Origin of the sequence: Winogradskyella sp. 4-2091 (genome assembly GCF_045765065.1) — a bacterium.
Classification (GTDB): Bacteria; Bacteroidota; Bacteroidia; order Flavobacteriales; family Flavobacteriaceae; genus Winogradskyella.
In genome coordinates this window covers 1-115,343 of the sequence record NZ_JBJKOD010000004.1, presented here as the reverse complement: position 1 = coordinate 115,343, position 115,343 = coordinate 1, and the positions used below count along the sequence as shown (strand labels likewise).

At 32.1% G+C, this 115,343-nt stretch carries 94 protein-coding genes and 4 tRNA genes (1 of these 98 running past the window's edge); 46 read left to right on the top strand and 52 right to left on the bottom strand.

The genetic code is table 11. The features are described from left to right. On the bottom strand, positions 1-1,524 hold the 5' portion of the coding sequence (locus ACJBCC_RS06635) for an SLC13 family permease (protein WP_407556725.1). It extends 315 nt beyond the left edge of the window; only the first 1,524 of its 1,839 coding nucleotides appear in the window; it begins with the start codon at positions 1,522-1,524; the stop codon falls past the left edge of the window. Between the two features lie 286 nt (positions 1,525-1,810). On the opposite strand from ACJBCC_RS06635, the gene bshB1 reads away from it, so the two are divergent. Both bshB1 and ACJBCC_RS06625 read left to right on the top strand, forming a co-directional pair. Further along, positions 1,811-2,533, top strand: a complete 723-nt coding sequence (gene bshB1, locus ACJBCC_RS06630) for a bacillithiol biosynthesis deacetylase BshB1 (protein WP_299101049.1) — start codon at positions 1,811-1,813, stop codon at positions 2,531-2,533. 59 nt (positions 2,534-2,592) lie between these two features. Continuing rightward, positions 2,593-2,668, top strand: a tRNA-His gene (locus tag ACJBCC_RS06625). Positions 2,669-2,780: 112 nt separating this feature from the next. Here ACJBCC_RS06625 and ACJBCC_RS06620 read toward each other — a convergent pair. From ACJBCC_RS06620 to ACJBCC_RS06610, 3 genes are all read right to left on the bottom strand, one after another. After that, positions 2,781-4,358 carry a M28 family peptidase gene (locus ACJBCC_RS06620; RefSeq protein WP_407556724.1) on the bottom strand — a complete coding sequence of 526 codons (1,578 nt, stop codon included), beginning with the start codon at positions 4,356-4,358 and terminating at the stop codon, positions 2,781-2,783. 67 nt (positions 4,359-4,425) lie between these two features. After that, positions 4,426-5,457, bottom strand: a complete 1,032-nt coding sequence (locus ACJBCC_RS06615) for a M28 family metallopeptidase (protein WP_299101053.1) — start codon at positions 5,455-5,457, stop codon at positions 4,426-4,428. Positions 5,458-5,620: 163 nt separating this feature from the next. After that, the gene (locus tag ACJBCC_RS06610; RefSeq protein WP_299101055.1) at positions 5,621-5,959 is read right to left on the bottom strand and encodes a hypothetical protein; all 339 of its coding nucleotides are present in this window, start codon (positions 5,957-5,959) and stop codon (positions 5,621-5,623) included. A gap of 234 nt (positions 5,960-6,193) precedes the next feature. On the opposite strand from ACJBCC_RS06610, the gene ACJBCC_RS06605 reads away from it, so the two are divergent. After that, positions 6,194-6,278: transfer RNA gene (locus ACJBCC_RS06605), tRNA-Ser, on the top strand. Positions 6,279-6,347: 69 nt separating this feature from the next. On the opposite strand, the gene ACJBCC_RS06600 is transcribed toward ACJBCC_RS06605, so the two are convergent. Beyond that, entirely contained in the window at positions 6,348-7,031 is a 684-nt protein-coding gene (locus ACJBCC_RS06600) for a hypothetical protein (RefSeq protein WP_407556723.1), read from the bottom strand. A gap of 43 nt (positions 7,032-7,074) precedes the next feature. Then, positions 7,075-7,605 carry a hypothetical protein gene (locus ACJBCC_RS06595; RefSeq protein ID WP_299101059.1) on the bottom strand — a complete coding sequence of 177 codons (531 nt, stop codon included), beginning with the start codon at positions 7,603-7,605 and terminating at the stop codon, positions 7,075-7,077. Positions 7,606-7,917: 312 nt separating this feature from the next. Between ACJBCC_RS06595 and ACJBCC_RS06590 the strand changes: the two genes are divergently transcribed. After that, positions 7,918-9,789, top strand: coding sequence for an OmpA family protein (locus ACJBCC_RS06590; protein ID WP_299101061.1), 1,872 nt, complete (start codon positions 7,918-7,920; stop codon positions 9,787-9,789). Positions 9,790-9,810: 21 nt separating this feature from the next. On the opposite strand, the gene ACJBCC_RS06585 is transcribed toward ACJBCC_RS06590, so the two are convergent. Next, positions 9,811-10,743 (bottom strand): PorP/SprF family type IX secretion system membrane protein, encoded by a 933-nt coding sequence (locus ACJBCC_RS06585; protein ID WP_299101063.1) that lies wholly within the window; start codon positions 10,741-10,743, stop codon positions 9,811-9,813. A gap of 4 nt (positions 10,744-10,747) precedes the next feature. After that, positions 10,748-19,006 carry a BspA family leucine-rich repeat surface protein gene (locus ACJBCC_RS06580; RefSeq protein ID WP_407556722.1) on the bottom strand — a complete coding sequence of 2,753 codons (8,259 nt, stop codon included), beginning with the start codon at positions 19,004-19,006 and terminating at the stop codon, positions 10,748-10,750. A 383-nt stretch (positions 19,007-19,389) separates the two neighbouring features. On the opposite strand from ACJBCC_RS06580, the gene ACJBCC_RS06575 reads away from it, so the two are divergent. The 4 genes from ACJBCC_RS06575 (at position 19,390) to ACJBCC_RS06560 (ending at position 26,976) form a co-directional block, all read left to right on the top strand. Next, the gene (locus tag ACJBCC_RS06575) at positions 19,390-20,019 is read left to right on the top strand and encodes an NAD(P)H-dependent oxidoreductase (protein WP_407556721.1); all 630 of its coding nucleotides are present in this window, start codon (positions 19,390-19,392) and stop codon (positions 20,017-20,019) included. A gap of 76 nt (positions 20,020-20,095) precedes the next feature. Next, positions 20,096-21,289 carry a DegT/DnrJ/EryC1/StrS family aminotransferase gene (locus ACJBCC_RS06570; RefSeq protein ID WP_407556720.1) on the top strand — a complete coding sequence of 398 codons (1,194 nt, stop codon included), beginning with the start codon at positions 20,096-20,098 and terminating at the stop codon, positions 21,287-21,289. 19 nt (positions 21,290-21,308) lie between these two features. After that, positions 21,309-25,070 carry a transglutaminase domain-containing protein gene (locus tag ACJBCC_RS06565; RefSeq protein WP_407556719.1) on the top strand — a complete coding sequence of 1,254 codons (3,762 nt, stop codon included), beginning with the start codon at positions 21,309-21,311 and terminating at the stop codon, positions 25,068-25,070. A gap of 526 nt (positions 25,071-25,596) precedes the next feature. Further along, a complete protein-coding gene (locus tag ACJBCC_RS06560) occupies positions 25,597-26,976 on the top strand; it encodes a tail fiber domain-containing protein (RefSeq protein ID WP_407556718.1) in 1,380 nt (459 codons plus the stop codon). A gap of 192 nt (positions 26,977-27,168) precedes the next feature. Here the strand turns inward: ACJBCC_RS06560 and ribB are convergent, their stop codons facing one another. From ribB to tpx, 8 genes are all read right to left on the bottom strand, one after another. Beyond that, a complete protein-coding gene (ribB, locus tag ACJBCC_RS06555) occupies positions 27,169-28,317 on the bottom strand; it encodes a 3,4-dihydroxy-2-butanone-4-phosphate synthase (RefSeq protein ID WP_299101074.1) in 1,149 nt (382 codons plus the stop codon). A 32-nt stretch (positions 28,318-28,349) separates the two neighbouring features. After that, positions 28,350-30,338, bottom strand: a complete 1,989-nt coding sequence (locus ACJBCC_RS06550) for an LptF/LptG family permease (RefSeq protein ID WP_407556717.1) — start codon at positions 30,336-30,338, stop codon at positions 28,350-28,352. A gap of 17 nt (positions 30,339-30,355) precedes the next feature. After that, positions 30,356-31,000, bottom strand: coding sequence for an outer membrane lipoprotein carrier protein LolA (locus ACJBCC_RS06545; RefSeq protein WP_299101078.1), 645 nt, complete (start codon positions 30,998-31,000; stop codon positions 30,356-30,358). A 65-nt stretch (positions 31,001-31,065) separates the two neighbouring features. Further along, on the bottom strand, positions 31,066-33,522 hold the full coding sequence (locus ACJBCC_RS06540; protein ID WP_407556716.1) for a DNA translocase FtsK 4TM domain-containing protein: 2,457 nt from the start codon (positions 33,520-33,522) through the stop codon (positions 31,066-31,068). Positions 33,523-33,570: 48 nt separating this feature from the next. Next, entirely contained in the window at positions 33,571-34,344 is a 774-nt protein-coding gene (locus tag ACJBCC_RS06535) for a M15 family metallopeptidase (RefSeq protein ID WP_407556715.1), read from the bottom strand. Positions 34,345-34,447: 103 nt separating this feature from the next. Then, positions 34,448-34,957 (bottom strand): hypothetical protein, encoded by a 510-nt coding sequence (locus tag ACJBCC_RS06530; protein ID WP_407556714.1) that lies wholly within the window; start codon positions 34,955-34,957, stop codon positions 34,448-34,450. 9 nt (positions 34,958-34,966) lie between these two features. Next, positions 34,967-35,335, bottom strand: a complete 369-nt coding sequence (locus tag ACJBCC_RS06525; protein ID WP_407556713.1) for a diacylglycerol kinase family protein — start codon at positions 35,333-35,335, stop codon at positions 34,967-34,969. A gap of 7 nt (positions 35,336-35,342) precedes the next feature. Beyond that, positions 35,343-35,843 (bottom strand): thiol peroxidase, encoded by a 501-nt coding sequence (tpx, locus tag ACJBCC_RS06520; protein ID WP_407556712.1) that lies wholly within the window; start codon positions 35,841-35,843, stop codon positions 35,343-35,345. A 297-nt stretch (positions 35,844-36,140) separates the two neighbouring features. Here tpx and ACJBCC_RS06515 point away from each other — a divergent pair, with 297 nt between their 5' ends. Further along, positions 36,141-36,848, top strand: a complete 708-nt coding sequence (locus tag ACJBCC_RS06515) for a hypothetical protein (protein WP_407556711.1) — start codon at positions 36,141-36,143, stop codon at positions 36,846-36,848. A gap of 309 nt (positions 36,849-37,157) precedes the next feature. Here ACJBCC_RS06515 and ACJBCC_RS06510 read toward each other — a convergent pair whose 3' ends face one another. Both ACJBCC_RS06510 and pheT read right to left on the bottom strand, forming a co-directional pair. Next, positions 37,158-38,690: a S1C family serine protease gene (locus ACJBCC_RS06510; RefSeq protein ID WP_299101092.1), complete on the bottom strand. Its 1,533-nt coding sequence runs from the start codon at positions 38,688-38,690 to the stop codon at positions 37,158-37,160. Positions 38,691-38,877: 187 nt separating this feature from the next. Continuing rightward, positions 38,878-41,304 carry a phenylalanine--tRNA ligase subunit beta gene (pheT, locus tag ACJBCC_RS06505; protein WP_299101094.1) on the bottom strand — a complete coding sequence of 809 codons (2,427 nt, stop codon included), beginning with the start codon at positions 41,302-41,304 and terminating at the stop codon, positions 38,878-38,880. 166 nt (positions 41,305-41,470) lie between these two features. Between pheT and ACJBCC_RS06500 the strand changes: the two genes are divergently transcribed. The 5 genes from ACJBCC_RS06500 (at position 41,471) to ACJBCC_RS06480 (ending at position 45,345) form a co-directional block, all read left to right on the top strand. Continuing rightward, complete coding sequence (locus ACJBCC_RS06500) at positions 41,471-42,280, top strand: hypothetical protein (RefSeq protein WP_299101096.1); 810 nt, start codon at positions 41,471-41,473, stop codon at positions 42,278-42,280. A gap of 139 nt (positions 42,281-42,419) precedes the next feature. Continuing rightward, a complete protein-coding gene (locus tag ACJBCC_RS06495) occupies positions 42,420-43,649 on the top strand; it encodes a peroxiredoxin (RefSeq protein WP_299101097.1) in 1,230 nt (409 codons plus the stop codon). A gap of 242 nt (positions 43,650-43,891) precedes the next feature. Continuing rightward, a complete protein-coding gene (locus ACJBCC_RS06490; protein WP_299101099.1) occupies positions 43,892-44,047 on the top strand; it encodes a YqaE/Pmp3 family membrane protein in 156 nt (51 codons plus the stop codon). A 7-nt stretch (positions 44,048-44,054) separates the two neighbouring features. Continuing rightward, positions 44,055-44,711, top strand: coding sequence for an SDR family oxidoreductase (locus ACJBCC_RS06485; RefSeq protein WP_299101101.1), 657 nt, complete (start codon positions 44,055-44,057; stop codon positions 44,709-44,711). A 73-nt stretch (positions 44,712-44,784) separates the two neighbouring features. Beyond that, positions 44,785-45,345: a type 1 glutamine amidotransferase domain-containing protein gene (locus ACJBCC_RS06480; protein ID WP_299101103.1), complete on the top strand. Its 561-nt coding sequence runs from the start codon at positions 44,785-44,787 to the stop codon at positions 45,343-45,345. A gap of 161 nt (positions 45,346-45,506) precedes the next feature. On the opposite strand, the gene ACJBCC_RS06475 is transcribed toward ACJBCC_RS06480, so the two are convergent. Next, positions 45,507-46,088, bottom strand: coding sequence for a tRNA-(ms[2]io[6]A)-hydroxylase (locus ACJBCC_RS06475; protein ID WP_407556858.1), 582 nt, complete (start codon positions 46,086-46,088; stop codon positions 45,507-45,509). A gap of 44 nt (positions 46,089-46,132) precedes the next feature. Next, positions 46,133-48,670, bottom strand: coding sequence for a DUF559 domain-containing protein (locus ACJBCC_RS06470; protein WP_407556710.1), 2,538 nt, complete (start codon positions 48,668-48,670; stop codon positions 46,133-46,135). 178 nt (positions 48,671-48,848) lie between these two features. On the opposite strand from ACJBCC_RS06470, the gene ACJBCC_RS06465 reads away from it, so the two are divergent. The 3 genes from ACJBCC_RS06465 (at position 48,849) to ACJBCC_RS06455 (ending at position 54,703) form a co-directional block, all read left to right on the top strand. Beyond that, positions 48,849-51,734: an endonuclease gene (locus ACJBCC_RS06465; protein ID WP_407556709.1), complete on the top strand. Its 2,886-nt coding sequence runs from the start codon at positions 48,849-48,851 to the stop codon at positions 51,732-51,734. Between the two features lie 123 nt (positions 51,735-51,857). Further along, on the top strand, positions 51,858-53,819 hold the full coding sequence (locus tag ACJBCC_RS06460) for a M1 family metallopeptidase (RefSeq protein ID WP_407556708.1): 1,962 nt from the start codon (positions 51,858-51,860) through the stop codon (positions 53,817-53,819). Continuing rightward, positions 53,819-54,703: a patatin family protein gene (locus ACJBCC_RS06455; RefSeq protein WP_173282192.1), complete on the top strand. Its 885-nt coding sequence runs from the start codon at positions 53,819-53,821 to the stop codon at positions 54,701-54,703. Before ACJBCC_RS06460 ends, ACJBCC_RS06455 begins: the two co-directional genes overlap by 1 nt. Positions 54,704-54,773: 70 nt before the next feature. On the opposite strand, the gene ACJBCC_RS06450 is transcribed toward ACJBCC_RS06455, so the two are convergent. Further along, the gene (locus ACJBCC_RS06450; RefSeq protein ID WP_299101107.1) at positions 54,774-55,295 is read right to left on the bottom strand and encodes a hypothetical protein; all 522 of its coding nucleotides are present in this window, start codon (positions 55,293-55,295) and stop codon (positions 54,774-54,776) included. Between the two features lie 130 nt (positions 55,296-55,425). Between ACJBCC_RS06450 and ACJBCC_RS06445 the strand changes: the two genes are divergently transcribed. Continuing rightward, the gene (locus ACJBCC_RS06445; protein ID WP_407556707.1) at positions 55,426-56,994 is read left to right on the top strand and encodes a hypothetical protein; all 1,569 of its coding nucleotides are present in this window, start codon (positions 55,426-55,428) and stop codon (positions 56,992-56,994) included. Between the two features lie 98 nt (positions 56,995-57,092). Continuing rightward, positions 57,093-59,423 carry an ATP-dependent helicase gene (locus ACJBCC_RS06440; protein WP_407556705.1) on the top strand — a complete coding sequence of 777 codons (2,331 nt, stop codon included), beginning with the start codon at positions 57,093-57,095 and terminating at the stop codon, positions 59,421-59,423. A 2-nt stretch (positions 59,424-59,425) separates the two neighbouring features. Here ACJBCC_RS06440 and ACJBCC_RS06435 read toward each other — a convergent pair whose 3' ends face one another. From ACJBCC_RS06435 to ACJBCC_RS06425, 3 genes are all read right to left on the bottom strand, one after another. Continuing rightward, positions 59,426-60,370, bottom strand: coding sequence for a hypothetical protein (locus tag ACJBCC_RS06435; protein WP_407556704.1), 945 nt, complete (start codon positions 60,368-60,370; stop codon positions 59,426-59,428). Next, positions 60,367-61,326 (bottom strand): aspartyl protease family protein, encoded by a 960-nt coding sequence (locus ACJBCC_RS06430; RefSeq protein WP_407556703.1) that lies wholly within the window; start codon positions 61,324-61,326, stop codon positions 60,367-60,369. Before ACJBCC_RS06430 ends, ACJBCC_RS06435 begins: the two co-directional genes overlap by 4 nt. A gap of 83 nt (positions 61,327-61,409) precedes the next feature. Beyond that, positions 61,410-62,273: an alpha/beta hydrolase gene (locus ACJBCC_RS06425; protein WP_299101117.1), complete on the bottom strand. Its 864-nt coding sequence runs from the start codon at positions 62,271-62,273 to the stop codon at positions 61,410-61,412. 58 nt (positions 62,274-62,331) lie between these two features. On the opposite strand from ACJBCC_RS06425, the gene ACJBCC_RS06420 reads away from it, so the two are divergent. Then, entirely contained in the window at positions 62,332-62,952 is a 621-nt protein-coding gene (locus ACJBCC_RS06420; protein ID WP_299101119.1) for an L-threonylcarbamoyladenylate synthase, read from the top strand. Between the two features lie 2 nt (positions 62,953-62,954). On the opposite strand, the gene ACJBCC_RS06415 is transcribed toward ACJBCC_RS06420, so the two are convergent. Next, positions 62,955-64,151: a multidrug effflux MFS transporter gene (locus tag ACJBCC_RS06415; protein ID WP_407556702.1), complete on the bottom strand. Its 1,197-nt coding sequence runs from the start codon at positions 64,149-64,151 to the stop codon at positions 62,955-62,957. A 165-nt stretch (positions 64,152-64,316) separates the two neighbouring features. Between ACJBCC_RS06415 and ACJBCC_RS06410 the strand changes: the two genes are divergently transcribed. Both ACJBCC_RS06410 and ACJBCC_RS06405 read left to right on the top strand, forming a co-directional pair. Beyond that, the gene (locus ACJBCC_RS06410; RefSeq protein WP_407556701.1) at positions 64,317-66,089 is read left to right on the top strand and encodes an ABC transporter ATP-binding protein; all 1,773 of its coding nucleotides are present in this window, start codon (positions 64,317-64,319) and stop codon (positions 66,087-66,089) included. A gap of 27 nt (positions 66,090-66,116) precedes the next feature. Beyond that, positions 66,117-66,563 (top strand): DUF1572 family protein, encoded by a 447-nt coding sequence (locus ACJBCC_RS06405; protein WP_299101125.1) that lies wholly within the window; start codon positions 66,117-66,119, stop codon positions 66,561-66,563. Between the two features lie 55 nt (positions 66,564-66,618). Here the strand turns inward: ACJBCC_RS06405 and ACJBCC_RS06400 are convergent, their stop codons facing one another. The 6 genes from ACJBCC_RS06400 to ACJBCC_RS06375 form a co-directional block, all read right to left on the bottom strand. Then, positions 66,619-68,160: an acyl-CoA carboxylase subunit beta gene (locus ACJBCC_RS06400; protein WP_299101127.1), complete on the bottom strand. Its 1,542-nt coding sequence runs from the start codon at positions 68,158-68,160 to the stop codon at positions 66,619-66,621. Positions 68,161-68,326: 166 nt separating this feature from the next. Further along, entirely contained in the window at positions 68,327-69,766 is a 1,440-nt protein-coding gene (gene accC, locus ACJBCC_RS06395; protein WP_407556700.1) for an acetyl-CoA carboxylase biotin carboxylase subunit, read from the bottom strand. Position 69,767: 1 nt separating this feature from the next. Further along, the gene (locus ACJBCC_RS06390; RefSeq protein WP_407556699.1) at positions 69,768-70,244 is read right to left on the bottom strand and encodes an acetyl-CoA carboxylase biotin carboxyl carrier protein subunit; all 477 of its coding nucleotides are present in this window, start codon (positions 70,242-70,244) and stop codon (positions 69,768-69,770) included. Between the two features lie 83 nt (positions 70,245-70,327). After that, positions 70,328-71,005 (bottom strand): PrsW family intramembrane metalloprotease, encoded by a 678-nt coding sequence (locus tag ACJBCC_RS06385; protein WP_407556698.1) that lies wholly within the window; start codon positions 71,003-71,005, stop codon positions 70,328-70,330. 2 nt (positions 71,006-71,007) lie between these two features. Continuing rightward, the gene (locus ACJBCC_RS06380) at positions 71,008-71,559 is read right to left on the bottom strand and encodes an NUDIX hydrolase (protein WP_407556697.1); all 552 of its coding nucleotides are present in this window, start codon (positions 71,557-71,559) and stop codon (positions 71,008-71,010) included. A gap of 79 nt (positions 71,560-71,638) precedes the next feature. Beyond that, the gene (locus tag ACJBCC_RS06375) at positions 71,639-72,727 is read right to left on the bottom strand and encodes a M42 family metallopeptidase (protein ID WP_299101137.1); all 1,089 of its coding nucleotides are present in this window, start codon (positions 72,725-72,727) and stop codon (positions 71,639-71,641) included. 125 nt (positions 72,728-72,852) lie between these two features. Here ACJBCC_RS06375 and ACJBCC_RS06370 point away from each other — a divergent pair, with 125 nt between their 5' ends. Both ACJBCC_RS06370 and ACJBCC_RS06365 read left to right on the top strand, forming a co-directional pair. Continuing rightward, positions 72,853-73,572: a DUF4294 domain-containing protein gene (locus ACJBCC_RS06370; protein WP_299101139.1), complete on the top strand. Its 720-nt coding sequence runs from the start codon at positions 72,853-72,855 to the stop codon at positions 73,570-73,572. Then, positions 73,556-74,182 carry a hemolysin III family protein gene (locus tag ACJBCC_RS06365; RefSeq protein ID WP_407556696.1) on the top strand — a complete coding sequence of 209 codons (627 nt, stop codon included), beginning with the start codon at positions 73,556-73,558 and terminating at the stop codon, positions 74,180-74,182. The genes ACJBCC_RS06370 and ACJBCC_RS06365 overlap by 17 nt, the downstream gene beginning before the upstream one ends. 6 nt (positions 74,183-74,188) lie before the next feature. Here ACJBCC_RS06365 and ACJBCC_RS06360 read toward each other — a convergent pair whose 3' ends face one another. Next, positions 74,189-74,974: a hypothetical protein gene (locus tag ACJBCC_RS06360; RefSeq protein WP_407556695.1), complete on the bottom strand. Its 786-nt coding sequence runs from the start codon at positions 74,972-74,974 to the stop codon at positions 74,189-74,191. A 185-nt stretch (positions 74,975-75,159) separates the two neighbouring features. Beyond that, positions 75,160-75,978, bottom strand: coding sequence for an SOS response-associated peptidase (locus ACJBCC_RS06355; RefSeq protein ID WP_407556694.1), 819 nt, complete (start codon positions 75,976-75,978; stop codon positions 75,160-75,162). 159 nt (positions 75,979-76,137) lie between these two features. Between ACJBCC_RS06355 and ACJBCC_RS06350 the strand changes: the two genes are divergently transcribed. Continuing rightward, complete coding sequence (locus ACJBCC_RS06350) at positions 76,138-77,277, top strand: lycopene cyclase family protein (RefSeq protein ID WP_299101147.1); 1,140 nt, start codon at positions 76,138-76,140, stop codon at positions 77,275-77,277. Between the two features lie 3 nt (positions 77,278-77,280). On the opposite strand, the gene ACJBCC_RS06345 is transcribed toward ACJBCC_RS06350, so the two are convergent. Both ACJBCC_RS06345 and ACJBCC_RS06340 read right to left on the bottom strand, forming a co-directional pair. Next, complete coding sequence (locus tag ACJBCC_RS06345; protein WP_299101149.1) at positions 77,281-77,520, bottom strand: hypothetical protein; 240 nt, start codon at positions 77,518-77,520, stop codon at positions 77,281-77,283. A 14-nt stretch (positions 77,521-77,534) separates the two neighbouring features. Continuing rightward, positions 77,535-77,993: an SRPBCC family protein gene (locus tag ACJBCC_RS06340; protein WP_299101151.1), complete on the bottom strand. Its 459-nt coding sequence runs from the start codon at positions 77,991-77,993 to the stop codon at positions 77,535-77,537. Positions 77,994-78,250: 257 nt separating this feature from the next. On the opposite strand from ACJBCC_RS06340, the gene ACJBCC_RS06335 reads away from it, so the two are divergent. The 10 genes from ACJBCC_RS06335 (at position 78,251) to ACJBCC_RS06290 (ending at position 91,579) form a co-directional block, all read left to right on the top strand. Further along, positions 78,251-80,200, top strand: coding sequence for a peptidylprolyl isomerase (locus tag ACJBCC_RS06335; protein ID WP_407556693.1), 1,950 nt, complete (start codon positions 78,251-78,253; stop codon positions 80,198-80,200). Positions 80,201-80,210: 10 nt separating this feature from the next. After that, on the top strand, positions 80,211-81,062 hold the full coding sequence (locus tag ACJBCC_RS06330; protein WP_407556692.1) for a peptidyl-prolyl cis-trans isomerase: 852 nt from the start codon (positions 80,211-80,213) through the stop codon (positions 81,060-81,062). Between the two features lie 22 nt (positions 81,063-81,084). Beyond that, positions 81,085-82,464, top strand: coding sequence for a peptidylprolyl isomerase (locus tag ACJBCC_RS06325; RefSeq protein WP_367179566.1), 1,380 nt, complete (start codon positions 81,085-81,087; stop codon positions 82,462-82,464). Between the two features lie 5 nt (positions 82,465-82,469). Next, positions 82,470-83,423: an AAA family ATPase gene (locus ACJBCC_RS06320; protein WP_407556691.1), complete on the top strand. Its 954-nt coding sequence runs from the start codon at positions 82,470-82,472 to the stop codon at positions 83,421-83,423. 43 nt (positions 83,424-83,466) lie between these two features. Next, entirely contained in the window at positions 83,467-83,622 is a 156-nt protein-coding gene (locus tag ACJBCC_RS06315; RefSeq protein WP_299101159.1) for a hypothetical protein, read from the top strand. Positions 83,623-83,942: 320 nt separating this feature from the next. Further along, complete coding sequence (locus ACJBCC_RS06310) at positions 83,943-86,720, top strand: bifunctional aconitate hydratase 2/2-methylisocitrate dehydratase (protein WP_407556690.1); 2,778 nt, start codon at positions 83,943-83,945, stop codon at positions 86,718-86,720. Between the two features lie 212 nt (positions 86,721-86,932). After that, positions 86,933-89,200 (top strand): aconitate hydratase, encoded by a 2,268-nt coding sequence (locus tag ACJBCC_RS06305; RefSeq protein ID WP_407556689.1) that lies wholly within the window; start codon positions 86,933-86,935, stop codon positions 89,198-89,200. Positions 89,201-89,311: 111 nt separating this feature from the next. Next, positions 89,312-89,983: a Crp/Fnr family transcriptional regulator gene (locus tag ACJBCC_RS06300; protein WP_299101164.1), complete on the top strand. Its 672-nt coding sequence runs from the start codon at positions 89,312-89,314 to the stop codon at positions 89,981-89,983. A 70-nt stretch (positions 89,984-90,053) separates the two neighbouring features. After that, complete coding sequence (locus tag ACJBCC_RS06295) at positions 90,054-90,932, top strand: anti-sigma factor (RefSeq protein ID WP_407556688.1); 879 nt, start codon at positions 90,054-90,056, stop codon at positions 90,930-90,932. A gap of 77 nt (positions 90,933-91,009) precedes the next feature. Further along, positions 91,010-91,579 (top strand): TlpA family protein disulfide reductase, encoded by a 570-nt coding sequence (locus ACJBCC_RS06290; RefSeq protein ID WP_407556687.1) that lies wholly within the window; start codon positions 91,010-91,012, stop codon positions 91,577-91,579. A gap of 1 nt (position 91,580) precedes the next feature. Here ACJBCC_RS06290 and ACJBCC_RS06285 read toward each other — a convergent pair whose 3' ends face one another. From ACJBCC_RS06285 to ACJBCC_RS06260, 6 genes are all read right to left on the bottom strand, one after another. Then, entirely contained in the window at positions 91,581-92,027 is a 447-nt protein-coding gene (locus tag ACJBCC_RS06285; protein WP_299101170.1) for a sterol desaturase family protein, read from the bottom strand. A 15-nt stretch (positions 92,028-92,042) separates the two neighbouring features. Continuing rightward, on the bottom strand, positions 92,043-92,882 hold the full coding sequence (locus tag ACJBCC_RS06280) for a phytoene/squalene synthase family protein (RefSeq protein WP_299101172.1): 840 nt from the start codon (positions 92,880-92,882) through the stop codon (positions 92,043-92,045). A 15-nt stretch (positions 92,883-92,897) separates the two neighbouring features. Next, positions 92,898-94,358, bottom strand: a complete 1,461-nt coding sequence (locus tag ACJBCC_RS06275; protein WP_407556686.1) for a phytoene desaturase family protein — start codon at positions 94,356-94,358, stop codon at positions 92,898-92,900. Further along, positions 94,351-95,259: a MerR family transcriptional regulator gene (locus ACJBCC_RS06270; RefSeq protein ID WP_407556685.1), complete on the bottom strand. Its 909-nt coding sequence runs from the start codon at positions 95,257-95,259 to the stop codon at positions 94,351-94,353. Before ACJBCC_RS06270 ends, ACJBCC_RS06275 begins: the two co-directional genes overlap by 8 nt. Positions 95,260-95,487: 228 nt before the next feature. Further along, positions 95,488-95,571, bottom strand: a tRNA-Leu gene (locus ACJBCC_RS06265). Between the two features lie 55 nt (positions 95,572-95,626). After that, positions 95,627-95,699: transfer RNA gene (locus ACJBCC_RS06260), tRNA-Lys, on the bottom strand. Positions 95,700-95,830: 131 nt separating this feature from the next. Between ACJBCC_RS06260 and ACJBCC_RS06255 the strand changes: the two genes are divergently transcribed. Further along, a complete protein-coding gene (locus ACJBCC_RS06255) occupies positions 95,831-96,352 on the top strand; it encodes a shikimate kinase (protein ID WP_299101179.1) in 522 nt (173 codons plus the stop codon). Here the strand turns inward: ACJBCC_RS06255 and ACJBCC_RS06250 are convergent. The 3 genes from ACJBCC_RS06250 to ACJBCC_RS06240 are packed head-to-tail and all read right to left on the bottom strand — an operon-like array spanning position 96,344 to position 97,823. Beyond that, complete coding sequence (locus tag ACJBCC_RS06250) at positions 96,344-96,847, bottom strand: phosphoribosyltransferase family protein (protein WP_299101181.1); 504 nt, start codon at positions 96,845-96,847, stop codon at positions 96,344-96,346. The genes ACJBCC_RS06255 and ACJBCC_RS06250 overlap by 9 nt on opposite strands. Next, positions 96,847-97,428 (bottom strand): methyltransferase domain-containing protein, encoded by a 582-nt coding sequence (locus ACJBCC_RS06245; protein WP_407556684.1) that lies wholly within the window; start codon positions 97,426-97,428, stop codon positions 96,847-96,849. The genes ACJBCC_RS06250 and ACJBCC_RS06245 overlap by 1 nt, the downstream gene beginning before the upstream one ends. A 23-nt stretch (positions 97,429-97,451) precedes the next feature. After that, the gene (locus ACJBCC_RS06240; RefSeq protein WP_299101184.1) at positions 97,452-97,823 is read right to left on the bottom strand and encodes an RNA-binding S4 domain-containing protein; all 372 of its coding nucleotides are present in this window, start codon (positions 97,821-97,823) and stop codon (positions 97,452-97,454) included. A 133-nt stretch (positions 97,824-97,956) separates the two neighbouring features. Between ACJBCC_RS06240 and ACJBCC_RS06235 the strand changes: the two genes are divergently transcribed. After that, positions 97,957-99,021, top strand: coding sequence for an FKBP-type peptidyl-prolyl cis-trans isomerase (locus ACJBCC_RS06235; protein WP_407556683.1), 1,065 nt, complete (start codon positions 97,957-97,959; stop codon positions 99,019-99,021). Positions 99,022-99,093: 72 nt separating this feature from the next. On the opposite strand, the gene ACJBCC_RS06230 is transcribed toward ACJBCC_RS06235, so the two are convergent. Genes ACJBCC_RS06230 through ACJBCC_RS06220 form a run of 3 tightly spaced genes read right to left on the bottom strand, consistent with a single transcriptional unit; the run spans position 99,094 to position 101,564 of the window. Further along, positions 99,094-99,687, bottom strand: a complete 594-nt coding sequence (locus ACJBCC_RS06230) for an outer membrane beta-barrel protein (RefSeq protein ID WP_299101188.1) — start codon at positions 99,685-99,687, stop codon at positions 99,094-99,096. 56 nt (positions 99,688-99,743) lie between these two features. Then, positions 99,744-100,697: a transketolase family protein gene (locus tag ACJBCC_RS06225; RefSeq protein WP_407556682.1), complete on the bottom strand. Its 954-nt coding sequence runs from the start codon at positions 100,695-100,697 to the stop codon at positions 99,744-99,746. Between the two features lie 21 nt (positions 100,698-100,718). Continuing rightward, positions 100,719-101,564 carry a transketolase gene (locus tag ACJBCC_RS06220; protein ID WP_407556681.1) on the bottom strand — a complete coding sequence of 282 codons (846 nt, stop codon included), beginning with the start codon at positions 101,562-101,564 and terminating at the stop codon, positions 100,719-100,721. A 312-nt stretch (positions 101,565-101,876) separates the two neighbouring features. Here ACJBCC_RS06220 and tgt point away from each other — a divergent pair, with 312 nt between their 5' ends. From tgt to ACJBCC_RS06175, 9 genes are all read left to right on the top strand, one after another. Then, entirely contained in the window at positions 101,877-103,007 is a 1,131-nt protein-coding gene (gene tgt / locus ACJBCC_RS06215; protein WP_299101194.1) for a tRNA guanosine(34) transglycosylase Tgt, read from the top strand. Positions 103,008-103,100: 93 nt separating this feature from the next. After that, positions 103,101-104,123, top strand: a complete 1,023-nt coding sequence (locus tag ACJBCC_RS06210) for an LptF/LptG family permease (RefSeq protein WP_407556857.1) — start codon at positions 103,101-103,103, stop codon at positions 104,121-104,123. Next, positions 104,110-105,018, top strand: coding sequence for a DMT family transporter (locus ACJBCC_RS06205; protein WP_407556680.1), 909 nt, complete (start codon positions 104,110-104,112; stop codon positions 105,016-105,018). The genes ACJBCC_RS06210 and ACJBCC_RS06205 overlap by 14 nt, the downstream gene beginning before the upstream one ends. Positions 105,019-105,154: 136 nt before the next feature. Further along, positions 105,155-106,108: an acetyl-CoA carboxylase carboxyltransferase subunit alpha gene (locus tag ACJBCC_RS06200; protein ID WP_299101200.1), complete on the top strand. Its 954-nt coding sequence runs from the start codon at positions 105,155-105,157 to the stop codon at positions 106,106-106,108. A 168-nt stretch (positions 106,109-106,276) separates the two neighbouring features. Next, on the top strand, positions 106,277-107,809 hold the full coding sequence (gene dnaB / locus ACJBCC_RS06195) for a replicative DNA helicase (protein ID WP_299101202.1): 1,533 nt from the start codon (positions 106,277-106,279) through the stop codon (positions 107,807-107,809). 70 nt (positions 107,810-107,879) lie between these two features. Further along, entirely contained in the window at positions 107,880-108,914 is a 1,035-nt protein-coding gene (locus tag ACJBCC_RS06190; protein WP_299101203.1) for an AI-2E family transporter, read from the top strand. 182 nt (positions 108,915-109,096) lie between these two features. Beyond that, complete coding sequence (locus ACJBCC_RS06185) at positions 109,097-110,281, top strand: asparagine synthetase B (RefSeq protein WP_299101219.1); 1,185 nt, start codon at positions 109,097-109,099, stop codon at positions 110,279-110,281. A gap of 57 nt (positions 110,282-110,338) precedes the next feature. Further along, positions 110,339-110,614 carry an EF-hand domain-containing protein gene (locus tag ACJBCC_RS06180; RefSeq protein WP_299101205.1) on the top strand — a complete coding sequence of 92 codons (276 nt, stop codon included), beginning with the start codon at positions 110,339-110,341 and terminating at the stop codon, positions 110,612-110,614. Between the two features lie 21 nt (positions 110,615-110,635). Beyond that, positions 110,636-111,058, top strand: coding sequence for a secondary thiamine-phosphate synthase enzyme YjbQ (locus ACJBCC_RS06175; RefSeq protein WP_299101207.1), 423 nt, complete (start codon positions 110,636-110,638; stop codon positions 111,056-111,058). Here ACJBCC_RS06175 and ACJBCC_RS06170 read toward each other — a convergent pair. The 5 genes from ACJBCC_RS06170 to thrS form a co-directional block, all read right to left on the bottom strand. Next, complete coding sequence (locus ACJBCC_RS06170) at positions 111,038-111,835, bottom strand: Cof-type HAD-IIB family hydrolase (RefSeq protein WP_367179567.1); 798 nt, start codon at positions 111,833-111,835, stop codon at positions 111,038-111,040. The genes ACJBCC_RS06175 and ACJBCC_RS06170 overlap by 21 nt on opposite strands. Positions 111,836-111,940: 105 nt before the next feature. Further along, a complete protein-coding gene (gene rplT, locus ACJBCC_RS06165) occupies positions 111,941-112,285 on the bottom strand; it encodes a 50S ribosomal protein L20 (RefSeq protein ID WP_173282253.1) in 345 nt (114 codons plus the stop codon). Positions 112,286-112,387: 102 nt separating this feature from the next. After that, a complete protein-coding gene (gene rpmI / locus ACJBCC_RS06160; protein WP_173282254.1) occupies positions 112,388-112,585 on the bottom strand; it encodes a 50S ribosomal protein L35 in 198 nt (65 codons plus the stop codon). 60 nt (positions 112,586-112,645) lie between these two features. After that, a complete protein-coding gene (infC, locus tag ACJBCC_RS06155) occupies positions 112,646-113,194 on the bottom strand; it encodes a translation initiation factor IF-3 (protein WP_299101224.1) in 549 nt (182 codons plus the stop codon). A 33-nt stretch (positions 113,195-113,227) separates the two neighbouring features. After that, entirely contained in the window at positions 113,228-115,171 is a 1,944-nt protein-coding gene (thrS, locus tag ACJBCC_RS06150) for a threonine--tRNA ligase (RefSeq protein WP_299101209.1), read from the bottom strand. Positions 115,172-115,343 lie beyond the last annotated feature (172 nt).

Genomic DNA, 115,343 nt, shown 5'->3' with positions numbered 1-115,343 from the left:
AACAGGATGTAAACTCCCTAGAGTACTTACTAAGCCATTAGCAATAAGTTCAGCTGTTCCGGTTTTTTGAAGCGCAATTCCCATTGGTATCATTGCGGCAATCATTACCACGCTAATCCAACTAATACCTTTGTAAGCTTTAGCAATAGGAACACAGCCTGTGATAAGTATAATACCTGCGGAAATTAACGAAGCAATCGCACCAGGAACTATTTTAAAAACTAACATTACAATCATTAGAACTAACGATAATAAAGCGATATAGGATTTAGTTGTTAGGTTAGTTACCGTTTTTGCCATGCCTTCTGGACTACCACAAATTACTAAATGTTCATAATGCTTTTTTAGATCATCAATAGCACTCCATTCACCACGAATTAAAAAGGCATCACCAGCTTTAACAGTAATTTCATTTCCTATTAATGGGCTATTATTTCTAGATGCAGCCATTAACTGTACATTGTAGCGTTCAAATAAGTGACTCGACTTAATTTTTTTACCAACCCAAGCAGATTGAGGTGTAACCAATACTTCCGTCATACCAACTTCTTGATTAATTAAGTTGTCACGTAGTTCATTCTCAATAGGATCTAATGGTAATAGCCCTAATCTAAATGTTATCATTAAAGCATTTATAGCTTCAGTATCACCTTTAACGGTAATAATATCGTGATATAAAAATTCAGTATCATCTGTAGGTAATTCAATAAATGGACTATTGCCTTTTAAACGATTAGGATGTCTACGTTTAATACGAAGAATTGAAACACCATGTTTGTTTTCAAAATCCCAATCGCCAAGTTTTGTATTTAAAAAAGGAGACACAGATCTCACTCTTAATCTGTAATATTCACCGTCTACTTTATAGGCCTCAATCCATTGGTGTAATGTTGTACTAATGTTTACAGGTTTGTTATTTGTTTTATTCTTTGGTAATAATTTATAGCCAATAAATCTAAAATAGAGAAGTGCTATTATTAAAAGTGGAAGGCCAATAAGTCCAAATTCAAAAAAAGAAAAACCTTCTAAACCACTTTCTATCATTGTATTATTTACAATAATATTTGGTGGTGTACCAGTTAATGTAAGTAAACCACCAGTGTTAGAACCAAATGCAACAGGCATTAATAACTTTGAAGGCAACGTGCCTATACTCCAAGCAGAAGCAATTGTAACAGGCATTAATGTCGCTACAGTACCAGTATTACTAACTACTCCAGAGAGTAAACCAGACCCTAATGTTGTGATAAGTAAAAGCTTTACTTTACTTTTTCCAGCTAGTTTTATAAATTTTTCTCCTGCTAAGGCTGTCCAACCTGTTTGAGATAGTCCTTCACCTATAATAAATAAAGCAGCAATCATAATTACGGTAGGGTTGCTAAAGCCACTCAATGTTTCTGGCAAATCTAAAATGCCAAAAATGAAAAGACTTAACATTGAAATAAGCGCGATAATGTCTGGTGTAAATTTTCCCCAAATAAAAAGTGAAATAGTGATGACTAGGATGGCTATCATTAAGCTCATAAGGATTTTGTTTTTCTGATTACAGTGTAAAGGTAGAGTCATAAAAAGCCAATAATTATGACGAAAGTCATACTTTAGTGCTATTGCGATTTTTTCATTTTTACATAGCGATTTTTGAAAAAACGACAGTTTATATTAAACGAAACCGATTGCGAAATAAAAACAAAGCTGTTTTTTATCTACTTTTTAATATTTTTGATAATTAGAAATAGTTAAATGATGAGAAAAAGATCTATACGTATGGTATTTGATGCTTCATTTAACTTCACAATTAAGATAAGAAAGAATGAAATTAGACATATTAGCCATTGGAGCTCATCCTGATGATGTTGAGTTAGGATGTGGTGCAACATTAGCAAAAGAAGTTTCTAATGGTAAGAAAGTTGGGATTATTGACTTAACTAGAGGCGAATTAGGAACTAGAGGCACTGCAGAAACGAGAGATAAAGAAGCAGCAGATGCGGCTAAAATTTTAGGAGTTCATTCTCGAATTAATATGCGTTTTGCTGATGGTTTCTTTGTCAATGATAGACAACATCAGTTAGAGCTTATTAAGATGATTCGTTTTAATAAACCAGAGGTTATTATTTGCAATGCAGTTGATGATAGGCATATTGATCATCCTAAAGGCAGCCAATTAGTCAGTGATGCTTGTTTTTTAAGTGGATTAAAAAAGATTGTAACTACTTATAATGATGAAAAAACTGAACAAGAGCCTTGGCGACCAAAAACGATTTATCATTATATTCAATGGAAAGATCTTGAACCAGATGTAGTTGTAGATGTTACAGGTTATATGGATAAAAAGGTTGATGCAGTATTGGCTTATAAAACTCAGTTTTTTGATCCAGATAGTAAAGAACCAGAAACACCTATCTCAAGTAAGAACTTTACAGATAGTGTAGATTACCGAGCAAGAAATTTAGGGCGATTAATTGGAGTGGAACATGCTGAGGGTTACACTGTTGAGCGCTATGTTGCAGTAGATTCATTATTTGACTTAAAATAAGTTAAAAAACACTTTGTAGAAAAATGTAAATATTTTACATTTGCAATCCAATTTAAAATGGTGGTTGTAGCTCAGCTGGTTAGAGCGTCGGTTTGTGGTACCGAAAGTCGCCGGTTCGAACCCGGTCTTCCACCCAAAAGACAAAGCTTCTCTGAAAAGAGAAGCTTTTTTTGTTAATATAACTTAGCATAAAAAAAAGCCCTTCAAATAAATGAAAGGCTTTAATAAGTGAGACGCACTATATATTTTATTCGCTTGCTTTATCAACTACTATTCTTTCTGCTCTATTAGCAACTTCCCAAGCCGTGTAAAAGACCAAGCGTGTTCTTGTTTCTAATAAATCGTATTCAATCTTATCTGCAGTATCTGAAGGTTGGTGGTAATCATCATGTGTACCATTGAAATAAAAAATTACTGGAATATTATTTTTGGCAAAATTATAATGATCTGATCTGTAATAAAAACGATTAGGATCATTATCATCGTTGAATTTATAATCTAATTCCATATTAACGTACTTGCTATTCGCTTCTTCAGAAATAGTATGAAGCTCTGAACTCAATTTATCACTTCCAATTAGATAGATATAGTTTCTTGTTCCAACTTTACGTTTAGGATCTGTTCTACCAATCATATCAATATTTAGGTCGGCAACTGTGTCTTCAAGTGGAAAAATAGGATCGTTATCTGCATAATGCTTAGACCCTAGTAATCCTTTCTCTTCTCCAGTAACATGTAAGAAAAGCATAGTTCGTTTAGGACCATGGCCATCTTTTTCTGCTTTTTTAAAGGCTTCAGCAATTTCTAAAATAGCAACAGTACCAGATCCATCATCATCTGCGCCATTGTATATTTCTCCATTCTTAATACCTTCATGATCTAAGTGCGCAGAGATGATTATAATCTCATCTGGTTTTTCAGAACCTTTAATGTAAGCCACAACATTTTCTGATACAATGGACTCAGATTGATTTTCAACATCTAAATTCACGTTTACATTTAGAAACATTGGTGCAGAGTTTTCAGTGATTTTTGGATAAAGTGCATGAGCTAAATTTTCATCAATCATTAACATTAATAATTTATCTGTATCACTTTTTAATGATAATCTACCAGTTGCTCCAGATGCTGCTTGTCTTTGATAATAAGGCGCATATCTTGGGAACGATTCGCTATCTAAATATAATAGCGCTTTTGCTCCATTGGCTTTCGCTGCTTCTCGTTTGCTAGATATAGCTTGACGACCATTAGTCCATTTTGTGTTTTCTGTTTTCCCAGATGTAATATAATTTCCTAAGCTGTCTTTAGGTTCACCAGCTTTCGCAAGTACTATTTTGTCTGTAACATCTATGTTTTTGTAGTCGGAATAGGTCGCATCATCAATACCATAGCCTACAAAAATAATTTCGTCAGCAGAGATATTTATGCTACTTGAAGCAGCCAAAACAATTTGGTCTTTATAGCTTTCATATGATTTTCCATTTACACTAACTTTTGCTTGTGATACTCTTTGTTTCTCTAATGGAACCTCTTGAAAATAATCTTCACCACCAAGTGGCGAAGGAATGTCCAATGCTTGATACTTTTCCTTTAAATATTCAACAGCCATTTTCTGACCTTTTTCCCCAGTATTTCTACCTTCAAACTCATCTGAAGCATATTTATAAAGCATTGTTTTTAGCTCCTCTGATGTTATGGTTGAAGCGTATTCAGCCGGATCAACGTTTTCTATTTCGTTAACCTGTGAATTAGATTTTTTATTTGATGAGCTGCCACAACCGAGAAAGAGTAGTGTGCTAAATCCAAGAATTAATAGTTTTTTCATTTGTTTTATATTAAATAGTTTTATCAGATTGAATACTTTGTTCAATAAACAAAATAAGGAATTTGATTTAGATGACTTCTACAGTTAAGCGTTCAGCAGAATTTGCCAAATACCAAGCTGTTGCAAAAATTAATTTTGATCGCTTTTCTAAAAGTGGGTAATTAATTTTATCAGCTGTATCTGTTGGTTTTGTATAATCTTCATGCTCACCATTAAAAAAGAATATTACTGGGATTCCTTTTAAGGCAAAATTGTAGTGATCTGATCTGTAATAGTATTGATTAGGATCATTATCATCATTGTATTTATAATCTAAATTGAGATTAGTAAAGTCAGAATTTGCTTTTTGAGCAATAAAATCTAATTCTGTACTCATTTTGTCTGAGCCAATAAGGTAAATATAGTTTTCATCATTTTTGTGTCTAAGGTCAACGCGACCAATCATATCAATATTTAACGTAGCAACGGTATTTTCAATTGGAAATATTGGATTCTCTGTGTAATATCTAGAGCCATGTAATCCAACTTCTTCAGCTGTAACGTGAAGAAATACAACACTGCGTTTTGGTCTAAAACCATCTTTAATTGCTAAACTAAATGCTTCTGCCATTTCAATAACTGCTGCCGTGCCAGAGCCATTATCATCTGCACCATTATATATTTCTCCGTTTTTTACACCTTCGTGATCTGAGTGTGCGGCAATGTAGATATACTCGTCAGGAAATTCAGATCCTTCTATGTAAGCAATTATATTTTGAGATGCATTAAGGTCATTTGGTAGAGCTTCTTTTGGTACAGTTTGATAGTAATCGAGATTTGTAGTAGGAGGTAATATGTTAAGATATTTATATTGATCTCTAATATAATTACAAACGTCATTATGACCTTCTTCCCCTGTCATTCTACCATTGTATTTGTCAGAAGAGACTTCAACTACATGTGTTTTTAAATCGTCTTCAATTATGGTATTGAGGTATTTGGTTACAACCGCTTTATCTTTAAAAGAGATATTGTTTTTAAGATTGTCAATTTTTTCACTATGTCGAATTGTTGCGCAAGAACCAACAAGAATAAGTGCAGAGGCAATGAGTGTTTTCATCCTTTTTTTATACTGTTTTAAAAGGTTGTGCTGCAAAAAAATAGATTAAAATTCCCCTCGAAATCAATAGAAATAACAGCAAGTTATATAGATTAAAATAATTTAGGTAAATGTAAGATAAATAGGTTGAAGTAGTTGTCTGTGTTTAATAGAAATTTTAGCATTAATTCAATCTGTTTTTCTTCGTAATTATATCAGCGTTGTCCACAGCGTCTTCTTCATTATCGTCAGCAGAAATTTCAATTTGTTCTGATTCTAATTCCTCTACTGGAATAATTACATTTTTATAAATCGTTAGACTTAAAGATATGATTACTAATAGAAATATATATTGAATAGGTTTTGTTTTTACTTTCTCTTTTTTAGAAAGGAATAAAACCACGATACCACATGCAAAAGCAATTACAATTGGTGCTGTAGCGAAGTTATAATAACTCGAAGCAGATAAAATGGTTGCTATTATAGCAGAAATAAACCCTAGTACTATTATTACTTTTTTCATGATTATATGTTTTTAATGTTAATGAAACAGTGACAGTAAAACTTATAAGTGATTCTAAAACTGAATAATCTGTAAATTTAATAATTAACTCATCACTTTTTATGCCGAACATCTAAATAGGATCTATTTTCTGACCTATTATTTCTATAAGTTGGCAAAAATTATTTTTTTTTGAAAAAACTATTAAAAATGTTTGCCGAGAACAAAAAGGCTTTTATATTTGCAGCCGCTAAAGGAGAGTTGGCAGAGTGGTCGAATGCGGCAGTCTTGAAAACTGTTGAGGGTCACACCTCCAGGGGTTCGAATCCCTTACTCTCCGCAAAAGAAAACCCATAACGAAAGTTATGGGTTTTTTGCATTATATATAATAGTGATTTTATCGGATCAATTACACGGCTCCCGTAAAGGCAGCTATTAAACCTGTCATAAAAAGCAACAAAATAATTCCTAAGCCTAAAACATATATTTTAATAAGTGTATTCTGATTAGTTTTAATAGGACTAAAGTAATTCTGAAAAAAAGGAATACTAATTGGAATAAAAATTAACAGTAATGTAAAAGGTATTGATTTCACAAAGGTTGCTGCTGCATTATTCTTTTTTACATAAATAGCTCTAGCCGAATAATGACATATTATTGGGTATAAAACCAAGAGTCCTACAAAATTTATAGTTTCACGCGCAGCATACATGATCCACGTATAATCTTGATTAATATTACTTATAAAATTGATAAGAAAATCATAAGAAAGGTTAAAAACTAAATAGAATAAAAATAATCCAAATGCTAAATGAAACCATTTAATTGGTAAACCTAATTTTAATTCCGCTACTGATTTTGCTGCTGCTCTAAGCCATAAAAACCAAAATAAAATAATGAATAAGAACAGAATAAAAATACCATATTCTATAGCAGTAACAATTCTATTATAGATTTCAGAATCAAAAGAATTTAAACGACTGACTAAAGTCAATGAAGTATGTGCAAGCGTAAGAATTAAAGGATAAACTATTAAATACGTAGCTAACTTCTTTGAAGTTAAATTTAAAATGTAATTAGATATGTTTTGCATTAAAATTGAGTACTAAGTTTTTAGTTGGGTTACTTTATAAGATTTATCCTTTTATTTTATTCGCTTCGGCATAAGGTAAAGCAACATCCATTAATTTAGTATATAATTCTAAATATTTTTCTAAATGATGTTTATCTAATTCTGAAATGGCATCATTAACTATAGATTCAGAAGCGTTACAATCTATGAGATTTGCTATATGTAAATACTCTTTTTGATAGATTTCTAAAGTAAATTCGTGTAAATTTAAAGATGCTTCAATCATAGCGTCAGTGCTTGCTGTTTTTTTTAAACCCTGTATTTTATTTATATTTTTTTCAATATTACTAATAACATATGTTTCTATATGAGGTACTAATTTATCTTGAGTAACCCATTCACCGTTTTCATTTTCAATAATTAAGGCATTTTGCTTTATTAACGTTCTAAAATTTTGAAAATCTTTAGATCCGAAGTCACTGAACAAATTAGTATATACGGTGGTGTATTCAAAATAATTCTCAGGAGTTGTACTAAATCCGCAAGATTGAATAATTAGAATTAATACAATTAGGGTAGATATTTTCGTTTTCATGTGATTAAAATTTCCATTTTTATTACTGTACAAAACTATCAGTAGAAGATCTCTTTCAATACCCTGAAAACCGTTAATTTGAATTTGGTTTTCAGTAGTATTTACGTTTAACTTACTAATTAGTAGCTTATCGATTCTTAATAAAGATGAAACTTTAAACCATCATATTATTTTAAATTTAAAATCATTTGTTTTAATTTTAGCCTATAATTATTTAGATAACAGTGTTTTAATGGGTATTGTGGTTTAATGTTGAGTTCAGTTTACAACATTAGAAAACGTAGAAGTTTATGGTCAAATAAAATTTATAAAATGAAAAAAATTATTAGTTTTTTAAGTTTATTCCTAATTGTTGCGTCAAGTTATGCGCAAAGTAAAAAAACAGAAAAGGCGGATAAACTTTTTGAAAGCTATCAATATATAGATGCTATAAATCAGTATCTTAAATTGACACATACCAATGAAGCGAATGCATATGTTTATAAGCAATTGGCAGATAGTTACTATAATGTTTTTAATATTGAAGAGGCATCTAAATGGTATAAAAAAGCAGTAGAAGTTAACCAAGATGCAGAGACTTACTATCGTTATGCGCAAGTTTTGAGATCTTTAGGAGATTATGAAGCAGCTAATAAGCAAATGGATAGTTTTGCCAAATTGATGCCTAATGATCAACGTGCAATTTCACATTTGTCAAATCCAGACTATATACCAATGCTGGCAGATATTTCAAAGGCATTTAATGTAGAAAACATAGCTATTAATGATGAGAATCAAAGTGATTTTGGAGCTGTATTATCTAATGAAAATGTATTGTATTTTGTGAGTTCTAGGCAAGTCGCAAGTAAAAAAGATAATTGGACAAAACAACCATATTTAGATATTTATCAATCGACTAGAAATGCAGATGGAACTATGTCTCAACCAAAACAGATTTCAGAATTAAATACAAGTTATCATGATGGACCTTTAACCATAAGTGCAGACGGGAAAACAATGTATTTTTCGCGAGATGGCCATAGTGAAGGTGCTTATAAAAAAATTAAAAAGAAACGTTTAAAATTAGCACAGCAAGGCTTGTATAAGGCAACGCTTGTAAACGGTAAATGGAGTAATATCATAGCATTACCAATAAATAGTAATGAATATACTGTAACACACCCAAGTTTAAGTAAAGATGGTAAAACTCTATATTTTGCCTCAAATATGGAAGGTGGTTTAGGTGATACAGATATTTGGAAAATTAGTATAGATGGAGATTCTTATGGAAAGCCAGTGAACTTAGGGAAAAGTGTTAATACATCAGGTAAGGAAGGTTTTCCATCAATTACAGATAATGATGTATTATATTTTGCTTCATTAGGGAAACAAGGTTTTGGAGGATTAGATATATTCAAATATGATTTAAATAGTATTGAAGATGCTGTTAATTTAGGTAGTTCTGTAAATACTAATAAAGACGATTTTGCATTTAGTTTAAATTCAAAATTGAAAGTGGGTTATTTTTCTTCTAATCGATCAGGAGCAGATAATATTTATATGGCGATACCTATTTGCCAGTTTGAAACCGTAGCAATAGTAAAAGATGCTGAAAGCTCTAAAATTTTATCAGGAGCAAAGATTGCAATTTTAGATGATCAACATAACCAAATCGCAACGCAAGCGACAGATGCAGCTGGTAAAACTAGCTTCAATGTGAGCTGTGAGAATGCATATTCTATTAATATTACCATGGACGGTTATCAAACCGCATTTTATAGAGTAGAGGAGTCAGAAGGAGAAGATATTGTGATCAAAGCGAATTTAAAACTCATAAATGAAATGATCACTGAAACCGAAGTAAAGCTAAATAATATTTACTTTGAGTTCAATAAAAGTAATATTACGCTTCAAGGTGCTTCAGAATTGAATAAACTGGTTAAGATTATGACAGATTATCCTGATATGAAAATTTTAGTGCGTTCGCATACAGATTCTAAAGGTCAGGCTGAATATAATTTAAAGTTATCAGAGAAAAGAGCACAAGCAACAGTGCAATACTTAATATCCAAAGGTGTTAGTGAAGAAAGATTGTCTGCAAAAGGTATGGGAAGTTTAGAGCCTAAAATAAATTGTAAATCTAATTGTACAGATGAACAAGATGCTGAAAATAGACGTTCGGAATTTTTGATTGTAAAAGAATAGATATCTAAAATTAATGTAAGTTTAATTATTACTAAATCCTTCACCAAGCTGACAACTTAAAATGAATCCATGCGCATTTCCTAATGGCGAATTGTTTGTAGCTAAGTTATAATTATAAATCAATCTAAAATTGTTAAATAAGTATAAGCCTGCAATAAAGTTATATGAATTACTTGTTCTGTAACCAGCTCCAAGTTCAAATTGATTTTTAAAACTTACGGCAACATTAATATCGGCTTGTAATGGAGCACCATTTTCATATTTTAATAATACATTTGGTTTTATCATTAAGTCTTGAAATCTGTTGTTATATATGCGGTAGCCAAGGTAGCCATAATAGGTGTTGGTAATATTTATACTCTTGTCTGCTACTAATGCATCACCAACAACATTAGGAGAAGAAATGCCAACATAAAAGGTGTTGTGATTAAATAAAAAACCAAAACCTATTGTTGGTATAGTTGAGTTTATATTTTGAGCGAAAACCTCATCGTCAATGATACCTAATTCTGTTAGGTTATCTTGGTATTGTTGTAAGCCAACTGAAGCACCAAAAGACAACACTCCAGGATGGTAGTTCTGCCAATACGGACGATTACTGTCAAAATCGAAATAAATTTTGTAGGCATAAGTTGCAAAAAAACGTGTTGACGTTGTTACGCCAATTTCATCTCTAGAGATACCAGCACCAATACCAGCTTTCTTCTCATTTATAGAGCCATGTCCACTGAGAGCAAAACTCTTAGGGCTTCCTTCAAATTGATTGAAATATCCCGAATTACTTATTGAAAACTCGGTATTTGATGTCATGCCAGCATAAGCCGCATTTATAATAAATGGATTGTAATTATACTCCGAAAACAAAGGTGTTTGCTGAGCAAATATGGTATTAAACATTGAACATGCTAATCCAATAATAATTATTAGAGTGGTGGCTTTTTTTCTGAAAATCATTTAATTATCTTTTAATAATTACGTAACCTTTTAAGGTTTTAAAATTATGTTCACCACTAATAGAGAACTGAAAAAAGTAGGTTCCATCAGGAAGATTTCCTGCACCCATTTTCGTTTTTTTATTGGCTACACCTCTAAAAACGTTAGACGTATTATTGTAATCGTCAATTTCAAATACTAAATCTCCCCATCTGTTATAAATAGATACGGTATTGTTAGGATGGTCTTCTATGCCAACAATGTTCCAAAAATCGTTAACACCATCACCATTAGGAGAGAAGCCATACTTAACATCGTTCTTAGGAATTTTGAGTGTTGTAAAACTACTTTCAGTACAGTTTTCGGCTTCACCGTTTATGTTATAAGGAATTATTGTAACGTAATAAGTTGTAATACTTTCCAAATCATCATCAAAACTATATGAGGTAGTTTGCCCTACGTCTAAATAATTTAAAATATCTGTACCACCAACAGTTGTGCCTATGGCGAGTAAATAACCATCAGCATTATAAATGTCTTCCCATGCTAACTGGGATTCTACTGCTACATCTGTTTCACCATCAAAAGGAGCAATGAGGTATGTACATAGTGGTACTTTTACAATGCTAAAGCTTTCTGAGGTACAACCTAGAGCTTCCACAGTGTCATTAACAGGAATGATGGTTACATTTACGACTTCATTATTTTCAAATAGATTTGAAAAATTATAGAATGTTTCAGACGTTTCAAAAGCTGTAACGTTATTACTTAAAGTTCCAGTGATAGTAATTTTATAAGATGTTGCATTAGAAACAGCATTCCAAGTGATTTGATTTAAATCAATGACCACATCAGTTTCTCCATTGATTGGACTCGTAAGGTTTGTACAATTTGGTGTTTCTGGAATAATAATAAAACTTTCAGATGTACAACCAGTAGCTTCAACGGTATCATTCACAGGAATTATAGTAACCGAAACAACTTCCTCATTTACGAACACATTTGTGAAATCATAATACGTATTTGTAGTTTCAAAATTTGTGACATTGTTATTAGTAGTACCAATAATTGTGACCTTGTAACTTGTTGCAATGTCAACAGCATTCCATGTGATTTGGTTTAAATCTACAGCAACTTCAGTTTCGCCATTAATTGGACTTATAAGATTTGTACAACTTGGTGTTTCAGGAATAATAGTAAAACTATCCGACGCACAACCCGAAGCTTCCACAGTACCATCAATAGGAATTATTGTTACGGTAACAACTTCGTTATTTACAAATGGATTAGTAAAATTATAAAAGGTATCAGTCGTTTCAAAATCTGTAATATCATTATTTACAGTTCCAGAGACACTAACTTTATATAGTGTCGCATTGGCAACTGTGTTCCATATTATTTGGTTTAATGTTGTTTCAATATTTGTATCGCCATTTAAAGGACTAGAAAGGTTTGCACAACTTGGTGTATCAGGAATAATAGTAAAACTTTCAGATGTACAACCAGTACCTTCAACGGTGTCATTAACCGGAATAATGGTAACTGTAACAACTTCGTCATTTGTAAACGTATTAGCGAAATTGTAAAAAGTATCAGTAGTAGAAAAATCGGTTATGTTATTATTTGCTGTTCCAGTAATGGTTACGTTATAGGACGTTGCATTTGTAGCAGCATTCCATGTGATTTGATTTAAATCTACAGCAACTTCAGTTTCGCCATTAATAGGACTTGTGAGATTTGTACAACTTGGTGTTTCAGGAATAATAGTAAAACTTTCCGACGCACAACCCGAAGCTTCCACAGCACCATCAATAGGAATTATTGTTACGGTAACAACTTCACTATTTACAAACGGATTACTGAAATTATAAAAGGTATCAGTCGTTTCAAAATCTGTAATATCATTATTTGCAGTTCCAGAAATAGTTACTCTATAAAGTGTTGCATTGGCAACTGAACTCCATGTTATTTGGTTTAATGTTGTTTCAATATTTGTGTCGCCATTTAAAGGACTCGTAAGGTTTGTACAACTTGGCGTGTCAGGAATAATAGTAAAACTTTCAGACGCACAACCAGTAGCTTCAACAGTGTCATTAACAGGAATAATGGTAACTGCAACAACTTCGTCATTTGTAAACGTATTAGCGAAATTGTAAAAAGTATCAGTAGTAGAAAAATCGGTTATGTTATTATTCGCTGTACCAGTAATGGTTACGTTATAGGACGTTGCATTTGTAGCAGCATTCCATGTGATTTGATTTAAATTTACAGCAACTTCAGTTTCGCCATCAATTGGACTTATAAGATTTGTACAACTTGGTGTTTCAGGAATAATAGTAAAACTTTCCGACGCACAACCAGAAGCTTCCACGTTATCATCAATAGGAATTATTGTTACGGTAACAACTTCACTATTTACAAACGGATTACTGAAATTATAAAAAGTGTCAGTCGTTTCAAAATCTGTAATATCATTATTTGCAGTCCCAGAAATAGTCACTCTGTAAAGTGTCGCATTGGCAACTGTATTCCATGTTATTTGGTTTAATGTTGTTTCAATATTTGTATCGCCATTTAAAGGACTAGCAAGATTTGCACAATTTGGTGTATCAGGAATAATAGTAAAGCTTTCAGACGCGCAACCAGTAGCATCAACTGTTCCATTAACAGGGATAATGGTAACCGTCACAACTTCATCGTTTGTAAACGTATTAGCAAAATTGTAAAAAGTATCAGTAGTAGAAAAATCGGTTATGTTATTATTCGCTGTACCAGTAATGGTTACGTTATAGGACGTTGCATTTGTAGCAGTATTCCATGTGATTTGATTTAAATCTACAGCAACACCATTGGCCCCATCTAAAGGGCTAGTTAGGTTTGTACAGTTAGGGGCTTCAGGAATAATCGTAAAACTTTCCGAGATACAACCTGATGCATTTTCAGTAGCATTAAAAGGAATTATGCTAACGGTTACAACTTCTCCATTTACAAAAGCATTAGTAAAATTATAGAAGGTATCAGTCGTTTCAAAATTAGTAATATCATTATTTACGGTTCCTGAAATGGTTACGCTGTAGGATGTCGCATTTGCAGCAGTACTCCACGTAATTTGATTTAAAGTAGTTGCAATATCAGTATTACCATTACTAGGACTCGTAAGATTAGTACATGCAGGTGTTGTAGAAATTGGATCTTCAGTAATAAAAATTTCTTCATTACAACCAGTTGCATCACCAATTGAATTGTAAGGTATGATAGTCACATAATAAGTCCGCGTATTTTGAAGGTCATTCGGTATATCGTAAGTCGTCATATTTCCGACATCAATACTATTGGCTATTTCAATTCCTCCACTTGTAGTACCTATGCTAATTAAATATCCTGTGGCATCTGCTACAGCATTCCAAGAAATATTTGTATCAATGGCAACATCTATACTATTATTAAGTGGATTTATTAAGTTGGTACATAATGGTGCTGTAGGAATAGTTTGTGTCGTAAAATTTTCAGTTACGCAACTACTAGCATCGCCTTCATCATTATAAGGGGTAATTGTTACTTCTATTAGTGTCTCTTCTGGTAGATCCGTTGGGAAATCATAGGTGTTTACATTCCCAACATCTTCATTATTTACAATTACGATGCCTCCAGGATTTGTAACTACAGTTAACCTATAGCCATTAGCATTAATTACAGGAGACCAACTTATGTCTGTTTCAACTTCAACTTCTGTAGCGTCATCTAAAGGTAAAGTAAGATTTGTACACTCAGGAATTGTTGCAGGATTAGAAGAGATTGTAAAACTTTCTTCAGTACATGGTCCTACAGCATCACCAGTATCATTAAATGGAATTATTGTCACAAATACCGTTTCTCCTCCAGTAAAGTTGGTAGGAAATTGATACGTTGTGACATCGCCTAAGACTTCATTAATTACAGTTCCACCTGGTTGAATTGTGATTTCTAAGCGGTAGCCATTAGCAAATAGAACATCTTCCCATGTTAAATTAGTGTTTACAGGTACATCAGTAGCGCCATTTAATGGTAAAATTAACTGGGTACATTCAGGAATAGGGCAATCTAGTATATCTCCAAGAATGTTCCATCCGTAATTGTCTATTATACTTTGTCGTTGTTGTAAAGCATCACAATACAATAAATTATCCGCACCAAGAGTTAATCCTGGTGTTAATGTAAGCTCTGACCAAGCAATTAATGTTGCATCATAATTTTCTCTAGATAATCCTGAGTCATCTAACATATTGGTTGCATTAGTGATATTACTTATATCCCAATCCACTAAATTCTGGTTAAAGGCAGAAGCATCTCTAAACATACTTCTCATGGTAACCGTACCAATATTCCATGCATCCATAGATTGGTTATAAGAAATGGCGTCCCTAAACATGTTTTCCATATTCTCAACACCAGTGACTCGCCAATTGTTAAGCCTTTGATTAAATGCAGTGGCACCATAAAACATATTTTTCATGGTTAATACTTGGCGTACATTCCAGCTATTTATTGCACTATCAAAGGCAATTGCATCTTCAAACATACCTTCCATAGTGGTTACAGAGGCAACATTCCAACTATCCATTGTTTGGTTGTAAGTTGAAGCTTCCATAAACATTTCTTCCATATTGGTTACAAACGAAACATCCCAAGCATCTATTTCTTGATTAAAAGATGCAGCTGCTTTAAACATTTCTTGCATTGTGAGCACTTCTCCAGTATCCCAATTATTTAAAGGTTGGTTAAAGTCAGTTGCTTCCTCAAACATGGACATCATATTGGTAACAGAAGCGACTGTCCAACTATCTATTGGATTGTTAAAAATTATAGCACCTTTAAACATAGCATCTGTAAGCGTAACAGAACTTACATCCCAAGAACTTAAAGGTTGATTAAATGCAATTGCATCTTCAAACATAGAAGACATTGTAGCTACAGCACTAACATCCCAGTTATTTATTGGTTGATTAAATATTGACGCGTCTTCAAACATAGACGTCATGTTTACGACAGAATTTACATCCCATTGATCTAATGGTTCATTAAAAACGGAAGCATTTTGAAACATACTAGAGGTATTAATAACATTAGTTACATTCCAATTATTTATATTTTGGTTGAATGAGGTTGCACTTCTAAACATTGAATACATGTTGGTAACCGATGATACATCCCATGAATCTAATGGTTGGTTAAATGCAGATGCATTATAAAACATACTACTCATGGTAATTACATTGCCAACATCCCAATTATTTAAAGGCTGATTAAACGATGAAGCACCATAAAACATACTGCTCATAGTAATTACATTGCCAACATTCCATCCGTTTATAGGTTGATTAAATACAGTGGCGGATCTGAACATTTCATTCATATCAACGACGTTGCTTACATCCCAATTACTAATTTCTCCATTAAAATCAGAAGCGCTGTAAAACATTTCTTCCATGCTAGTTACACTACTAACATTCCAATTATTTAAAGGTTGATTAAAAACAGCAGCACGCTCAAACATACTGCTCATATCAGTTACATTACTCACGTCCCAACTATTTAATGGTTGATTAAAAGCATCTGTACCTTCAAACATTCTATTCATATCTGTAACACTAGATGTATCCCAATTATCAATATTTTGATTAAATACATCTGTACCAAAAAACATTAAAGACATATTAGTAACATTACTAACATCCCAATTATCTAAAGGTTGGTTATATAAATTTGCAACACCAAACATGGCGTACATATTAGTAACATTACTTACATTCCAAGAATTTATGTTTCCATTAAAGTTGTAGCAAGTAATAAACATTCTACTCATGTCAGTGACATTGGTAAGGTTAGGAATATCAGTGGCATTGTATTCCATATTATCACAACCAGCAAAAGCGCCTTGCATTGATTCCCAAACTTGAGTTCCCCATTGGTCTATTGTTAATAGTTTGTAACCATCACTATAGAATTCTTCATGTCTTGGTGCAGGGAAATCGCCAATAATACTAACCGTGTAAACACCAGGTATTAAATAGGTATGTGTTATATCTCCTGTGACATTGTTATTATATTGTCCGTCGCCCCAATCAATTGAGAAATCATAGGTTATTCCTGATCTTGTTTGTATTTCTAATTGGTTTATAGGTGTTGTAAACGTACCGTCTAGCAGTTGCGTATCGTATGTTAGTTTAAAAGCATCAGGACTGTTAACCCAACTTTCTACGGTTTTAAAATAGATTTCATCGCAATCGGTTGCTGGCCCTTCGTCATTATATGGTGTTACGGTTACAAATACATTATCACCAGGAAGAAATTCGTTGGTAAAAGTGACACTCACAACATTACCAACATCTTCATTATCAAAAATAATTTGAATGATGTTGCCCATATCATCTTCTCTTCGGATACTAATAATATATCCTGTAGCATTTGGAGCAGGATCCCAAATAATGTTTGAGTTGGCAGGTACATTGGTGTCGCCATCAATAGGCGAAATAATTGATGTACATAATACGTACGAGCAGTTAACACTATCTCCTGTAATATTCCAATTGTGAATATCAATTAGATCTTGCCTTTCTTCTAAGCTATCACAGTAGGTAAGTGATGATGCACCTAACGAAACATTACTTTGAACGGTTTGAGCAGCCCATCCGATAAGGGTATTATCATAATTCTCTAAAGTTAAATTTGAATTACTTAACATGTTAGTCATGTTTGTTACGCTAGTAATATTCCAAGTAGCTAAATTTTGATCAAATAGACTTGCACCATTAAATGTGCTAGACATATTTGTTACGTTACTAACATCCCAATTATTTAATGGTTGATTAAATAGAGGTGCATTATTAAACATGCTATTTATGTTTGTAAGAGCACCAGTGTTCCAATTGTTTAATGGTTGATTAAACTGTTCGGCTTGATAGAACATACTCGCCATATTAGTGACTTGAGAAACGTCCCAATTTTCAATAGGTTGATTAAAGGCAGGCGTTAAATAAAACATACCAGACATGGTTACGACGTTAGAAACATTCCAACTAGCAATAGGTTGGTTAAAGTCACATCGTCTAAACATGTAACTCATGTCTGTAACATTAATAGTATTCCATAAATCTAGCGGTTGATTAAAACTTGAACCACCAAAGTTTCCGTCAAACATGGAGTGCATAGTCGTTACATTTCCAACATCCCAATTGTTTATAGGTTGATTAAAAATAGTAGCTCTCTCAAACATGCTAGACATATTTGTAACTTGACTAACATCCCAGTTGTTTAACGGTTGATTAAATGAACCTGCTTCATTAAACATATTTGACATATCCGTAACACTCCCAACATTCCATATCTCAACAGGCTGATTAAAATCATCTGCATCATCAAACATACCAGACATATTAGTAACGTTACTCACATCCCAATTATCTAATGGTTGGTTGAAATTGTTAGCATCCTCAAACATTTCAAACATATCAGAAACATTGGCTACATTCCATGAATTAATAGGCGAATTATAATTTGAAGCGCCACTAAACATGCGTTGCATTGTAGTAACCTGATTTACACTCCAATTATCTATATTTTGGTTAAAATCATAGGCTTCTCTAAACATACTTGCCATATCTGTAACGGATGAGGTGTTCCAGCTATCTAGAGGTTCATTAAAGTTTCTAGCATTAAAAAACATTTCAAACATGTTGTTAACAGCACTCACATTCCAGCTATCTAAAGGTCTATTAAATGTTACTGCACTAGCAAACATGCCAGATAAATTCGTTATTGTTATAGTATTCCAGTTATTAACGATTCCATTGAAGCTGCTACAATTCCTAAACATGTTCTGTAAACTTGTAACTTGGGATAAATCTGGAGAACTGATCGCATCAAAATTTAGATTACTACAACCCCAAAATGCATTTTCCATGCTTTGCCATTGAATATTTCCCCAATCAAGAATCTCCTCAATTTTTAGTCGATCTCCTGTGTTATTAAAATAAATTTGAGGAAAGGTTCCCGATATATTTATAGTATACGTACCTGGTGAGGCATAAGTGTGTGTAATATTGCCAGTGACATTAGTGTCTGTATTACCATCGCCCCAATTTATTGTGTAATCATAGGTGTACACTGGGTTTGTTGGAATCTCAATTTGGTTATCTAACGTAGAATTAGTTTCCGTGTTTGCAGTATTCCAGATGGCACTAAAGTCTTGACTAAAAGTGTTTAAACTAAACGCTAGAACTAGAATTAATATGAGGTTTTTATTCATTTTTATTGAAATCTTGTTTCTAAATAAAATCGGGTTTTTCGACTTTTCTAAAACTTAGCAATATCGACAAACATACAAAAAAATACGATAAACGGTCAATGTTCTTAAGGTTTTACTTGTATTAAACCTTAAATGTAAAATGTCTATTATCATTTCTTTCCATTAATAGTCTTTCTCAATATGAAAAAACGTATTGTACGATATATATGCAACATATGTACTCATAGGTTTTACGTTACAAATCTAAATTGGAATATGTTTATGTAATACCCTGAAAACCGTTAAATTTTAAATTTATGAACTAAAGTAATCTAAGTTAATAATTGAGGTCGTTTGTGAAATTCGGCAATTGATAATTCCTTATTTTTGTTAAAAAGAATAGAATGTCTGTCATAGAAAAATTAAAATGGCGCTACGCGACAAAAAAGTTTGACTCTAAAAAGAAACTTTCTAAAGAGCAACTAAAAACTTTAAAAGAAGCCTTTAATCTAACGGCTTTGTCCTATGGATTACAAACACTAAAAATGGTGGTTGTTCAAGATGCTAAACTAAAAGAGAAATTAGTTGATGTATCTTATGGTCAGCGTCAAGTCGTAGATGCATCACATGTATTGGTTTTATGTATACAGACTAAGATTGATGAAAATGATGTAGATGCTCATTTTGAAACTATTAAATCTATAAGAAATACACCAGATTCTATTCTAGATCCTTTTAAAGCTCAGTTGCAGACAACTCTAAAATCTATGCCTTTAGAAAAAAAGATAGGTTGGGCTACAAGGCAAGCCTACATTGCATTAGGTAACCTAATGACGGTTTGTGCAATTGAAGGCATTGATAGTTGCCCAATGGAAGGTTTTTTACCTGCAGAGGTAGACAAATTACTTAAGTTAGATACCTACGGACTTAATTCTGTGTTAATGCTTCCTGTAGGTTATAGAGCAGGCGATGATATGTTTGCTGGTTTAAAAAAAGTGAGAAAACAGGTGTCAGAAACTATAATAGATTTGTAGTCAGTTTCTTATTTTAAAACCTTCAAAATATTATATTTGTTTGTACAATTTTCAATTTATAAAACCAATTTAATATATGCCAGGATTTGAATTATTCAGTGATTTAGAACGAAAAGAAGTTAACGATGTTTTAGACAATGGTGTTTTAATGCGCTATGGTTTTGATGGCATGCGTAAAGGTCATTGGAAAGCAAAAGAGCTTGAAGCAGAATTAGCCACAACCTTTAATTCAAATCACGTTCAGTTAGTGTCTAGCGGAACTGCAGCTGTTTCGGTGGCATTGGCTTCGGCAGGCGTAGGTGCAGGTGATGAGGTTATAATGCCAACATTTACGTTTGTAGCTAGTTTTGAAGCCATAATGATGTTAGGTGCAATTCCGGTTTTAGTAGATATTGATGATACACTAACCTTAGATCCTAAAGCTGTTGAAGCGGCTATTACGCCAAAGACTAAGGCTGTGATGATTGTGCAGATGTGCGGTTCTATGGGTAATATGGACGCCTTGAGTAAAATTTGTAATGACCACAATCTAGTTTTTGTTGAAGATGCATGCCAAGCCATAGGAGGCTCTTATAAAGGAAAACCATTAGGTAGTATCGCAGATTTAGGCTGTTTTTCTTTCGATTTTGTAAAAACTATAACATGTGGAGAAGGTGGAGCAGTAGTTACTAATAATAAAGACTATTACATTAATGCAGACCATTTTAGTGATCATGGTCATGACCATGTTGGTAATGATAGAGGTGCAGAAACGCATCCCTTTTTAGGTTACAATTTTAGAATTTCAGAGTTACATGCAGCTGTAGGATTAGCACAAGTAAGGCGACTACCAGATTTTATAGCCATACAGAAAAGGAATTTTACAATCATAAAAAATGAATTAGCTAGAGTACCTGGCGTAACATTTAGAACTGTGCCAGTTGGTGGAGAAGAGAGTTATGCTTTTTTAAATTTCTTTATGCCAGATTTAGATGGTGCTCAAAAAGTAATTGAAGCATTTAAAATAAATGGTATTGATGTCTGTTGGAATTATTATCAAAACAATTGGCATTACATTAGAAAATGGAACCATTTAAAGGATTTAAAATCTTTATATCCTATTTCTTCCGAAGTTAAAAAAGGATTAGAGTATCTTCAAACTAAATCTTTTGACCAATCGGATCACTATATCTCTCGTAATATTTCTTGTTTAATTAAATTATCATGGACAGAAGACGAGGTAAAATTAAGAGCTGAGAAAATGGCTCAACTTATTAAAGCTATTAATTAATTTATTATAATTTCTATTTATGTATAAAACACTGTTATTTTTTTCTGTAGTCATCTTATGTTCCATTAATTGTTTTTCACAAAACAAAAATCAAGCAAAGTTTTGGGACCACTTATTATCCAATAATAGAGTAGAAGCTGGTAAGATTATTGATAAAAATAAAAGTTCAGATTTAGATTGGTTGTTACTGAATGAGATTTACAGAAATGAGTCTGGTAAAATAACACGTAATGACGATTTTTTAAACACATTTCTACAAAAAGAAGATTTTGAATATTATTTATTTGCGTTTTGGAATAGAACATTTCTTTTTGATGATTATTTAGAAGATGGTTTCAATAAAAACACTTTTGAAACTTTAGATGCTGTAATGTCTTTAGAACTAAATAGTATGGATCTAAAAGATGCTATTCTTTATTTAGATGCTATTAGAAATAGACATAATAATAACTGGGATGCTTATAATAATCTAAACTCCAAAATGAATGCTATAAAAGATTGGCAGTATTGCGGAAGTTTTGAAAACATGAATAAAAGTGGTTTAGATAAATTTTACGCACCCGAAACAACACCTAGTAATAATACCGATTTTGACGCTAAAAGTAACGGGATTATTCAATGGTATAATGGAACAAATCCTATTGAGGCTTATCAGAATTTTTCAAATCATAATGAATATGGTTCCAACGTTAATTATGCACAAACTTTTATTAATTCTTCAATAGATCAAAGAGTTATTTTGCGTGTAGGTTGTGGTTCTGCATTTAAACTTTTTTTAAATGATGTTGAAATTTATAAGTATGACAAAGATGTTTCTACAGATTTAAATGGTTACGAGGTATTGGTAAACCTGCCTAAAGGTAATAATAGATTATTATTTAAATCAGCTGAAAGCAATTCTAATCCTTATTTTATGATAGCGATTTTTGATGAAAATAAAAAACCATTAACGTCTATTTCCTTTTCAAACAAACCAACGAGTTATAATAAGTCAGCATTATTAGATTTGAATCCTGTTGAAAAGAAAAATGATTTTGAGAGTTATTTTGAAGCAAAAATAAAATCTCAACCAGATAACTTTTTATACACCTATGCGCTTTATTATACATTTTTAAGAAATTCGAAATATAATGAAGCAAGAGATATATTAATGCCTCATTATGAAAAATATCCTAAGAGCTCATTGCTAAGAAGCGCATTAATGACAACTTATAATTTAGAAAAAGATTATACGTCATCAGATGAGTTAGATGAAAACATAGAGCGCGATGATCCTGAATATTACTTGCCTATAATAAATAAGGTAACAGAATACGATGAGCTTTCTAGACTTACCATGACTGAATTTGAAGATTACATAGAAAAACTAAAGAATGCTTTTGATTCAGAAATTATTAATGGTGCAGCCGATTTTCTCTACTACGCACGAAAAGAGGATTTATCTGGAATTAAAACCACACTGGAGCGATTAAATTCATTAGCGGAAAAAAACGAGAACACAAACTTTAAACTTAGATATGCTCCGTTATTTGATCAATTGTTTCAAGATCAAGATAGAACTATTGCAGCCTTAGAAAGTATTTCTAAAGAGAATTTTAGCTTAAGTGCAGAAAATAAGCTTATCAATTATTACGATAAGAAAAACGAGAAGGATAAAGTTTTAGATTTAATTGACAAGCATTATAAGGAAATGAGAATGGATAATTCTTATTTAAAGCGCATGGTTAATCGTTATGTAGAATATCAAATGTTTGATAAGGCATTGCCGTATACAGAAGAAATGCTTCAAAATTATCCCTACAGTTTTACAACAATGGAGCTAAGAGGCGATATTTTAAAACAACTTGGTAAATCAGATGAGGCTTTAGAATATTACGAGAAGGCACTTAAGCATAATAGTGGCGATTCTGGACTCAGAAAAAAGATTAATGATATATCAAAAAAATCTAACCTTATAAATGAATTGGTCTTAGAAGACGCTTATGATTATATTACAGAAAACAGAAATAAAATAACTACAAATAATTATGGGTTTAATATTTTATTAGATGAAAGTAATATAGAAGTGTTTGAAGAAGGCGGATTTAAATATAGGTATGTATATGTCTATGAAGTAACATCTAATAGTGGAATAGACACCTTTAAGGAATACAATTTGGGCCTTAGTGGTTCTTATAAATTTTTAAAGTCAGAGTTAGTTAAACCAGATGGTAATATTGTACCTGCAGACCGAAGAGGCTCTAATTTGGTATTTAATGATATAAGTATTGGTGATGTTGTCTATATAGATTATGAAGGATTGGCAACTACTACAGGACGCTTCTACAAAGACATTTCAGATAAAATACAATTTGATTCTTTTCATCCAATGGTTTTAACTTCAATAGATATTTTGATACCAAAAACCAGTCATCTCAATTATAAATATATTAATGGAGACTTAGAGCCTAAAATTTCTAATAAAAATGGATATAAGCTTTATCAGTGGGAATTAAAAGGTGCAAAAACTATGGATTTTGCCGAAGATTACATGCCAAATTCAGTAGATGAATTAGGCTATCTACATTATAATACAATTGATAGTTGGAACGAAATTGCAGAATGGTATTCAGATTTAGTAAGAACAAGAATAGAGGTTAACTCTAAAGTAGAAAGTGAATTTAAATTACTTTTTCCTAATGGTTTTAAAAACCTAAGTGAAAATGAGCGAGCTAAAATTATCTACGATTATATTACCTCTAACTTTAATTATAGCTATGTGAGTTTTAAGCAAAGCGGATTTATTCCTCAAAAGCCTTCCAAAACTATAAATACAAGCTTAGGCGATTGTAAAGATTTCTCAACTTTGTTCGTTACACTAGCTAAAATGGCAGAATTAGAATCCAATCTAGTATTGGTATTAACTTCAGATTATGGAAGAAACAATTTGGTTTTACCAAGTACAGATTTTAATCATTGTATAGTAAAAGTAATGATAGATGGTAAAGAGCAATTTTTAGAATTGACAAATAAGTATTTGCCATATAAATCGTTACCAACAAGTTTGAGAGGAGCTACAGCCTTAGAAATACCTTTTAGTACTGCCAAGAGTGATAAAACTTATGATTTAATCCACTTAGATAATGTTAATAGAATAAAATCAGCAATTAATAATAAGGTTACTATTAATTTATCTCAACAAAACATGAATTTGCAAATAGCTACTGAAGTTATAGGTCATAATACGCCTTATTATAATGAAGTGTTTAGTGAACCTAACCAAGATATTATTAAGAAATCCATTTCAGAAGATTTTGAATCTAAACTAAGTGATGATTTTACATTGAACACAGTTTCAGATTATAAAAAACAAAATGACACAGCTTCACTTACTTTTAAATCTGATTTAACTCTAAATAAAAAGTTGAGTAGTATAGGATCTATTAAAATTCTACAGTTGCCGATACTTACGCATCCATATGAGAATTCTATTATTCAATTAGAAGAACGAAATTATCCAATTGATTATATTCAATACGAAAGTGTGGATTCTTACTCAACTCAATATAATATAGAGATTGAAGAAGGTCAAACTTTTGTTGAAATTCCAGAAAGTAAAAACTTTAACTTTAAGAATCATAAGTATTCTATTACCTATGAAAACCCTAGGCCTAATCAACTGAATGTAACTATTGAAGCCGTTACACCATATGATAATGTCTCGCCTGAAGATTACCCAACCTATAAAATATATGTTAAGAATATTTTAGAAACCGAATTAGAATATATTGGGTTTAAATAAACAATCTTGGATTAGATATTACAAATTTAGTTTGAAAGAAAGGCCACTTATAAAGTGGTTTTTTTTTTGCAATTCATTTTTTTTAAAATTTACTTGTTTGTATTCAAATACAATTGAGAACTAATCAAAAACATTAAGTTGCTGTATTAACTTCAGCGTATAAAGAATCTCTCAAAAATTACAGTTAAAGCAGGTGTAACACTTGTAAATACTACAATGTTACATATCTCATAGCATTTGTTACATGTCTTACAGTGATATAATAATGTGTTCTGTAATTTTACATCAGTATTAAATTCCCCCTTTATACTAACTATAAATTGTGCCATTTAAATAACACAATTAAGATGAAAAAGATTGTAGGTCGTTAAAAAAAACGCCTTCAATAAAAATCATCTATGGATGTTAATTCTTTGAATAATGCCATCTAATAATTATAAGCTGTGCTTAAAACATTAGACTATTTATTTCACAATATAGTAAAGTATAAATCACATTAAAAATTACCAATTTAAAAATGACAACCATGAAAAAATTAGCTATCGTTATCGGTTTTTGTTTATTAACAGTAATTTCTTATGCACAAGTTGGGATAGGAAATACAAATCCAGATACATCATCTGCATTAGACATTACATCTACAGATGGTGGTTTGTTAATACCAAGAGTAAGTTTAGTAAATGTTACAAATAATACAACACCAATTACAGCACCTGCAACAAGTTTATTGGTATGGAACACAAATGCATCAGTAATTGGAGGCAGTGGAGAAGGTTATTATTATTGGAACGGAACAACTTGGACACCATTTATAGGTAGTGCTAACACGCTAGACCAAGCTTATGATCAAGGAGGTCCAGGTGCAGGTAGAGTTATAAACGCAAATGCTGGTGACTTAGAAGTTAACTCAGGTAGAGTAGAGTTTACTTATACTGCTGATGCTAATGGAACTATAGGCTCTGGTGTTTTAGAAATAGGTAATTCATTACGTTTAGACGGTAATGAAATTATTACCAATAATGATACATTAATGTATTTGCAGAATGGTAATAACGGCGATTTAAGTGTAGATACTAGTACGCTGTTTGTAGATGCTAGTACTAATAGAATAGGAGTTAATACAACAATACCCAATGCAACTTTAGACCTTAGAGGATCGGCTATTTTTAATGAAACGGGAGGAAACAATGATTTTAGAATTGAATCAGATGCTAACCCTATGGCATTTGGAGTTGACGCTGGAGAAAATGTGATGTTTGCAGGCACAAATATTCTAAGTCTAACTAACAATGGAGCATCTGTTAATGGTATAAATTTAGAATATGTGGCATCATTTTATCGATCTGCCCACACCAATGGGACAGCAATACAAATAGGGTCTACTGAATATATTACAGATTTTGGAAATTTAATGATTGGGCCTTATGGCTCTTGGGTTTCTCCTATAGATAATACATATGATTTAGGTACATCAACATTTAGATGGGATGACGTTTATGCCACTTCAGGTGTTGTAAACACTAGTGATATTCGTTTAAAAAAGAATATCAAGAGTCTAAGTTATGGCTTAAATGAAATTATGAAACTCGAACCTATTAGTTATCAATGGAAAAATTCCAACAATCCTTCCGAAGTGAAACTTGGGTTTTCTGCACAACAGTTATTAAAAATTTTACCAGAAGTAGTGAAAACTCAGGATTTCGTATATCCAGATGAAAATGAACCTGGTGTTTTACAAAAAAATGAAAACTTAGGGGTTTATTATAGTGATATAATTCCAGTTCTTACCAAAGCAATTCAAGAGCAAAATCAACTAATTGAAGCGCAGAATAAAAAATTAGAAAAAATAGATCGTTTAGAAAATGAAATAAATGAATTGAAAACTCTACTTAAAAAAGCGAAATAGAAAATAATGACATGATAAGCTCAATAGTTTGAGACGTTCTCATATTTAAGAGAACACATAGAAAGTCGCTGTAGGGAGCGGCTTTCTTTTTTTATTTACATTGAGAAATAGAATCTAATTATAACTGTAAACTTAAACAAGTGCTTCAAGTATAATATTTAGAAGTAATAATTAGGAAGAGCTATTTATCTCTTAATATTCAGCATATTCTACAATCTCTAAACCATAACCAATCATACCTACACGTTTAGTTTGGAGACTATTTGATAGCAGTTTAAGTTTGCTAATTTTAAGGTCGTGTAGTATTTGTGCTCCAATTCCAAAATCTTTAGAATCCATAGCTAAACTTGGAGCTTTTATTAATTGACCGTCAATTTGATTTTCTTTTAATAATGAAAGACGGTTTAATAAATTCATAGATTGTGCTTGCTGATTGATAAAAATAATAGCGCCTTTTCCTTCCGTATTAATAACATTGAACATGTCATCTAATTTTTTATCAGCATTATTAGTTAAGGTTCCTAGGATATCATTATTCACTAATGTAGAATTGACACGTGTTAGGATGGCTTCATCAGATTTCCAGTTTCCTTTGGTTAGTGCAATATGCACCTGATTATTTGTAGTTTGCAGATAAGCTCTAAGTCTAAATTTACCAAAGCGCGTTTCAATATCAAAATCTTCTTTCTTCTCTATTAAAGAGTCGTATTCCATACGATAGGCTACTAAATCTTCTATAGAAACTATTTTAAGATCAAATTTCTCTGCAACCTTTAATAGTTGTGGTAAACGAGCCATCGTCCCATCTTCATTCATTATCTCAACGATAACACCTGCTGGTTCAAAACCAGCTAATCTTGCAAAATCTATAGCAGCCTCAGTATGTCCTGTTCTTCTCAAAACTCCACCTTCTTTTGCTACCAAAGGAAAAATATGTCCTGGTCTTGCCAGCTCAAAAGGTTTAGTGTCTTTTTGTACTAAAGCTTGTATAGTTTTTGCTCTATCACTAGCAGAAATACCTGTACTAACACCATTCCCTCTTAAATCAACGGACACTGTAAAAGCGGTTTCCATTGGGTCAGTGTTATTTCTTACCATCATGTTCAGTTCTAATTCTTCACATTTATGCTCTGTAAGTGGTGCACAGATTAAACCACGACCATGAGTTGCCATGAAATTAATCATCTCTGGTGTTACTTTTTCTGCTGCAGCCAAAAAATCCCCTTCGTTTTCACGGTTTTCATCGTCAACAACAATGATCACTTTACCTTGCCTAATATCCTCAATAGCTTCTTCTATTGTATTAAGTTTTGTTTTAGTATTCACTGAATTAGATATCATAGTCATTGAGTTTATAAAAAGCAAAGGTAAGGTTATTTTATATTTTGAAGACAACTCGTGTAAAAGTCTTGCGAAACCTTGTTCCTTAATACGAGATATTTTAAAGGGTAAATAGGTAAAGTAATAATATGAATAAATGGATTTATTCGTTTGCCTTCTAAATCAAGTGTTTTATAAAATTTTGAATATATATAGGCATCTACAACTACATATATTGCAAAAAACAAACCTGCAATTATACTTAACGCTTTAGCGGTTTCAGCAAGATCTGGAAGTTTGTTATTTTTAAAAACGAAAAATAAAACTAATAGAATAATACCTAAGAAAAAACTAATAATACTAGTTTTAGAATAGTCTTTATAGTCTTTCAATAAAACCCGTGCATCAATAAGTTTGTTTGGAATTTCTAAGCCTTCGGATTTTAAACCTTCTAACGAAATATTTCTATCTAATATACTGTGAAGCGCAATTTCTTTAGGTTTTTTATCTAAATCGAATTCATTCTGATTTTTAATGATACCAATTAACTCATTTAATGAATACTTTTTATAAAAATTATAAGTTTTTGTATCTGTTTCAGAAAGTTGAACTTTGTTTTTTGAAGAAAACAAATTTTTTAATGGAACAGTAATGGCATCAAACTGAAAAACCCCCTTGTCATTGGTAGCTCTTGTTGTTAAATAGATACTTAATGGGAGCATAACAGCTGTAGATAACCAAGCGCCAATTATTGGACTAAAACTTCCTTTTTCTGCACTGTTTTTTGCAAAAATCCCAAAGAAATGGTAGGTTAAGAAAAGTACGATGGCCACAACCATTGGTAATCCTATACCTCCTTTTCTTATTAAAGCTCCAAGTGGTGCACCAACAAAAAATAAGATAACACATGCAAAAGCTAACACAAACTTGTCATGCATAACGATAATATGCTTGTTTAATCTTATCTGCTTATTTTGAAATGATTTTTTATTTGATTCTATAATCTGCTTTGTGCTATTAGCCGAGTTTTTTGCCAGATTTAATATTTGAACCTTTTGGTTTGTATTAAAAAGGTCTAAAATATTTTTTCCTGTATACAAGGTATCAACTTTAACGGTATCAATATTCATATTTAAAGAAGAGTAGGTGCTTCTATTGTATAAGGTATTTGACAAGGCAGAATAATCATTTTGTCTTTGTGTTTTTAAACTATCAATGGTATAGTTTAATTGAGAAACATCTAACATGTTATACCTGTCACTTTGGCTTTTCTCATCAAGGTCATCAGGATTTAAATTTTCTAAATCAACATTAAAAATATAATTGTCAAAATAACTTTTTACGTGTGGCTGATCTGTTGTATTAGAGCGATTATTATTTAATACTTCTTCGTAATAATTTCCGTTAATTAATTCGAGCTGTAAAATATTGGAGTCAGGACTACTTTTTAATTCGCCTTTTTCGGCGATAATAACGATAAAATTGCCAGATTTACGCTTGTTACTTTTTTTATGAATAAGTACGCCATCTAAAAACTGACCTCTATCGCCAGATTTCTTATCTACTTTAATATTTATATTTCCTATTTCGTTGAATTGACCTTCTGCAATTGCCAAAGCGGGTTTAACTTTAGCAATATTTTTTCTTAAATTATAGAAATTGTATTCGCCCCAAGGAATCACATTATTGGCGAAAAAGAAAGAGGCTATACCTAAGCCTACAATAAAGACACTTAAGCTACGCATAGCACGTTGCAGTGAAATTCCTGTGGATTTCATAGCAGCAAATTCATAGTTTTCTGCAAAATTTCCAAAAACCATTATTGAAGACAATAATACAGTTAGCGGAACTACCAAAGGAATTAATTTTGGCATGTAATACAGAATGAATTTTACAGTCACAATAACATCTAAATCCTTACCAGCTAGCTCAGCAATATATAGCCAAACTCCTTGCAAAATAAAGATAAACATGAATATAATAAAGACGCTTAAAAACGTCCTTAAGAATGTGATAAGTATGTACCTATCGAGTATTTTCACACAGTTATAATTTTGCCTTAATCTAATTTGTTGATGTAGTAATCCTTGTATTTACTTTCGTCAAATGTAAATAAGGTTTTTGAAATAGGTTGGTCGGTTTTAAAAGAATTAACAGTTAATGTTGTTTTAGTACCGTTTTTACCAACTTCAATTAAGTTATAAATGTGTTTTGTAGTCGCATCAATACCTAATAATACATGTTTGATTTCAGAATTTGTATCGATAGGACTTAGTTTTACATATTGAATTTTTCTACCTTTTACCGTCTGAACAATATCCATTTTAAAGATATAACCATCTTCATAAAATGATAACATTTTACTTGGTGTAATTGTACTTTCATCTTCTGTATTATCTGAGGATATTGTTACTTCTTCGTCTTCAGGACTAATAGTATACATCGTTTTTCCATCGTAAATACGCGTAATTCCTAATATATTTAATTTAAACTTTTCGCCTTCCATTACAACATCTCCACGCGTTTCTTGGCTAATGCTTTCACTTACATTATTTAATTCGTATTTAAAATCTAAGCTTATGTTTTTATAAGCTTTTATCTTAGTGCTAACTTCGTTGAGTAATGCTTCTGCTTTGGCATCACTTTGTGCAAATCCTATAAATCCTAATGCTAAAAATGCAATTACAAATAATTTTTTACTCATAGCGCTTATTTTATTTTTATTGTTGTCGTGAATCTTTGATTTCATTTATTTTATAATATTTAATCTTATTGATTTTTTTCGTTTTCTAATAATTGATCTAAAGCTAATAAATCTGGCACTAATACTTGCCTTGCTTTACTGCCTTCAAAATTACCTACAATTCCAGCGGCTTCTAATTGATCTATAATTCTACCGGCTCTATTGTATCCTAATTTTAGTTTTCGCTGTAATAAAGATGCAGAACCTTGCTGTGCTGTCACTATCAATTCTGCCGCATCTCTAAACAATTTGTCTCTGTCTGATATATCTATATCAAGATTTGTGCCACCTTCTTCACCAACATATTCTGGTAATAAATGTGCATCAGGATATGCTTTTTGACCGCCAATAAATTCTGTTATTTTTTCAACTTCTGGCGTATCTACAAAAGCACATTGTATACGTATAAGTTCATTGCCCTGTGTATACAACATGTCTCCCCGACCAATTAATTGATCTGCGCCAGAGCCATCTAAAATGGTACGTGAATCTATTTTACTTGTTACCCTAAAAGCAATACGTGCTGGGAAATTGGCTTTTATAATACCAGTAATTACATTAACAGATGGTCGTTGTGTTGCAACAATTAAATGTATACCAATAGCTCTTGCTAGTTGCGCCAAACGAGCGATAGGTGTTTCTACTTCTTTACCAGCTGTCATAATTAAATCCGCAAACTCATCTACAACTAATACAATGTATGGTAAAAATGCATGACCATCATTTGGATTTAATTTTCTAGCTTTAAATTTGGCATTATACTCAGCAATATTTCTACAAAATGCATTTTTAAGCATTTCGTAACGGTTATCCATTTCAATACATAATGAATTCAATGTATTAATAACCTTTGTATTATCAGTAATAATAGCATCTTCACTATCTGGTAGTTTAGCTAAATAGTGACGTTCAATTTTATTAAACAGCGTTAATTCCACCTTTTTGGGATCAACCAATACAAACTTTACTTCCGCAGGATGCTTTTTATAAAGTAATGACGTTAGTACAGCGTTTAAACCTACAGATTTACCTTGTCCTGTAGCACCAGCCATTAGCATGTGTGGCATTTTTGCTAAGTCTACAACAAAGGTTTCGTTACTAATGGTTTTACCAAATGCAATTGGAAGTTCCATTGTAGATTTTTGAAATTTCTGTGATGCTATTACAGAACGCATTGAAACAATAGTCGCATTTTTATTTGGTACTTCAATACCAATAGTTCCTTTACCAGGAATAGGAGCAATGATTCTAATACCCAATGCAGCAAGAGAAAGAGCGATATCGTCTTCTAAATTTTTAATTTTTGAAATTCTGATACCAGCTTCTGGTACTATTTCATAAAGTGTAACTGTTGGTCCAATAGTCGCTTTAATACTACTAATACCAATTTTATAATTGTTTAGGGTTTCTACAATTCTATTTTTATTCTCTTCAAGTTCTTCTTGATCTATAGAAATCCCTTCGTTATCATATTTTTTTAATAAATCTAAAGTCGGAAATTGATACTTACTCAACTCTAAAGTAGGATCAAACTGCCCAAAGTCTTCAACTAATTTATCTGCTAAATTATCATCTTCAGATTTTTCTTCTTCTACGGTTTCAACTTCAACTTTTAATTCTGGCACTTCAACGGATTCTTCAACAGGTTTGGCCGTCACTTCCATTTTAAGCTCTTCAGTCTTGACTTCAGTTTTTGGCTCTGCCTTTACAGTTGGCTTAGAATGGTTGCTTATAGTTGGCTTTGGATCTTCTAAAGGAATCTCAAACGCAGATTTAATTGCTTCAGCTTCTTCCGTTAGGTTATTATCAAAAATTACAGTTGGTTTTTTATCATTTTCTTCAGATTGTAAATCATCTTTAATAGCTGATTTAGCACTCTTAAAAGTGTTTACAATACTCTCACCAGTAACTTTAAATCTAATGGCTAAATAAGTGATAAAACCAAATAATAAAAGAAGGATGGTACCGATTTTACCGATATAATCTTGAAAAAATTGATTCATTTCAAAACCTATGGTGCCACCAAGTAAATCATATTTGTGTGAAAAGAAGCCTAATAATATAGATAACCATATTACTATTAGTGTTCCCCAAATCCAATGTTTTCGGAGTTTTGTTTTGTTTAAATTAAGAGTGACATAAACTCCAGAAAGAAATATTAAACCAGAAAATATAAAGGATGGTATACCAAACCCTTTTGTAATAAAAAATTCACTTACCCAAGCGCCTAATTGACTTGCCCAATTTTTGTACTCTGTTGACCGCTCAGGAAAACTATGTAAAACACTTTGATCTTCTTTACCGGTAAACACAAACGATAAAAAAGATATAAAAAGTAGAAGTCCTAAAATTATAAGTAAACTACCAAAAACTAGTTTATGCTGACTGCTTAGCTTAAAGGAGGGCTTTTTTATAGACGCCTTTGCTTTGCTTGTCGTTTTTGCTTTTGAAGTTGTTTTCTTTTTTGTTGTTTTTTTTGCCATTCTTAGCCGAATTCATTTCGGTATATATTTTCTCTTTATCAGAAATATTTATTTGTACGCTTTTGCTTTTTTAGAAATACCATTTACATAGTCTTCTATAATATTTAGTTCATTAGCTAATAGTGCTCCATCAAATCCGTTTACATCTTTTGCCGTAATATTAACATTATAAAAATTTAAATACTCACTTGCTAAAGGTAAATAAGACCAATGCCATTTTTCGAGATTATAACCGGTTCTTCCGTTTATTTTCTCGGTATATACTTGGTAAAAGCCAAAATCATTTGCATTTGCATTGAGCCAATCGTAAATGACTTTTCCTTTTCCGCTGCTAAAATACGAATTACTTAAACTATTTAAGTCTAAATCTGTTCCCCAATGATGACGAGACGAGGTTGGCATAGAACTATATTCTAATATTTTCGTTGCACGTTCTGTAGGTTTAAGACTATTATACTTTTGCCATTTACGTTCCCAAATGGCCTTCTGCTCATTAAAATTTCGGGTGCCTGAAATAATTTTTAATGAAACACCATCTTTAACTGCAGCATCGTACATTTTTATAAAAGCATTATATACTTCTGCATCTAAGTACAATACTTTAGAGGAATGCATGGATTTTACCTTAGTAAATCTTAAATCTTCTCGATAATTAAATTTACCTAAAGCGAATGCTTTTGCTGTAAGATAATCGTTAGCATTTTTAATTTCAAGTTGACCTAAACGACCATTAATTTTAAGAACATGATGAACTGATTTTATTTGCTTTTCACAACTAAAAACAAATAATGAAAGCAGAAAAATTAGTAACGATTGCTTCATTTTATTTTTTAAAAAAGATTGCAAAATCAGAATTTAACAAAAATACAAATTAGTAACGTTTATTCTTCTCGTTTTGGTATAGAATGAAGAGATAAGTTAGTTTTTATCGTATTCGTTTATAACGTTCTTTTGATTTAGGATCTATGATAAACTCGGTTAGTTTAATCTTAGGGTTTTTAAGTTTTGAAATGAGAAGTTGAAAGTCATGATCTATGGTTCTTGTACTGCTTTTGAAATTATGTGGAGAACAAATAAATAAAGGCTGTTTGGATACTTCCAGTCCTTCAAAGTTTGAATTGAAAATCCATAATGTATGAATCTTAGGATGATTTTTATTTCCTATTAAATTTTCAGAATATAAAATATACTTTCCTAATGCTTTAAATGTTTTATTCTTTGTGAAAATTAAAACCCAATCGGTATTTTCTTCGACTATAAGAGAATTAAATTTTAGTGACGAAATTATTTTCCAATAATAAGTTTCACTACCACTAATAAATTTGTTTGCTGGTTCAACTTCATTTTTGTCAATCCATTGCCAAACTTGTTCCATTGGTTCAGGGTTTCCTCTTTTATTTAGGTATAGTACTCTGTCTATTAAATTGAATGACATTTAATAAATTTATACAAACTTTGGGAGATAAATAATGCCAGCTAAAATAACTGCAATAATTGCAGCGATAAAAACAGCACCTGCGGCTACATCTTTTATTAAGCCTATTTTCTTATGGTATTCTGGGTGAATAAAATCTGCAATATATTCAATAGCAGTGTTCATACCTTCCAAACTCATTACAATACCAATCATTATAACTTGAGCCATCCATTCGCTTTTAGAAATATCAAAAAAGAAGCCAGCAAAGGTCATTACAATTGCTATAAATAATTGCACCTTAATGCTGGCTTCCGTTCTAATAAGAATTAGCATGCCTTTAAAAGCAAAACCAACGCTTTTTATTCTATTTACTAAAAAGGATTCCTTTTTTTGCATTCCCTTATTAGCTTAAACTTTCTAATGCAGTTTCGTAATTTGGTTCATCTACAATTTCTTCTACTTGTTCTGTGTGAAGTACTGTTCCGTCTTTATCAAGTACCACGATACATCTAGAATGTAATGTTTCAAGAGGACCTGTTTTAAACGTTAAGCCATAATCGTTTCCAAAACTACCTGTTTTAAAGTCAGATAAACTCTCTACATTTTCTAAACCTTCTGCGCCGCAAAAACGAGCGAGTGCAAATGGTAAATCTTTAGAGATACATAACACTTTTGTATTTTCAAGTTCGCTTGCTTTTTCATTAAATGTTCTTACAGATTGTGCACACGTGCCAGTGTCAACGCTAGGGAAAATATTTAAGACTAAACGACTACCTTCATAATCATTTAAAGTTTTAGTGGATAAGTCTGTTGCCGTAAGTTTAAAATCTGGAGATTTACTACCAGTTGTTGGTAAACTACCTATTGTTTCAATAGGATTTCCTTTTAACGTTATTTTTGCCATAATTTTTAGTTTTATTGAATGTTAAAAATAAGAACTTTTACAAGCAATTGTATTAAATTTTATATAATATTTAGAGAATAAAATTGCATTAATATGTAATCATAAGTTGTTGTTATTCAGATTTTTAATTATTTAAGTACAGCACAGTGAAAACCTTTAATCGAAGTTATTTGTCGTTTGAATAATTTATTGAGTTCAATTAGGTAAATATTTTACCTTCGGCGGCTTTAAGCTATCAATCTAATTCATATTCTTATAACTATCAGTGAATGGTGTAAGAATATAAACTCAATTTTTATGAAATTTCAAGTTCGAAATACTAAAGTTCTTCGCAATTTATTTATTGGAATTATCTTATTGATTCTAGGTAATTTATTCGCTATTTACCTGTTGTTTAATACAGCTGGTATGGAAAGTAAAGTAACAAGATTGCTGGTAAAACTCTTTAGTGTAAATCTAGAAGCTAATTTACCAACATATTTTTCTGCATTAGTGCTATTGGGTGATGCTATTTTATTGGCGTTTATAGCTTATGGTTGCAAAGCTCTTGGAGAAAAGTTTTGGCATTGGCTAGGTTTGTCAGCAATATTTGTATTCATTTCTTTAGATGAAATGATTCAGATTCATGAACAATTTAGAGCACCAATGGAAGCTCTTTTTAATACATCTGGTTTATTATATTTTGCATGGTTTATTCCTTATGTAGCTGTAGTTATTATTCTTGGTATCGCTTATTTTAAATTTATGATGCGCTTACCAAAAAGAATTTTAAAGCTATTTATTTTAGCAGGTGTGTTATTTGTTTCGGGTGCTGTTGGTATGGAAATGCTAGGAGGAATGCATGCTGAAGTGCATGGAGAGGAAACTATAACTTATGCATTGATGTTTACTTTTGAAGAATTCTTGGAAATGTCTGGAGCAGCTGTATTCTTTTATGCTTTAATCTCTTATATTGAAATGAAGTTTAAATCTATTCAATTTAATTTTGGGTCAGAGCAAGTATAATTTGTTGAACAAATAACTTAATGTATTACATATAGAAAGCTTTTAAGCATAATTGTTTAAAGGCTTTTTTATGTCTATAAATATTTATAATTGGATTTTCGAATATTTATTATCACAAATAGTAAACGTACCTGCTAGAATTAATCTAAACCCTAAAGTAGGGTAGGGTTATTATTTTGTCACTATATAATAATTGAATTGTAAAGGCTAGAAATAGAAAAAACCTCACAAATATTACTTATGGTGTAATACTTATGAGGCTTAATATGTAGTAACACTCCTGTTTAAAAGAGATTTACGTCAATACTTTTATTTAATTTGAATAGATAAGCCTTCTAAAATAAGTTCAGCAGGTATAGCAAAACCTAAACCTTCTATTCCAAATCCAGATAATTTAGAGTTAACAACACCTAAAAGTTGACCATCACTGTTAATTAATGGACCACCACTGTTTCCTCCATTAACACTAGCATCAGTTTGTATTAATTGTACTTCAGTATTTGTTCTTTCTCCGGAAATAATTCCTTTACTTAATGTTTGTCCTAACTCAATAGATTTAGGTGTACCAACAGCAAATATATCATCTCCTACAGAATAGTTTTTAGTACTAGGAATATTAAAGTGTTTATCAAAAGTTGCATCAACTTTAATTAGAGCTAAATCTAATTGCTCGTTTTGGCGAACTAATTGGGCCTCCATTTCAGTACCATCTTTTAAGATAACCGTAATATCTTCTTTCGATTTTGCAACCACATGGAAGTTAGTAATTATGTAGCCGTTTTGGCTAATTTTTAATCCACTACCATGACCTTCGTTTACTTTTACAGTTACAGAAGATTCAATAGCATCACTTAAGCTAGATACTAATGTACCTTTTTCTAGTGATAATACATCTAATTTGTCTTCAACATCACTACCTTTTTTAAGTAATTTTTTCACTTTTGAATCAGCAATAAATTTTAAGAATGATGTAGAAATAGCATCTTTTACAGAAAGTAGAATCGTTTCTTTTCCATAATGATCATAAGAAAATTCTCCTGATAACGATTTGTATTTACGCTTATATAAAGATTGTCCATAAACATCTTGAAAATCCCACTCAATTTCTATTTCAGATTTTAAGAAACTCATGTAACTTCTTGCGGCTGTTTGGTATACGTGTTGTAAATCTAGCTTCTTTACTGTAGCACTTAAATAAGACGAATTGGTTTTACTCTTAAAAATAGTATTAGTAGTATCTGTGTATTTATAGTTAACTAATATTTCATTTAAAGCATCTGTAAAGATTGAATTATCAAAATTTACTTCTTCTGAGTTAGAATCTATATCCTTAAACTTATTCTTCTTATTCTTTTTTAAAGAACGGTGTCTAATTTTTCTAATTTTTAAGTCATCTTCTCCAATATCAAAAGCTGTATTTGAAACAAATAAATATTTGTCATCTTCTTCTTTTTCGTTAATTGGAATCAGTTTTTCTCTTACTGAAATCTCTTTTTTATAATTAAAACTTTTAGAACTAACATCTAAAAATGGAGGATATAATAAGATCCCAAAAGGAACCCAAGACATAATGTATAAAGGTGATTTTTGGTTTTGATAATGAATAATATACTGATCTTTGTAACCTTCAGTTTCAATTCTAATTTGTTTTACGTCAGCATCTCTGTTCATTTTAGATTTTACAGCCCTTCCTGTTCCTTGGCTAGAACCATCCACGTAAACTTTAGATTTAGCATTTTTAGTTCTAACGGTAACATTCTTTTGAACTTTACCATTTAAGATGGAAGCACAATTGTTAAATAACAGAGGTGCTGCAATAAGTAAGATTAAGATCTTTTTCATATTTTAAGCGATTGATTAATTAGTACTGCAATATAAAAGAAGTGAGGGTTTATCGCAAGTAGGTCGCTACTAATATCTTAAATAATTCTTAAAGCCTACTTATTTTAAAGTACAGGTTATTTTAAAAATAGCACAAAAAAACCTCAAGTTGTTGAACCTGAGGCTTATATCGTTTTATACGTAAAGGTTATCTTAATTCTGCACCTAGTTTAGTTTCAAAATTAGATTGCAGCTTAGACATTATTTTATCTATTTGCTTATCGTTTAACGTCTTATTTTCATCTTGAAGAATAAAACTTACGGCATAACTCTTCTTACCAGATGGCAATTTTTTACCTTCATAAACATCGAATAAATTCACGCTTTTAAGTAAATTTCTTTCGGTTTGTTTGGCTATAGTATCTATTTCTTCAAATGTGATTTTATCATCCAATAACAGAGCAAAGTCTCTCCTAACTTCAGGGTATTTTGGTATTGGGCTAAACTTAATTTTATTGTGTTTTGCCATTTCAATCACGTTATCCCAATTAAAATCTGCAAATAATACGTTCTGAGAAATTCCAAAAGGTTTTAAAACCGATTTTTTTACTAAGCCAAAATCTACCATCTTCTTTTTACCTATTGAAAAGCTCATGCCTTCACTAAAAATATCAGATTTTACAGGAGAGGTTTTTAATTTTGTTAAACCTAAACGCTCTAATGCAACTACAATGGATCCTTTAAGGTAGAAAAAATCGGTTTGACTAGCTTTAGAATTCCAACGCTCTTCAGCTTTATTTCCTGTAACAAAAAGTGATAAGTGCTTGTGCTCTTCTCGAGATGTAGAATAGTGATGGTATGTTTTTCCGAATTCAAATAATTTTAAATCATCTCGTTTTCTATTAATATTGTGTGCAACGGCCTCTAGTCCAGAAAATAATAAAGATTGTCGCATTACTTCTAAATCATTACTTAAAGGATTTAGCATTTTTACATTATGCTCCTCATTTAAATCATCACTTAATTCTATGTATTTGGGCGACGTTAAAGAATTGGCCATAATTTCATAGAACCCTTGAGACGCTAATTGATTGCCAATGACATTTTGAAGTTTATAATCTTCAAAGCGTGATGAATTAGAAATAGATGCATTCAACTTTGTTGTTGTTGCAATATTATTATAACCGTAAACTCTTAGGATTTCTTCAATTATATCCGCTTCGCGCTGTACATCATTTCTGTAAGCAGGTACGGTTAAACCTAAACCTGTTTCCGTGACGTTATTTACTTTTATATCTAAAGATGTAAGAATACTTTTAATGGTTTCTTTAGGGATTTCTTCTCCTATTAATTTTTTAGCATTTTCAAAACTTAATCTAACCTCAAAATCTTTAATTTTCTTTGGGTATGCATCTACAATATCGCTTGTAATTTCGCCACCTGCAATTTCTATGATAAGTAAAGCAGCACGTTTTAGCGCATACTCTGTAATGTTAGGATCAATTCCTCTTTCAAATCTAAACGAAGCATCGGTGTTTAAAGCATGTCGTTTAGCAGTTTTACGTACGCTAACCGGATTAAAATAGGCACTCTCTAAAAAGATACGTGTAGTGTGATCTGATACGCCAGAATCTAAACCGCCAAAAACACCAGCAATACACATAGGTTTTTTAGCATCGCAAATCATTAAATCGTCTTCATGGAGTTCGCGCTCAACACCGTCTAAAGTGGTAAATTTTGTACCAGCTTCGCAGGTTTTAACCTCAATTTTATTGCCAGATATCTTATCGGCATCAAAAGCATGTAATGGCTGACCAAGTTCATGCAGTACGTAGTTAGTTGCATCAACAATATTGTTAATAGGTGCTAAACCAATAGATTTTAAGCGATGTTGCAACCAAGCAGGTGAAGGTTCAACTTTTAGATCGGAGATTGTAACACCACAATATCTAGGCGCTTTTTCTAAATCTTGTACATCAACATCTATTTTTAATGCTCTTGCATCTACGTGATAAGAACTTACAGAAGGCGTAATGAGTTCTAACGACACTTCTTTTTGTAATAAACCAGCTTTTAAATCTCTAGCAACACCAAAATGACTCATGGCATCTGCTCGATTTGGCGTTAAGCCTATTTCAAAAACCTGATCATTTTCAATTTTAAATAAGTCTGCTGCTAACGTACCGACCAAAGTGGCATCATCTAAAACCATAATACCATCATGTGATTCACCAAGACCTAATTCGTCTTCGGCACATATCATCCCATGGCTTTCTTCGCCTCTAATTTTACCTTTCTTAATTTTCCAAGCTTCGCCTTCCGCAGTATATAAAGTTGTACCAATAGTTGCTACAGGTACTTTTTGGCCTGCTGCGACATTAGGAGCACCACATACAATTTGTAGAGGCGCATCTGTACCAATATTTACAGTCGTTACTTTTAAACGATCTGCATTTGGGTGTTGCTCACAAGTTAATACTTCGCCAACAATAATACCTTTTAAGCCGCCTTTTACAGACTCATAGGTTTCAATTCCTTCTATCTCAAGACCAAGATCAGTAAGTAAATCTCCTGTTTTCTCTGCGTCCCAATCGGTATTTATAAACTGTTTAAGCCAGTTGTATGAAATTTTCATAGTATAATTTAGTCAAGCCACAAAGATAATAATAGTTGATAGGTAATGAAACATCCATTATTAAAATTTAAGCTTTACTTAAAGATATTTGTTTTGTTCTATGCTGATGACTTATAATGATGATAGAATACAATATATTTGTGATACCAAAAATCAATTATTTAAGATGAGAAAATTATTAGCCTTACTATTTGTTGCTTGTACAATATATTCATGTGATGTAGTGGACAAAATTACAGGAGAAGATGACGAACCCTCTGATGTACCACCAGTACAATCTTATGCAACGTATACATCGCAAAATTCTGTTACACTTAACGGTTTTATAGATAATTCTAATAATTATTATCAAGGATCAGATTCTTACGAGGTTGGCTTTATTTTTAGAACTGGTAGTGAAACTAATGCCAGTAGTGATCAGTTTTTTATAATTGAAGAAGACGTTGCTTATGAAGCATCTATGAGAACCTATAGTATGGATATGTCTTCATTATCTCCAAACACAACATATTATTACACCTGTTATTCTAAAAATGGAGATAATGAAAAATTAGATTGGGAATCATTTACCACATCAGAGATTCCATGCACCTATCAGCAAAACAATTATTACAGTCTCAACGGCAATTGGCGAACTGCGTATGCTACCATAGAAGAACCACAATGCTGCGATGAAGGAAATGTTGGTATTAGATTTGGGATTTGGCCAGATATATTTCAGATTAATTTTAATGAGTTAGACAATGGATATCCACAGACAGGTCAATATTATGGTGTGAATTATGGATTTGATATAACCTATATTCAACGAGAATTGGTGAAGTCTACCAATGAGGTGTTTATAGAATATAATTCCACCTCAGAAACGGAATTATTTGTGGAAAACGATGGACAAACCCTAACACTTATTTTTTGCAATACGCTTTTAAATGATGATGAAATTTTAAACGGGAAGGTTTCAATAACGCTTCCATAATTAAAATTAGTGCTTCTGTAATTTTAGAAATTTTGCACGACCAATGATGTTGTTGCGAGGCATTCGATATAGGGCTATTGTTTTAAATATAAAGCCACAAGAATTATAAAAAATAAATTAAAATCTTACCCAAACCATTATGCGATATATTATAGTAAGTGTTTTTGTACTACTTATGTTTTCTTGTAAAGATGAGAATAATTCTAACATACTAAAAGCACAAGAATTAAAAACGGGAACATACAGAGCTACACTAAAAGTAAAGGATAATAAAGAATTACCGTTTAATTTTGAAGTAAAGTCGCCAACGGAATTACATATTTTTAATGCTGAAGAGATCATAGAGGTCAATGAAATAGCATACAGAAATGATTCTGTTTTTATTGAGACACCTGTTTTTGAAGGCTACATTGCAGCAAAGTTTGAAGGTAATAATCTAAAAGGTAGTTTTATTAAAGAAAGTTTAGGTAGAATAGTGCCATTCTTTGCAGAGTATAATAATGATACGCGTTTTGAAACAACTAATAAACCAAGTGCTAATGTTTCAGGAATCTGGGAAACTGTTTTTAGTGAAGACATAGCAGAAGATGAATATATTGCTAAAGGGGTTTTTAAACAAGAAGGGCAGAAAGTAACAGGAACCTTTAGAACGACAACAGGAGATTATAGATATCTTGAAGGTGTAATGGATGGAAACGAAATGCAGCTATCTACTTTTGATGGTGCACATGCCTTTTTATTTACAGCAACGGTTACAGATTCTACAATGCAAGGTGTTTTTTATTCTGGTAACCACTGGAGAGAACCTTTTGTGGCTAAACGCAACAAAAATTATGAACTACCAAATTCTAATAACCTTACGTTTTTAAAAGAAGGTTATGATAGTATTGATTTTGTATTTCCTAATACATCGGATGAAGAAATTTCTATTATAGATGATCGTTTCAAGGATAAAGTGGTTGTTGTACAAATTATGGGCACATGGTGTCCTAATTGTTTAGACGAAAGTAAATACTACTCAGAGTTTTATAAAAAGAATAAAAACAAGGATATAGAATTTGTGGCTTTAGCATTTGAGTACGCTAAAACCAAAGAGACAGCCTTTAAAAGTATAGATCGTTTACAATCTAGAATAGAAATAGAATATCCGATTCTATTAGCACAATATGGAACATCTGATAAAGCCAAGGCGCAAGAAAAACTGCCAATGTTAAATCATGTATTATCATACCCAACAACTATTTTCTTAGATAAAAAGGGAAAGGTAAGAAAGATACATACGGGTTTTAATGGTCCTGCAACAGGTAATAAGTATATTGAATTTAAGAAAGAGTTTAGCGATTTTATTAATCAGTTATTAAGCGAATAATTAAAACTTCAAAATTTTTACATAACCATCAGGATAAATAAGTTTTTCTTAAATTTCTATCTCACTCTTACTGATATCTTCATAGTTTATAGTTAAGCCCTTGCATTCTCGTATTTGGGCTTCATTGCTTATAAGTATTAAAGTTTTCCCAATTTAGTATTTGAATCAATATCGCATTCATTTGCGCTAAACAGAAGCTTTAATTCTCTATAATTTTGACTCGAACCAATAAAACACATATTATGTCATTATTAACAATTATCCTTAGCATTCTATTACCACCGTTAGCAGTTTTTTTAAAGCATGGTGTAGGTACTGAGTTTCTAATTAGCATTCTATTAACAATTGTAGGATGGTTACCAGGCGTTATTTATGCGTTTTATGTTAATAGTAAATAAAAAAATTATGGAGAATATTTTAGTAGCTGGTGCCAATGGTACCACAGGAAAAAAAATAGTGAACCTTTTAAAAGCATCGCAATATTTTAACCCTATTGCAATGGTTAGAAAAGAAGATCAATTAGAACAATTTAAAGTACAAGGTGTAAGCACTGTATTGGCAGATATAACAGAAGATCTTACACATGCAGTAAAAGACGTAGATAAAGTGCTTTTTGCGGCAGGATCTGGCGGGAAAAATGTTGTTGAGGTAGATCAAGAAGGTGCCAAACGATTAATGGCAGTTTCTAAAATGGCTGACGTTAAAAAGTTTGTAATGTTAAGTACAATGGGAGCAGATAATCCTGATGCCGTAGATGGAATGGAAGATTACATGAAAGCGAAGCAAAATGCAGATGAGCATCTCAGAGCTAGTGAATTAAATTATACAATTGTGAGACCAGGAACTTTAAATAATACTGAAGGAAATGGTAAGATTGAATTGAGCGAAAAATTAAATAAACAAGGCGAAATTAGTAGAGCAGATGTGGCACAAACTCTAGTAAAAGCACTGCATGATGATGCGCCAAATAATAAAACCTTTGAAATTATTCAGGGCGAGACTGTAATAGGAGAAGCGATGAATAGTTTACAAAATAATGAGTTAAGTACGAGTGTTAATTAGGGTTTACCTATGATTTAAAAATTATTACAATTTAAAATTAGAATTAAACACAAATTAAAACACATACACAAAAATGGAAAATTTAAATAAAAAAACAGTAGCAATTTTAGCAACAAACGGATTTGAAGAAAGCGAATTAAGAGAACCAAAACAGGCCTTGGAAAACGCAGGAGCAGATGTCCATATTGTATCTTTAGAATCGGGAGAAATAAAAGGTTGGGCTGATGGTAATTGGAGCAACTCATATAAAGTAGATAAAACATTAAATGAAGTCAATCAGAAAGACTATAATGCTTTAATGTTACCAGGAGGACAAATAAATCCTGATATTTTAAGAAAAAATGAAGATGCAGTAAATTTTGTGAAATCATTTTTTGAGAATCATAAGCCAGTAGCAGCAATATGCCATGCTCCATGGTTGTTGGCAGAGGCAGATGTTCTTAAAGGTAGAAAAGTCACATCGTATGACTCTATTAAGACCGATTTAATTAATGCAGGTGCAAATTGGGTAGACGAAGAAGTTGTAGTAGATTCTGGGTTAGTAACAAGTCGTTCGCCAGAAGATTTACCAGCCTTCAATGCTAAATTGGTAGAAGAGGTTTACGAGGGTAAGCATGAAGAGCAAGTAGCATAATATAAAATTGCTTTGAAGAAGAGAGAAAAGGAAGTACATCGTGTGCTTCCTTTTTTTGTCTTATATCAGAGTGAAATAGTTTCGTTATTCATAATTTCAAGCTGATTTATAAATAATTGGACTTAATCTTTTCTTACAGCTTTAACAGAAGTAAAAAGATTTTAGCCGTGTATAGATTCAGACTTTCCGTAGCTTTTAATAACCTTACCTTCAAACTCCACTAATTCTTGCCAGCGCTTATCTACATCTATATCTTTACCATACTTTCTTGCGAAAGTTATAAATATGGTATAATGGCCAGCTTCGCTAATCATTAATTCGTGGTAAAATTTAGATAGTTCTTTATCCTTTATGCGTTCTGAGAGGAGTTTAAAGCGTTCACAGCTTCTCGCTTCTATCATAGCTGAAAATAGCAGTCTGTCTACCATACTTTTAAGACGGCTACCACCTTTATTCATAAATTTATACAGTTCGTTGACATAGCTGTCTTTACGCTCTCTTCCTAATTTGTAACCACGTTTTTTAATAATATCATGAACCATTTGAAAGTGCTCTAATTCCTCTTTAGCTAACTCAAGTAAATCTGTAACTAAGTCCTCGTACTGAGAGTTATTAGCGATAATAGTAATGGCATTCGTTGCCGCTTTTTGCTCACACCAGGCATGATCTGTAAGTATTTCTTCAAGGTTTTCTTCAGCAATAGTTGCCCATCTTGGGTCGGTTTCTAATTTTAGATGTAGCATGCTCATTATATAATTGTTTTTAATGGATAAATTGAAAGTTGTTTCTAACTAATATAATTCCATATGTTTTTATACTTACTCATTTGTCTGTAGGTATTTAAAATCGCTTGGTGCTGTGGTGCAGCTAAACTAGGATCGTTTTTTAATATGTTTTTTGCATAATAACGTGCTTGTTCTAGAATATCCTTGTCTTTTACAATATCTGCGATTCTAAGGTTTAGTATACCGCTTTGTTGTGTGCCCATAATATCGCCAGGTCCACGTAATTTTAAATCTACTTCTGCAATTTCAAAACCATCACTACTACGTACCATAGTTTCTAATCTTGTTTTGCTATCTTGGCTGAGTTTGTGACTCGTCATTAGTATACAATAGCTTTGTTCTGCGCCTCTACCAACACGTCCTCGTAACTGGTGTAATTGAGATAAGCCAAAACGTTCTGCGCTTTCAATAATCATTACAGAAGCATTTGGTACATTTACACCAACTTCTATAACAGTTGTGGCTACCATTATCTGGGTTTCACCTTTTACAAAACGTTGCATCTCGTAATCCTTATCGGCAGGTTTCATTTTTCCATGTACAATTGAAATTTGATAATCTGGCATTGGGAATTCTCTAGAAACGCTTTCATAACCATCCATTAAATCTTTATAATCCATTTTTTCGCTTTCCTGAATTAATGGATAGACGATATAAATTTGTCGACCTAAAGCAATTTCGTCTTTCATAAACTTGAAAACTTTTAGGCGATTATTATCATATCTATGAACTGTTTTTATCGGTTTTCTTCCAGCTGGTAATTCGTCAATAATTGAAATATCTAAGTCGCCATAAACAGACATCGCTAAGGTTCTCGGAATTGGTGTTGCGGTCATTACAAGAATATGCGGCGGAATAGTTGCCCCTCTAATCTCCCCAGAAGGGAGACTTTTTAGCTGCTTTTCTATATGGCTTATTACATTATCTATGTCTCCAATGACTTGTTCATTTGAGAATCGAATAACTTTAAAGCCTAAGTCTTTTAATATTAATGTTCTTATTTCATCAACCTCTTGTTGTTGTAAACTGTTATGATATCCTCCATCAACTTCGATGACTAAGTTTTTTTCGAGATTAACAAAATCTACAATAAATTCATCAATAATATGTTGACGCCTAAATTTGAAATCTAATTTTTTAGCTCTTAAACATTCCCGTAAAATTCGTTCTGCTTCAGTACTATTTTTTTTGTTTTCTTGCTGAAATGTTTTCATCAAATTGTAAGCCGAAGGACGAGCGGTCATATATTTTTTTAGCACGTTTTTGGCTTCCTCCCTTTGGGAGGATTGAGGTGGGCTTTTATGCCATAATTTACTTCTCTGTTTTACACCAAATCGATGTTGCTCATCAATAATTGCGAGTCCTAAATTCTTAAATTTTACTTTGTCTTCAAGAAGCGCATGTGTGCCAATTAAGAGTTGTAAACTGCCGTTTGCTAGATTTTCATGAATAATTTTTCGTTCTGAAGTTTTAGTTGAACCTGTAAGTAGTGAAACACTGATTCCTAAGGGTTTGCATAGTTCACTTAATCCTTGGTAATGCTGAACTGACAAAATAGCAGTAGGAGCCATGAGACAACATTGAAAACCGTTGTCAAGTCCCATGAGTATTGACATAAATGCAACTATGGTCTTGCCAGAACCTACATCACCTTGTAAAAGTCGATTCATTTGCGCATTACTACCCAAATCGTGCCTAATTTCTTTTAAAACACGTTTCTGTGCATTGGTTAATTCAAACGGTAAATGGTCTTTGTAGAAGCTATTAAAATAAGTACCGACTTTATCAAATTGGAAGCCTTTTATTTTAGATTTATGAATGAGATTTTTAATAATTAATTGCAGTTGAATGTAGAATAATTCTTCAAATTTTAACCTAAATTTTGCTCTTGCTAAAAGTTCTGGAGTCTTCGGAAAATGAATATTAAAAAGTGCTTCAGATTTTGAAATTAATTTTAATTCTTTCAAAATAGAATCTGGTAATGTTTCAACAAAACGACCGTTAGTTTCCAAAAATAATTGCTGCATTATTTTGGATGTTATTTTGTTTGTAATGCCTTTATTAGATAATTTTTCGGTTGAAGGATAAATGGCCTGCATGGCAGAACGCAGATTACTTTCATGTTCTTTTTGCAATTCAATTTCTGGATGTGGCATACTATATTTTCCGCCAAACCAATTGGTTTTTCCAAAAATCACATAGGTTTGTCCTGGTTTTAGACTTTCTCTTATCCATTTCTGACCACGAAACCAAACCAATTCCATTTGTCCGGTGTCATCTCTAAAGTCAGCAACTAAACGTTTACCACGTTTTTGAGCCACTTCTCTAAAGCCCATTAATTTGCCAATAATCTGTACTTCAGCACCATTACGAAGTAACTGATTTATTTTGTAATAATGTGTGCGGTCTATGTACCGATTTGGGAATAAATTGATGAGGTCTTGATACGTTTGAATACCTAACTCCGAACGCAATAAATCTGCGCGGTTTGGGCCAACACCTTTGAGGTAATCAATGGGAGTTTGTAAATTCACACTCATAGGTTGCTAATATAACAATAGTGTTTTGAAGAGGTAAATAGAATTTGAGTTATTCATACTTGAGTTATTCAAAATTTACGGTTTTACCACAGTATGTTTACGGTTTTACCACATCATTTACGGATAACAGTTTCGTAAATTTAAGCTTTAGCATTAATTAAATTTAAAACCTATTTTTATGAAAAAATTATTACTTCTGTTTTTAGCAATTCCTTTACTCGGTATCGCTCAAATTCCATCGTATTACAACGATGTTGACCTTACCCTTTCAGGGCTGTCCTTAAAAGATGAATTAGCAGTGAAAGTGATTAGTACGCATTCTAACTTTTTAACTTATACGCCAGGAGTTTGGGATGCGCTTAAGCAAACTGATTTAGATCCAAATGATAGTTCAAAAGTTTTGATGATTTATGGTTATGATGATAATGATGGAGATTCTAAGACTGATAGAACTAGAGGAATTAATGATAATGGAGGAAGTGTTGGAGATTGGAACAGAGAACATGTTTTCCCTAAATCTTTAGGTAATCCTAATCTAGGAACATCTGGGCCAGGAGCAGATGCACATCATTTAAGGCCTTGTGATACGCAATGGAATTCTACCAGAAATAATAGAAAGTTTACAGATGGAAGTGGTGATGCTGGCATTGTTGGTGCTTTTTGGTATCCTGGTGATGAATGGAAAGGTGATGTTGCACGTATGATGATGTATTTGTATTTAAGATACGATAGTCAGTGTTTGCCAATTAATGTTGGAGAAGGAACATCCGTTTCAATCGATGCAAATATGATTGACCTTTTTTTACAATGGAATGTAGATGATCCCGTTTCTGCTTTTGAAGAACAAAGAAACCCAATTCTTGAAAATTTACAAGGCAATAGAAATCCTTTTATAGATAATCCTGCTTTTGCAACAGAAATTTGGGGAGGACCACAAGCAGAAGATAAGTTTGGTTCTTCCTCTTCTGACACACAAGCACCAACTGCACCATCTAATTTAGTTGTTTCAAATGCAACAACGACTACGTTAGATTTAACTTGGGTAGCATCAACAGATAACGTTGGTGTTGTTAGTTATAATATTTATGAAGGTGGAGTTTATTTAGATACATCTGCGAATACTTATTATACAGTAACTTCTTTGGTCTCTAATACAACGTATTCATATACAGTTTACGCTTTAGATGCAGCAGGTAATGTTTCATTAGTAAGTAATTCTGCATCTGGTACAACGTTATCTACAGGTGCTGGAAGTAGTGCATCAGAATTATTTATTTCAGAATATGTTGAAGGTTCTTCGTATAATAAGGCAATAGAGATAGCAAACTTTACAGGTGCATCAATAGATTTATCTTCATATGATTTAAGAAGAAATACAAATGGAGGTTCTTCTTGGGGAACAGCATTGTCTTTATCAGGTAGTGTTATAGATGGTGATGTTTTTGTAGTATCTCATAGTTCTGCAGCTTCTGCGGTTACAACAGAAACTGATTTAACTACATCTGCAAGTGCAATGATTTTTAATGGAAATGACCCAGTAGGTTTGTTTAAAAATGGCGTTTTAATTGATATTGTGGGTGTATTTAATAATGGCTCTTCAAATTTTGCAAAAGATACAACCTTAAGACGCATAAGTTCTGTAACGGATCCAACAACAACTTATAGTACAGCAGAATGGGATAGTTATTCTTCTAATACCTTTGATGGTATAGGTTCGCATACTATAGATGGTGGTACTACTGTTGATACTATTGCGCCAACTACTGTAGAGAATATAATTGTATATAACGAAACAGAAACGACTTTAGATATCTCTTGGAATGCTTCAACTGATAATGTTGGTGTGGTTTCATATAATTTGTATTTAGATGGTGTTTTAAATGCTACGACAGCAAACACCTCTACTCAGGTTGCAGGTTTAACAGTTGATACTAGTTATTCTATTGTAGTAAATGCTATTGATGCATCTGGTAATGTGTCTAGCGATAGTGTTATAGTTTATGGGCAAACTGTAGATTTAACTGCTCCATCTACTCCAAGTAGTTTAGTTGTTTCAAATGCAACGACATCTTCATTAGATTTATCTTGGGTTGCTTCAACAGATAATGTTGGTGTAATTATTTATGAAATTTATGAAGATGGTGCTTATTTAGATTCGTCTTCAAATACATCGTATTCAGCAGCTTCTTTAGCATCAAATACAACGTATTCATATGCAGTTTATGCTTTGGACTCAGCAGGTAATGTTTCATTAGTAAGTAATTCAGCATCAGGTACAACGTTATCTTCAGGTACTGGAAGTAGTGCGTCAGAATTGTTTATTTCAGAATATGTTGAAGGTTCTTCGTATAATAAGGCACTAGAGATAGCAAACTTTACAGGTGCTTCAATAGATTTGTCTTCATATGATTTAAGAAGAAATACAAATGGCGGTTCATCATGGGGAACAGCATTGTCTTTATCAGGTAATGTTGTAGATGGCGATGTTTATGTGGTTGCTCATAGTTCTGCATCTTCAGCAATTACAACAGAAGCTGATTTAACAACATCTGCGAGCGCAATGATATTTAATGGCAATGATCCAGTTGGTTTATTTAAAAATGGTGTTTTAATTGATATTGTAGGCGAATTTAATAATAGCTCAAATTTTGGAAAAAATACAACCTTAAGACGTATAAGTTCGGTAACAGAGCCAACAACGACTTATAATACTGCAGAATGGGATAGTTATTCTTCTAACACGTTTTCTGATTTAGGTGTACACACAATTTCTAGCTCTTCTGCAAGAGAAGCTGTAGCTGAAGTAGAAAATATTAAATTAGAACCTGAATTAATAGCATTATTAGAAGTTAGGTTATTTCCTAATCCTGTAAGTTCTCAGTTAAATATTGAAGTTAATACTGCAAATGTAACTTATAGTATATATAGTTCTTTAGGAAGAGAAATACTTAAAGGGAATTTAAATACAGGTCAACTAAATGTTAGTTATTTAGAGCCAGGAATGTATATGATTATGATTAGTGATGGAAAAAACGTAGTAACAGAACGATTTATTAAAAAGTAAATTTCATTAGTTTTTATTAAAGACCGAGCATTGCTCGGTCTTTTTTTTGCAATTATTTAACTTTATTTCGTTGTAGTTATATGAGATTTGTATTTTGGTCTTATTCTTGTTTTATATCTATTTATGAAGAATTCTATTATCTATTTATTTGTTTTTATTAGCAGCCTTTCCTTTGCTCAGCAAACGGATTATGTGGATTTTTTGAATTTGAATGCAAGAATTGTTCTGGTTCCTGATTCTTCAAAAGTTACAGGAAAAGTTAACTATGACTTGAAAATGCTTAAAAATTCTGATTCCATTTTTATTGATGCAATAAATATGAAGTTTGAGAATGTTCTACTTAATGGTAAGGTAATTAATTTTAATAATGATTCAAAAAAAATATGGATAAAGCATGTTTTATCAAAGGATAGTACTTACAGGCTTTCGTTTAAATATGTAGCATATCCGAAGAAAGCATTTTATTATCTAAATAGAGAAAACGAGCGTAATATTTGGACTCAAGGACAGGGTAAATATACAAGCAATTGGTTACCTAGTTTTGATGATGTTAATGAAAAAGTTGAGTTTGATTTGTCTTTTATTTCTGAATCCAAATATGAGCTTATTTCAAATGGTAGGTTATTAAAAAGAGATTGTTTTCAAAATTATTGTGAATGGATTTATAACATGAAAAAACCAATGTCTAGCTACTTAGTAGCACTAGCAATTGGTAAATACGATAAGAAAACTGAAACTTCTAAATCCGGAATTCCATTAGAATATTACTATTACCCAGAAGATTCTTTAAAATTTGAACCTACGTATCGTTATTCAAAACAGATGTTCGATTTTTTAGAAGAAGAAATTGGTTTTCCTTTTCCTTGGCAGAATTATAAACAAGTTCCTGTTCACGATTTTTTATATTCAGGTATGGAAAACACAAGTCTAACCATTTTTTCAGATGCATTTGTAGTCGATTCTATTGGGTTTAATGATAAAAATTATGTCAATGTTAATGCACATGAGTTAGCACATCAATGGTTTGGAGATTTGGTAACAGCAAAATCTGGTAAACATCATTGGTTGCAAGAAGGTTTTGCAACGTATTACGCACTTTTAGCCGAACGCGATATTTTTGGTGATGACTATTTTTATTTTAAATTATTAGAAAACGTACTCGATTTAAGTCGGCAAGATTTAACTGGTAATGGCACGTCATTACTAGACGAGAAAGCCAGTAGTTTAACCTTTTACCAAAGAGGTGCTTTTGTGTTGCATGCTTTGAAAGATAAAGTCGGTGATGCTGTGTTTAAAAAAGCAGTAAAAAACTATCTAACAAAGTATCAGTTTGGCAATGTAGAAACCAAAGATTTTATCGCTGAAGTCCAAAAAGTTTATGGTAAATCGTTAACCAGCTTTGTGAATTATTGGATTGTAAATAAAGATTTTCCATACGAACAGGCGTTTGAAATTCTAAAAAAGCAATCTGTGTTTGTGAATGAATATGCAATAGTAGATTGCGAAGCGCAGTCTTCTAAATGTGCAGAGCAACTTAAGTACTATATCTCAGATGAAGCTAAAGCTAAGATTATTTCTCAAGTACCAGACTTAGTAACAGCAGATACCTTTAAAAACGGTTTGAAAGTAAGACAGGCGATTGCGCAACATGTAACAAAAATTCCTTTAGCTTTAAAATCAGAGTATGAGAAATTGTTAGACGATAAATCGTATGTTACTATAGAAAGTGCATTGTATAATCTTTGGACTAGTTTTCCGGCAGATCGTGCTAAATACTTATCTAAAACGAGAGATGTTGTTGGTTTTAGCGATAAAAATGTACGTCTATTATGGATAGTTTTAAATTTAAACACGCCATTCTACGAAGCCGATAATAAATATGAACTCTTTAATGAATTAAAACAATATACTGGAGAAAAATATAATGCAGAATTAAGAATGAGCGCATTTAATTACCTTTACTTAATGAAATCTTGTGACGAAGACTGTATTTCTGAATTAGAAAAAGCGAAATCGCATCATAACTGGAGAATGGTTAAGTTTGCAAAAGATTTAATTAAAAAAATAGAAGAAAACAAAAATTAATGCGAGCATTAGTCATATCTGGAGGAGGAAGTAAAGGTGCATTTGCTGGTGGTGTTGCACAGTATTTAATGGAACGCGAAAAACATAATTACGATATGTTTTTAGGGACTTCAACAGGTAGTTTGTTGGTGCCACATCTAGCGGTAAATGAAATAGGTAAGCTTTATGATATTTTTACAAATGTACAGCAGACTGATATTTTTAGTATAAGTCCATTCGTGCAACGTAAAAAAGGCGATAGAGAGTATGTTTCAATAGATTTTATTAATTCGTTATGGCAATTTATTAGGCGAAAGCGAACGTTCGGAGAGAGTAAAGCCTTAAGAAAACACATTAGAAAAAATGTAACCTATGAGGAATATTTAAAAATTAGAAAAGAAAAGCATGATGTTGTCGTCACTGTTTCAAATTTATCAATGAACCGTGTGGAGTATAAATCTATACAAGAGTGTTCTTATGAAGAGTTTTGTAATTGGATTTGGATTTCATGTAATTACATTCCTTTTATGTCTTTAGCCAAAGTAGATGGTTATGAATATGCAGATGGTGGCTTAGGTAGTGTTATTCCTATTAGAGAAGCAATTTTAAGAGGCGCAACAGAAATTGATGCCATAGTGCTAGAAGCGGAAACTTTAGGAAAGCAAAAGGTATTGGGTAAAAACCCATTTTCGTTAATGATAAGCCTTTTTGGTCACCTGTTAGATCAGGTAGAGAAAAATGATATAATAATAGGTAAGTTGGCTGCAAAGCATAGAAATGTAAAATTGAATCTCTATTACACTCCTACAACTCTCACTGAAAATTCATTAATCTTTAGCAAACGACTTATGGAAAAATGGTGGCGAGAAGGTTATGAATACGCTGAGAAACGTCACGATAAATAGTTTCTATGTAAATCGTTTTAACGAAGTTCTAATATTCCAACAATCTATAAGGTTTAGTAATCTCAAAAAATTACCACATCTCACTAACCTCTTGTTTAATGAAAGCTAATGCGGCACCACTTGGCGCAGGCTTATCCATTAAATCAGTTAATACAACTTCTCTTAGCTTTGTGGCAGAGTCTGTAGATTCTTGCATTGTTGCTTTTCTTATAAGTTGAATCGTTGCGTTTTTTGCCGCTTGTGTAATAGACCAACATTGGTCACTTACATAGATTTGCTGAGATAAATTATGTTCAAATTCTTGTTCTATAGTAGCAATAAGTAATGCTTCGTAATCTTCTTTATTTGAGGATGTTGGGTTAACCCTTGTAAGCAATTTAGAAGGTGCAACACGTTCTAAAAAAAGTGCCATACGTTCATAGGCTTGTAAACGTAATGGAAAGGTTTCTTTCTGTAAATCTTTTTGCAATAGAAAGTTTCTTCTATTATTTTCATTGTCAGTATGCATCTTAAAAAAGTAATATGCAATAGCACCAACAATTAAAGCAGGTGCAATACTAAAAATAAGCTCTATTATTTTATCGATATCCATTTCAATTGATTTTTTTGAGTTAAGAATAACTTGTTTGAAGTTAAAACCAATACGTGTATTAACGTATCTTGATGCTTCAACTTGTAAAGTTAATTTATTTTACAGATTCTGAAAATTTATGCATCAAACTATGACCAAAAAATATAAAAAACCAGGAATTATTATTGCAACAATAGTCTTAGTGTCAATCCTCTTATCTTTTATACTGAATATGGTATTAGAGCAAAAAATCTCCAAGGCCATTGCTAATTTACCTGATTCTGTTCTGGTTGACTATAAGTCTATAGATACTAATATTTGGTTGGGTAATATAGAGGTCACTATGCCAAAAATAGAAGTCAAAGGAAAAAATACAAACGAAATTATTCTTGATGCGAAAACTAAAACTATTGAATTGAATGACCTAAGCTATTGGGAATTTTTAGTTAATGATAAAATTGACATTAATCAAATTTTTGTTAACCAACTCATTGCTAATTATAAGCACAATTCAGTTGTTAAAAACGATTCATATCAGGCTAGTTTTATAGAAAACATTAAGCAAGTCATAGGTGTAAATGAAATTCTCATCAATGATTCTAATGTGCTTATCTCAGATTACAAGACAGATTCTATAATTGTGAGTGTACCTGTTTTAAAGATTAACTTAAATGATTTAGAATTAAATCCTCACGTAGAAGGTTTAAAAAATCAAATTAAGTATAGCGACTTCAGTTTAGAAGCTAATGACCTGATGTATGCCATAAGTGATTTTGAAATCTTAACTGCAAGTTTATTTAAATTTTCAAATAATAGTATAGACATAGAAAGCTTAAGTATTAAAACTAAATATGGTAAAACGGAATATTCTAGAATTTTAAAAACTGAACGAGATCACTTTGACTTATCCATAAAAGAAATTGACTTCGTAGGTTTAGATTATGGGTTTAATGAAAATGATGCCTTTTATTTAATTTCAGATCATATAAAATTAAACACACCTGAGGCCGAAATTTATAGAGATAAGTTAGTCGCAGATGATATAACCCATAAACCATTTTATGCTTCAATTCTACGTGATCTTGATTTTCAGTTAGATTTGAAACAAATAAACATTGATAACGGAAAGATCTCTTATTTAGAGAAAGTGAACATGGAAAATCCGGCAGGTCGATTAGATTTTTCAAATATGGAAGTCATATTAACTAATGTGAGTAATATTAACGCAAATCAGCCAACGGAAATTGAAATCAATACAACATTTATGGAAAATTCAATTCTAAAAGTAGATTGGAATTTTGTTGTGGCTAATGAATCAGATGAATTTGAGTTTAAAGCAGATTTAGGTGTATTTGAAGTGAACCAATTAGATCAATTTTCAAAATCTAATCTTAATGTAGATTTAAATGGCGCATTAGCGCAAACTTATTTTACAATTAGTGGAAATAAAGAGAGTTCGCGTGTTAACTTAAAAATGAAATATGATGATTTTGAGGTTGTTATTTTGAAGAAAAATGGAAAAGAGAGAAATAAATTTTTGTCAAACTTGGTAAATTTAATTGTAAAAGACAATAGTAGAGACGAAGGTAATATTTATAGATATGGATTAGATGAAACGGTAGAAAGAGACAAAACGAAATCTGTATTTAATTTTGTTTGGTTAAATGTTAGACAAGGATTATTAGATGCAATGACTGGTGATGGGACTAAGGAAAACTAATTATCTTACAATTTTATAATATTGTTTTAATATTTGTAGTGTTTCAATTCGGATAAGAATAAGACTATCCGTAAATTTACAGCTTCAAAAAAACAAGCTTGGAAAAATATCTCAGTCAACTTAATGAGGCACAACTAGAACCCACAATTCAGGTCGATGGACCTATGATAATAATTGCTGGTGCAGGTTCTGGAAAAACACGTGTTTTAACCTTTCGTATTGCTTACTTAATGAGCAAAGGCATTGATTCGTTCAATATTTTAGCCTTAACGTTTACAAATAAGGCCGCAAAAGAAATGAAAGGACGTATTGCTGATATTGTTGGTGATGGCGAAGCAAAGAACCTTTGGATGGGTACTTTTCACTCTGTTTTTGCTAAGATTTTACGATTTGAGGGTCATCATTTAGGCTTTCCTAGTAACTTCACTATATACGACACACAAGATTCTCAAAAGTTGATGGGTTCTATTATTAAAGAAATGGGACTTGATAAGGATATTTACAAAACAAAGCAGGTTTATAGTAGAATTTCTTCATACAAAAACAGTTTAATTACGGTTAAAGCCTATTATCGCAATCCTGAATTAATGGAAGCTGATGCTATGGCAAGACGACCAAAAATGGGTGAAATTTATAAGGAATATGTGGATCGATGCTTTAAAGCTGGTGCAATGGATTTTGATGATTTATTATTAAGAACCAATGAGCTTTTAACGCGTTTTCCAAATGTTTTAGCGCAGTACCAAAACAAGTTTCGTTATATTCTGGTAGATGAGTACCAAGATACAAACCACTCTCAATATTTAATAGTACGTGCTTTAGCAGATCGTTTTCAAAACATTTGTGTTGTAGGTGATGATGCTCAAAGTATCTATGCGTTCCGTGGCGCGAACATCAATAATATTTTAAATTTCCAAAAGGATTACGATAATGTAAAAATGTATCGTCTAGAACAAAATTACCGTTCTACAAAAAATATTGTTGGTGCTGCAAACTCAGTAATTGAACATAATAAAACAAAACTTGATAAAATAGTTTGGACAGCCAATGATGTTGGTGAAAAGGTCATTGTACATAGAGCATTGACTGATGGTGATGAAGGGCGTTATGTAGCAAGTACTATTTGGGAAACTAAAATGAACGAGCAACTTCATAATAGTGATTTTGCAGTTCTATATCGTACTAATGCACAGTCTAGAGCGATTGAAGATGCTTTAAGAAAACGAGATATTCCTTACCGAATTTATGGAGGTTTATCATTTTACCAGCGCAAAGAGATAAAAGATGTTACAGCATATTTACGTCTAATACTTAACTCAGCAGATGAAGAAGCATTAAAACGTGTTATTAATTATCCTGCAAGAGGTATTGGACAAACCACAGTAGATCGTTTAATTGTTGCAGCTAATGCAACTGGTAAAACAATATATGATCTTATTAAGGATATTGATTCAGTAAATATCAACATCAATAATGGAACTAAAGGCAAATTAAGAGATTTTGTAACGCTTATTGAGAGTTATAAAGTAATGAATCAAACAGCGAATGCCTTTGATTTGTCAGAACACGTAACCAAGACTAGTGGTTTAATTAGAGAGCTTGGAAAAGATGGTACACCAGAAGGTGTAACAAAACTAGATAACGTTCAGGAGTTACTCAATGGTATAAAAGATTTTGTTGAAGGTCAAATGGAATTAGCTGATGCTGGTGATTCTTTAGCAGAATTTTTAGAAGATGTTGCCTTAGCTACAGATTTAGATGGCGATAAAGGCGATCCTAACCATGTAGCTTTAATGACAATTCACTTAGCGAAAGGGTTAGAGTTTGGGCATGTTTTTATTGTTGGTATGGAGGAAGATTTATTTCCGAGTGCCATGAGTATGAATACCAGAAGTGAGCTAGAAGAAGAACGAAGATTATTTTATGTTGCCTTAACCAGAGCAGAAAAACAAGCCTATTTAACATATACATTATCTAGATACCGTTGGGGAAAATTAATAGATGCAGAACCAAGCCGATTTATTGAAGAGATAGATGATGAGTTTGTAAACATAACAACACCTTTAAAAGAACGATTTAATCCTATGTTAGATGCTACTATATTTGGAGATATAGAGCCTAATAAAGTAAGATTTGCAAAACCTAAAACTGCAAAAATGCCAAAAAAGAAGATAAAAGCGAAGCCAGAGAATTTTGAAATTAGTGCACCCAAGAAAATGGTGCCAGTAAGTAAAGCAGACAGTAGTACTGACGCTACAAATACAAGTTTAGAAGTTGGTAGTAAAGTTAATCATCAACGTTTTGGTAGAGGAGAAGTGATTAAATTAGAAGGTAAAGGTGCAGACGCAAAAGCCGAAATTAAATTTCAGAAAGGCGATACTAAAAAATTATTGTTGCGTTTTGCTAAGCTTCAAATAATGAGAGGGTAATTTTACTTTACCATACAGACCGAATTAATGTTTCCTTCACCATCGTACTCTTTAACAGAATTGTGAGGATCAGTAAACCATTTTCCATCAACAATAAACTTATAATGGTGTTTACCACCAGATAGTCTTTTGGTATAGGTCCAGCAATTTTCAGTTTTGGTCATTACGTAATCATTCTCAGACCAATTGTTAAAATCGCCACTTAAGATTACTGTATTTGCATCTTCAAAATCGCAGAGTTTAAAGGTTACGTTTTTCTGTACATCAATAACAGAATTATAGCCATTGAACTCGTTTACTTTTTTTGATGGATTCTGTGGGTCTTCAATCCAATTGGCATCTATAATAAATTTATATTCATAGATGTCTGGATTTAGTTGTAATGTTACCATCCAACCATCATCTGTTGGTTTCATTACAAAACCGGTTTCATCCCAACGATTAAAGGTTCCACTTAAAATAACTTTTTTAGCGTCCTTGTAGCCTTTAAGTTTAAAACTCACGTTTCCATAATCTGTTGCAAAGGCGCTGTAAAATTTTAGATTATACACCATTAAAGAATAGCCATTGTAGTCTACAGCAGTAACACTGTTTTCAACATCACTAGTTGGTTCTGCCCAATGTTTACTATTCACAATGAATTTAAATTCCCAACCAAAATCTGAAGTAAATATAGAGAGGTCTTTTTTTAATTGGTAAATAGAATCATTTACCTGAGTCATTGGCCATTGATCTAATGCCCAATTATTAAATTCTCCTGAGACAAAGACATCATCAATTTTTTCAACGTTATTTTTAATATTAGGATAATCGTTGACATTAAATAGGAAGGTTATTTCTTTTCCTTTTATATCAAAACCCTTAATAGTTTTACTTTGAGCAATTGTTTTAAAGGCGAATAATAATGAAAAGATTAGAAAAAATAGATATTTTGATTTTATTTTCAAGGCTCAATAATAGGAAACTTAATAAAATAGAGTTTCTTTTTTTTGTAATTAATAATTGTACGTTGTTGAGCGAAAAATTCAAAGCCTAATATACCATCGAGATTAGTGCTAAATGCACTATTCATTTTTTTTAAATTAGTAAGGACAGTTTTCATTGGGCCAAAGTAAATTGAGTCGTTCAATTTAACTCTATACAAATTTCCTGCCATAACTGTCATTTTCTTACCACTAGCACCAGTAAGCTTTAGTTCTTTGCTAGGATAAAAGTAGTCTAAAATTTCTGAATCTAAGTTTTTATTCAATTGATTATACTCTGCACCAGTATCTATTCCGAATAGAACTTTTTCGTTTTCAATGAATGCATTTACAATAATGGTGTGATTCTTTAATTTAAAATCGATGCTATCATGTATGGTCTCTGCATATACCTTTTCCGATAATCGATTTCCTTGTTTATCAGTTTTAGTTAAGGTAATTTGATTAAGGTGCATATCTATAAATATTTCAAAATCCTTCAAAATACTATAGCCTATAATACCTAATACTTCTATTTTTTTAATTTTTTCAATATGCGATAGATCTATGACATCGGCTTTTAATTTTTCTAAACTAAAGTTTTCTAAACTCATTTTATCTAGAAATTTAGCCTTTACATTTTCTATATCACTGTGTACACCACTTCTTTGCTTTCCGTCTTGTACGTTGGGTTTAGAGGAATTAAAGTGAACACTATTTAAAATTAGGGTTTCGGAACCTGTATCAATAATAAAATTACCTTCTTTATCTAGTAATTCTACTTCAACGACAATGAGTTGATCTATGATTTTAAATGGAATACGAGTGGTTGAAGCGTTTACAACTTCAGCTTTAGTAAAAATGATCGGAGGTTTAATTTCGGTAGCAAAAAGCTTAGTTGAAATTAAAAAGACTAGGATGATTTTGATTGATTGATGCATGTATAATAGACTGTTAATGTTCTAAAATGTTACAGTTTTTCAATTTTTTAACATTATTAGCCGTAAACCGACGAAAGTGGTAATTATAAATGGGTTTCAATAAAAGCCTTTAGTTTTACTGATGTATCTAGCAAATTCAGTCCAACCCAACCATGGCCTTCATTAGGATATAATGTAAATTCATGCGTAACATTGAGTTCAGCAAGTTTGCTTTGCATATCTGTACCTTGCGTAGTTGGTACTAAAGGATCTTCACCACCATAAAATAAAATAGTTGGTGGTGCTGATATTGTTACTCTATGGTAAGGGCTTATTTCCTCTAAGTATGCTGTTGAAGTATCAATGCCTAAATTATTTAATAAAGCCTGTAGAATAGGGTTGGTGTTATCTAAATAAGCAGGATCAGTAAAATTGGTTGGTCCTACAACACTGCATACCATTTCGGTTTGGTTGGCAGAATCAAAACCATAACTCCAAAGTAATGATAAATGAGCACCTGCACTCGCACCAACAAAACCAATGTCGTCTGATATAGTGTAATAATCTTCATTTTCTCCAATAAACTCTACAACGCTTGTAATATCATTGATTTGCATTGGGTAAGCTTCATTAGTCTGGTCAGCCAATCTATAATTCATGTTAACCACAGCATAACTAGGCATTTGGTCTAATATAAAATCTTTAAAGTCATCCATGTCTTCTTTATCTCCAGAAGACCATCCGCCACCATGTACTAGAATAATGGTTTTAGTACTACTTGATCTGTTCGCAGGTAAATACAAGTCAAAAACTTGGTCACTATCACTACCATAAGAGACATTGAGTGCTGTGTGTGCTTCTAAAGGATTTAAAACTTCTGGTTCTTCGTCATCAGAGCCGTTAGAATCACAAGCAATAGATGTTGAAATTGAGATTAAAATTAGGAAAACGAACTTTAAATGTTTCATGAGTGATTCGTATTGAAAAATATAGTTACTTTGTAAACGTATTGGAAAGATACTTATTATGGCTGAATTTATTAAAATATATCCCGAAAATCCTAATCCTAAGGCAATTCAAAGAATTATAAAAGTCCTTAAAAATGGCGGATTAATTATATATCCTACAGATACAGTTTATGGTTTAGGTTGTGATATTACCAATATAAAAGCATTAGAAAAAATAGCCAGAATTAAAGGTGTTAAATTAGAAAAGTCGAATTTTTCATTTGTTTGTGAGGACTTAAGCAATCTCAGTGATTACGTAAAACAAATTGATACTACAACGTTTAAAATTCTAAAACGTGCTTTGCCAGGACCATATACGTTTATTCTTCCTGGTTCTAAAAATCTACCAAATCCTTTTAAAAAACGAAAAACAGTAGGTATTAGAGTGCCAGATAATTCAATAGCCTTAGCATTAGTCTCAGCATTGGGTAACCCAATTGTATCTACATCAATTAGAGATGATGATGATGTGTTAGAATATACCACTGATCCCGAATTAATTATAGAAAAATGGGATAAATTAGTAGATGTTGTTATTGATGGAGGTTATGGTGATAACGAAGCTTCTACAATAGTAGATTTATCTGAAGACGAACCAATTATTGTAAGAGAAGGTAAAGGGAGTTTAGAGATTTTTTAAGCTTATTCTCTAATTGGTTTTTTAACACTATAAAATAATAATATTCCAATTAAACCGGTTATTAAAAATCCCATAAACAACGGTAATACAGATGTTGTTATAAAAGTACCAATGTAATATGCAATAGGTACAGCCATTATGGTAGAAATAAAACCGTTTAGCGCAGATCCAATACCAGCAATATGTCCTAACGGTTGCATTGCTAAAGCTCTGTAATTACCAAATAAGAACGCCACACTTGTAAACTGAAGAATTAAGAAGAGAATTAAGATCTCTATACTTGGATTGATCCCAGACCAAAATAAAACAACATAAATCAATGAAATTAGCGTAAAAGCTAATAAAGCGATATTTACTAAATTCCACATACCAAAGCGCATTACAATAGCACTATTTAAAAAAGTAGCTAAACCAATAGTAATCGCTAAACTGGCAAATATGTATGGGAAGTAATCGCCTAAATCGTATTGTACCTGAAAAATTTGTTGCGCAGTTCCCAAATACACCATAAAAGATCCCATGATTAAACCAGAAAGAAAGGTGTAAATTATTGCTGATTTTATTTTGAAAAAGGTCTGCGATCCTGTTTTAAAAATAGACCATCGAAATGTTTTTCTGTATTTGTCATGTAATGTTTCTGGTTGACGTTTCCAAAACCATAACATTATTAAAGAACCAAATGCTAGGTTAACGTTGAATATAGATTCCCATCCAAAATTATTTAATAAAAACTGACCCAACATAGGTGCTATAACAGGAACCAAGATAAACGTCATTGTAACCACAGAAAGAATTTTAGCCATATGATCACCACTGTAAGAATCTCTAACAATAGCAACACTCATGGTTCTGGGTGAAGACAATCCAATGCCTTGTAAAACACGTCCAAAAAGCATCATTTCAAAATTTCTTGTTGTGATACAGATAATGGAAGCCACAATAAATATCCCAAACCCAACGTAAACCATAGGTTTACGACCAAAACTATCTGACAATGGTCCAAAAATTAATTGTCCAAAACCTAAGCCTAGAAATATGGTAAAAATTAGTTTTTGGTTCTCAGTTTCATTTGCACTACCCAAATAGTTTCCAATCTTAGGTAAAGCAGGTAGAACGGCATCAATTGACAAGGCAACAATGGACATTAATGCTGCCATTAGTACCACAAATTCTAACTGAGATCGGTTTTCATTTTGCATGGCGCAAAAGTAATTTATTTAAACCCTAAATTAGATTCACTTTAACATAATAATGATTTATTAATATGAAGTGTTTAAAATACCAATGAATTAAATGCCGAATGATTTTTTATTCATTTCATTTCCGTTTGCAACCGCTTATATTTGTATAAAGTTTAGCACTACATGAAGCATTTTAAAGAATCTCCTAAGAATACAAATACAGAGAAACCTAAAGTTACCTTAAAAACAGCCTTTAAAACAATTATTTGGCCAAGACGTAAATTGGTGTTGTTGGGCTTGGTGCTTATAATTATTCGGAGTTTAGCAGGTTTTGTTTTACCCTTAGAAAGTAAAGTTTTATTGGATGAGGTAGTGCCAAATAAAAACTACGATCAGTTATATATTTTAATAGGTATCGTAATAGCAGCAATTTTAGTTCAAGCTATTACGTCTTTTTTGTTAACTAAAGTATTAAGTATTCAAGCGCAATATTTAATAAGTGAATTGAGAGCACAAGTTCAAAAAAAGGTCTTGTCATTACCCATTAGCTTTTTTGATAACACAAAATCTGGTGCCTTAGTTTCTAGAATAATGACAGATGTAGAAGGTGTAAGAAACCTAATTGGTACTGGTTTAGTACAGTTGGTTGGTGGTTCATTTACAGCAATAATTACCTTAATTATATTATTACGAATGAATGTGTGGATGACGCTTTTTACATTTATTCCTTTGTCTGTTTTTGGAATTATTGCCTTAAAAGCCTTTAAATATATAAGACCAATTTTTAGAGCAAGAGGAAAAATTAATGCTGAGGTCAAAGGTCGTTTAAATGAAACTTTAGCTGGAGTTAGAGTTATAAAAGCGTTTAATGCCGAAGAACAAGAAAACAAAGTGTTTGAGAGAGGTGTAGAAAATATTTTTGAGAATGTGAAGAAGAGTATGACAGCAACGGCTATTATGACAAGTTCGTCCACGTTCTTAATTGGTTTAGCGACCACAGGCATCATGGGAATTGGTGGACACTACATGATTCAGGGAGAGATTACACCAGGAGACTTTTTACAATTTACATTTTTACTAGCCTTTATGGTTGCTCCAATTGTACAGATGAGTAATATTGGTAGTCAATTAACGGAAGCTTTGGCAGGTTTAGATCGTACCGAAGAATTAATGAGTTTAGCTACTGAAGATGAACAAAAAGACAGAATTATAGAATTAGAAACCATAAAAGGAAACATTAAATTTAATGATGTGTCATTTGCATATGAAGAAGGAAAACCTGTGCTTCATAATATTAATTTTGAGGCACCATCTGGTTCTGTCATTGCTTTAGTAGGAAGTTCTGGGTCTGGTAAATCTACGATTGCAGGTTTGTCAGCAACATTTTTAAATCCGGAATCTGGCGTTATAACTATTGATGAAAAAGATCTGTCTAAGGTAAAATTGAGTAGTTTTAGACAACACTTAGGCGTGGTTTTGCAAGATGAATTTTTGTTTGAAGGTTCTATTAAAGAGAACATTATGTTTCCTAGGCCAAACGCAACGGAAGCACAATTGCAACATGCCGTAAAAGCTGCTTATGTTAATGAGTTTACAGATAGGTTTGATGATGGATTAGACACCTTAATTGGAGAACGTGGTGTGAAACTATCAGGAGGGCAACGTCAAAGAATAGCTATTGCAAGAGCTATATTAGCAGATCCAAAAATTATTATTTTAGATGAAGCAACCTCTAATTTAGATACAGAAAGTGAAAGCTTAATTCAAAAAAGTTTATCGGAGTTAACCAATAACAGAACCACCATAGTAATAGCACATCGATTAAGTACTATTAAAAAAGCCGATCAAATTTTAGTCATTGAAGCAGGTAAAATTGCAGAACGCGGCACACACGATGAGTTGTTAAAGGCAGAAGGTCGTTATTATGATTTGTACACGTTTCAGGCAAAAATATAATTCTTAATTTTAATTAAATTCTATAATATGTTAACCGATTCATTAATCACACTTTTCAATAGAGACCTTAATAAGTTAATCGATGAGATTTCACTCTATAAAGATGAAACTAACCTTTGGATAACAGATGGCACTATTTCTAATTCAGCAGGTAGATTATGTATTCATTTATTAGGTAATTTAAATCATTTTATAGGAGCCGTCTTAGGGAAATCCGGCTATGTAAGACAGCGCGATTTAGAGTTTTCATTGGTAAATGTGCCAGCATCAGAGCTGATTTTGCAAATTGAAGACACCTTAATTATAGTTGAAAATACGTTAAAAAAATTATCAGTAAACGAATTAGAATCAGAATATGAGCTACAAGTTTTTAAAGAGCCAATGACTACAGGTTATTTTTTAATTCACTTATCATCACATTTTGCATATCATTTAGGTCAGATTAATTACCACAGAAGATTATTGGATAAATAAATAATTCCTCTATGGTAACTATAAATTTATTTTAATTAAAACAGTCTTAAATCGATTATAAAGGAATATTACCATGTTTACGCTTAGGCTTAACTATTTCTTTGTTTTCTAACATGCTAAAGGCCTTTATCAATTTACGTCTTGTGTTTTGAGGTAAAATAACTTCATCTACAAAACCACGTTCTGCAGCGCTGTAAGGATTAGCAAAGAGTTCTGCATATTCAGCTTCTTTTTCTTTCCACTTAGCATCCTTGTTTTCAGCTTTAGAAATTTCACGCTTAAAGATGATTTCGGCAGCACCTTTAGCACCCATTACAGCAATTTCAGCATTTGGCCAAGCAAAATTCATATCTGCTCCAATGTGTTTAGAGTTCATTACATCGTAAGCCCCTCCATAAGCTTTTCTTGTGATTACGGTAATTCTTGGCACTGTAGCTTCACTAAATGCATATAATAATTTTGCACCATTAACAATAATACCATTCCACTCTTGGTCAGTGCCAGGCAAAAATCCAGGGACATCTTCTAAAACTAAAAGAGGAATATTAAAACAATCACAAAAACGAACAAATCGAGCCGCTTTTTTAGAACTATTGACATCTAAAACACCTGCTAAAAACATAGGTTGATTAGCAATTACACCAACACTTTTTCCACCCAATCGTGCAAAACCTACAATGATATTTTCGGCATAATTTTTATGGATTTCATAAAAAGAATTTTCATCAATAATGCCTTCAATGACGTTATGCATGTCGTAAGGTTTATTTGGATTCTCAGGAACTATGGATGATAATACATCTCTAATTTCGTCTTTAAGTTCAAAAGGAATATCATCTGCTTTTTGTTTATTACTTTGTGGTAAATAGCTCAATAACATTTTAAGGTCTTCTAAACATTCTACATCATTAGATGATGTTTTATGTGCCACACCAGATTTTGAGGAATGCACACTGGCACCTCCTAATTCTTCACTAGTCACTTCTTCATTGGTTACTGTTTTTACAACATTTGGCCCAGTAACAAACATATAACTTGTGTCCTCTACCATTAGTGTAAAATCCGTCATGGCAGGTGAGTAAACGGCTCCACCAGCACAAGGACCCATTATGGCAGAAATCTGAGGAATAACACCAGAAGCTTGAACATTTCTGTAAAATATATCTGCATAACCACCTAATGAACGTACACCTTCTTGAATTCGTGCGCCTCCAGAATCGTTAAGTCCAATAATAGGAGCACCAACGTTAACAGCCATATCCATAATTTTACAGATTTTTTCGGCATGTGTTTCAGATAAAGAACCTCCAAAAACGGTAAAATCTTGTGCAAAAACATAAATTAATTTTCCATTGACTGTGCCATAACCAGTAACAACACCATCACCATAAAATTGTTGGTCAGCCATGCCAAAGTCTTTAGTTCTGTGTGTCACTAAAGCGCCTATTTCTTCAAATGAACCTTCATCTAAAAGATACATAACACGCTCTCTTGCTGTTAACTTTTTCTTTTGATGTTGTTTGTCTATTCTAGCTTGTCCGCCTCCTAATTTGGCTAAGGCTAATTTATCGTTTAATGTTTTTATTTTGTTGTCCATACTTTAATTGTTCTCGCTAAGTCGCAAAAGGCGCAAAGCTGTATGTATTATTTTTTTTGTCAATCTATTCCGAAGCTTCGGAAGTTTAAGATTTTTTTTTAATTGCCTAAATTACACCTCGACTACGCTTGATGTGACAGTTGTATCTCAATACTGCGACTGAAAACTAACCTGGTATTCGCAATACTTTCTGTTCAGCCAAATAATGCTTTAATGCGATTTTTGCCGCAATTTCTGCTTCAAGTTGATTTTGCTCTTCTAAAAGGCTAGGTGAGTAGTATTTTTTAACAAAATGTGTATCAAAATTTCCACTTCTAAAAGCTTCATGTTCGCAAACAAAACGACCAAAAGGTAATGTTGTTTCTACACCTTTTATATGGTAATTGTCAATGGCTTTTATCATTAACTCAATGGCTTCTTCTCTTGTTTTACCATACGTTATAAGTTTAGATAACATTGGATCATAATAAATTGGGATATCCATACCTTCTTCAAAACCATTATCTACTCTTATATTTTTACCTTCAGGTAATCTGTAAACTTCAAGATTACCGACACTTGGCAGAAAATCATTCATCGGATCTTCTGCATAAACTCTAAGTTCTAGCGCATGACCATTGATTTTTAAATCGGCTTGTTTAATGTTTAAATTTTCGCCTCTTGCCACTTTAATTTGAAGTTCTACTAAATCTACATTAGCAATCCATTCTGAAACAGGATGCTCAACTTGCAATCTTGTATTCATTTCTAAAAAGTAGAAATTTAGATTTTCATCTAATAGGAACTCTACAGTGCCAGCACCAATATAATCACAAGATCGTGCAACGTTAATCGCTGCTTGACCCATTTTTTCCCTTAATTCTGGTGTTAAAACAGCAGAAGGTGCTTCCTCAACCACTTTTTGGTGACGACGTTGTATAGAGCATTCGCGCTCAAATAAATGAATCACGTTGCCATGCATATCTGCCATAATCTGAATTTCGATATGTCTCGGAGAAGCCACGTATTTTTCTATAAACACAGACCCGTCGCCAAAAGCATTTTTAGCTTCACTTATAGCTCTATCCATTTGTGATTCAAATTCAGCTTCGTTTTCTACAATACGCATACCTTTTCCACCACCACCAGCTGAAGCTTTAATAAGGATAGGAAAACCAATGTCTTTGGCAATTTTCTTTGCTTCTGCAATGTCAGTTATGGCTTCATCTGTGCCAGGAACCATAGGAATATCATAAGCCTTAACCGTTTCTTTAGCGGCTAATTTGCTTCCCATCACTTGTATGGCTTTAGAGCGTGGACCAATGAATATAATGTTATTGGCTTCGCACAACTCAGCAAACTCAGCATTTTCACTTAAAAATCCATAACCAGGATGAATTGCGTCTACTTGCAATGCTTTTGAAACTTCAATAATTTTATCGCCTCGTAAATACGATTCGTTTGAAGGTGCAGGACCAATACAAACGGCCTGATCTGCATATTTTACGTGTGGCGAATTTCTATCAGCTTCAGAAAAAACAGCAACTGTTTTGATGCCCATTTTCTTTGCTGTTTGCATAACACGAATTGCAATTTCGCCTCTGTTTGCTACTAATATCTTTTTCATATTATTCAAATTCTATTAATAGTGAATTTTTATCGACTGTATTTCCTTCTTCTACCTTTATTGATTTAATAATACCATCGCGAGGTGAGTTAATTACATTTTCCATTTTCATGGCTTCAAGGATTAATAAAGGCTCATTTTCTTTTACTGCATCATTAACATTTACGTTAATTTCTAAAATTAATCCAGGCATTGGTGCTTTAACATCATTAATCTTTTTAGCGGCTCCAATCTCAAAACCTAAAGCTTCTATTTGTTGGTCTAAAGCATCATGAATTGTAACATTGTAAGTATTGTTATTAACTTTTATATTATAGCTCTTCTTGTTGAAATCAGTATCTAATATTTCAGCTTTTATTGTGTAGCTATCTTGAAGAATATGGAAATTGTTCGCAGTAGTTTTAACCACATCTAGAGTTTCTAAGCTATCTTTTGATACGTCAAAAGATAGTTTAGAATTGACTTTTATCTTATACATAAAAATGATTTTATTGCGCGATTGTTAATTTAAAGCTTAATCGACTGCAAAATAAAAAAATATTAAGTGATATTTTACGAAATCTATAAAGATTTGAACTGAGAATCGTCCTGATGTTTTTTTATCGCTTTACGTGCTAAAACAATTCCAATAATTAAAGACACAAATGCACCTGTAGAAATCCCTGGAATAAAATTGATGAATAAGAAGAAGTCATAAGCACCGTGAAAAAGAGTTGCCAATAAAAGACCAGTTAAATTTAAGACTAATCTGTTGTTAGAAAATTTTGCTTTTCCCATAAAATAGCCCATCAACACACCAAAAGTAGCATGAGCAGGAACGGCAGTGAAAGCGCGCATAATAGCTGTTTGGTATCCACCATCGATGACGTACATTATGTTTTCAGTGCAGGCAAAGCCCATAGAAACCATAACGGCATATATGATACCATCGTATGGTTCGTTAAAGGCTGCTTTTGGTTGTGTGTAGTATTTTACAATAACGTATTTACTAAATTCTTCAGTTAAAGCAACGACTATAAATGCCTGAATAAATTGTTGCCAAATACTGAATTGATCTGTAACAGGAATTAAACGACCTGTGAAAAAGTATATTACAAAAACTAATAGAACACTAACTATGGCGCCAAATAAAAAATTAGCAATAAGTAACCCTCTCGGTTCTTTTTCATATTTGTCTTGAACATATATGTATAATATGACACTAAAAACTGGTGCAATGGCGAGTAAAAGTAAATTCATTATTAATTATTTTCCTTTATAGTTTTTAATATGAATTTGTAATAATCTGTATTACTAGTTACAAAATGCGAATTGGTTTCACTGTGATTTAATAAAGATTTAAAGGCCTTGAAAGTAACCAATTTAACGGCTTCAACTTCCTCTTCTTGAATAGTAAGTTGGTTTAAGTCTGTCTGTAATTTTGCAATAAAGACTTGATGAAATTCATTATCTTGAATTTTACCTTCTGCATAACTGGATTCATGCAGAAAAACACCAATATGTTTTAAATCTTTGGTTTCTAAATCTAATCCAATTTCTTCTTTAGTTTCGCGTACAGCCGCTTCAGTAAAAGATTCGCCAGCGTCAATATGTCCTGCAACAGATACGTCCCAAAGCAAAGGAAAAATGGCTTTCTTGTGAGACCGTTGTTGTAATAATATTTTACCATTAGACGTATATAACCATAAGTGAATGGTGTTGTGATACAAACCATTGGCATGAGCTTTAGATTTTAAAGCTGTTTTACCAGTTGGTTTACCATGTTTGTCAACGATGTCTATAATTTCATCCATAGTTGTAAGAAGACCTCAAAGATTTCGGAAACCTTTGAGGTCTTTAAAATTATTAGTCTGCTAAAGCTAGCTTGGCTAGTTATTTGAAGTAACTAAATGTTTCTCCGTCTTCTATCTTTAATAATGTTTCGTATATTAATTTAATTACATTTTCTACATCATCTCTATGCACCATTTCTACAGTAGTATGCATATAGCGTAATGGTAAAGAAATTAATGCAGAGGCAACACCTCCATTACTATAAGCAAAGGCGTCTGTATCAGTACCAGTTGCTCTAGATAAAGCAGCACGTTGAAAAGGTATTTTCTTCTCTTCTGCAGTCTCTGTTATTAAATCACGTAATTTTTGTTGCACAGCAGGTGCATATGCTACAACAGGACCTTTACCAATTTCGGCATAGCCTTGTACCTTTTGGTCTATCATTGGTGTTGTTGTATCATGAGTTACATCAGTAACAATAGCAACGTTTGGTTTAATGGTTTGTGTAATCATTTCGGCACCACGTAAACCAATTTCTTCTTGTACAGAATTAGTAATGTATAAACCAAATGGTAATTTCTTTTTGTTTTCTTTTAGTAAACGAGCGACTTCTGCAATCATAAACCCACCCATTCTATTATCTAAAGCACGACAAACAAATTTGTCTTTGTTTAAGATATGAAATTCATCTGGATACGTAATTACACAACCAACATGAACACCCATTTTTTCAACTTCGTCCTTGTCTTTTGCTCCAATATCAATACAAATATTATCTGGTTTTGGCGCTTGTTCTTTTGCTTTACTTCTGGTATGGATCGCTGGCCAACCAAAAACACCTTTAACAATACCGTTTTTAGTGTGGATATTTACAATTTTACTTGGCGCAATTTGGTGATCACTACCACCATTTCTAATTACGTACAATAATCCGTTGTCTGAAATATAATTAACATACCAAGAAATTTCATCTGCATGTCCTTCGATGACAACTTTGTATTTTGCTTTTGGATTAACAACTGCAACTGCAGAACCGTAGGTGTCCGTAATGAATTCATCTACATAAGGTTTAAGATAATCCATCCATATTTTTTGTCCTTCCCACTCATATCCTGTAGGTGACGCATTATTTAAATATTTCTCTAAAAAGTCCAAAGACTTTTTGTTCAATAATTGTTTTTTAGCCATTAGTTTTAATTTTCCTTAAAAATAATAATATTAATACGAATTTAGGGTTATAGACTATAAATATTACTAATTTTGAATATGTATAAAACTAGTATTTTGGTATGGTTTTAGCTTTAAAGAAATTAATGAAGAATTTTATTTACATAGCGATGTTTTTTTCTGCCGTATTATCTGCGCAAGAAACACCTGTGGAGCAAGAGCAAGATTCTACAGAAGTTCAATACATGATTATTGAAGGAGATTCTATACCAGTTACTGCTGTTGAGTTAAACGAAGTTTTGGTGCTGCCCAACTTAAAATTCGATAATAAAGCGGCTAGAATTAGATACATCATTTTAAGACGAAAAACACTCAAAGTTTATCCGTACGCTAAGTTGGCGGCTGAACGTTTAGAAGCATTACAAGAGCGCTTAGACCAACTTGAACGTAAAAGAGATAAGAAGAAATATGCCAAAGTAATACAGAAGTATATTGAAGATGAATTCTCAGCAGAATTAAAGAAGTTAACTAAAACAGAAGGTCAGATTTTAGTAAAACTAATTCATAGACAAACAGGTAAAACTACGTTTGAATTAATAAAGGAATTACGAAGTGGTTGGCGTGCCTTTTGGTTTAATAGTACAGCGAGTTTATTTGATATTTCTTTAAAAAAAGAGTTCAGTCCTATAAATGAAGAAGAAGATTATTTAATAGAAGATATTCTGCAACGTGCATTTCAAAACGAAAGATTAAAACGACAAGAACCTGCATTTGATATAGATTTTTATGCTTGTGTATCCAAATGGTCCAAAGGGAAAAAAGTGAAGCGTATAAAATATAACGTTGAAGATGCGAAGCCAAACTAAACGAGAAGAACAATTAAACACTTGGACGCATGGTTTAGGCGCATTACTAGGTTTAGTTGCTTTAATTCTTTTAATCTTAAAAACCGATAACACACAATCATGGCACCTCTTTAGTGTTATTGTATATGGATTATCTACTATCATTTTATTTTTAGCGTCAACGTTTTACCATGCCGTGGAAGACGATAAAAAGAAACACTATTTTAGAATAGTAGATCACGTTAGTATCTATTTACTTATTGCAGGTACTTATACACCAGTTTTACTTATTTCCTTGACTGATAGTTTGGGTTGGACGCTCTTTTGGACTGTTTGGGGAATTGCCCTTTTTGGTGTGATTTTAAAGTTATTTTTTACAGGACGATTTGAACTGTTCTCTACCTTGCTCTATTTAGTAATGGGTTGGCTAATTATTTTTGATTTTTCTAATGTTTCAGAATCACTTGGTTCTGAAGGTGTTTTGTGGTTGTTTGCTGGTGGCTTATTTTATACCGTTGGAATCATATTTTATGCCATTCAAAAAATTCCTTACAATCATGTTATATGGCATCTATTTGTTTTAGCTGGTGCTATTTCACACTTTATGATGATCTATTTATTTGTGATCTAAGATGCGTTATTGATTAATTTGATTAAGAATGGCATCAATTTGGTCATGCACATTTCTCAATTGCTTATCATAGGATTCAGAATCATAAAGGATCCGTTTTTTAAATAATTCAAAAGCTTCAAGTCTTAATTTAGAATAGGTCATTAATTTATCGTTTCGCTCAATTAATTCTGGAGGTAAACCTTCAATGGTATTAGTTTTATTAATAATTTCGATATTTTCCTTCCATTTTGGTATGCTAACCTCGTTGAGTTCTGTGATAAGAGCAGAATTATCTTTTTTATCTATGTAGTCATAGAATTGCAAAGAGGCTTCTTCATTTTTTGAAAATTGCTCAAATTCAGTTTCATAAGTATCGTACACTTTGTCTGGTAGCGCAAAAAGGATAGCAAATGTTATAGAAGTAATTAATATTAATGCAAGAAACCCTATTCCTACGGCTCGCCAACTAGAATAGAATTCGTTGTTTTTTTCTAAATGATTATTTAAAATGTTACCATGAATTTTCTCTACGATTAAATAAATGATTCCTGTGTAAACTGCAGGAATAATCATTCTAGGGATTTTATCTACTATATATTCTGGCAAAGTAAACATGCTTCCAAAAATGATAATGGTAACTATTATAGACAGGATTAACGTTTTGTTTCCTTTTTCAGGTTCATTTAAAGCTTTATAGTTTTGATTTATAAGATAACCAGCAGCCAAAGGGCTACCAATGAAACTTGCAATTCCGATTGATCTTTGAGAGTATAATTTTAAATGTTCAGTAGGATTATTATTGTCGCTCATTTTTAGGGTTTATGCGTTTTGAATTTTAAAATTTTGTATGCCAATCCAATTGGAGATACGATAGCAATCAAAACTATATTTTAGTAAATTAAACTATAAAAAGTGAATTATAAAAGACGAAACCTTCAAATTAATAATAATTCCTAAAGTAAATTTGTAATGTAAACTAGGTATTTTATTTTAAATTAAAAATTAGTAATTAAATCATCATAGGTTACCAATTTAGAAGTTTCTTCTACATTACCAAGATAATTTTTACCTCTCAGCTTTTCTACTGTATGCGCTTTAAGCTTGTCGCTAGGAAAAGATGGAATTGGGTTTTTGAAGAAAGCTTCGCTAGATTCATTTTGGTGAAAAGTAAGCCATTTATCTTCTATATCATCTGTTAAAATTAAAGGCATACGAGGTTCTTTAATTTTCGGATTATTATGAATTTTAGATAGTATTGTATTCCCTTTGGTAGTCACAATTGTGAAAGAATTAAATTTTCCGCCAGTGTCAGGATCTGTCCATTCGCTCCACAAACCAGCTAGTGCCATAGGCTTTTTGTCTGAGCGTTGTATATAAAAAGGATATATTTTGTTGTCATAATGATGATGCTCGTAAAAACCATCAATATAAATAATGCATCGTTTATCTTTTAGAGAGTCTTTAAACGAAGGTTTGTCATAAATAGTTTCAATACGAGCATTAAGTGTGCTATTCCAAATTTTTTGCTGCTGTTGTTTGTCTTTTATCCAATGTGGAACTAAACCCCAAGTTGCAACAATAGGAAATTCTGGTGCGTCATTAGTATAAATTAATAGTTCTGGATGCGAAAAGCCAGAAGCATGAAAAATGGGTAAATCTGTAAACGGAATTAAATATTCAAGTATTTCTGTAACAGCCGATAAGTCGCCTTTTCTTTGAGCTCTTTTTAGCTGTGTTTCTGTACTTGCCTTAATATCATAACACATTATATAATCTTTTAAATCGAAACGATGAGGAAAAATCGATAGCCTCATTTATTTAATGTAAAGCTAAGATTAAAATTCTTTTGTTTTCAAGAGGTCTCAATATTTAAATGGTTTCTAAGCTTATTATATTATTTCTCTGAGTATGTTAATTGCATTTTTAATCATAAAATGCTTTAATTTTACATTTAAAATTCTTCTATCAAAGATTTGACTACATACGATTATATAATTTTAGGAGCAGGTGCGTCTGGTTTATTATTAGCATACAGAATGGCTAATGATTCTTTTTTTGATGACAAATCAATTTTAATTATTGATAAAATTAAGGATAAGGGGAATGATAGAACGTGGTGCTATTGGGAGGAAGGTGTTGGCGAATGGGACACTATGTTGACTAAAGAATGGTCTAATGTTTTTTTTGGAAGTGATTCATTCTCTAAAAAAATAACAATTGCTCCATACCGCTACAAAATGATAAGAAGTAAGGATTTTTACGATGAACTTTGGAAAACCCTTTATAAAAAACCGAATATTACATTTATTGAGGAAAACGTCGATAGTTTTTTAGAACTAGAAACTGGAGTACAAGTTATAACTGATAAAGTTAATTATTTAGGATCAAAACTGTTTAATAGTATACCTAATCCGGAAGTATATGCGTCTCAAGAAACGTATCCTTTAATTCATCAGCATTTTGTAGGATGGTTTGTAGAGCTAAAAGAGGATTTTTTTGATGACTCTACAGCGACATTTATGGATTTTTCAGTGCCACAAAAAGATAATACACGTTTTATGTATGTCCTGCCAATAAATAATAAACAGGCATTATTTGAGTATACGTTGTTTTCGGGCGAGTTGTTGCGATTGTCTGAATACGAAGATGGTATTAAAAACTATTTAAATAAAAAAGGAATATTTGAATATAAAATAATAGAAAAAGAAAAAGGTAATATACCAATGACGTCTTTTAAGTTTTCTGACTTAAATTCTAAGAACATCCTTAATATTGGTACAGCTGGTGGATGGACTAAAGCAAGTACAGGTTATACGTTTAGTAATACCGCTAAAAAGACGAAGCAAGTCGTTTCTTTTTTGAAACAAGATAATGACTTATCTAAGTTTCATAAGAAAACTAAATTCTGGTTTTACGATTTAATATTTCTCGATGTTTTAGCCAACAATAATGATGAAGGCGCTTCAATGTTTTCGTCTATGTTTATGAAAGCACATATTAAAACAATTTTTAAATTTTTGGATGAAGAATCAACATTGATTCAAGATTTAAAAATAATACTGTCAGTGCCACCCAAACGTTTTATTCAAGCGTTTTTTAAAAGACTGTTTTAAAGGTTATTTTGCTGTGTAAACCTGACCACGATGTGGTTTTAGAGCATCTCTAATGGGTTTCATCTCAGACTCAGCAACGACCATAAAAGCTAAAGTATGCATGTCACTGATGGTTTCAGTTTCAATAATAGTAATATCTAGCTCGTTTAAAGCTACATATTCTTTTAAGTGAATAACATGGTGCTCTGCAGTTTTATTGGCTACAGGTCCTCTAAAATCCCAAATCAATTTTAATTGTCGCATGGAGTTAATTTAAATTAGGCGGACTGTAGAATAGAAATTCCGTTTTCAACAAAATTTTTAAAATTTTTTAAATACGTTTCGGTTTGTTTTTTAAAAGCACCTGGCATAAAAAATAACATAGCACTCATTCTAAAACTAGTAGGTTGGTACTCGTTTTTTGAAGTCCATTTAGTGTAATTATCTTCTGTAGTATTAAAATAATTTTCTTGTATGTTTCGCACACCTTCTGTTGTATACGAGGCATGATATTCGTTGGGGAAATTTTGCTTGGTTACGGTTTCAATGACTACTAGCTGACGTTTACCAAAAGAAAAATTCAATTTCATTTTAGCGCCAAGTTCACTAGGAATACCAGAGATATGTTCTGTACTTACTAAACCATCTTGCCAATGTTTAAGGTTGTCAATGGAATCGAGCTTATTTATAACTTCTGAAATTGGCTTCTTAATTAAAATTTCAGTGGTGTATTGCATTACGAGGGATTTTAACCAAATGTAAAAAAACAAAGAGCAATTATTTTGATAAATCGACGTTCTTAATGTTTTATTTGTTAAAATCAACGTTAAACTATAAGAGTTGTTAAACTAGTATGATTTTTACTACGTATCTATCAATTATAGTTCAACATTGCGTTTTATTCATCTTGCTAAATTAGCTATTTATGTTATTTTTGCTCAGTTTGAAAAAAACAATAGTGTTCTGCATTAAATTTAGATTAAAAATAAATGGCATGAAGTCAATAAAATTAAAATGTTTACTTGTATTCATATTTGCGCTTAACGTAACTTTTGCTCAAGACAAAGACGACGTATTAATTAACGTTGGTGGTAATCCTGTGATGGCATCAGAGTTTTTACGTGTATATCACAAAAATCTCGATTTAGTAAAGGATGAAAGTCAAAAAGATGTTGATGGATATTTAAAATTATTTACTGAATATCAGTTAAAATTAAATGAAGCTAAGCGTCTTAAATTAAACGAAGATAAAAAATACCAACGTGAGTTTTCTAGATATAAAAAGCAACTGATTAAAAACTATATTTCAGAAAATAAAGTTACTGATGAGTTAGTGAAAGAAGCTTATGACCGTAGTAATATTGATATTAAAGCGGCTCATATTCTAGTAAGATTAGACGCTACTGCAAAGGACACTATCGCTGCATACAACCAAGTATTAGATTTAAGAAAACGCGCGTTGAGTGAAGGGTTTGACAATGTGAAAACGAAAATGCACAATGGCGAAACTATTTTTATTGAGGACTTAGGATATTTTTCCGCCTTTAAAATGGTGTATGATTTTGAAACCGCTGCGTTTAATACACCAGTTGGCGAAATCTCAATGCCATTTAGAACACAATTTGGCTACCACGTGGTTAAAGTTATGGATAATAGACTATCTAGAGGAACTGTGACAGCAGCTCATATAATGATTAAGTCTGAGCAAAAAGATAGCTTACTAAATCCTGAAGAACGTATTAATACCATTTATAAAAAATTAAATCAAGGTGAAAGTTTCGAAGCTTTAGCAAAGCAATTCTCTGAAGATAAGAGTTCAGCAAAAAATGGAGGAAAAATCACTCCATTTAAAAGTGGTCAATTGAGTTCTATTAAATTTGAAGATGAAGCATTTGGATTAATGAATGATGGAGACATTAGTAAACCGTTTAAAACGGATTATGGTTGGCACATTGTAAAACGTTTAGAATTAAAACCAATTCCTCCATTTGAAGACGTAAAGGCATCTTTTGTGCAACGCGTTAAAAGAGACTCTAGATCTAAGCTTATAAATGAAGCCATGGTTGCTAAACTTAAGAGAAAGTATAAAATCAATTATAATGCAGACGCGAAATCTTATTTTGTAAAAGCATTGACGGATGACTATTATAATAGAGCTTGGGATTTGCCAACAGACCTTAAAGAAGATGAACCTGTTTTTACAATAAATAACAGAGCGTTTACGTATTTAGCTTTTGGAAATCATTTAAAGAATGCACAACGTTTATACGCTAATAATAAACTGCCATTAGCTGCTATTGTTGATAAGGAATTTGAGAATTTCTTTGAATCTTCAATTTTTAAATACAGAGAAGAGAATTTAGAAACAGAAAATCCGGAGTATGCTAATATATTAAAAGAGTATAGAGACGGACTTTTGTTGTTTGACCTTATGGAAAAAGAAATTTGGAATAAGGCGTCTAAAGATACTTTAGGTTTAGATAATTTCTATGAAAACAATAAAGCTAATTACACTTGGAATGATAGAGTAGATGTTTTGATTGCAACAACATCAGACGAATCTAAATTGAAAAAACTAAGGAAATTAATGAAAAAAGGAAAGTCTGAAACTGAGATTTCCGAAGCTTTAAATTCTGAAGATAAACTCAATGTGATTTTTACAAAAGGGATTTATAATTTAGATAATCCTGTATTGCCATCAGATTTTGTAGCAGAACAAGGTGTTTCTGATGTTTACAATAATCATAACGAGGCATTTCATATTATTAATGTGAAAGAAGTTCTTCCTGCAAGAATTAAAACTTTAGAAGAAGCCAAAGGAAATGTAATCAATGACTACCAAACCGAAATAGAAAATAACTGGATTAAGGATTTATATAAGCGATACAAAGTAGAAGTTAATGAAGAGGTGCTTAATTCTATTAAATCTAAAATTGGCAACTAAACCTATTTTTTTGAAGCAAACGTTTTACATACTAATTTTGGGTTTATTTCTTACGAGCTGTGATTTTTTTAAAAAATCAGATGATCGTGAGCCTGTTGCTAGAGTCAATGACACCTATCTTTATAAGGAAGATATTGCGGATATAGTACCGAAAGGCGCTTCAAAAGAAGATAGCACTTTAATGGTAAATGCATATGTAAATCGTTGGGCGAGACAGTTACTATTAATGGATGGTGCTTTAGTTAACTTATCTGAAGACAAACAAAACAGCTATTCAAGATTGGTAGAACAATATAAAACAGATTTATATACAAAGGCATATTTAGAAGGCTTAGTAAAAAAGAACATTGACAGCGTTGTGAAACCTGATGAAGCTAAACTTTTTTATGAAGCCAATAAAGAATCCTTTAAACTAAATGACGATCTTATTCAATTAAGGTACATTAGTTTACCTCTAAACCCAGTGAATTTAGATTCAATTAAAAAGCGATTTAAACGATTTAAAGCCAAGGATAAGAGGTATTTAGATTCAATATCTGTACAGTTTAAATCGTATTTGTTAAATGATTCGCTTTGGGTAAAGCTCAACCGTGTAGCAGAAAAGATTCCTATCATAACAGATGCTAATAAAAATCAATTGTTAAAAAAATCTAATTATTTACAACTCAAAGATTCATTAAACCTATATTTGATGCAAGTTAATGACGTGCGCCTTCAAAACGATTACGCACCTATGAATTATGTGAATTCATCGATTAAAAAAATTGTTATAAACAAGAGGAAATTAGAGCTCATCAAGCAACTCGAAAATGATATTACAAAAGATGCTATTAAAAACAATCAATTCCAAATTTATAAATAAAGCAACGTTAATCGTTTGCCTTTTGTCCGTTAGCTTTATTAACGCACAAGAAATTATTGATGAAGACCAACCAGTAAAAGAACAGGTTGCAGATAGTGTTGTAAACAAAACACGTATTAAAGCAGATGGCGTTGCTGCTGTTGTTGGAGATTTTATTCTACTAGAATCAGATTTAGATAGAGAAATTGAGCAGTTAAAAGCACAAGGTGCTGATTTAAGTGATTATACAAGATGTGAGCTTTTTGGTAGTTTATTAGAAAGCAAATTATACGCGCACCAAGCCATTCAAGATAGTGTTATTGTAAATGAGTTACAAATTCAAAGTAGAGTAGATCAACAATTTCAAGGTATTTTAGGTCAATTAAATGGCGATTTACAGAAAATGTTAGAATACTATAAGAAAGATACAGAGCAGGCTTTAAGAGATGAAATGTATGAAATCAATAAAAACAATTACTTGGCTCAAGAAATGCAAGCTAAAGTAACAGCAGATATTGAGGTTACACCAGAGGAAGTTCGTACCTTTTTTAATGACATACCTAAAGAAGAAAGACCAACGTTTGGTACAGAGTTAAAATTAGCTCAAATCGTTGTTATACCAGAGGTAACAGAGGATGCGAAACAAGCTGTTATTGATAAACTTAAAGGATTTAAAAAAGATATTGAAGAGAATAATTCTAGCTTTACAACCAAAGTATTGTTTTATACAGAAGATACAGCGTCTAAACGTGATGGTGGTAAATACACATTGAACAGAAAACAACCAAGAATGGTTAAAGAGTTTAGAGATGTTGCTTTCTCTTTACAAGAAGGCGAAATTTCAGAGCCTTTTGAAACTGATTTTGGTTACCATATAATATTGTTAGAAAAAGTTAGAGGACAAGAATATGATGTAAGACATATTTTATTGCGCCCAGAAATAACTCAAGATGCGATTAAAAAAGCTAATGATGAAATAAAAGAAGTTAGAGCGAAGATCATAGATGGTACACTTACATTTGCTGAAGCAGCTAGAGAGTTTAGTGATGAAGTTGAAACTAAATTTGAAGGTGGTCAATTAACAAATCCTACAACGCAAGATTTTAATTTTGAATTAACACGTATGGAGCCAGAATTATACTCTCAAATTCAAGATTTAAAAGACGGAGAGATAAGTGAGGTTTTACAAGATGAAGATCGTGTAAATAGTATTAAATTCAAAATTTTAACGGTTACAGACCGTATTGATGATCATGAAGCAGACTTCGCAAAAGATTATTTAAAAATTAAAAATTTAGCATTACAAGACAAGCAAATTAAAGCAGTTGCAAAATGGCAAAAAGAAACCATTGCTGATACTTACATTAAAATTAATGGTGAGTATAGAGAATGTGATTTTCAAAGTAACTGGTTAAAAAAGTAGAATATATGTCTGATGTTGTTAAAATTGAAAACTTTGTTAAGAAATTTGCTGCGCTTAAACAAGAAGTAGCAAAGGTAATTATAGGTCAAGATGAAGTTGTAAACCAAATTTTGATTTCAATTTTTTCTGGTGGACATTCACTATTAATAGGTGTTCCTGGTTTAGCAAAGACATTAATGGTAAATACCATTGCACAAGCTTTGGGTCTCGACTTTAAGCGTATTCAGTTTACACCAGATTTAATGCCAAGTGATATCTTAGGGAGTGAGATTTTAGATGAAAATAGACAGTTTAAATTTATTAAAGGTCCTATTTTCTCTAATATCATTTTAGCAGATGAGATAAATAGAACACCACCTAAAACGCAAGCCGCATTATTAGAAGCAATGCAAGAACGCTCAGTAACGGTTGCTGGTCATCAATATAAATTAAATTTACCCTATTTTGTCTTAGCGACACAAAACCCAATTGAGCAAGAAGGAACTTACCCTTTACCAGAAGCCCAGTTAGACCGTTTTATGTTTGCGATTAATCTAAAATATCCTTCATTTCAAGAAGAGGTGGATGTTGTAAAAGCAACCACAACTGATATTAAAATGACTGTAAATTCTTTGTTTACGTCAGATGAAATTATAGATTTTCAAAACGTAATTCGTCGTATACCTGTAGCAGATAATGTTATTGAATATGCCGTGTCATTGGTGGCTAAAACTAGGCCAAAAGAAAATACTGCAGCAGATATTGTAAAGGAGTTTGTAGATTGGGGAGCAGGACCAAGAGCTTCACAAAATTTAATTTTAGCAGCTAAAACACATGCCGCAACGAATGGGAAATTCTCTCCAGATATTGAAGATATTCAAGCAGTGGCAACAGGGATTCTAAGACACAGAATTATTAAAAACTACAAGGCCGAAGCGGAAGGTGTCACTGACGAGAAGATTATTCAGAGTTTGTTTTAGATGAAACTAAAAAACTTTACAGGAACAATTCTGATATTCCTTATTGGATTGTATAATCACTAAACTTGGAATTGGTTCAGCAGCAGCTGCTGGAAGTATAAGAGGTGGTGCTCTTTTCTTAATTATAGGAAGTTGTATTGAATTATTCGCGGCTATTATTGCTTTCTTTAAGGTATATAATTATTATAGAAAAGAATAAAACTACCTATTTATTGCGATGTCATTCTAGTAATATTTTTGAAGTTGAATTAGTTGTTAAAACTAAAATTTTGGTTTGATTTTTCATCTATTTATAATGGTTATTATTTAATAGTTATAATTTATAATTACTCAAATTTTGAATTATTGTTAAATTATTGATTTTGTGTACTTTTTTTTGTTAAAAACTTAATTAACATCAATAAAGTTTGCTAAATAATGTATTGTTTTCATTAGGCTTCCTATTTCATTACATATTTTTAAATCCTCTATAAAATGTGTAGATTTGTGTCCTTTTTAAAAAGAAATAACTCTACTTATATGAACATTTATAAAGATTATATCAAGGAGATCGCAGAACGTAAAGCTCAAGGTCTTCATCCAAAGCCAATTGATGGTTCAGAACTACTAAGTGCAATCATTGCGCAAATTAAAGATACAGAGCATCCAGATAGAGATGATTCTGTAAACTTTTTTATCTATAATGTTTTGCCAGGTACTACTAGTGCTGCAAGTGTAAAAGCTGAATTTTTAAAGGAGATTATTCTAGGAGAATCTGAAGTGAAAGAAATTACACCAGATTTTGCATTAGAGCAGTTATCTCACATGAAAGGTGGGCCGTCTATTAAGGTTTTACTTGATTTAGTTTTAGAACAAAAAAATATTGATATCGCTAAGAAGGCTGCGGAAGTTTTAAAAACACAGGTCTTCTTATACGAAGCTGATACAGAAAGATTGGAAAAAGCCATGAAGAATGGTTGTCCAATTTCTAAAGATATTATTGAAAGTTACGCACAAGCTGAATTCTTTACTAAACTTCCTGAAATAGAGGAAGAAATTGAAGTGGTAACATACATTGCTGGTGTTGGTGATATTTCAACAGATTTATTATCTCCAGGCGGTGATGCACATTCGCGTTCAGACAGAGAATTACATGGCCAATGTATGTTTGAGCATAATAAAGAAATGCAAGCAGAATTGTTGGCTTTAAAAGAAGCGCATCCTGATAAGCGTGTTATGCTAATTGCAGAAAAAGGAACAATGGGAGTTGGGTCTTCTAGAATGTCTGGTGTAAACAATGTAGCATTGTGGACAGGTATTTCTTCTAGTCCTTACGTGCCATTTATTAATATTGCTCCAGTAATTGCAGGTACTAATGGAATCGCACCTATTTTCTTAACAACTGTTGGTGTAACTGGTGGTATTGGTTTAGATTTAAAAAACTGGGTTATTCAAAAAGATGAAGACGGAAAAACAATACGTGATGAAGATGGAGAGCCTGTATTAAAAGAAATGTATTCGGTAGCAACAGGTACTGTTTTAACCATAAATACAAAAGAGAAGAAATTATACAATGGAGACACAGAATTAAAAGATATTTCTGCAGCATTTACACCACAAAAAATGGAGTTTATGAAAGCGGGTGGTTCTTACGCTGTTGTTTTTGGTAAAAAACTGCAAACATTTGCGGCTAAAGCTTTGGGTATAGAAGTGCCTCAAGTTTATGCGACTTCAAAAGAAGTATCAATTGAAGGTCAAGGGTTGACAGCAGTAGAGAAAATATTTAACAAAAATGCCGTAGGAACTTCAGGAGCTACATTACACGCAGGATCCTACGTTCGTGCAGAAGTAAACATTGTAGGTTCTCAAGATACTACAGGTTTAATGACTTCTCAAGAATTAGAGATGATGGCTGCAACAGTGATATCTCCAATTGTAGATGGTGCTTACCAATCGGGTTGTCATACGGCATCAGTTTGGGATGATAAGTCAAAAGCTAACATACCAAGGTTAATGAGTTTTATGAACGACTTTGGTTTAATTACAGGTCGTGATCCAAAAGGGAAGTATTTCCCAATGACAGATGTAATTCATAAAGTACTTAACGATATTACTGTTGGAGATTGGGATATCATTATTGGTGGAGATTCTCACACGCGTATGTCTAAAGGCGTTGCTTTCGGTGCGGATTCAGGAACAGTTGCATTAGCTTTAGCGACAGGTGAGGCATCTATGCCAATTCCAGAGTCAGTTAAAGTAACATTCAAAGGACAGATGAAATCTTATATGGATTTCCGTGATGTGGTTCATGCAACACAGCAGCAAATGTTAGAGCAATTTGGAGGTGAAAATGTATTTCAAGGTCGTGTAATCGAAGTTCATATTGGTACTTTAACCGCAGATGAAGCCTTTACATTCACAGACTGGACTGCAGAAATGAAAGCAAAAGCTTCCATCTGTATTTCAGAAGACGATACCTTAATAGAATCTTTAGAAATTGCAAAAGGTCGTATCCAAATCATGATTGAAAAAGGTATGGACAATGCAAAAGGTGTGCTTCAGGGACTTGTTGATAAAGCAGATACTAGAATTACAGAACTTAAAACTGGTATTAAACCATCGTTAAGGCCAGATGCTGATGCTGTATATCACGCAGAGGTAATTATTGATTTAGATGAAATCGCTGAACCAATGATTGCAGATCCAGATGTAAATAATGAAGATGTTTCTAAACGTTATACTCATGATAACATTCGTCCATTATCTTACTATGGTGGAACCAAAAAAGTAGATTTAGGTTTCGTAGGATCTTGTATGGTTCACAAAGGCGATATGAAAATCTTAGCTCAAATGTTGAAAAATGTTGAAGCGCAACAGGGTAAAGTAGAGTTTAAGGCACCATTAGTAGTTGCACCTCCAACCTACAATATTGTAGATGAATTAAAGGAAGAAGGCGATTGGGAAGTATTGCAAAAATATTCAGGTTTCGAGTTTGACGATAGCGCACCAAAAGGATTAGCACGTACCAAGTACGAAAACATGCTATACCTAGAGCGTCCAGGTTGTAATCTTTGTATGGGTAACCAAGAAAAAGCAGAGCCAGGAGATACGGTAATGGCAACATCCACACGTTTATTCCAAGGAAGAGTTGTAAAAGATACTGGTGAGAAAAAAGGAGAATCATTATTATCTTCAACTCCAGTGGTGGTATTATCTACCATATTAGGGAGAACTCCGACTATGGCGGAATATGAAGCTGCAGTAGATGGTATTGTGCTCACGAAGTTTAAACCTTCCACGAAACAATTAGTAAGATAGTACTATCAATATTTCATAAAAGAAGCCTGAATCCTAGATTTAGGCTTTTTTTTGTTATTGTAGTTCATCGTATAAGATAAGATTTTGATTTTAATTATAAGAAATTAAGTATTGATAAAACTTATTCCATCATCATTATATATAGTTGTTCTGCTTTAAAAGTCATTAGGCATTTTGTATATTAGTAGAATTAAATTAAAAATTAAAAGACTATGGCATTTGATATTGATATGATAAAGGACGTTTACAGCAAAATGACAGAGCGTGTAGACGCTGCTCGCGAGATTGTTGGTAAACCATTAACACTTTCAGAAAAGATATTATACTCGCATTTGTGGGATGGAAAACCAACTGAAGCATTCACTAGAGGTAAGCATTATGTAGATTTTGCACCAGACCGTGTTGCTTGTCAGGATGCAACAGCGCAGATGGCTTTATTACAATTTATGCAAGCAGGAAAACCAAAAGTAGCCGTACCAACTACAGTGCACTGCGATCACTTAATACAAGCTAAAGATGGTGCTGCTACAGATTTAAAGCATGCTAATAGTACAAGTAGTGAAGTTTTTAGTTTTTTAGAATCTGTTTCTAATAAATACGGTATTGGGTTTTGGAAACCTGGAGCAGGAATTATTCATCAGGTCGTATTAGAAAATTATGCATTTCCTGGAGGAATGATGATTGGAACAGATTCACATACCGTAAATGCAGGTGGATTAGGAATGGTAGCAATAGGTGTTGGTGGAGCGGATGCTGTTGACGTTATGGCGGGAATGGCATGGGAATTAAAATTTCCGAAACTAATAGGTGTTAAATTAACCGGAAAGCTTTCTGGTTGGACAGCACCAAAGGATGTTATCTTAAAAGTAGCTGGTATTGTTTCTGCTAAAGGAGGAACAGGAGCCATTGTAGAGTATTTTGGACCAGGTGCAACATCAATGTCTTGTACAGGTAAAGGAACTATTTGTAATATGGGAGCGGAAATCGGAGCGACTACATCCACATTTGGCTATGATGATTCTATGGAGCGTTATTTGCGTGCTACAGATAGAGCAGATGTAGCAGATGCTGCCAATAGCGTAAAAGATTATTTAACTGGTGATGCTGAAGTATATGCTAATCCAGAACAATATTTTGATCAAGTTATTGAAATTGATTTATCAGAACTTGGACCATTGTTAAACGGGCCATTTACTCCAGATTTATCAACTTCTGCTGGCAAAGATATGGGAGAAAAAGCAAAAGCAAATGATTGGCCTATACAAGTTGAATGGGGTTTAATAGGTTCTTGCACTAACTCCTCATATGAGGATTTATCTAGAGCGTCATCCATTGCGCAGCAAGCTTTAGATAAAGGGTTAAAGATGAAAGCAGAATTAGGGATAAATCCAGGTTCTGAGCAAGTAAGATATACTGCAGATAGAGATGGAATTTTAGGCATATTCGAAGAGTTAGACGCTAAGATTTTTACAAACGCATGTGGACCTTGTATTGGTCAATGGGCTAGGTATAGTGACCCTAAAAATGCACCAAAAAATAGCATAGTACATTCATTTAATAGAAACTTTGCAAAGCGTGCCGATGGAAACCCAAATACTCATGCATTTGTGGCTTCGCCAGAATTAACAGCTGCTATTGCAATTGCTGGACGTTTAGACTTTAATCCAATGAAAGATAAATTAATTAACGAAAATGGAGAAGAGGTTATGTTTGAGGAACCAACAGGATGGGAATTGCCTCCTAAAGGTTTTGAGGTCAAGGAGAATGGTTATTTAGCGCCTGTGGCAGATGGAAGTGGAGTAGAGGTTACGGTAAGTCCAACATCAGAACGCTTACAATTATTAACACCTTTTGAACCAATTGGGAATGAAATTAAAGGTGCTAAATTATTAATAAAGGCTTTTGGAAAATGTACAACGGACCATATTTCTATGGCAGGACCTTGGTTACGCTTTAGAGGTCATTTAGATAACATTTCTAATAACTGTTTAATAGGTGCTGTCAACGCGTTTGGTATGAAAACAAACTTTGTTAAAAATCAATTAACTGGTGATTTTGGAGGTGTGCCGGATACAGCTAGAGCATATAAAGCGGCTGGTGTAAAATCTATTGTGGTTGGTGATCATAATTACGGTGAGGGATCGTCTAGAGAACATGCTGCTATGGAGCCACGACATCTTGGTGTAGTTGCTGTAATTGTAAAATCTTTTGCTAGAATCCATGAGACTAATCTTAAGAAACAAGGTATGTTAGGATTGACGTTTGCAAATGAAGCGGATTACGATTTAATTCAAGAAGATGATACTTTCAACTTTTTAGATTTAGATGCATTTGCGCCAGACAAACAATTAAATTTAGAAATAGTACATGCCGATGGAAGTAAAGATACTGTTGCTTTAAATCATACATATAATCAAGCTCAGATAGATTGGTATAATGAAGGTTCTGCGCTAAACTTAATTAAGAAAGAAAATGCTTAATAATAATTAAAATTTTGAAGAAGCCTTTGAGAAATCAGAGGCTTTTTATTTTTATGTAAGTTTTGGCGATTTAATGCGACTAAGCATAAATCTAACAAATCCCATTATATAATGCAGTCACTGTGGTTCTTTGACGACGTTAACCTTATCCAGATTCTCTGTCCTCATAAATTTAACGAGTATAAAAATGAGCATAACTTCTGTGCTTACAATAAAAAAGATTATATCTATTTTGAATCTGATTCAGCTAACAAAATATATTTAATTGAAAGCGGAAAAGTTAAAATTGGCTATTATACAGAAGATGGTAATGAAGTCATTAAAGCAATTCTAACAAAAGGCGAATTATTTGGTGAGAAAGCTATTTTAGGTGATGATAAACGTGATGAATTTGCACAATCTATTGATAATAAAACTTCAATTTGTTCAATAGATGTGGATACCATGCATAGCATGATGCAAAAAAACCAATCCTTTAGTTTTAAAGTACATAAGTTTATAGGTTTTAAGTTTAAAAAACTAGAACGTAGATTACAACTCTTATTGTTTAAAGATACTAAAACAAGACTTGTTGAATTTTTACTTGAGCTTTGTCAAGATTTTGGTAAAAACTGTGATAAAACTGGAGATCAAATTATAAGACATCCATACACTCAAAAGGATATAGCCTCATTGATTGGGACATCTAGACCAACTATAAATATTCTCTTAAACGAACTAAAGGAGGAAAATTATTTAGATTTTAACAGAAAAGAGATAAGAATCTTAAAAAAAACCGCGTAATGTTAGCTGTCTAACATTTTATTATTATTTGCTTTTATATTTTTGATTGAACAAAAAAACAAAAAAAGCAATGAAAAAAAAAATGATTTTAGCGGCCTTGGCATTAGGGATTTTTGCCAGCTCGTGTAGTAATGATGATGACAACAGTAGTAGTTCAAATTCAAATTTAGTTCTTAGTCTTGATGGTTTAGAGGCTTTGGGTGACGATTTTGTTTATGAAGGTTGGATTATTGTAGATGGCGCGCCTGTCTCTACAGGTACATTTAGTAGTGTAGTTTTTCCACAAACGTATGTTGTTGATACGGATCAATTAAATAGTGCAACGACTTTTGTGCTATCAATTGAACCAGCAGTAGATAGTGATCCTGCTCCAGCAGACACTAAAATTTTAGCAGGCGATTTTTCAGGTAGCTCTGCAAATGTAGATTCAAATGGTATTGTAGGAGATTTTAGTGCTTCAACAGGTACTTATATTTTAGCCACACCAACTGATGCAGATGATACCAATGAAGAAAGTGGTGTTTGGTTTTTAGACAACTCAAGCGGTAGTGCAGTGGCAGGTTTAGATTTACCAACATTAACTGATGGTTGGGTTTATGAAGGTTGGGCAGTTTTAGATGGTACACCAATTAGTACAGGTACATTTACAGATCCAGCGACAGCTGATGATAATGCTTCAACGTCTTTGTTTAAAGGCGACACAAGCGATGGTCCTGCATATCCGGGAGAAGATTATTTACAGAATGCACCTGCGGGAATGACGTTTCCAACAGATTTAAGAGGGGCAACAATTGTTATTTCTGTAGAACCAAGTCCAGATAATAGTACATCACCTTTTACATTAAAACCTTTAGCAGGTATGGTACCAGGTGATGCGTCAGTACACGCACCAATTTCTTTAGGTGCAGGTCCTGTAGCTACAGTTACAGGAGTTGTAACCAGGAATTAATTTTAAATATTTGTTAGATATGAAGCGTAATTTCATTAATTTGGGATTACGCTTCTTTTTGCATAAAACCGACGGATATGAACAAAGCCTTAAAAAGCAAAATTTTAAATTTTATTTTTCTGTTTATTGTGCTATTAATGTTGATTCCACAAACTAGACAACAAATTCAAATAATCATTCATAAAGCAATCTCAATATTTAATCCGGTCGATACTATATCAAAATCTGAAAGAATTAAAATAGAAAGCTTTAACTGGAAGCTATTAAAAGAAGACCACTCGTATTATAATTTTGAGAGCGTAAAAAGTAAAGTGACCGTAGTAAATTTTTGGGCGACTTGGTGTCCGCCTTGTATTGCAGAAATGCCAAGTTTGCAAAAGTTGTATGAGAGCTATGGAGATAAAGTTGAGTTCCTATTTGTAACTAGTGAACCTAGAGACATTATTAAAGCTTTTAAAGATGATAAGCAGTATACATTTCCTGTTTACATTAAGACAACTAGTGCTCCAAAAGAATTGAAAACTACATCAATTCCTAGGACTTTAGTGATAAATAAAAAAGGCGAAATTATTATAGATAAATCTAGTGCCGTAGATTGGAATAGCGAAAAAATACGAAACCAACTAGACGAACTATTGCTAGAATAGTTTATTTAAAATATTTGAAAGGAACAATGAGCATACCGAAATTTTCACCTTTATGCTTTCCTAAATGTTTATGATGAATTTTATGAGCACGTCTTAAACCTCTAGCATATTTATTGTCAATATTTCTTAGTAATTTAAAACGTTGGTGTATAAAAATATCGTGTACAACGAAGTAAGCAATTCCGTAGGCTAATATTCCTAAACCAATTGGTAATGTATACCAAACGTTTTCATAACTCCAAAGGTAAAAACATATAATACTTATAACAGCATAGAATATAAAAAACGCATCGTTTCGCTCAAACCAACTGTCATGATCCTTTTGATGATGATCCTTATGAAGATTCCATAAAAACCCATGCATTATATATTTGTGCGTGAACCACGCATTAAATTCCATAATGAAAAATGTACCAAAGAATATAAATATCCAAAAAATTGCTTGCATAATAGTGCTATAATTTTAGAGTAGGTTTAATTGATATTTTACGTAACTACGAGTAAGGAGTTCAATTTTTTTATAGTTTGGAACCCTTATACGAGTTGATTTAATTTGTAAAGCAGGTGTCTTTTTAAGTTTGTCTAATAGTTTGCTATAATAACGATACGCCATAAAAACACCAAATCGAGCTTCGAGAGGTAATTTTTTAATTCCTACAAGACCTTTTGCAAAATCTTCTTCAATCTCTATAATTATAGCTTCTTTAGAACTTTCGTTTAATTGACTTAAATCGGTGTTTGGAAAGTACGATCTATTTAGGTCATCGAAATCAGCTTTTAAATCTCGTAAAAAATTCACTTTCTGAAAGGCGGAGCCCAAACTCATAGCTGAATCTTTAAGATCTTCGAATTTCTCTCCGTTTCCTTTCACAAAAACTTTTAAACACATTAAGCCAACTACATCTGCTGATCCATAGATATAGGCTTTGAATTCTTGGTCAGTTAAATAATCACTTTTATGCAAATCTAATCGCATACTATTCATGAAAGAATTCACTAAATGTTTATCTATACTATATTTATGAAATGTTTCTTGAAAAGCATTTAAAATTGGATTTAAGCTTATTTTATCCTCCAAGGCTGCTTCTAGATCACTTTCAAATTTATTAAAAAGTTTTTCTTTGTCATAGTCGTGAAATGTATCTACAATTTCATCCGCAAATCTTACAAATCCGTATATATTATAAATGTCTTGTCTTATACTATCAGCAAGCATTTTTGTAGCTAAAGAAAATGATGTGCTGTAAGCATTTGTAACAGCCTTGCTACATTCCTTAGATACAGTGTCAAAAATTGATTTCATACTATTTTAGAGGTATTATTTTTCGTTTTTATTTATTAATTCGGCAACCAACTTACCCGATATTAAGGCAGGAGGAACTCCAGGACCGGGAACAGTTAATTGTCCTGTAAAATATAGACCGTTTACCTTTTTACTTTTTAGTTTTGGTCTTAAAAAGGCGGTTTGCATTAGCGTATTTGCCATACCATATGCATTACCTTTATAGGAGTTATAATCTTCAATGAAATCATTAACGCAATACGACTCTTTAAAAATTATATGATCTTGAACATTTTGTTGCGTTCTTTTTTCGAATCTATTAATTACAATATCAAAATATTGCTGTCGTAATTCTGGTGTATCTTCTAAACCTGGAGCAATTGGAATAAGGAAAAAACCAGTCTCACAATTCTCTGGCGCCATACTTTTATCGGTTACGGAAGGGAAGTTAACATAAAATAATGGATCCTTAGGCCATTTAGGGTCATCATAAATATCTTCAGCGTGTTTTTCAAAATCAGTATCGAAAAATAAATTGTGATGTTCTATATTGTTTAGTTTCTTATCAAAGGCTACATAGAAAAGTAGGGAAGAAGGTGCAAACGTTCTGCTATTCCAATAATTTTCAGTGTATTGTCTATGTTTTGGTGCTAAAAGAGTTTCGGAATGGTGATAATCTGCACCACTCAAAACAACATCAGATGCTATTTCTTTTCCATTTACAGTTATACTAATCGCTTTTAGGCCTTCAACATTTATTTTTTCAACATTACAATTTGTGTTTATTGTTACACCTAAACTTTCGGCCAAACTTTTCATGGCAATAACAATTTGATACATACCACCTTTTGGATGCCATGTACCTAAGCCAAAGTCGGCAAAATTCATAAAACTATAGAAAGAAGGTGTTTTGTTGGGCTTAGCACCCAAAAATAAAACAGGAAACTCTAATGTTGAAATTAATTTAGGGTTCTTAAAGTTTTTTCTAACCTGAGAACTAATGGTTTTATAAAATTGATCTAATCGAGTTATGGTTTCCTTGGTTACTAATTCTAATGGAGACAATCCTGGTTTTAATACGACTTTATTAATTGCAATGTTGTAATGATCTTGAGCTCTTGAAATAAATTTTCTAAGTGGTTTAGAACTTCCCGCTTCAATACGTTCAAATTCTTCACAGATTTTATCCATATGATCTCCTATGGTTATAACATCATCTGAAAAGAAAATTTTATAAGCCGGACTTAATTTATCAAGTTGATAGAAGTCACTTGTTTTTTTTCCGAAATCATTGAAAAACTTTTCAAATATATCTGGCATCCAATACCAACTTGGACCCATATCAAAAGTAAAACCTTCTTTTTTTAATTGTCTTGCTCTTCCGCCTACGGTTTCATTTTTTTCATAGATAGAAACGTCATAACCAGCTTGCGCTAAATAACAAGAAGCCGATAAGGCAGAAAATCCTGAACCTATTATGGATACAGTTTTAGACATTGGCTACAGTTTCGGTTAATGATTTAATGTCTTTATAAGTTTTAATTGTATTTGGTAAATTTTCGAGATTAACTTGAGCAAGCATATGGCCTAGAACCCATAAATTGGAGTTATTTGGTTCTAAAATACTATTATTAAGGGTGTCTAAATAGTTGCGTAAATTTTCTTTATCTGGTTTTATGGTAAAGTAGGATATAAATGTTATATCATCATAATAATTAGCAAGATCTTTTAGGCTATCAATTGGTACACTAGCACCTAGGAAGATAGTATGATAGCCTTTATTAATAAGCTCGTAATTAATATACATTAATCCTAGCTCGTGTATTTCATTATCTGGGAGGTACAAAACAAAGGTTCTTTTAGAGTTGTTACTCTCATTTGATTGAACTTCCTCTGTATTAGCAATAATTTTTTGCCGTATTAGAGAGAATATAAAATGCTCATGTGCCGGAGTTATAGTGTCTGTCTGCCATAATATCCCGATAGTCGAGAGTAACGGAATAAATACGTCATAGAAAACGCTACTAAATGATTTCTCTTTTAGTAGTGTATTGTAAATATTATAAAATTGTTTTTGGTCAAAATTCATCATAGCTAATTTCAACCCATCAATAGCATGATTATCAGAATCACTCTTAACGGCAATTTCTTTAACCAATTGAATAATCTCTTCGTCTTTTATTGAACTGATTTTTGAAATTTTATAACCATTGTTATTTAAAAAACTAACATTGAGTAATTTTTGAAAGTTTTCTAAATCGTAATATCGTATGTTAGTATCTGTACGCTTTGGTTCTAGGAGGTTATATCGTTTTTCCCAAATTCTTATAGTATGCGCTTTAATACCTGTGAGGTTTTCAAGATCCTTTATACTAAACTGATTTTTAATATTGTTCATTTTTTATTTAAAAAAGTTAAACAAAAATACAATATTAAATAATACAAAGTCTCGTTTTAACAAAATTTAAAATTTAGATGCGTAAATAGGTGGCATTTTTTAAACAAATAAAGTGTAATAACAATTACGATCTGCAATTGAAGTCCGCCTTGGAAGCTAATTATTTAAAATAAAATTAGCCCAAGGCTAAAAATTAAATATGTATTTGAAAAAATGTTTTAAAGAAAGTGCGCACGAGAAGACTCGAACTTCCACGGACTAATGTCCACCAACCCCTCAAGCTGGCGCGTCTACCAATTCCGCCACGTGCGCAAATTATTGAAGTAAATATAAAAAAAAAGTTAAGCAAAATGCTTAACTTTTTTTGTGACCAGTCTGGGGCTCGAACCCAGGACCCTCTCCTTAAAAGGGAGATGCTCTGCCAACTGAGCTAACTGGTCATAATGTGTTTCTCAGTAACGAGGGTGCAAATATAAAATGTTTAATTAATAATACAACACTTTTTTTATTTAATTTTTTGTTTTTTTGTACTCTTAATAGCTATCACTTTAAAAATCAATTTATAAGCATTATGATAATTATTTTATTAGGTTACATGGGATCTGGAAAATCAACTCTTGGTAAGGAATTGGCTACAGTTTTAAATTATAAATTTTTAGATTTAGATGATTATATCGCAGAAAAGGAGAATTCTTCTGTGTCAATGGTGTTTAAAAGCAAAGGAGAAATCTATTTTAGAAGAAAAGAGACAGAATATTTAAAAGAAATTATAAATCTACCAGAAAATTATGTGCTTTCGTTAGGTGGAGGAACGCCATGTTACAGCGAAAACATGAAACTTATAAATTCAAATACTAACGTAGTATCGTTTTATTTAAAATTATCTATTCCTTTACTTTCTAAACGATTGTTTGTTGCAAAAGAACAACGACCATTAATAAGTCATATAGATTCAGAAGATGATTTACTCGAATTTATAGGGAAACATCTCTTTGAGCGTTCACCTTTTTATCATGAAGCGGAACACATTATCAATACGGATAACAAATCTATGCAAGAAGTCTTAGAAACAATTTTGACACATTTAATCTAAATAAGCTTCATATGGTTGCTTAGACAGATTAACATGAACATGTTCAAACAAAGAAGTAGAAAGTGAAATACCTTTAAAATCTGCTTTTACAGGAAATTTTTTATGGTTTCTATTAACTAAGACCGCTGTTTTAAACTGTTTAAGAGGCACATCTAAAAAATGCTTTATGCCATAAATTAAAGTACTACCAGAATTTAATACATCATCAATCAATACAATTGATTTATTAGAATATGCTTCTTTATCAATAGATGTTTTAATTGGGTTGGTAGGTTCTACTTTATCAATAGTGACTTTACACAATGTAGATTCAATAGAGGAGATCTTATCTAAATTGGCTTTAATTTTTTTGGCGAGTATATAACCATTACTTTCTATACCAGCAATGATGAGTTCGGTTTCATTAACATTACTTTCGTATATCTGATAAGCTATACGTTTTATTTTATGTTCAATTTCTTTATGACTTAAAATTGTATTTTTTGTTAATGCCATTAGGTCTTTTTTTCAAAGATAAAAAACAGTTCTTTACCTTGTCTTTGTTTTATAGAATTTATTGAAGGTTCTAAAGTTTTAATTTTAAAATCATTTTGAAATAATGATTGGTATTCGGTTTTACTTCCTCCAAAAGGTGGACCAGATTCCGTTAATTCAAAATTAAAAAGTAACCCAACCAATTTACCACTTGGTTTAAGTAGCTTAAACATTTTATTTTTATAAGCTACCCTTAAATTTGGGTTAATAGCACAGAAAAATGTTTGTTCTATGATTAAATCAAATTGGTTTTCAAATTTAAAAAAATCTTGTTTTAGTAATCGGTTTATTGGAATTTCAGGAACACGTTTTTTTAAGTTATCTAATGGTTGCTGTGCAATATCAAGTATATAAATGTTTTTAAAACCGTTATTCCATAGATATTCCGCCTCATAACTATTACCAGCTCCTGGAATTAAAATTTTTAAAGACTTATCTTTAATTTGATCAATATACTGCTTTAAAGGATTTGATGCAGATCCAATATCCCAACCAGTTTCATTATTTATATAACGTTTTTCCCAATAATCTTTTCCTACCATTAATTAATTAGTATTGCTAAGTATTATTCTTCTTCATCGTAAAAATCGTCAATATCTCTTCGGTCTTTTTTAGTTGGTCGTCCAGTACCTTTTTTTCGATAATAATCTTTACTGTATTTTAAAAGTTCCTTGGCTTCAAAAGCAGACTTTGGAGTAGTATCTACTCTGTAAATATCCACCAATTTTGCACCAACGCGATTTGGTGGTAAATCGTTTACAGTTAATTGGTAAATAATTTGATCTTTTCTGAGTTCAATTTTGTCTGTTGGATAAACTTCTCTTGAAGGTTTTATAGCTGCGCCATTTACTTTAACTTGCCCTTTTTTACAAGCTTTTGTAGCGATACTGCGCGTTTTATAATAGCGCACACACCATAAATATTTGTCAATTCGCATATTCTGTTAATAAAAACTACGTTAATAGATTAGTACAAAAATATTATATTATTGTATCTTGCGAGTTAAAAATAAGCAATAATGAACATCGTTTCAAAACTGTGGTGGTTTTAAACGAAAAATATCAGTTTCTATGAAAATTAAAATTTTAAGACTAAGTATTCTGTTACTAGCAGTTTTTTCAATATTCATTTCATGTAAGGATGATGATGATGATGACTCAACATTTGTAGTTGAAGATAGAACAGAACAGCAAGTAAAGGATAATGATTCCATTGTATTGTACTTATCGACGCATTACTATAATTCTGCTTTTTTTGAATCAGGAATTAATCATAAATATACAGACATTGTAATCTCGGAGTTAGAAATGGATGATAATGGCGATTACTTACCAATGCCAAATCCAGACCAAAATACAATGCTTATTGATGCAGTTGTAGAACATACTACAACATACTTAGAAGCAGATTACGTTTATTATGTATTAAATATTAACCAAGGAGGAGGTGGAGAACCTAAATTTACAGATGAAGTTCGTGTAAGGTATGAAGGAACCTCTCTTAATTATGATAACGATATTTTTGATGTAATTACAACACCTGAAGAGTTATTGCTCTTCGGTGATGGATTCAACACATTTGGAGCTATTAGAGCTTGGCAGCTTGTTATGCCAATGTTTAAGACTGCTGATGATTTTGATTATGACAATGGAAGTATTGTTTATGAAGATTACGGACTTGGAATAATGTTTGTACCATCGGGTTTAGGTTATTTTTCAGGGACATCAACAGGTTATTCTTATGACAACTTAATGTTTAAGTTTGAATTATTACAGTACGAAGTAGAGGATCATGATAATGATGGTATTCCTTCTTATTCAGAAGATTTAGATAATGACATTGATGTTTTTAATGACGATACAGATGAAGATGGATTCCCAGACTACATTGATTTTGATGATGATAATGATGGCGTTAGTACATTTAATGAATTAATAACTACGTATTATTCAGTAGATACAAATGAAAATGAAGAGGAGCCAGTTCTTGCTGAAGGTGAATATGAATATGATAGATCTGAAACGGGTGGTGTTATTACTATAAAAACGGTTACGGTTGTAGATTCTGATAGTGATGGTACTCCAGATTATTTAGATGAAACTATTGTCACAAATCATAACGAAGTGAATAACTAATCACTAGTATTACACATATAAAAAAGCCACTCATTGAGTGGCTTTTTTTATTGATAATTAATTTAAAATAGTTTAAAGTCCAATAGACAAACTAAGAATTAATTGTTCTGGTCTTGTATCAATTCTACTATTTCTAGTAATGTTATCTTCAATAAATCTCGCTTCATTTTCTCCAAATCCTCTTTCGTATCTTAAGTCAATTCCAATTTTATTGAAGTTAAGTCCGATACCAAAATTTAATCCAACTGTAAAATCTTCTTGAAGGTCATCAATTTCTACACCATGAAAATCAGTTTCTAATATATATTGAGCAGAAGGTCCTGCAAAAACACTAATTGGTCCTAACACCTTAAGACCAACTAATACTGGCACATCAATTTTTTTTACATTAAAATCATTGTTGTCGTAATCACTTTTAGTGACCGTGTAAACAATTTCTGGTCGTAAATAAATTTTATTACCAATTTTACCAAAGATACCTACATGATATCCAATGTTTTGATCTGGATTGCTACTATTAAGACTTACAGAATCAAAATAATCGCCATTTCCTCCATAGTTTAAACCACCTTTAAAACCAAAAGCACTGTTGTTTTGGGCAGTTAAACTAAATCCAATAAATAATAAAAGCGCAGTTGTAATAACTGATTTTTTTAAATTTCTCATAATGTTCGTTTTTTTAGATTTAAGCATCTACTTTCAAAAACGATGCCAAAACAAAATTATTTTCTTTTGATTACATTATTCACTGCCTTAACAATGGCATCAGAATTTAAACCATACTTATCCATTAACTGAGCTGGTGTACCAGATTCTCCAAATGTATCATTTGTAGCAACAAATTCTTGAGGTGTAGGATTATGCTGAGCTAATACTCTCGCAACACTTTCTCCTAAACCACCAAGATGGTTATGTTCTTCTGCTGTAACAATACAACCTGTTTTTGCAACTGAATCTAAAATAGCTTTATCGTCTAATGGCTTTATGGTATGAATATCTATTACTTCTGCAGAAATACCAGCTTCGTTCAATACTTTAGAAGCCTCTAACGCTTCCCATACTAAATGACCCGTAGCAACGATAGTAACATCTGTACCTTCTGTAAATTTAATAGCTTTACCAATTTCAAACTTTTGGTCAGCAGGTGTAAAAATAGGCACTGAAGGACGTCCAAATCTTAAATAAACAGGACCATCATAATCAGCAATAGCAATTGTAGCTGCTTTTGTTTGGTTATAGTCACAAGGATTAATAACAACCATACCTGGTAACATTTTCATTAGACCTATGTCTTCTAAAATTTGGTGAGTTGCACCATCTTCTCCTAATGTTAAACCAGCGTGAGAAGCACAAATCTTTACGTTTTTACCAGAATATGCAATAGATTGGCGAATTTGATCATAAACTCTACCAGTAGAGAAATTTGCAAAAGTACCAGTAAATGGAATTTTTCCACCAATGGTTAAACCAGCAGCTATTCCCATCATATTTGCTTCTGCAATACCTATCTGAAAAAAGCGATCTGGGTTTTCTTCAATAAATTCATTCATTTTTAAAGATCCAATTAGGTCAGCACATAAAGCAACCACATTTGGGTTTGTTCTTCCAAGTTCTGCTAAACCTGCACCAAATCCGCTTCTTGTATCTTTTTTCTCTGTATATGTATATGTTTTCATTTTTTTCTTTTGAATTGATGATTAATAGTCGCCTAAAGTTTCAGGGTTTTGAGCTAAACCTGTTGCAAGTTGCTCATCGTTTGGTGCTTTACCATGCCATGCATGTGTATGCATCATAAAGTCAATACCATTACCCATTACAGTATGTAATAATACACAAACTGGTTTTCCTTTTCCGGTTAATGATTTTGCTTCCTTTAGACCATCAATAATAGATGTTATATCATTTCCTTTTTCAATATCTACTACAGTCCATCCAAAAGCTTCAAATTTTGCTTTTAAGCTTCCCATCGGTAAAACGTCATCAGTAGATCCATCAATTTGTTGTTGATTTAAATCTATTGTAGAAATAAGGTTATCAACGTTTTTAGCTGAAGCATACATTATTGCTTCCCAATTCTGACCTTCTTGTAATTCGCCATCACCATGTAAGCTGTAAACTAGTTTATCATCATTGTTCAATTTTTTTGCTTGTGCAGCACCTATGGCAACAGACATTCCTTGTCCTAAAGAACCAGAAGCAATTCTAATGCCTGGTAAGCCTTCATGTGTCGTAGGATGTCCTTGTAAACGCGTGTTTATTAATCTAAATGTATTTAATTCTTCAACCGGAAAATATCCGGATCTCGCTAATACACTATAATAAACTGGTGAGATATGACCGTTTGAAAGAAAGAATAAATCTTCATTTATTCCATCCATATCAAAACCTTCATTTCTGTTCATGATGTCTTGGTAAAGTGATACAAAAAATTCTGCACAACCTAATGATCCTCCTGGATGACCAGAGTTTACTTTGTGTACCATTCGTATTATATCTCTACGAACCTGAGTTGTTAAATCTTCTAATTCTTTAATGTTTGGCATTGTTATGTTGCTTATGTTTTACGCTACAAATGTAACTTTTTACCTATGTCTATCAAAAGTTGAGACCTTGCACTTATTAACGAAAAGTATAATTTGCTAACAATCTGAATAAAAAAAACTTAATGTTTAGACAAGAGCATAAATTTTTAAGGCTGTATTTTAGATTTAAATTAAGACGGAATCTTATAGAGTTATTTATATTTGCCGACGGACTTACAATTTAAGATACGTCGTTGCCAAAATTTAGATCGATTTTTATAAATTTTTATTGATTGCAAGATGTTTCCGCTGATTAACAATTAGGATATATACATGAAATTTCAAAAAATAGCCACAGATAAAGAAACGAAAGCGAGAGCAGGATCTATTACTACGGATCATGGTACAATAGAAACGCCAATATTTATGCCAGTTGGTACAGTGGCTTCTGTAAAAGGTGTGCATCAGCGAGAATTAAAAAATGATATCAATCCAGATATTATTCTTGGTAATACCTATCATTTATACTTAAGACCGCAGACGCCAATTTTAGAACAGGCTGGCGGATTACATAAGTTTATGAATTGGGATCGTAATATCTTAACAGATTCTGGTGGATATCAAGTTTACTCTTTGTCTTCAAACAGAAAAATAAAAGAAGAAGGTGTAAAATTTAAGTCGCATATTGATGGAAGTTACCATGTTTTTACGCCCGAAAACGTAATGGAAGTTCAGCGTAAAATAGGTGCAGATATAATAATGGCATTTGATGAATGTACGCCATATCCATGTGATTATAATTATGCAAAACGTTCTATGCATATGACGCATCGTTGGTTAGAACGTTGTCTAACGCATCTTAAAAAAACACCCTTAAGTTATGATTACGACCAAACGTTTTTCCCTATTGTTCAAGGAAGTACATATAAAGATTTACGTAAACAATCTGCAGAATATATAGCTAATGCAGGTGCAGAAGGTAATGCAATTGGAGGGCTTTCTGTTGGTGAACCAGCAGAAGAAATGTATGCCATGACAGATGTTGTGTGTAGTATTCTTCCTGAGGATAAACCACGATATTTGATGGGTGTTGGTACACCAATCAATATATTAGAAAATATTGCGTTAGGAGTAGATATGTTTGATTGTGTAATGCCAACACGTAATGCAAGAAACGGAATGTTATTTACAGCTCATGGTTCTATTAATATAAAGAATCTAAAGTGGGCTAATGATTTTTCGCCAATAGATGAAATGGGAATTACTTTTGTAGATACAGAATACAGCAAAGCTTATTTAAGACATTTGTTTACGGTAAATGAGTTACTTGGTAAGCAAATCGCAACCATTCATAATTTAGGGTTTTACTTATGGTTAACCAGAGAAGCAAGAAAGCATATTATTGCAGGAGACTTTAGAACATGGAAAGAAAAAATGGTTAAACAAATGGATAACCGTTTATAAATTTAAATGATTTATAATAATTAACAACATAGAACTAATTTGAAAATACTTGATTGGTACATATTAAAGCGATATTTATTTACATTTTTAATGATGTTATTGCTATTTGTTCCTATTGGAATTACAGTTGATTTAGCTGAGAAGGTTGGTAAGATGCTTCAGAATAATGCACCATTTGGTGAAGTCGCTTTTTACTATTTAAACTTCACAGTGTATTTCGCTAATTTATTATTTCCATTATTTTTATTCTTATCCGTTATATGGTTTACTTCTAAGTTAGCCAACAATACAGAAGTTGTTGCTTTTTTAAGCTCTGGAGTTTCATTTTCTAGATTTTTAAGACCTTATATGATAGGTGCAACTATCGTTGCATCATTCGCATTGTTTTTAGGAATGTATTTAGCACCAATTGCAAGTAAAGGGTTTAACGAGTTTGTATTTAAATATCTTAAAAAGAATAAAAAAATACAGCAAACACACGAAGTCTATCAACAAATAAATGACACGGACTATATCTATGTTAGTAATTTTATACCTAATAATAAGTCTGGAATAAATTTTACATACGAGCATTTTGAAGATAATGAACTTAAATATAAAATCTTTGCAGATAATATTCGCTATAACGAAGAAGACAGCACATTTAGGTTAAGAACTTATTTAAAACGATCATGGGAAAATGGCGTTGAAACTGTAGAAAAGGAAAGACAAAAAGATATGGATTTTTCCTTTGAGCTAGAAGATTTAACTCCTGTAGAATATGCAGCCGAAACCAAATCTTATGGTGAATTATTAGATTTTATCGCAGCAGAAAAACGTAGAGGCTCACCTAACATTGGTCGCTATGAAGTTGTAAAGCTTAAGAAATGGAGCTTACCTGTTTCTATCTATATTTTATCAATTATTGCGGTTGCGGTTTCTTCGGTAAAACGACGTGGCGGAATGGGTGTAAACCTTGCTTTTGGTATAGCAATTGCTATGATATATGTGTTTTTTGATAAGGTATTTGGTGTAATGGCAGAGCAATCAAATTTTCCTGCAGTGATTGCTGTATGGTTTCCCAATTTTATATTTGGTATATTGGCAATATATCTTCTGCGCAATGCAAAACGTTAAACTTAAGCACTATTTACATTTACATTTTCTGGTAATCATTGCTGGTTTCACAGCAATATTAGGTAAAGAAATAACGATTGGCGCTTTAGATTTAGTGTGGTATAGAATGGCAATGGCAGCTATTTTAATGTTTATCTACATTAAAATAAGAAAGTTTGATCTTAAAATATCTAAGAAGTCATTTTTACAATTTGCAATTGCTGGTGTAATTATAGCATTACATTGGATTACTTTTTTTGAAGCAATAAACCAAGCTAACGTCTCTATAGCATTGGCCATGTTTTCCTCAGGCGCTTTTTTTGCTTCATTTATCGAACCCATTTTTTTTAATCGACGTATTTTGGGATATGAGATAGTCTTTGGAATTGTTGTTATACTTGGTGTTCTACTCATTACAAGTAGCGAAATAGGCTATATAAATGGTATTGTTTTAGGTTTATTCTCGGCCTTATTCTCTACTTTGTTTGCGGTTATTAACGGAAGATTTATAGAACAACATAGTGCTACAATAATTTCATTTTATGAATTTATTTGTGGTGTTATTTTCCTAACCATTTTTATTTTGCTTACAGGTAAAACTTTTAACGCTGCGTTTTTTACACTTTCAAATGAAGATTGGGTGTACTTATTTATTTTGGCTTCGGTTTGCACAGCTTATGCATTTATAGGCTCAGTAGATGTAATGCGCTATATAAGCCCGTTTACAGTAATACTTAGTTATAATTTAGAACCAATTTATGGTATTGCTATCGCTTTATTTTTATATCCTGAAACAGAAAAAATGTCTTCACAATTTTATCTAGGTGCCATTCTCATTTTAATTACAGTATTGTTTGATGCTGTTTTTAAAAACTATAAGAGTAGAAAAAAATTACCTGCAAAGAATCGAGATTAAATTTTTATAGTTTCTATATTATAATCTATTTTTGTAAATTGAACATAGAACTTACTTTTATCTTTATTAAATATAATAAGAATACGTAGGTTTGTATTCAATAAACAAACTAACTAAAAAACTAACTTCAAATTGTATGGAATACTTAGAGTTTGAATTACCAATAAAAGAACTAGAAGAGCAACTAGATAAATGTGCAATAATAGGTAAGGAGAGTGATGTAGATGTTACGGAAACCTGTAAGCAGATTGAAAAAAAATTAGCTACAACTAAAAAAGAAATATATAAGAACCTAACGGCTTGGCAACGCGTTCAGTTGTCTCGTCATCCTAATAGACCATATACCTTAGATCACATAAATGCACTTTGTGGTAATACCTTTTTAGAACTCCATGGCGACAGAAATGTTAAGGATGATAAAGCAATGATTGGAGGTTTAGGGAAAATTGGAGATCAATCTTATATGTTTATTGGTCAGCAAAAAGGTTATAATACTAAAACGAGACAGTACCGTAATTTTGGGATGTCAAATCCTGAAGGCTACAGAAAGGCATTACGTCTTATGAAATCTGCTGAGAAGTTTGGTATTCCGGTGGTAACACTAATAGATACTCCTGGCGCTTATCCAGGTTTAGAAGCGGAAGAACGAGGGCAAGGGGAAGCTATTGCTAGAAATATTTTAGAAATGGCACGTTTAAAAGTGCCTATAATTACAATTATTATTGGTGAAGGTGCTTCTGGTGGAGCATTAGGAATAGGTGTAGGTGATAGGGTAATGATGTTAGAAAATACTTGGTATTCTGTAATATCACCAGAATCTTGTTCTTCAATTTTATGGAGAAGTTGGGAATATAAGGAGCAAGCTGCTGAAGCATTGAAATTGACTGCAAAGGATATGAAACGTATGAAACTTGTAGATCAAATTATAAAAGAACCACTAGGTGGAGCGCATACAGATAGAGAGAAGACTTTTAAATCTGTAAGTGATGCCATTTGTAAGTCTTATGATGAGCTTAAAAACTTATCACCAAAAGATTTAGTGAAACAACGTATGGATAAATACAATGATATGGGAGTCTATAAAGACTAATTCCACTAAACATAGGCTATTTAAAAAAACTGAAGTTTATACTTCAGTTTTTTTTATCACTATTAACAATATTTTTGAGTTATTAACAGTTCAATTGTTGATGATGTGTTAAGATTGTAGATACAGCTTTTTCATTTCAACAACACTATTTAGTTATTTTTGTTACTTATGAAACAACCCAATCCAGTAACCGGTTATAAAGTAGATAAAAGCACAATCATTAACTTAGAGAAAGGCAAAATACCACCTCAAGCTACTGATTTAGAGGAGGTTGTGCTTGGTGCTATGATGATTGACAAGAAAGGTGTTGATGAAGTTATCGATATTTTAAGTCCTGATGCATTTTATAAAGAAGCGCATAAACACATCTTTGATTCTATTTTTAAATTATTTGAAAACTCAGAGCCTGTTGACTTATTAACTGTTTCTAGCCAATTAAAGAAAGAACAAAAGTTAGATCTTATAGGTGGCGATTTTTACTTAATTTCCTTAACGCAACGTGTATCATCTTCTGCACATATTGAGTTTCATGCACGTATTATTCTTCAGAAATATATTCAAAGAAGTCTAATTAAAATTTCTAACGAAATCATAGAAGAGGCTTATGATGAAACTAGAGATGTATTTGATCTTCTAGATACAGCTGAAGCAAAATTATATGAGGTAACTCAAGGTAATGTTAAGAAATCTACGGAATCTGCTCAAAGTTTAGTAATTCAAGCGAAGAAAAAGATTGAAGAGATTTCAAATAAAGAAGGAATGAGCGGTATACCTTCTGGCTTTGATAAATTAGATAAGTTAACTTCTGGTTGGCAACCATCAGATTTAGTAATTGTTGCAGCTCGTCCTGGTATGGGTAAAACAGCATTTACATTAACGATGGCTCGTAATGTTGCTGTAAATAGTAATACACCTGTAGCATTCTTCTCATTAGAGATGTCTTCAGTACAATTAATAACACGTCTAATTTCTAGTGAAACGGGTTTATCTTCTGAAAAGTTAAGAACTGGTAAATTAGAAAAACACGAATGGGAACAGCTTAACGTTAAAGTAAAAACATTAGAAAAAGCACCACTTTTTATTGATGATACACCATCGCTTTCTATTTTCGATTTAAGAGCAAAAGCACGTCGTTTAGCATCTCAGTATGGCATTAAGATGATAATGATTGATTATTTGCAATTAATGACAGCAGGAGGAAGTCAAAAGGGAGGAAATCGTGAACAAGAGATCTCAATGATTTCTCGTAACTTAAAAGCCTTAGCAAAGGAATTAAGTATTCCTGTTATTGCTTTATCTCAGTTATCTCGTGCTGTAGAAACGCGTGGTGGAAGTAAAAGACCTTTATTATCAGACTTACGTGAATCTGGAGCAATTGAGCAAGATGCCGATATTGTATCATTTATATATAGACCAGAATATTATAAAATTGATGAATGGGATGATGAAGAACGTTCACCAACGGCAGGTCAAGGTGAATTTATTGTTGCCAAGCATAGAAATGGTGGATTAGAAAACATTAGATTAAAGTTTATCGGTCACTTAGGTAAGTTTGATAATTTAGATGATTTTGATACACCTTTTGGTGAATTTCATTCAAAAATGAATGCTGCTGCCAACGATAATACTTTTGCACCAGATAATTTCCCATCACCTTCTGATGCATTTGACGGACCGGAAGATGATGGTGTGCCTTTTTAACAACTTTTTATGGATTTACACATTCATTTTTAACTTATCTTTGTAAGCTCAGTTAAACCAAATCTTTACAATGTTAGAGCAAAGACGTACAACAAATATATTGTTGTTAATTATAGTAGTTCCTTTAGTTTTTTACTTACTAAAGATTTTGTCATTTATTTTTATTCCACTCATATTTTCGATGTTTATCGCTTTATTGTTTTTACCAATAATGCGATGGTTGGGGCGTCGTAAAATCCCTAAAGTTTTTAGTATAATTATTGTGCTTTCACTAGTAGGAATTGGTCTTAAATTAGGTATTGAATTAGTTCAATTATCTAGTAGGCAAATCTTAGCTAGTAATGCAGAATTTTTATCTAAAGCCGAATTGAAAATAACAGATCTAAAGATTTATTTATTTGATAATTTTGGAATTGAGATTGAACAAGAACACGGTTTTATAGGTCAATTTTTTCAAAAGGAAAACTTAGGATCAACACTTGGATTTCTAAATTCGTTCTTAACTGGTTTATTAATGACAGTTTTCTTTGTTGTTTTATGGTTGGCTGAATCTATTAATGTACACAAATTACTTAATAATACATTGCTAAAAAGAAAGCATACATCTGTCAAGACCTTCATGAAGATTGAAAACGACCTTATTAAATTTATTAAGGTTAAGTTTTTGGTTAGTGCATTAACAGGATTATTTACAGGATTAATGTGCGTTTTTTTTGATGTAAGCTTTCCTATATTTTGGGGATTATTTGCATTCGCTATCAACTTTGTTCAAATGGTAGGTTCGTTTATTTCGGTAATTTTATTATCAATTTTTGCCTTTGTTGAGTTAGATCCTACGAGTACTTTATTCTTTTTTATACTTGCCATTTCATTAGTACAAGTAACATTTGGAGCTATTTTAGAGCCTATATTTATGGGTAAATCATTTTCTATTAATGTTATTGCCGTATTAGTAATGTTGATGTTTTGGGGTTTTCTTTGGGGAATTCCAGGTTTAATTATGGCTATTCCTATAACAGTGTTTATAAAAATTATTTTAGATCAGTTTGAAGGCACCAAAGTCATAGCGAGTCTATTGTCTGGTAATGAAACCAAATTGGACTAATGCCTGATAATTTATTATTCTTTAATGTATTCTTAATCTTAAAAGAATAATAAATTCAGGTTTAAAAGACTAAATAATCATTATATTTCGTTTAAATTCTAATGAACTTGAAAAACATAATCATATTTAGTTTCTTACTGATTTTGAGCTATAAGGCTCATGCATCCTATATATTAATTCCAATGGATGCAGAAACTCAAGAAAATCATCTAAAAGCTTATGGTGTTACTTATTGGACATTAGAACGAGAGCTTAAAGTTAAATGGTTGCTAAACTATAGAGGTGGTTCATTTTTATTACCAGACGCAGAAATTATTCAAAGAGAATGCCAAATCAGAGGCGTATCATTTGAAGTGATTTCAGATTCTAAAGCAGCTAAAATTTTAGAAGATATAGCCAGTCCTGCTGTCAATCAAGAAGCTGTTGTATTAGAAAAAGCGCCAAAAATTGCAGTATATACACCTTATGGAAAACAACCTTGGGATGATGCTGTGACTATGGTATTAACGTATGCTGAGATTCCTTATGAAACCATTTATGACAAAGAAGTTTTAAATGATGAACTATTGCTTTATGATTGGTTGCATTTACATCATGAAGATTTTACAGGGCAATACGGAAAATTTTATAGAACATACCGTTCTGCTGCTTGGTATATCGAGGAAAAAAATAATGCTGAGGAGTTAGCAAGTTCATTAGGCTATTCTAAAGTATCAGAAGAAAAATTGGCTGTTGCGCTAAAAATTAGAGATTACGTTGTCGGTGGCGGATTTATGTTCGCTATGTGCTCCGCTACAGATAGTTTTGACATCGCATTGTCTGCAGAAGGTGTCGATATTTGTGAACCAATGTTTGATGGTGATGCTAGTGATCCTAGTTACCAGAGTAAAATTGACTTTACAAATACATTTGCTTTTAAAGATTATACTCTTGAGCGGAGCCCCAATGTTTATGAGTTTTCGTCTATAGATATGACTCAGAAGAGAAAAATTCCTAAGACTACAGATTATTTTTCATTGATGGAATATTCCGCTAAATGGGATCCCATACCAACGATGTTAACTCAAAATCATACAGCTTTAGTCAAGGGCTTTATGGGACAAACAACTTCGTTTACGCGAGATCAAATAAAATCTAATGTATTGGTAATGGGCGAAAATAGAACAAATGGAGAAGCCAAATACATACATGGTATAAAGGGAAAAGGTTTTTTTACTTTTTATGGTGGTCATGATCCAGAAGATTATACACATAGAGTAGGAGATCCAAAGACAGAATTAGATTTACACCCAACGTCACCAGGATACCGCCTAATTTTAAATAATGTATTATTTCCAGCTGCTAAGAAGAAGAAACAGAAGACCTAGATTAATTAGTGCATATTCTGATTTTTTTGTAATTTAAAATAATTAATTCAATATTATATGGGAGCAAAGGAAGATATACTAAATAAAATTCAAATCTTAATTACAAATCATTTTAGTACACCAGAAAAGGCCTTTGCTTTTTTTGATAAAAATGGAGATGGAAAACTCAATAATAGTGAAATAGTAAAGCTCTTAAAGCAAGCTGAGATTAGCGGATTTATTAGAGGAATTGTGTCTTCAAAATTAATTGAAGGCTATGACAAGGATGGTGATGAACGTATAAATTGGGAAGAATTTAAACTTGCAGTTGATGAAATTTCGGCGAATTCTTAATTGTAATTTTAAAATATAACGGTGGAATTTTATCAAAAAGAAATTAAACTTGATGCTTGTCCAAGAGGATTTCATTTAATCACATCTTATATAATCAGTGCTATTCCAGAAATTAGTTCCATTAAAATAGGACAATTACAGGTATTTATTAAACATACGTCTGCGAGTTTAACTATAAATGAAAATGCAGATCCTACAGTGAGATTAGATTTTGAAAGCCATATAAATCTTATGGTTCCTGAAAATCAATCCTATTACAAGCACACTTTTGAAGGACCTGATGATATGCCAGCTCATATAAAATCTTCTTTAATGGGTACATCTGTTCAAATTCCAATTACAAATGGTCGTTTAAACCTAGGCATTTGGCAAGGAATTTATTTATGTGAGCATAGAAATAAAGCTGCTGGTAGAAATTTAGTGTTAACGGCTTTTGGTAATTAATTTCTCTAGAACAACTTCTACTCCAAAATCATCATTTGATGCAGTCTTAAAATTGGCAGTAGTTTTTACATTATCATGTGCGTTATCCATAGCGTAGCTGTATTTTGCGCAGGCCAGCATTTCTAAATCGTTATTATAATCGCCAAAGACCATAGTCTCTGAAACATTTATGTTAAGTTCATTTTGTAAAAAAGTTAGAGCGTTTCCTTTATTGGTAATTGCTTCAGAAATATCTACCCAATTTTTTCCTGAAACTACGACATTAAGCTCGGGCTTTAAGTGTTTAACAAATGGTAAAACATGGGTTTCAGAATTGGTTTCGTGATATATTGCTATTTTTATAACATCATCTTTTATTTCTTCAAATGAATCTATAAAAGTATAGATTGAATAATATTCAGAAATAGTGTTTATAATCTTCTCAGAAGCTCTTAGAATATAAGCTTGATTTTTTGTACAGAATATAGGATGCGTATTTTTAATTTTTGATACTAAATTATATAATTGCGATAATCTACTTGTTTCTAAAGCATAGGAGAGTAGTGTTTTTTCTTTTTGAATAATTAAACCACCATTTTCTGCAACAATTATAATTTCATTTTTTATAGATGGAAGTTTTTGGATAATACTATAATATGGTCTTCCACTGGCTGCCACAAATTGAATATTATGTTTCTGTAATTCTTTGAATACTTTAAAAAATCTTGAACTGACCTCATGGTTAGAATTTAATAAGGTACCATCCAAATCAGTAACCACTAGTTTAATGTTATTCATTGTAATAAATTTTGGAAAACAGATTATTAGAAAATAAAAAATCCGATTCAAATTAATGAACCGGATTTTATAAGCGAAATGTTGTTATTAATTTGGCTAAAAGCCTTATTTAACTTTGTTTATGATAGCTTCAAAAGCTTCTGGATGGTTCATTGCTAAATCAGCAAGTACCTTACGGTTCAAGTCGATATTGTTAGCTTTTAAACCTCCCATAAATTTTGAATAGCTCATTCCATGCTGTCTTGCACCTGCGTTAATACGCATAATCCATAATGAACGGAATGTTCTCTTTTTTACTCTACGGTCTCTGTACGAATATTGCATCGCTTTATCAACCGCATTTTTTGCTACTGTCCAAACGTTTTTACGTCTTCCGAAGTAACCTTTTGCTTGCTTAAGAACCTTTTTTCTTCTGGCTCTTTTCGCTACTGAATTTACTGATCTTGGCATTTCTTTAATTGTTTTTTGTAGTAGGCGACCTAAATAGGTACTTGCTAAATTGTTTTGCCTAACTCCAGGGTTTATAATTTATTTTAACCGATTAAAAAAATATTACTTTAAACGTAACATTGTTTTAATATTGTCCTCATCAGCCTTATGTACTAAAGCATCGTGAGTTAACGCAAGCTTACGCTTTTTAGATTTTTTTGTCAAAATATGACTCTTAAAAGCGTGCTTTCTTTTGATTTTACCGGTACCAGTTAGTTTAAAACGTTTCTTGGCACTCGATTTTGTTTTCATTTTAGGCATTTTCTCCTCTTTTAAATTTACGTTTCGCTTATTATCTTTTAACTGATTTAACAGTTAGTCTTATTTTTTCTTAGGTGCGATGAACATAATCATACGCTTTCCTTCTAGCTTAGGCATTTGCTCAACTTTTCCATATTCTTCGAGATCTTGAGCTAATTTTAATAATAAAATTTGGCCTTGTTCTTTAAAAACGATGGATCTTCCCTTAAAGAATACAAAGGCTTTTAACTTTGCGCCATCCTTAAGGAATTTTTCAGCATGTTTTTTCTTAAATTCATAATCATGGTCATCTGTTTGAGGACCGAAACGAATTTCTTTAACAACGACTTTTGTTGCTTTAGATTTTAATGCTTTTTCTCTTTTCTTCTGTTCGTAAAGGAATTTTTTATAATCCATAACTTTACAAACAGGAGGTTTCGCATTTGGCGATATCTCTACAAGATCTAAACCTTGTTCATCGGCAATGGATAAAGCTTTTTTTATAGGGTATACACCTATTTCGACATTATCTCCGACAAGTCTTACTTCTTCAGATCTGATCTTGGAATTTATACGGTGTTTATCTTCTTGAGATACACGTCTTGTATAATTCTTTCTGTTTCTACGTATTGCTATGGCTTCTGTATTTAAATTAAACTTATATTATTTAAAAGTCTTTAAACTTTTATTTACTCTGTCATTTACTAATTTCGTAAAGTCTTCTACAGTAATTGTGCCAAGATCATCTCCTCCATGTTGGCGTACAGTTATAGTATTGTCCTTTTCTTCTTGTTCACCTACAATAATCATAAACGGAAACTTTTGCATTTCAGCTTCGCGAATTTTCTTACCTACAGTTTCATTTCTGTTGTCTGTGAGGGCGCGAATTTCGTCATTTTCTAGCACATTTAAAACTTTTTCGGCGTATTTTTCATATTTCTCACTAATAGAAATAATAATTGCTTGTTCTGGCATTAGCCATAGCGGGAAATTTCCACCTGTATGTTCTAATAAAATTGCAACGAATCTTTCTAAACTTCCAAAAGGAGCTCTATGGATCATTACAGGTCTATGCATCTCATTATCACTACCCTTATATGTAAGGTCAAATCGTTCTGGTAAATTATAATCAACTTGAATTGTTCCTAGTTGCCATTGCCTACCTAAGGCATCTTTTACCATGAAATCTAACTTAGGACCGTAAAATGCAGCTTCACCAGTTTCAACTACATAATTTAAACCTTTATCAATTGCAGCATTTAGAATAGCTTTTTCTGCTTTGTCCCAATTTTCATCACTACCAATATATTTATCCGGATTCTCAGGATCTCTAAGAGAAACTTGTGCTGTGAAATTTTCAAATCCTAACGAACCAAAAACATATAATACGAGATCAATTACCTCTTTGAATTCTGTGTCTAATTGATCTGGAGTACAAAAAATATGAGCATCATCTTGTGTAAAGCCTCTTACTCGAGTTAATCCATGTAGTTCTCCACTTTGTTCATATCTATATACAGTTCCGAACTCAGCAAAGCGTTTCGGTAATTCTTTATATGAGAATGGCTTACTGTTATATATTTCACAATGGTGAGGGCAATTCATTGGTTTTAATAAAAATTCTTCTCCGTCGGCAGGAGTGGTAATAGGTTGAAAACTATCTTCTCCGTATTTAGCGTAGTGCCCAGAAGTTTCATAAAGTTCTTTTTGACCTATGTGCGGAGTTACAACCATTTCATAACCTGCTTTCTTTTGTGCTGCTTTAAGAAAATTTTCCAAACGTTCCCGCAGTGCAGCACCTTTAGGCAACCAAAGTGGTAAACCTTGACCAACTCTTTGCGAAAATGTGAATAACTCCAGTTCTTTACCAAGTTTTCTATGATCACGTTTTTTAGCTTCTTCTAATAAATGAAGATATTCTGTCAATTCTTTCTGTTTCGGAAACGAAATCCCGTAAACCCTAGTTAATTGTTTATTCTTTTCATCTCCTTTATAATAAGCACCAGCAACGCTTAAAATTTTTACCGCTTTTATTATTCCAGTATTAGGAATATGACCTCCACGACATAAATCTGTAAAAGATGAATGATCACAAAAACTAATTGTTCCGTCTTCTAGGTTTTCAATTAGGTCTACTTTATAGTTGTTTTTATCCTTATAATAGGAGAGGGCTTCTTCTTTAGAAACAGTACGCATTTTAAAATCGTGTTTACCTCTGGCTATTTCAATCATTTTGCTTTCAATAGCTTTAAAGTCATTTTCAGATATTGAACCTTCTTTTAAATCTACATCATAGTAAAACCCATTATCAATGGCTGGACCTACCCATAGTTTTACATCAGGATATAATTCTTCAAGAGCTTGTGCTAATACATGGGCAGATGAGTGCCAAAAAGCTTTTTTACCTTCATCATTTTTAAATGTGTATAAAGTAAGGCTACCATCTGTAGTTAATGGAGTGGTGGTTTCAACAACTGTATCATTAAATTTTGCCGAAATAACATTACGAGCAAATCCCTCGCTAATATCTACAGCCACTTCATAAGGTGTTACTTCTTTTTTGTCAAAAGATCTAACCGAACCATCAGGTAGAGTAATTTTTATCATTATATATAGTATAAATTTTAGCCTACAAAGATATACCTATATATATAATAGACAAAGTGAAGTTTCTATAAAATAATAAAAGAGTCTTAACTATGAATGTAAAAGTTAAAGAGTAGTAAGTATCATTTATATTCTGTTTAACTATTATTTAGAGATCGGTATGTTATACTGC

Excerpts from the sequence above, each read along its gene's own strand:
- ACJBCC_RS06535 (WP_407556715.1), bottom strand. The coding sequence starts at position 34,344 with ATGAAGCAATCGTTACTAATTTTTCTGCTTTCATTATTTGTTTTTAGT.
- ACJBCC_RS06170 (WP_367179567.1), bottom strand. The coding sequence starts at position 111,835 with ATGAATAACATTAAACTAGTGGTTACTGATTTGGATGGTACCTTATTA.
- ACJBCC_RS06430 (WP_407556703.1), bottom strand. The coding sequence starts at position 61,326 with ATGCATCAATCAATCAAAATCATCCTAGTCTTTTTAATTTCAACTAAG.
- ACJBCC_RS06515 (WP_407556711.1), top strand. The coding sequence starts at position 36,141 with ATGAAATTTCAAGTTCGAAATACTAAAGTTCTTCGCAATTTATTTATT.
- ACJBCC_RS06370 (WP_299101139.1), top strand. The coding sequence starts at position 72,853 with ATGAAGAATTTTATTTACATAGCGATGTTTTTTTCTGCCGTATTATCT.
- ACJBCC_RS06360 (WP_407556695.1), bottom strand. The coding sequence starts at position 74,974 with ATGAGCGACAATAATAATCCTACTGAACATTTAAAATTATACTCTCAA.
- ACJBCC_RS06570 (WP_407556720.1), top strand. The coding sequence starts at position 20,096 with ATGCCAGGATTTGAATTATTCAGTGATTTAGAACGAAAAGAAGTTAAC.
- ACJBCC_RS06235 (WP_407556683.1), top strand. The coding sequence starts at position 97,957 with ATGAAAATTAAAATTTTAAGACTAAGTATTCTGTTACTAGCAGTTTTT.
- ACJBCC_RS06300 (WP_299101164.1), top strand. The coding sequence starts at position 89,312 with ATGCAGTCACTGTGGTTCTTTGACGACGTTAACCTTATCCAGATTCTC.
- ACJBCC_RS06335 (WP_407556693.1), top strand. The coding sequence starts at position 78,251 with ATGAAGTCAATAAAATTAAAATGTTTACTTGTATTCATATTTGCGCTT.
- ACJBCC_RS06310 (WP_407556690.1), top strand. The coding sequence starts at position 83,943 with ATGAACATTTATAAAGATTATATCAAGGAGATCGCAGAACGTAAAGCT.
- ACJBCC_RS06455 (WP_173282192.1), top strand. The coding sequence starts at position 53,819 with ATGCGAGCATTAGTCATATCTGGAGGAGGAAGTAAAGGTGCATTTGCT.
- accC (WP_407556700.1), bottom strand. The coding sequence starts at position 69,766 with ATGAAAAAGATATTAGTAGCAAACAGAGGCGAAATTGCAATTCGTGTT.
- ACJBCC_RS06210 (WP_407556857.1), top strand. The coding sequence starts at position 103,101 with ATGTTATTGCTATTTGTTCCTATTGGAATTACAGTTGATTTAGCTGAG.
- ACJBCC_RS06275 (WP_407556686.1), bottom strand. The coding sequence starts at position 94,358 with ATGTCTAAAACTGTATCCATAATAGGTTCAGGATTTTCTGCCTTATCG.
- ACJBCC_RS06615 (WP_299101053.1), bottom strand. The coding sequence starts at position 5,457 with ATGAAAACACTCATTGCCTCTGCACTTATTCTTGTTGGTTCTTGCGCA.
- ACJBCC_RS06410 (WP_407556701.1), top strand. The coding sequence starts at position 64,317 with ATGAAGCATTTTAAAGAATCTCCTAAGAATACAAATACAGAGAAACCT.
- ACJBCC_RS06245 (WP_407556684.1), bottom strand. The coding sequence starts at position 97,428 with ATGGTAGGAAAAGATTATTGGGAAAAACGTTATATAAATAATGAAACT.
- dnaB (WP_299101202.1), top strand. The coding sequence starts at position 106,277 with ATGAAACAACCCAATCCAGTAACCGGTTATAAAGTAGATAAAAGCACA.
- ACJBCC_RS06365 (WP_407556696.1), top strand. The coding sequence starts at position 73,556 with ATGCGAAGCCAAACTAAACGAGAAGAACAATTAAACACTTGGACGCAT.
- ACJBCC_RS06290 (WP_407556687.1), top strand. The coding sequence starts at position 91,010 with ATGAACAAAGCCTTAAAAAGCAAAATTTTAAATTTTATTTTTCTGTTT.
- ACJBCC_RS06295 (WP_407556688.1), top strand. The coding sequence starts at position 90,054 with ATGAAAAAAAAAATGATTTTAGCGGCCTTGGCATTAGGGATTTTTGCC.
- ACJBCC_RS06200 (WP_299101200.1), top strand. The coding sequence starts at position 105,155 with ATGGAATACTTAGAGTTTGAATTACCAATAAAAGAACTAGAAGAGCAA.
- ACJBCC_RS06585 (WP_299101063.1), bottom strand. The coding sequence starts at position 10,743 with ATGATTTTCAGAAAAAAAGCCACCACTCTAATAATTATTATTGGATTA.
- ACJBCC_RS06250 (WP_299101181.1), bottom strand. The coding sequence starts at position 96,847 with ATGGCATTAACAAAAAATACAATTTTAAGTCATAAAGAAATTGAACAT.
- tpx (WP_407556712.1), bottom strand. The coding sequence starts at position 35,843 with ATGGCAAAAATAACGTTAAAAGGAAATCCTATTGAAACAATAGGTAGT.
- ACJBCC_RS06600 (WP_407556723.1), bottom strand. The coding sequence starts at position 7,031 with ATGCAAAACATATCTAATTACATTTTAAATTTAACTTCAAAGAAGTTA.
- ACJBCC_RS06400 (WP_299101127.1), bottom strand. The coding sequence starts at position 68,160 with ATGGACAACAAAATAAAAACATTAAACGATAAATTAGCCTTAGCCAAA.
- ACJBCC_RS06475 (WP_407556858.1), bottom strand. The coding sequence starts at position 46,088 with ATGCTACATCTAAAATTAGAAACCGACCCAAGATGGGCAACTATTGCT.
- ACJBCC_RS06590 (WP_299101061.1), top strand. The coding sequence starts at position 7,918 with ATGAAAAAAATTATTAGTTTTTTAAGTTTATTCCTAATTGTTGCGTCA.
- ACJBCC_RS06340 (WP_299101151.1), bottom strand. The coding sequence starts at position 77,993 with ATGCAATACACCACTGAAATTTTAATTAAGAAGCCAATTTCAGAAGTT.
- ACJBCC_RS06255 (WP_299101179.1), top strand. The coding sequence starts at position 95,831 with ATGATAATTATTTTATTAGGTTACATGGGATCTGGAAAATCAACTCTT.
- ACJBCC_RS06420 (WP_299101119.1), top strand. The coding sequence starts at position 62,332 with ATGGCTGAATTTATTAAAATATATCCCGAAAATCCTAATCCTAAGGCA.
- ACJBCC_RS06495 (WP_299101097.1), top strand. The coding sequence starts at position 42,420 with ATGCGATATATTATAGTAAGTGTTTTTGTACTACTTATGTTTTCTTGT.
- ACJBCC_RS06230 (WP_299101188.1), bottom strand. The coding sequence starts at position 99,687 with ATGAGAAATTTAAAAAAATCAGTTATTACAACTGCGCTTTTATTATTT.
- rplT (WP_173282253.1), bottom strand. The coding sequence starts at position 112,285 with ATGCCAAGATCAGTAAATTCAGTAGCGAAAAGAGCCAGAAGAAAAAAG.
- ACJBCC_RS06405 (WP_299101125.1), top strand. The coding sequence starts at position 66,117 with ATGTTAACCGATTCATTAATCACACTTTTCAATAGAGACCTTAATAAG.
- ACJBCC_RS06530 (WP_407556714.1), bottom strand. The coding sequence starts at position 34,957 with ATGTCATTCAATTTAATAGACAGAGTACTATACCTAAATAAAAGAGGA.
- ACJBCC_RS06225 (WP_407556682.1), bottom strand. The coding sequence starts at position 100,697 with ATGAAAACATATACATATACAGAGAAAAAAGATACAAGAAGCGGATTT.
- ACJBCC_RS06565 (WP_407556719.1), top strand. The coding sequence starts at position 21,309 with ATGTATAAAACACTGTTATTTTTTTCTGTAGTCATCTTATGTTCCATT.
- ACJBCC_RS06480 (WP_299101103.1), top strand. The coding sequence starts at position 44,785 with ATGGAAAATTTAAATAAAAAAACAGTAGCAATTTTAGCAACAAACGGA.
- ACJBCC_RS06185 (WP_299101219.1), top strand. The coding sequence starts at position 109,097 with ATGGATGCAGAAACTCAAGAAAATCATCTAAAAGCTTATGGTGTTACT.
- ACJBCC_RS06540 (WP_407556716.1), bottom strand. The coding sequence starts at position 33,522 with ATGGCAAAAAAAACAACAAAAAAGAAAACAACTTCAAAAGCAAAAACG.
- ACJBCC_RS06190 (WP_299101203.1), top strand. The coding sequence starts at position 107,880 with ATGTTAGAGCAAAGACGTACAACAAATATATTGTTGTTAATTATAGTA.
- ACJBCC_RS06620 (WP_407556724.1), bottom strand. The coding sequence starts at position 4,358 with ATGAAAAAACTATTAATTCTTGGATTTAGCACACTACTCTTTCTCGGT.
- ACJBCC_RS06180 (WP_299101205.1), top strand. The coding sequence starts at position 110,339 with ATGGGAGCAAAGGAAGATATACTAAATAAAATTCAAATCTTAATTACA.
- ACJBCC_RS06280 (WP_299101172.1), bottom strand. The coding sequence starts at position 92,882 with ATGAAATCAATTTTTGACACTGTATCTAAGGAATGTAGCAAGGCTGTT.
- ACJBCC_RS06345 (WP_299101149.1), bottom strand. The coding sequence starts at position 77,520 with ATGCGACAATTAAAATTGATTTGGGATTTTAGAGGACCTGTAGCCAAT.
- rpmI (WP_173282254.1), bottom strand. The coding sequence starts at position 112,585 with ATGCCTAAAATGAAAACAAAATCGAGTGCCAAGAAACGTTTTAAACTA.
- bshB1 (WP_299101049.1), top strand. The coding sequence starts at position 1,811 with ATGAAATTAGACATATTAGCCATTGGAGCTCATCCTGATGATGTTGAG.
- ACJBCC_RS06485 (WP_299101101.1), top strand. The coding sequence starts at position 44,055 with ATGGAGAATATTTTAGTAGCTGGTGCCAATGGTACCACAGGAAAAAAA.
- ACJBCC_RS06465 (WP_407556709.1), top strand. The coding sequence starts at position 48,849 with ATGAAAAAATTATTACTTCTGTTTTTAGCAATTCCTTTACTCGGTATC.
- thrS (WP_299101209.1), bottom strand. The coding sequence starts at position 115,171 with ATGATAAAAATTACTCTACCTGATGGTTCGGTTAGATCTTTTGACAAA.
- ACJBCC_RS06610 (WP_299101055.1), bottom strand. The coding sequence starts at position 5,959 with ATGAAAAAAGTAATAATAGTACTAGGGTTTATTTCTGCTATAATAGCA.
- ACJBCC_RS06460 (WP_407556708.1), top strand. The coding sequence starts at position 51,858 with ATGAAGAATTCTATTATCTATTTATTTGTTTTTATTAGCAGCCTTTCC.
- ACJBCC_RS06500 (WP_299101096.1), top strand. The coding sequence starts at position 41,471 with ATGAGAAAATTATTAGCCTTACTATTTGTTGCTTGTACAATATATTCA.
- ACJBCC_RS06490 (WP_299101099.1), top strand. The coding sequence starts at position 43,892 with ATGTCATTATTAACAATTATCCTTAGCATTCTATTACCACCGTTAGCA.
- ACJBCC_RS06385 (WP_407556698.1), bottom strand. The coding sequence starts at position 71,005 with ATGAATTTACTTTTACTCGCCATTGCACCAGTTTTTAGTGTCATATTA.
- ACJBCC_RS06445 (WP_407556707.1), top strand. The coding sequence starts at position 55,426 with ATGACCAAAAAATATAAAAAACCAGGAATTATTATTGCAACAATAGTC.
- ACJBCC_RS06580 (WP_407556722.1), bottom strand. The coding sequence starts at position 19,006 with ATGAATAAAAACCTCATATTAATTCTAGTTCTAGCGTTTAGTTTAAAC.
- ACJBCC_RS06510 (WP_299101092.1), bottom strand. The coding sequence starts at position 38,690 with ATGAAAAAGATCTTAATCTTACTTATTGCAGCACCTCTGTTATTTAAC.
- ACJBCC_RS06320 (WP_407556691.1), top strand. The coding sequence starts at position 82,470 with ATGTCTGATGTTGTTAAAATTGAAAACTTTGTTAAGAAATTTGCTGCG.
- ACJBCC_RS06545 (WP_299101078.1), bottom strand. The coding sequence starts at position 31,000 with ATGAGTAAAAAATTATTTGTAATTGCATTTTTAGCATTAGGATTTATA.
- ACJBCC_RS06270 (WP_407556685.1), bottom strand. The coding sequence starts at position 95,259 with ATGAACAATATTAAAAATCAGTTTAGTATAAAGGATCTTGAAAACCTC.
- ACJBCC_RS06425 (WP_299101117.1), bottom strand. The coding sequence starts at position 62,273 with ATGAAACATTTAAAGTTCGTTTTCCTAATTTTAATCTCAATTTCAACA.
- ACJBCC_RS06390 (WP_407556699.1), bottom strand. The coding sequence starts at position 70,244 with ATGTATAAGATAAAAGTCAATTCTAAACTATCTTTTGACGTATCAAAA.
- ACJBCC_RS06285 (WP_299101170.1), bottom strand. The coding sequence starts at position 92,027 with ATGCAAGCAATTTTTTGGATATTTATATTCTTTGGTACATTTTTCATT.
- pheT (WP_299101094.1), bottom strand. The coding sequence starts at position 41,304 with ATGAAAATTTCATACAACTGGCTTAAACAGTTTATAAATACCGATTGG.
- ACJBCC_RS06240 (WP_299101184.1), bottom strand. The coding sequence starts at position 97,823 with ATGCGAATTGACAAATATTTATGGTGTGTGCGCTATTATAAAACGCGC.
- ACJBCC_RS06525 (WP_407556713.1), bottom strand. The coding sequence starts at position 35,335 with ATGCAAAAAAAGGAATCCTTTTTAGTAAATAGAATAAAAAGCGTTGGT.
- ACJBCC_RS06355 (WP_407556694.1), bottom strand. The coding sequence starts at position 75,978 with ATGAGGCTATCGATTTTTCCTCATCGTTTCGATTTAAAAGATTATATA.
- ACJBCC_RS06450 (WP_299101107.1), bottom strand. The coding sequence starts at position 55,295 with ATGGATATCGATAAAATAATAGAGCTTATTTTTAGTATTGCACCTGCT.
- ribB (WP_299101074.1), bottom strand. The coding sequence starts at position 28,317 with ATGATATCTAATTCAGTGAATACTAAAACAAAACTTAATACAATAGAA.
- ACJBCC_RS06470 (WP_407556710.1), bottom strand. The coding sequence starts at position 48,670 with ATGAGTGTGAATTTACAAACTCCCATTGATTACCTCAAAGGTGTTGGC.
- ACJBCC_RS06220 (WP_407556681.1), bottom strand. The coding sequence starts at position 101,564 with ATGCCAAACATTAAAGAATTAGAAGATTTAACAACTCAGGTTCGTAGA.
- ACJBCC_RS06595 (WP_299101059.1), bottom strand. The coding sequence starts at position 7,605 with ATGAAAACGAAAATATCTACCCTAATTGTATTAATTCTAATTATTCAA.
- ACJBCC_RS06560 (WP_407556718.1), top strand. The coding sequence starts at position 25,597 with ATGAAAAAATTAGCTATCGTTATCGGTTTTTGTTTATTAACAGTAATT.
- ACJBCC_RS06375 (WP_299101137.1), bottom strand. The coding sequence starts at position 72,727 with ATGGCTAAAAAACAATTATTGAACAAAAAGTCTTTGGACTTTTTAGAG.
- ACJBCC_RS06205 (WP_407556680.1), top strand. The coding sequence starts at position 104,110 with ATGCAAAACGTTAAACTTAAGCACTATTTACATTTACATTTTCTGGTA.
- ACJBCC_RS06575 (WP_407556721.1), top strand. The coding sequence starts at position 19,390 with ATGTCTGTCATAGAAAAATTAAAATGGCGCTACGCGACAAAAAAGTTT.
- ACJBCC_RS06380 (WP_407556697.1), bottom strand. The coding sequence starts at position 71,559 with ATGGATGAAATTATAGACATCGTTGACAAACATGGTAAACCAACTGGT.
- tgt (WP_299101194.1), top strand. The coding sequence starts at position 101,877 with ATGAAATTTCAAAAAATAGCCACAGATAAAGAAACGAAAGCGAGAGCA.
- ACJBCC_RS06305 (WP_407556689.1), top strand. The coding sequence starts at position 86,933 with ATGGCATTTGATATTGATATGATAAAGGACGTTTACAGCAAAATGACA.
- ACJBCC_RS06415 (WP_407556702.1), bottom strand. The coding sequence starts at position 64,151 with ATGCAAAATGAAAACCGATCTCAGTTAGAATTTGTGGTACTAATGGCA.